At 58.6% G+C, this 113,374-nt stretch carries 99 protein-coding genes and 2 pseudogenes (2 of these 101 running past the window's edge); 36 read left to right on the forward strand and 65 right to left on the reverse strand.

What is annotated here, in order from left to right:
* The 7 genes from ACTG2T_RS17110 to ACTG2T_RS17140 form a co-directional block, all read right to left on the reverse strand.
* Positions 1-1,156: the 5' portion of a sugar ABC transporter substrate-binding protein gene (locus ACTG2T_RS17110; RefSeq protein WP_330124830.1), read on the reverse strand. The gene continues 38 nt to the left of window position 1, outside the view; 1,156 of the gene's 1,194 nt are visible here — the first part of the coding sequence; it begins with the start codon at positions 1,154-1,156; the stop codon falls past the left edge of the window.
* A 162-nt stretch (positions 1,157-1,318) separates the two neighbouring features.
* The gene (locus ACTG2T_RS17115; RefSeq protein WP_005337763.1) at positions 1,319-1,534 is read right to left on the reverse strand and encodes a YdcH family protein; all 216 of its coding nucleotides are present in this window, start codon (positions 1,532-1,534) and stop codon (positions 1,319-1,321) included.
* 276 nt (positions 1,535-1,810) lie between these two features.
* Entirely contained in the window at positions 1,811-2,422 is a 612-nt protein-coding gene (locus tag ACTG2T_RS17120; protein WP_330124831.1) for a hypothetical protein, read from the reverse strand.
* An 11-nt stretch (positions 2,423-2,433) separates the two neighbouring features.
* The gene (locus ACTG2T_RS17125; protein ID WP_330124832.1) at positions 2,434-3,780 is read right to left on the reverse strand and encodes an MATE family efflux transporter; all 1,347 of its coding nucleotides are present in this window, start codon (positions 3,778-3,780) and stop codon (positions 2,434-2,436) included.
* A 121-nt stretch (positions 3,781-3,901) separates the two neighbouring features.
* Positions 3,902-5,725, reverse strand: a complete 1,824-nt coding sequence (locus ACTG2T_RS17130) for a SulP family inorganic anion transporter (RefSeq protein WP_330124833.1) — start codon at positions 5,723-5,725, stop codon at positions 3,902-3,904.
* A 71-nt stretch (positions 5,726-5,796) separates the two neighbouring features.
* Complete coding sequence (locus ACTG2T_RS17135) at positions 5,797-6,387, reverse strand: nucleotidyltransferase family protein (RefSeq protein WP_268011397.1); 591 nt, start codon at positions 6,385-6,387, stop codon at positions 5,797-5,799.
* Entirely contained in the window at positions 6,374-6,634 is a 261-nt protein-coding gene (locus ACTG2T_RS17140) for a GNAT family N-acetyltransferase (protein WP_005337747.1), read from the reverse strand. The genes ACTG2T_RS17135 and ACTG2T_RS17140 overlap by 14 nt, the downstream gene beginning before the upstream one ends.
* A 194-nt stretch (positions 6,635-6,828) precedes the next feature.
* On the opposite strand from ACTG2T_RS17140, the gene ACTG2T_RS17145 reads away from it, so the two are divergent.
* Entirely contained in the window at positions 6,829-7,134 is a 306-nt protein-coding gene (locus ACTG2T_RS17145; RefSeq protein ID WP_139428389.1) for a hypothetical protein, read from the forward strand.
* A gap of 3 nt (positions 7,135-7,137) precedes the next feature.
* Here the strand turns inward: ACTG2T_RS17145 and ACTG2T_RS17150 are convergent, their stop codons facing one another.
* The 4 genes from ACTG2T_RS17150 to ACTG2T_RS17165 are packed head-to-tail and all read right to left on the reverse strand — an operon-like array spanning position 7,138 to position 10,917.
* Complete coding sequence (locus ACTG2T_RS17150) at positions 7,138-8,322, reverse strand: iron-containing alcohol dehydrogenase (RefSeq protein WP_268011395.1); 1,185 nt, start codon at positions 8,320-8,322, stop codon at positions 7,138-7,140.
* Between the two features lie 18 nt (positions 8,323-8,340).
* On the reverse strand, positions 8,341-8,859 hold the full coding sequence (locus ACTG2T_RS17155) for a hypothetical protein (RefSeq protein WP_040094758.1): 519 nt from the start codon (positions 8,857-8,859) through the stop codon (positions 8,341-8,343).
* The gene (locus tag ACTG2T_RS17160) at positions 8,840-9,460 is read right to left on the reverse strand and encodes a TetR/AcrR family transcriptional regulator (RefSeq protein WP_043821368.1); all 621 of its coding nucleotides are present in this window, start codon (positions 9,458-9,460) and stop codon (positions 8,840-8,842) included. The genes ACTG2T_RS17155 and ACTG2T_RS17160 overlap by 20 nt, the downstream gene beginning before the upstream one ends.
* An 11-nt stretch (positions 9,461-9,471) precedes the next feature.
* A complete protein-coding gene (locus ACTG2T_RS17165; RefSeq protein ID WP_330124834.1) occupies positions 9,472-10,917 on the reverse strand; it encodes a coniferyl aldehyde dehydrogenase in 1,446 nt (481 codons plus the stop codon).
* 212 nt (positions 10,918-11,129) lie between these two features.
* Between ACTG2T_RS17165 and ACTG2T_RS17170 the strand changes: the two genes are divergently transcribed.
* The 3 genes from ACTG2T_RS17170 (at position 11,130) to ACTG2T_RS17180 (ending at position 13,047) form a co-directional block, all read left to right on the forward strand.
* Positions 11,130-11,423 carry a hypothetical protein gene (locus tag ACTG2T_RS17170; protein ID WP_005353197.1) on the forward strand — a complete coding sequence of 98 codons (294 nt, stop codon included), beginning with the start codon at positions 11,130-11,132 and terminating at the stop codon, positions 11,421-11,423.
* 219 nt (positions 11,424-11,642) lie between these two features.
* The gene (locus tag ACTG2T_RS17175) at positions 11,643-12,611 is read left to right on the forward strand and encodes a nucleoside hydrolase (RefSeq protein ID WP_330124835.1); all 969 of its coding nucleotides are present in this window, start codon (positions 11,643-11,645) and stop codon (positions 12,609-12,611) included.
* Positions 12,612-12,717: 106 nt separating this feature from the next.
* Positions 12,718-13,047: a DUF3634 family protein gene (locus ACTG2T_RS17180; RefSeq protein ID WP_330124836.1), complete on the forward strand. Its 330-nt coding sequence runs from the start codon at positions 12,718-12,720 to the stop codon at positions 13,045-13,047.
* 86 nt (positions 13,048-13,133) lie between these two features.
* Here the strand turns inward: ACTG2T_RS17180 and ACTG2T_RS17185 are convergent, their stop codons facing one another.
* Together ACTG2T_RS17185 and ACTG2T_RS17190 are read right to left on the reverse strand one after the other, a co-directional pair.
* On the reverse strand, positions 13,134-14,339 hold the full coding sequence (locus ACTG2T_RS17185) for a c-type cytochrome (RefSeq protein WP_330124837.1): 1,206 nt from the start codon (positions 14,337-14,339) through the stop codon (positions 13,134-13,136).
* Entirely contained in the window at positions 14,336-16,261 is a 1,926-nt protein-coding gene (locus ACTG2T_RS17190; RefSeq protein ID WP_019446634.1) for an NAD(P)-binding protein, read from the reverse strand. Before ACTG2T_RS17190 ends, ACTG2T_RS17185 begins: the two co-directional genes overlap by 4 nt.
* A gap of 367 nt (positions 16,262-16,628) precedes the next feature.
* Here ACTG2T_RS17190 and ACTG2T_RS17195 point away from each other — a divergent pair, with 367 nt between their 5' ends.
* Complete coding sequence (locus ACTG2T_RS17195) at positions 16,629-17,003, forward strand: DUF805 domain-containing protein (protein ID WP_330124838.1); 375 nt, start codon at positions 16,629-16,631, stop codon at positions 17,001-17,003.
* Positions 17,004-17,084: 81 nt separating this feature from the next.
* Here the strand turns inward: ACTG2T_RS17195 and ACTG2T_RS17200 are convergent, their stop codons facing one another.
* The 8 genes from ACTG2T_RS17200 to manA all read right to left on the reverse strand — a co-directional run bounded on the left by ACTG2T_RS17200 (position 17,085) and on the right by manA (position 34,144).
* Positions 17,085-18,188: an ElyC/SanA/YdcF family protein gene (locus ACTG2T_RS17200; protein ID WP_330124839.1), complete on the reverse strand. Its 1,104-nt coding sequence runs from the start codon at positions 18,186-18,188 to the stop codon at positions 17,085-17,087.
* 321 nt (positions 18,189-18,509) lie between these two features.
* The gene (locus ACTG2T_RS17205; RefSeq protein ID WP_047439217.1) at positions 18,510-19,262 is read right to left on the reverse strand and encodes a DNA/RNA non-specific endonuclease; all 753 of its coding nucleotides are present in this window, start codon (positions 19,260-19,262) and stop codon (positions 18,510-18,512) included.
* Positions 19,263-19,495: 233 nt separating this feature from the next.
* Complete coding sequence (locus ACTG2T_RS17210) at positions 19,496-21,388, reverse strand: PTS fructose transporter subunit EIIC (protein ID WP_330124840.1); 1,893 nt, start codon at positions 21,386-21,388, stop codon at positions 19,496-19,498.
* 442 nt (positions 21,389-21,830) lie between these two features.
* A complete protein-coding gene (locus ACTG2T_RS17215) occupies positions 21,831-24,269 on the reverse strand; it encodes a GH92 family glycosyl hydrolase (protein ID WP_330124841.1) in 2,439 nt (812 codons plus the stop codon).
* A 306-nt stretch (positions 24,270-24,575) separates the two neighbouring features.
* Positions 24,576-27,098 carry a GH92 family glycosyl hydrolase gene (locus ACTG2T_RS17220; protein ID WP_330124842.1) on the reverse strand — a complete coding sequence of 841 codons (2,523 nt, stop codon included), beginning with the start codon at positions 27,096-27,098 and terminating at the stop codon, positions 24,576-24,578.
* 62 nt (positions 27,099-27,160) lie between these two features.
* Positions 27,161-29,563, reverse strand: a complete 2,403-nt coding sequence (locus ACTG2T_RS17225; RefSeq protein WP_330124843.1) for a GH92 family glycosyl hydrolase — start codon at positions 29,561-29,563, stop codon at positions 27,161-27,163.
* 54 nt (positions 29,564-29,617) lie between these two features.
* Positions 29,618-32,314, reverse strand: coding sequence for a GH92 family glycosyl hydrolase (locus tag ACTG2T_RS17230; protein WP_330124844.1), 2,697 nt, complete (start codon positions 32,312-32,314; stop codon positions 29,618-29,620).
* Positions 32,315-32,953: 639 nt separating this feature from the next.
* Positions 32,954-34,144 (reverse strand): mannose-6-phosphate isomerase, class I, encoded by a 1,191-nt coding sequence (manA, locus tag ACTG2T_RS17235; protein ID WP_330124845.1) that lies wholly within the window; start codon positions 34,142-34,144, stop codon positions 32,954-32,956.
* 116 nt (positions 34,145-34,260) lie between these two features.
* Here manA and ACTG2T_RS17240 point away from each other — a divergent pair, with 116 nt between their 5' ends.
* The gene (locus ACTG2T_RS17240) at positions 34,261-35,136 is read left to right on the forward strand and encodes an AraC family transcriptional regulator (RefSeq protein WP_330124846.1); all 876 of its coding nucleotides are present in this window, start codon (positions 34,261-34,263) and stop codon (positions 35,134-35,136) included.
* Positions 35,137-35,292: 156 nt separating this feature from the next.
* Positions 35,293-36,546 carry an NADP-dependent isocitrate dehydrogenase gene (icd, locus tag ACTG2T_RS17245; RefSeq protein ID WP_019446641.1) on the forward strand — a complete coding sequence of 418 codons (1,254 nt, stop codon included), beginning with the start codon at positions 35,293-35,295 and terminating at the stop codon, positions 36,544-36,546.
* Between the two features lie 72 nt (positions 36,547-36,618).
* Here icd and ACTG2T_RS17250 read toward each other — a convergent pair whose 3' ends face one another.
* The 3 genes from ACTG2T_RS17250 to dsdX all read right to left on the reverse strand — a co-directional run bounded on the left by ACTG2T_RS17250 (position 36,619) and on the right by dsdX (position 39,789).
* Positions 36,619-36,795, reverse strand: a complete 177-nt coding sequence (locus ACTG2T_RS17250) for a hypothetical protein (protein WP_005337712.1) — start codon at positions 36,793-36,795, stop codon at positions 36,619-36,621.
* A gap of 308 nt (positions 36,796-37,103) precedes the next feature.
* Positions 37,104-38,435 (reverse strand): D-serine ammonia-lyase, encoded by a 1,332-nt coding sequence (locus tag ACTG2T_RS17255; RefSeq protein WP_330124847.1) that lies wholly within the window; start codon positions 38,433-38,435, stop codon positions 37,104-37,106.
* 16 nt (positions 38,436-38,451) lie between these two features.
* The gene (gene dsdX, locus ACTG2T_RS17260; RefSeq protein ID WP_330124848.1) at positions 38,452-39,789 is read right to left on the reverse strand and encodes a D-serine transporter DsdX; all 1,338 of its coding nucleotides are present in this window, start codon (positions 39,787-39,789) and stop codon (positions 38,452-38,454) included.
* A gap of 223 nt (positions 39,790-40,012) precedes the next feature.
* On the opposite strand from dsdX, the gene dsdC reads away from it, so the two are divergent.
* Positions 40,013-40,957, forward strand: coding sequence for a DNA-binding transcriptional regulator DsdC (dsdC, locus tag ACTG2T_RS17265; RefSeq protein WP_201904243.1), 945 nt, complete (start codon positions 40,013-40,015; stop codon positions 40,955-40,957).
* Positions 40,958-41,125: 168 nt separating this feature from the next.
* Here dsdC and ACTG2T_RS17270 read toward each other — a convergent pair whose 3' ends face one another.
* The 3 genes from ACTG2T_RS17270 to ACTG2T_RS17280 form a co-directional block, all read right to left on the reverse strand.
* A complete protein-coding gene (locus ACTG2T_RS17270) occupies positions 41,126-41,302 on the reverse strand; it encodes a hypothetical protein (protein ID WP_005337704.1) in 177 nt (58 codons plus the stop codon).
* Between the two features lie 311 nt (positions 41,303-41,613).
* A complete protein-coding gene (locus tag ACTG2T_RS17275) occupies positions 41,614-42,063 on the reverse strand; it encodes a C40 family peptidase (protein WP_005337703.1) in 450 nt (149 codons plus the stop codon).
* Between the two features lie 193 nt (positions 42,064-42,256).
* Positions 42,257-43,165: a hydrogen peroxide-inducible genes activator gene (locus ACTG2T_RS17280; RefSeq protein ID WP_005337702.1), complete on the reverse strand. Its 909-nt coding sequence runs from the start codon at positions 43,163-43,165 to the stop codon at positions 42,257-42,259.
* Between the two features lie 146 nt (positions 43,166-43,311).
* Here ACTG2T_RS17280 and ACTG2T_RS17285 point away from each other — a divergent pair, with 146 nt between their 5' ends.
* Positions 43,312-43,914 carry a peroxiredoxin C gene (locus ACTG2T_RS17285; protein ID WP_005337701.1) on the forward strand — a complete coding sequence of 201 codons (603 nt, stop codon included), beginning with the start codon at positions 43,312-43,314 and terminating at the stop codon, positions 43,912-43,914.
* Positions 43,915-44,192: 278 nt separating this feature from the next.
* Here the strand turns inward: ACTG2T_RS17285 and ACTG2T_RS17290 are convergent, their stop codons facing one another.
* From ACTG2T_RS17290 to ACTG2T_RS17315, 6 genes are all read right to left on the reverse strand, one after another.
* On the reverse strand, positions 44,193-45,158 hold the full coding sequence (locus ACTG2T_RS17290; protein WP_005337700.1) for an alpha-L-glutamate ligase-like protein: 966 nt from the start codon (positions 45,156-45,158) through the stop codon (positions 44,193-44,195).
* 3 nt (positions 45,159-45,161) lie between these two features.
* A complete protein-coding gene (locus tag ACTG2T_RS17295) occupies positions 45,162-46,700 on the reverse strand; it encodes an inactive transglutaminase family protein (RefSeq protein WP_005337699.1) in 1,539 nt (512 codons plus the stop codon).
* A 3-nt stretch (positions 46,701-46,703) separates the two neighbouring features.
* A complete protein-coding gene (locus ACTG2T_RS17300; protein WP_005337698.1) occupies positions 46,704-47,492 on the reverse strand; it encodes an ATP-dependent zinc protease family protein in 789 nt (262 codons plus the stop codon).
* A gap of 52 nt (positions 47,493-47,544) precedes the next feature.
* Positions 47,545-48,522 carry a tRNA 5-methoxyuridine(34)/uridine 5-oxyacetic acid(34) synthase CmoB gene (gene cmoB / locus ACTG2T_RS17305; protein ID WP_013723597.1) on the reverse strand — a complete coding sequence of 326 codons (978 nt, stop codon included), beginning with the start codon at positions 48,520-48,522 and terminating at the stop codon, positions 47,545-47,547.
* Positions 48,519-49,265 (reverse strand): carboxy-S-adenosyl-L-methionine synthase CmoA, encoded by a 747-nt coding sequence (cmoA, locus tag ACTG2T_RS17310; protein WP_005353159.1) that lies wholly within the window; start codon positions 49,263-49,265, stop codon positions 48,519-48,521. Before cmoA ends, cmoB begins: the two co-directional genes overlap by 4 nt.
* A 275-nt stretch (positions 49,266-49,540) precedes the next feature.
* Positions 49,541-50,389 (reverse strand): DUF72 domain-containing protein, encoded by an 849-nt coding sequence (locus ACTG2T_RS17315; RefSeq protein ID WP_107682322.1) that lies wholly within the window; start codon positions 50,387-50,389, stop codon positions 49,541-49,543.
* Between the two features lie 162 nt (positions 50,390-50,551).
* Between ACTG2T_RS17315 and ACTG2T_RS17320 the strand changes: the two genes are divergently transcribed.
* The 3 genes from ACTG2T_RS17320 (at position 50,552) to ACTG2T_RS17330 (ending at position 53,445) form a co-directional block, all read left to right on the forward strand.
* Positions 50,552-50,803, forward strand: a complete 252-nt coding sequence (locus ACTG2T_RS17320; RefSeq protein WP_005337686.1) for an FmdB family zinc ribbon protein — start codon at positions 50,552-50,554, stop codon at positions 50,801-50,803.
* 32 nt (positions 50,804-50,835) lie between these two features.
* Positions 50,836-52,602 (forward strand): aspartate--tRNA ligase, encoded by a 1,767-nt coding sequence (gene aspS, locus ACTG2T_RS17325; RefSeq protein ID WP_330124849.1) that lies wholly within the window; start codon positions 50,836-50,838, stop codon positions 52,600-52,602.
* 102 nt (positions 52,603-52,704) lie between these two features.
* Positions 52,705-53,445: a YebC/PmpR family DNA-binding transcriptional regulator gene (locus ACTG2T_RS17330; RefSeq protein WP_005337681.1), complete on the forward strand. Its 741-nt coding sequence runs from the start codon at positions 52,705-52,707 to the stop codon at positions 53,443-53,445.
* Positions 53,446-53,990: 545 nt separating this feature from the next.
* Here ACTG2T_RS17330 and adhE read toward each other — a convergent pair.
* Complete coding sequence (gene adhE, locus ACTG2T_RS17335; protein WP_019446648.1) at positions 53,991-56,657, reverse strand: bifunctional acetaldehyde-CoA/alcohol dehydrogenase; 2,667 nt, start codon at positions 56,655-56,657, stop codon at positions 53,991-53,993.
* An 840-nt stretch (positions 56,658-57,497) separates the two neighbouring features.
* Here adhE and ACTG2T_RS17340 point away from each other — a divergent pair.
* From ACTG2T_RS17340 to ACTG2T_RS17370, 7 genes are all read left to right on the forward strand, one after another.
* The gene (locus ACTG2T_RS17340; protein ID WP_005337678.1) at positions 57,498-58,133 is read left to right on the forward strand and encodes a YchE family NAAT transporter; all 636 of its coding nucleotides are present in this window, start codon (positions 57,498-57,500) and stop codon (positions 58,131-58,133) included.
* 281 nt (positions 58,134-58,414) lie between these two features.
* On the forward strand, positions 58,415-60,034 hold the full coding sequence (locus tag ACTG2T_RS17345) for an ABC transporter substrate-binding protein (protein WP_167558099.1): 1,620 nt from the start codon (positions 58,415-58,417) through the stop codon (positions 60,032-60,034).
* 98 nt (positions 60,035-60,132) lie between these two features.
* Positions 60,133-61,053: an oligopeptide ABC transporter permease OppB gene (oppB, locus tag ACTG2T_RS17350; RefSeq protein ID WP_005337672.1), complete on the forward strand. Its 921-nt coding sequence runs from the start codon at positions 60,133-60,135 to the stop codon at positions 61,051-61,053.
* A 14-nt stretch (positions 61,054-61,067) separates the two neighbouring features.
* Positions 61,068-61,979, forward strand: a complete 912-nt coding sequence (gene oppC, locus ACTG2T_RS17355) for an oligopeptide ABC transporter permease OppC (RefSeq protein ID WP_005337670.1) — start codon at positions 61,068-61,070, stop codon at positions 61,977-61,979.
* 54 nt (positions 61,980-62,033) lie between these two features.
* Entirely contained in the window at positions 62,034-63,014 is a 981-nt protein-coding gene (locus tag ACTG2T_RS17360; RefSeq protein WP_005337668.1) for an ABC transporter ATP-binding protein, read from the forward strand.
* On the forward strand, positions 63,015-64,010 hold the full coding sequence (gene oppF, locus ACTG2T_RS17365) for a murein tripeptide/oligopeptide ABC transporter ATP binding protein OppF (protein WP_005337666.1): 996 nt from the start codon (positions 63,015-63,017) through the stop codon (positions 64,008-64,010). It abuts the gene before it with no gap.
* 302 nt (positions 64,011-64,312) lie between these two features.
* Positions 64,313-65,257, forward strand: coding sequence for a TerC family protein (locus ACTG2T_RS17370; RefSeq protein WP_005337664.1), 945 nt, complete (start codon positions 64,313-64,315; stop codon positions 65,255-65,257).
* A 65-nt stretch (positions 65,258-65,322) separates the two neighbouring features.
* On the opposite strand, the gene alr is transcribed toward ACTG2T_RS17370, so the two are convergent.
* Complete coding sequence (gene alr, locus ACTG2T_RS17375; RefSeq protein ID WP_330124850.1) at positions 65,323-66,549, reverse strand: alanine racemase; 1,227 nt, start codon at positions 66,547-66,549, stop codon at positions 65,323-65,325.
* Positions 66,550-66,722: 173 nt separating this feature from the next.
* On the opposite strand from alr, the gene ACTG2T_RS17380 reads away from it, so the two are divergent.
* Positions 66,723-67,172, forward strand: coding sequence for a methyltransferase family protein (locus ACTG2T_RS17380; protein WP_107682327.1), 450 nt, complete (start codon positions 66,723-66,725; stop codon positions 67,170-67,172).
* Positions 67,173-67,264: 92 nt separating this feature from the next.
* Here ACTG2T_RS17380 and tapW read toward each other — a convergent pair whose 3' ends face one another.
* On the reverse strand, positions 67,265-68,404 hold the full coding sequence (gene tapW, locus ACTG2T_RS17385) for a type IVa pilus ATPase TapW (RefSeq protein ID WP_005353124.1): 1,140 nt from the start codon (positions 68,402-68,404) through the stop codon (positions 67,265-67,267).
* 58 nt (positions 68,405-68,462) lie between these two features.
* Positions 68,463-68,819 carry a DMT family protein gene (locus ACTG2T_RS17390; RefSeq protein WP_005337656.1) on the reverse strand — a complete coding sequence of 119 codons (357 nt, stop codon included), beginning with the start codon at positions 68,817-68,819 and terminating at the stop codon, positions 68,463-68,465.
* Positions 68,820-68,931: 112 nt separating this feature from the next.
* On the opposite strand from ACTG2T_RS17390, the gene ACTG2T_RS17395 reads away from it, so the two are divergent.
* The 3 genes and pseudogenes from ACTG2T_RS17395 (at position 68,932) to ACTG2T_RS17405 (ending at position 71,629) form a co-directional block, all read left to right on the forward strand.
* Positions 68,932-69,663 carry a substrate-binding periplasmic protein gene (locus ACTG2T_RS17395; protein ID WP_019446655.1) on the forward strand — a complete coding sequence of 244 codons (732 nt, stop codon included), beginning with the start codon at positions 68,932-68,934 and terminating at the stop codon, positions 69,661-69,663.
* Between the two features lie 96 nt (positions 69,664-69,759).
* A complete protein-coding gene (gene btuC, locus ACTG2T_RS17400) occupies positions 69,760-70,767 on the forward strand; it encodes a vitamin B12 ABC transporter permease BtuC (RefSeq protein ID WP_330124851.1) in 1,008 nt (335 codons plus the stop codon).
* A 65-nt stretch (positions 70,768-70,832) separates the two neighbouring features.
* Positions 70,833-71,629: pseudogene (locus ACTG2T_RS17405) on the forward strand (ATP-binding cassette domain-containing protein).
* 116 nt (positions 71,630-71,745) lie between these two features.
* On the opposite strand, the gene ACTG2T_RS17410 reads toward ACTG2T_RS17405, so the two are convergent.
* The gene (locus ACTG2T_RS17410; protein WP_064336455.1) at positions 71,746-72,807 is read right to left on the reverse strand and encodes a 3-deoxy-7-phosphoheptulonate synthase; all 1,062 of its coding nucleotides are present in this window, start codon (positions 72,805-72,807) and stop codon (positions 71,746-71,748) included.
* Between the two features lie 144 nt (positions 72,808-72,951).
* Here ACTG2T_RS17410 and ACTG2T_RS17415 point away from each other — a divergent pair, with 144 nt between their 5' ends.
* Positions 72,952-73,332, forward strand: a complete 381-nt coding sequence (locus ACTG2T_RS17415) for a diacylglycerol kinase (protein WP_111899524.1) — start codon at positions 72,952-72,954, stop codon at positions 73,330-73,332.
* Positions 73,333-73,413: 81 nt separating this feature from the next.
* On the opposite strand, the gene serA is transcribed toward ACTG2T_RS17415, so the two are convergent.
* From serA to ACTG2T_RS17440, 5 genes are all read right to left on the reverse strand, one after another.
* On the reverse strand, positions 73,414-74,646 hold the full coding sequence (gene serA / locus ACTG2T_RS17420) for a phosphoglycerate dehydrogenase (protein WP_033137987.1): 1,233 nt from the start codon (positions 74,644-74,646) through the stop codon (positions 73,414-73,416).
* 324 nt (positions 74,647-74,970) lie between these two features.
* Complete coding sequence (gene rpiA / locus ACTG2T_RS17425; RefSeq protein WP_005353106.1) at positions 74,971-75,624, reverse strand: ribose-5-phosphate isomerase RpiA; 654 nt, start codon at positions 75,622-75,624, stop codon at positions 74,971-74,973.
* 161 nt (positions 75,625-75,785) lie between these two features.
* Positions 75,786-76,382 (reverse strand): 5-formyltetrahydrofolate cyclo-ligase, encoded by a 597-nt coding sequence (locus ACTG2T_RS17430; RefSeq protein ID WP_005337635.1) that lies wholly within the window; start codon positions 76,380-76,382, stop codon positions 75,786-75,788.
* 315 nt (positions 76,383-76,697) lie between these two features.
* The gene (locus ACTG2T_RS17435; protein WP_042056531.1) at positions 76,698-78,032 is read right to left on the reverse strand and encodes a Na+/H+ antiporter NhaC family protein; all 1,335 of its coding nucleotides are present in this window, start codon (positions 78,030-78,032) and stop codon (positions 76,698-76,700) included.
* A gap of 438 nt (positions 78,033-78,470) precedes the next feature.
* Positions 78,471-79,451, reverse strand: a complete 981-nt coding sequence (locus tag ACTG2T_RS17440; protein ID WP_330124852.1) for an alpha/beta hydrolase — start codon at positions 79,449-79,451, stop codon at positions 78,471-78,473.
* A gap of 273 nt (positions 79,452-79,724) precedes the next feature.
* On the opposite strand from ACTG2T_RS17440, the gene dapB reads away from it, so the two are divergent.
* Complete coding sequence (dapB, locus tag ACTG2T_RS17445; RefSeq protein ID WP_005347132.1) at positions 79,725-80,537, forward strand: 4-hydroxy-tetrahydrodipicolinate reductase; 813 nt, start codon at positions 79,725-79,727, stop codon at positions 80,535-80,537.
* A gap of 180 nt (positions 80,538-80,717) precedes the next feature.
* Here dapB and ACTG2T_RS17450 read toward each other — a convergent pair whose 3' ends face one another.
* Entirely contained in the window at positions 80,718-81,140 is a 423-nt protein-coding gene (locus ACTG2T_RS17450; protein ID WP_330124853.1) for a hypothetical protein, read from the reverse strand.
* A gap of 67 nt (positions 81,141-81,207) precedes the next feature.
* Between ACTG2T_RS17450 and carA the strand changes: the two genes are divergently transcribed.
* The 3 genes from carA to ACTG2T_RS17465 all read left to right on the forward strand — a co-directional run bounded on the left by carA (position 81,208) and on the right by ACTG2T_RS17465 (position 87,042).
* On the forward strand, positions 81,208-82,344 hold the full coding sequence (gene carA / locus ACTG2T_RS17455; protein ID WP_330124854.1) for a glutamine-hydrolyzing carbamoyl-phosphate synthase small subunit: 1,137 nt from the start codon (positions 81,208-81,210) through the stop codon (positions 82,342-82,344).
* A 20-nt stretch (positions 82,345-82,364) separates the two neighbouring features.
* Positions 82,365-85,589 (forward strand): carbamoyl-phosphate synthase large subunit, encoded by a 3,225-nt coding sequence (gene carB, locus ACTG2T_RS17460; protein ID WP_005337626.1) that lies wholly within the window; start codon positions 82,365-82,367, stop codon positions 85,587-85,589.
* A gap of 301 nt (positions 85,590-85,890) precedes the next feature.
* Positions 85,891-87,042 carry a DUF1615 domain-containing protein gene (locus tag ACTG2T_RS17465; RefSeq protein WP_100646200.1) on the forward strand — a complete coding sequence of 384 codons (1,152 nt, stop codon included), beginning with the start codon at positions 85,891-85,893 and terminating at the stop codon, positions 87,040-87,042.
* A 58-nt stretch (positions 87,043-87,100) separates the two neighbouring features.
* Here ACTG2T_RS17465 and ACTG2T_RS17470 read toward each other — a convergent pair whose 3' ends face one another.
* The 6 genes from ACTG2T_RS17470 to ACTG2T_RS17495 all read right to left on the reverse strand — a co-directional run bounded on the left by ACTG2T_RS17470 (position 87,101) and on the right by ACTG2T_RS17495 (position 92,098).
* Positions 87,101-87,919, reverse strand: coding sequence for an HAD family hydrolase (locus ACTG2T_RS17470; protein WP_021230633.1), 819 nt, complete (start codon positions 87,917-87,919; stop codon positions 87,101-87,103).
* Between the two features lie 17 nt (positions 87,920-87,936).
* Entirely contained in the window at positions 87,937-88,527 is a 591-nt protein-coding gene (locus ACTG2T_RS17475; protein ID WP_330124855.1) for a hypothetical protein, read from the reverse strand.
* 69 nt (positions 88,528-88,596) lie between these two features.
* Positions 88,597-89,223: a phospholipase D family protein gene (locus ACTG2T_RS17480; RefSeq protein WP_021230635.1), complete on the reverse strand. Its 627-nt coding sequence runs from the start codon at positions 89,221-89,223 to the stop codon at positions 88,597-88,599.
* Positions 89,224-89,535: 312 nt separating this feature from the next.
* Entirely contained in the window at positions 89,536-89,919 is a 384-nt protein-coding gene (locus ACTG2T_RS17485) for a hypothetical protein (protein ID WP_042056543.1), read from the reverse strand.
* An 86-nt stretch (positions 89,920-90,005) separates the two neighbouring features.
* On the reverse strand, positions 90,006-90,548 hold the full coding sequence (locus ACTG2T_RS17490) for a hypothetical protein (RefSeq protein WP_330124856.1): 543 nt from the start codon (positions 90,546-90,548) through the stop codon (positions 90,006-90,008).
* 626 nt (positions 90,549-91,174) lie between these two features.
* A complete protein-coding gene (locus ACTG2T_RS17495) occupies positions 91,175-92,098 on the reverse strand; it encodes an autotransporter domain-containing protein (protein ID WP_330124863.1) in 924 nt (307 codons plus the stop codon).
* Between the two features lie 265 nt (positions 92,099-92,363).
* Between ACTG2T_RS17495 and ACTG2T_RS17500 the strand changes: the two genes are divergently transcribed.
* On the forward strand, positions 92,364-93,239 hold the full coding sequence (locus ACTG2T_RS17500) for a flagellar protein MotY (RefSeq protein ID WP_330124857.1): 876 nt from the start codon (positions 92,364-92,366) through the stop codon (positions 93,237-93,239).
* Between the two features lie 83 nt (positions 93,240-93,322).
* On the opposite strand, the gene gloA is transcribed toward ACTG2T_RS17500, so the two are convergent.
* The 9 genes from gloA to ACTG2T_RS17545 form a co-directional block, all read right to left on the reverse strand.
* A complete protein-coding gene (gene gloA, locus ACTG2T_RS17505; protein ID WP_005337610.1) occupies positions 93,323-93,736 on the reverse strand; it encodes a lactoylglutathione lyase in 414 nt (137 codons plus the stop codon).
* Positions 93,737-93,792: 56 nt separating this feature from the next.
* Positions 93,793-94,434, reverse strand: coding sequence for an endonuclease III (gene nth / locus ACTG2T_RS17510; RefSeq protein ID WP_244774162.1), 642 nt, complete (start codon positions 94,432-94,434; stop codon positions 93,793-93,795).
* Positions 94,435-94,450: 16 nt separating this feature from the next.
* Entirely contained in the window at positions 94,451-95,212 is a 762-nt protein-coding gene (locus ACTG2T_RS17515; RefSeq protein WP_005350792.1) for an electron transport complex subunit E, read from the reverse strand.
* Between the two features lie 15 nt (positions 95,213-95,227).
* Positions 95,228-95,860, reverse strand: a complete 633-nt coding sequence (gene rsxG / locus ACTG2T_RS17520) for an electron transport complex subunit RsxG (RefSeq protein WP_005359614.1) — start codon at positions 95,858-95,860, stop codon at positions 95,228-95,230.
* A gap of 43 nt (positions 95,861-95,903) precedes the next feature.
* Entirely contained in the window at positions 95,904-96,956 is a 1,053-nt protein-coding gene (gene rsxD / locus ACTG2T_RS17525) for an electron transport complex subunit RsxD (RefSeq protein WP_005337606.1), read from the reverse strand.
* Positions 96,957-96,967: 11 nt separating this feature from the next.
* Complete coding sequence (gene rsxC, locus ACTG2T_RS17530) at positions 96,968-99,919, reverse strand: electron transport complex subunit RsxC (RefSeq protein WP_439973803.1); 2,952 nt, start codon at positions 99,917-99,919, stop codon at positions 96,968-96,970.
* A 14-nt stretch (positions 99,920-99,933) separates the two neighbouring features.
* Entirely contained in the window at positions 99,934-100,512 is a 579-nt protein-coding gene (rsxB, locus tag ACTG2T_RS17535) for an electron transport complex subunit RsxB (RefSeq protein ID WP_139493998.1), read from the reverse strand.
* 2 nt (positions 100,513-100,514) lie between these two features.
* Complete coding sequence (gene rsxA / locus ACTG2T_RS17540; RefSeq protein WP_005337600.1) at positions 100,515-101,096, reverse strand: electron transport complex subunit RsxA; 582 nt, start codon at positions 101,094-101,096, stop codon at positions 100,515-100,517.
* Between the two features lie 181 nt (positions 101,097-101,277).
* Positions 101,278-104,421 (reverse strand): DUF3427 domain-containing protein, encoded by a 3,144-nt coding sequence (locus ACTG2T_RS17545; RefSeq protein ID WP_330125535.1) that lies wholly within the window; start codon positions 104,419-104,421, stop codon positions 101,278-101,280.
* A gap of 153 nt (positions 104,422-104,574) precedes the next feature.
* Between ACTG2T_RS17545 and ACTG2T_RS17550 the strand changes: the two genes are divergently transcribed.
* Entirely contained in the window at positions 104,575-105,042 is a 468-nt protein-coding gene (locus ACTG2T_RS17550) for a hypothetical protein (protein ID WP_330125536.1), read from the forward strand.
* Between the two features lie 163 nt (positions 105,043-105,205).
* A complete protein-coding gene (locus ACTG2T_RS17555; RefSeq protein ID WP_330125537.1) occupies positions 105,206-105,574 on the forward strand; it encodes a VOC family protein in 369 nt (122 codons plus the stop codon).
* A gap of 122 nt (positions 105,575-105,696) precedes the next feature.
* On the opposite strand, the gene ACTG2T_RS17560 is transcribed toward ACTG2T_RS17555, so the two are convergent.
* Positions 105,697-107,277, reverse strand: a complete 1,581-nt coding sequence (locus tag ACTG2T_RS17560; protein WP_330125538.1) for an alpha/beta hydrolase — start codon at positions 107,275-107,277, stop codon at positions 105,697-105,699.
* Positions 107,278-107,622: 345 nt separating this feature from the next.
* Between ACTG2T_RS17560 and ACTG2T_RS17565 the strand changes: the two genes are divergently transcribed.
* Together ACTG2T_RS17565 and rluF are read left to right on the forward strand one after the other, a co-directional pair.
* The gene (locus ACTG2T_RS17565; RefSeq protein ID WP_330125539.1) at positions 107,623-107,745 is read left to right on the forward strand and encodes a hypothetical protein; all 123 of its coding nucleotides are present in this window, start codon (positions 107,623-107,625) and stop codon (positions 107,743-107,745) included.
* Positions 107,735-108,751, forward strand: coding sequence for a 23S rRNA pseudouridine(2604) synthase RluF (gene rluF / locus ACTG2T_RS17570; protein ID WP_330125540.1), 1,017 nt, complete (start codon positions 107,735-107,737; stop codon positions 108,749-108,751). Before ACTG2T_RS17565 ends, rluF begins: the two co-directional genes overlap by 11 nt.
* 67 nt (positions 108,752-108,818) lie before the next feature.
* Here the strand turns inward: rluF and ACTG2T_RS17575 are convergent, their stop codons facing one another.
* Complete coding sequence (locus ACTG2T_RS17575) at positions 108,819-110,081, reverse strand: cyanate transporter (protein WP_330125541.1); 1,263 nt, start codon at positions 110,079-110,081, stop codon at positions 108,819-108,821.
* A gap of 176 nt (positions 110,082-110,257) precedes the next feature.
* Between ACTG2T_RS17575 and ACTG2T_RS17580 the strand changes: the two genes are divergently transcribed.
* The gene (locus ACTG2T_RS17580; protein ID WP_330125542.1) at positions 110,258-111,100 is read left to right on the forward strand and encodes a LysR family transcriptional regulator; all 843 of its coding nucleotides are present in this window, start codon (positions 110,258-110,260) and stop codon (positions 111,098-111,100) included.
* Positions 111,101-111,167: 67 nt separating this feature from the next.
* On the opposite strand, the gene rsmS is transcribed toward ACTG2T_RS17580, so the two are convergent.
* The 3 genes and pseudogenes from rsmS to ACTG2T_RS17595 all read right to left on the reverse strand — a co-directional run.
* Positions 111,168-111,323, reverse strand: a complete 156-nt coding sequence (gene rsmS / locus ACTG2T_RS17585; protein WP_330125543.1) for a pleiotropic regulatory protein RsmS — start codon at positions 111,321-111,323, stop codon at positions 111,168-111,170.
* Between the two features lie 95 nt (positions 111,324-111,418).
* On the reverse strand, positions 111,419-111,667 hold the full coding sequence (locus ACTG2T_RS17590) for an acyl-CoA thioesterase (RefSeq protein WP_439973825.1): 249 nt from the start codon (positions 111,665-111,667) through the stop codon (positions 111,419-111,421).
* A pseudogene (locus tag ACTG2T_RS17595) lies at positions 111,668-111,807 on the reverse strand (hypothetical protein); the annotation flags it as partial. It abuts the gene before it with no gap.
* Positions 111,808-112,023: 216 nt separating this feature from the next.
* Between ACTG2T_RS17595 and ACTG2T_RS17600 the strand changes: the two are divergent.
* Together ACTG2T_RS17600 and ACTG2T_RS17605 are read left to right on the forward strand one after the other, a co-directional pair.
* Positions 112,024-112,662 (forward strand): tellurite resistance TerB family protein, encoded by a 639-nt coding sequence (locus tag ACTG2T_RS17600; RefSeq protein ID WP_042656069.1) that lies wholly within the window; start codon positions 112,024-112,026, stop codon positions 112,660-112,662.
* 153 nt (positions 112,663-112,815) lie between these two features.
* Positions 112,816-113,274: a GNAT family N-acetyltransferase gene (locus tag ACTG2T_RS17605; protein WP_330125544.1), complete on the forward strand. Its 459-nt coding sequence runs from the start codon at positions 112,816-112,818 to the stop codon at positions 113,272-113,274.
* A 93-nt stretch (positions 113,275-113,367) separates the two neighbouring features.
* On the opposite strand, the gene ACTG2T_RS17610 is transcribed toward ACTG2T_RS17605, so the two are convergent.
* Positions 113,368-113,374, reverse strand: the 3' portion of a protein-coding gene (locus ACTG2T_RS17610; RefSeq protein WP_330125545.1) for an aminotransferase-like domain-containing protein. Its footprint extends 1,409 nt past the window's final position; the window shows 7 of its 1,416 coding nt (coding positions 1,410-1,416); its start codon lies beyond the right edge, outside the window; its stop codon occupies positions 113,368-113,370.

The following is a 113,374-nucleotide window of genomic DNA, read 5'->3' on the forward strand; positions in this document are numbered from 1 at the left end:
GCTGCTGCATATAGCGGGCGGTGTCGGCAGCACTGATCCCCTCTTTAAAGCGCTCGAACCCTTTCTCCATCGCTTGCCAGGCGATGGACATGGCGCTGTCGGAGGGCATGGGGGTACTGAGGGTGAACTGCTCCAGGAGCACTTTTTCCTGAGGCGTGGGACGGCGGCTGATGGCGGTAAAAGCCTGCTGATTGACCGGCAGCAGCGCCCCCTGATGATAGATGAACTGCTGAATATCCTGACGCTGGATAAAGGCCATCAGTGCTTTGATGACGGGTTGCCGATCCTCATCATCCATCGCCCAGCGGGAGGCTCCCATCACGTAGGCGCCGCTCATGGAGTGCATGGGATGGCTTTGCCAGCGGGGCAGCAGGGCAACGCCCAGCTTATCCCCCATGTTCTTCACCAGATCGTTGAAGGCCCAGTCCCCATTGATGAGGTAGGCGCTCTTGCCCTCATTGAAGCGGGCGAGGGCGGTGTCATAGTCGCACTCGGGATCGACCCACTGTTCGCTGGCGACGGTGCGGTAGGCCTCCAGTGCCTGCACCATGGCCGGGCTGTTGAGGGTGATGCGCCCTTCGGTCACCGGCGAGCCGCCAAAGGTGTGTAAAAAGGCGGCGAAATAGTACATATCGTGATAGGGCCAGCTGACGGGGTAGACCCCCTTGGCCTTGAGGGCCGGGGTGATAGCAGTCAGTTGCTGCCATTGGGTCACCGGAGTCGAGACCAGCGCCTTGTTGTAAAACAGCATCAGATGGTTGCCCTGCATCATGGGCATGCCCCAGCGTTGCCTATCCAGGGTGACATAACGCAAGGCGCTGGCCATCAATGAGGGGGAAAACCACTCGGCCGGGAGCGGGGCGAGGGTCATCTGACGATAGAGGCCGATAAAATCGGAGGGGATCAGCATCAGATCGGGCAGCCCCCTGGCCTGAGCTGCCAGCAGGAGATCCGCCTTGATCTTGCCCGGCTCAATCTGGGTGACCCGTACTCTGTGGTTCCCCTCCTGATTGAAGCGGGCGATCACCTCGTCGATCACGTAACCGGCTTGCTGGGAGTGCCACAGCTCCAGTTCAGGCTCCTGGGCCTGCAGGGGGTGGCTCAATGCGAACAGGCAAAGCAGCAAGAGATGATAAAAAGATCGTTTTCTGCTCATGTTATCATCACCGTTATTCCCTGAATTCCAAGGGAAAAATGTAACAAACTACCGGCAAGATAGGTAGGCTCGGGTGTCAACTAATTGACTGAAACAACAAAAAGCCCGGCGCGTGGGCCGGGCTGGGGGATAAATTGCTTATCCGCATATTCTTCGAGGCATCTATTGTGGATGTTGTTTGAGGATGTCGTATATCTCCTCTTTCAGTTTGAGTTTCTGTTTTTTCAGATCTCTCACCTCGGCGCTATAGTCGCTGGCGTGATGCTTTTCCAACTTTCTAATCTCCGCATCCAGGTCGTTGTGCAAGTCAAACTTCTTCTGGAAATGGACATCACTGCTCTTCAGTTTCGAGATGAGTTCTCTGTACTCTGGGAACATGTAATGGAGCCTCCTTGGTTTCGTTTGATTGTGCCTGTAAGACCAAAGCTACCCCTTAGTGCCGGGGATAAATGTGATCCTGATCGGATTTGGGGGCAATGATTTGGAGTATTCGGCGGGATATTTATAACTTGTTGAATCAAAACAAGATAAGTGATTTGTCAATCTGAATGGTGAGCCAAACTGTGGGACAAGTCACAACAGGGGCAGTGTTGGCGTGAGGGTGCAGGATCAAAAAAGGGGCCGAGTGGCCCCTTTTTATGGATGCAGGCAACGTTACTCTTTATCTTCGTCCGCCTGCTCTTTTTTCTTTTTCTTCTCGGGTAGCGGCTTGCCATCGCGGTGGATCACCTTGCCCGCTTCAAAGCCAATCTGGGCCGCTAGCTCCTCCAGATCCGCCGACTTGGCCTGATCCCCGATGGCGTAGCGATAGTTGGCGATGGAGAGCTTTTCGGCCACCGGCGTGCCCGGGACGATAGGCTCGCGCCAGCCCTGGCCGATGTGGGCCACCAGGGTGCCGTTCATCAGCAGCTCGCCGACGATCTCCTGGGTCGGGTTGCCCTTGCCGTAGGTGAGCCCCTGCGGGTGCTTCTTGCCGACCAGCGGCTCATTGCTGGCGGGGATCAGCTTGGTGCGGATCAGCCACTTGGGATTTTTGGTGTTGCCCACCGCCTTGCCGGTCTGGTACTCGTTGATCTTGATGGTCTTGATCATCTGGGCCATGAAATCCTTGGTCAGCGCCTTCTGGGCCTCGCTGCTCTCATCGATGACGATGGGGGCCACATACCAGGTCATGGTGGCTTGAGTCTTGGGGGCTGCGGGCGCGGTTTGCGCCATGGCCAGAGGGCTGAGCAGCAGGGCAGTCAGCAAGAGTCCGATTTTCTTCATTCTGATTCCGCTTATGTTTCAACTAGGATTTTGTTTTGCCAGCGACGACTGCGCCAGCGCCAGAACATGGCCAGACCGCGAACCCACTCGTCGCAGGCGAGCGCCAGCCAGATGCCTACCAGTCCATAGCCCTGCATGATACCAAGGAAATAGGAAAGGGGTACGGCAATTCCCCACATGGAGAGCAGTGCCATGTAGAGGGGGAAGCGGGCATCACCCGTCGCGCGCAGGGCGTTGATCACCACCAGATTGAAGGTGCGGCCTGGCTCTAGGATGAGGCTGATGAGAAAGAGCTGCGCCACCTGGGTGATAATGTCGGGGTCATCGGTAAAGAGGCTGATGATGGTGCGTCCATTAAGCGCCGCCGCCACGGCGATGACGCAGGTGACCGCGAGCCCGAGCTTGAGGCTCTTGAGCAGCTGTTGATAGGCACGGTCAAACTGTCTGGCGCCCGCCAGATGGCCGATGATGATCTCGTTGCCAAGGCCGATGGAGAGGCCAAACAGCAGGATGAACAGGCAGATCTGGAAGAAGTAGGACTGGGTTGCCAGCGCCTTGTCCCCCAGCAGGCCGACAAAAGCGGTCACCACCATGAACTGCAGCATCCAGGATAGGTTCTCGCCGGCGGCAGGCAGGCCGATATGGAGTACCTTGCCCAGCATCTCACGGCTGGGGTGAACGATGTCGCGGATCTTGAGGTGAATGCCGGTTTTGCGGGCCACCAGCCAGACCAGCATCACCACGCCGACCAGACGCCCGGCCACGGTGCTGATGGCAACCCCGGCCACGCCCATTTGGGGCAGGCCAAACCAGCCGTAGAGCAGCAGCAGGTTGCCGACAAAGGTGATGAGGTTGACGATGAGAGTCACATACATCGCCTGACGGGTATGGCCGTGGGCGCGCAGCGTCGCTGCCAGACAGAGGGCTGCTGCTTCCGGTAACAGGCAGAGACCGATGATCTGCAAGTAAAGCGTCCCGTCGCTCATCAGATTGGCAGGCAGGTTCATCAGCGCCAGCATGGTGCTTGCTCCTGCCATCACGCCGATGGCGGCTACCAGACCGATCAGCAGGTTGAAGCCGATGGCGGTGTGGATCACCACCCGACTCTTCTCTCGATCGCCCGCCCCCAGATACTGGGTGATCACCACACTGGTACCGATACTGACGAAGCTGAACAATGTGATGGCGAGATCGAACACCTGATTGCCGACCGCCAGCGCGGCCACTCCCTGATAGGAGACGTGACCCACCATGAAGGTGTTGAGGGCACCGGTCAGAAAGTGCAGGGCGAGATCGATAAAGAGCGGCCAGGTCAGCGCAAATAGCGTGCCCGGGCCTGCATGGGATTGAGATTGCATGGCATGTCCAACAGCTGGGAGTGCACGGGGGAGTGCCCTCTGGGGGCGCATTTAACACCAAGGCCAAGGCCGGTGCAATCCTTGTGCAGGATTGCACCGACCAGGGGAGCAGGCCAAGGGATCAGGCAGGCGTGGCGCCCGCCTCCTGCTCGCTTGGCAGGGTGAGGCGCGCCGAGTCGGGCAGGGCATCATCCTGCGGCCAATTTGAGCGGATGGCATCTGTGGTGCTCTCCACCACCGCATCATCCTTGAACACCGGCTCGCGATAGCAGCGGGTCAGGCGTAGCGCCTGATACATATCGGGGCAGAGGATGATCCCTTCATCGTCCACCCGCACGCCCGCCTGCTTTAGCCAGTGGGTCATCTGGCCGTGGCGACCCGCCATCACCATATGGATGCCGCGCCGTTTCAGCTCTTTGTGCAGCTCTCCCACCATGCTCATCACGCTGATGTCCTGATGGGTGAAGCAGGCGACCGCATCGATCACCAGACACTTGGGGGCTCGGGGATCCTGCACTAGCAGGGCCAGCACCCGCCGCTTGAAATAGGGGGCATTGAAGTAGGTGAGCGGCGAGTTGAAGCGATAGACCAGAATACCCGGGATCGCCTTGGCCTGCTCGTTGTCTCCCAGGGTGCGCACCACCCCCTCGTCATCCATGCCGAGTAGTTGATCGGTGGGGCGCATCACATTGCGCAGGAACTGGAATAGCCCCAGCAACACGGCAAGGGTGATCCCGGGGATCACTCCCATGGTGAGCACGCTGATAAAGGTGACCAGCGCCAACCAGAAGGCGGAGCGGTCGGAGTGGCGCAGCGCCCACAGTCCGCGAAAATCGGTGAGCGACAGAGAGGCCATCACCAGCACCACCCCGAGGGCGGCTGTGGGTATATATTTGAGCGGCGCCGTCAGATAGAAGGTGATGAGGGCGATCACTGCTGCGGCGATGATGGAGACCAACTGGCTCTTGCCGCCGTTGGCGTCGTTGACCGCAGTGCGCGAATCCGCGCCGCTGATGGCAAAACCCTGGGAGACTGCGGAGGCGAGGTTGGCCATACCGAGGGCCCGAAACTCCTTGTCCGCGTCTATCTCGTAACCGTTTTTGGCTGCAAAGCTGCGGGCGGTCAGCATCATGGAGACGAAGCTCACCATGGCCAGGTTAAGGGCGGGCAGCACCAGCTCCCGCATCAGGCCGGGGGGGAATTCCGGCATCTGGAAGGCGGGCAGGCCGGAACCCACCGCCCCCAGGGTGGCGATATCAAACTGGCCGAGATTAAAGCCCCACACCAGCGCAGCGGTCACCACCATGGCCACCATGGAGGAGGGCCATGCCGGTTTGTAGCGCTTGGCCAGCAGCAGGGTGAGCAGAGCCACCAGACTCATGGCCAGGGTCGGCAGATGGGTCTGGGTAATATAGGTCGCCCCGCTGGCGATCCGCTCGATGAGGTAACGTTCGCTGAAAGTGAAGCCGAAGATCTTGGAGAGCTGGCCCACCATGATGGTGATGGCCACACCATTGAGCAGCCCCATCAGGATCGGGCGGGAGAGAAAGTCCGCCAGCACCCCCAGCTTGAAGCGGCTGGCAATCAGGCACCAGAAGCCGGTCATGGCGGTCATGGTCATCACAAGTTGCCAGTGACGGGTTGGATCGCCTGCGGCCAGCGGCGTCACCACGGCGGCGATGACCGCACAGGTGGCGGCATCAGGGCCGACAATCAGCTGGCGGGAGGTGCCAAACAGGGCGTAGACCAGCATGGGCAGGATGCAGGAGTAGAGGCCGACGATGGCACCCACCCCGGCAAGCTCGGCATAGGCGATGGCGACGGGCAGGGCCACGGCCGCCACCGAGAGTCCGGCGCGAAGATCTGGCATCAACCAGGCGCGCTGGTAATGCAGCAGGGCGGCGAGGCCCGGTAGCCAGCGTTCGAGAGAGAAGAAGTCGCGCATTATTTAACCCATTGAGTTACAACCAGCTTTTCCCCTAGTGTGCCCAAGGTTATCGAAAGATTGCAATCAGGTTATGGCCAGTTTACCTGAAGGTCAGGCCAGATAGCCTGCCAGCGTTTCTCCTTGATGCGCTGGGTAAAAATCTGTTTGTCCTGACGACATCTGGGGTTGGCACTCACTTGCAGCGACCAGTTGATGGCAAAGCCGTAGGGGGCAAGCCACTCGAACTCGCCATCTCGGGCGAGACGCACGCCGATACAGGTGGGCACTTCGACCCAGTGGCTGAGCGCCTCAAGGCTGCTGGCAAACGGCGTTACCAGCTGCCGCGTGTGCATGCGGGCCTGATTGCGCACTTCCCACTGCTGATCCGGCAGCCGCTTTGCCAGCCAGGCTTCATGCGCCGTCTCGGCCAGCCCTTGCGGGTCGCTACTATCGAGGTAGATAAGGTCGATATCGTTGAGCGGGGTAGGGGTTGCCTTGTGATGCAGGTGATCCCAGATGAGATTGCGGATAAAACCGGCCCCCAGCGCCCAGTCGGGCAGATTGAGCTCGGCGGCGGCTTGCAGGCAGGCCATCCGCTGCGGATCAGCCCGCAGCAGGGCTTCTGTTTTGGCTTGGAATTGCTGTTCGAGGACGGTGTTCAGAGGTTCAGTTGTTGGCATTGCGGCGTAACCAGACATCAATGTAGCGGCAGCTCGGCACTATAGTGAGCCCTTCCGCCTGAGTCCAGTTGAAGAAGGCGCGCGCCAGCTGATCGGCAATCCCCTGCACCCGCAGCTCGGGCGGTACGAAGGTGCTGTAGGCGTCGATGGTCTTGGCATCGAGCCGCCGGTAGCGCAGTCTCGACTCTTTCCCCTCCACCATACAGATGAACTGCTGCTGGTTGGCCTGATGGATGATGTCGCTCATGGTGGGCACCTCTGGCATAAAGTTGGGTCTCTCGGCACAACATAACTGTTAGCCAAGGTATAGAACAGATAGTGGATGATGTATCGATTGTTATCAGGATTATTGAGCCAGCTCTTGCTCTCTGGCTTTTATCTTGGCACGAATCGATGTGGCAATAATCAGCAAGTTCGGAAGAGGTAAAAATGGACACGGTAATGTTGAAAGTTACCCGGAAGGTGTTGGCTCAAAGTCAGAACAGCCCGGATCAGCGGCAGATTGCGATTTCCGATGCATCCAACCCTGAACTCAAGGCTCAGTTTGAAACGGCAGGTAAAAATAGAAAAATTCGGCTGTTGTTGGCCAGGAGAATCTCATTGTGGATGGGGGATACGGGGGCTATTTGGTATAGCCACAACCGCGCGAGCAAAAAGAACCAAGATGATTTTGATCAACTCTTTTCATTGTTGGCGCACCATCCTGATGCGCCATTCCAGTTTATTTGTGAGGTTGTAGCCGATTAGCCACTAGGCCCAGGCTCGCTCCAGCAGGGTAAGTAACTGCTCACGGTCGGCATCCTTGCGATTGAACAGCAGGGCGCCGTCGTTGATCGCCAGATCGCGTATCTCGGTCAGTAGCGAGCGATCGCTTACCCCAGCCTCGCTCATGGTGCGCGGCAGCTTGACCGCTTGCCACAAGGTGTCGCGCAGGGTGCGAATGGCTGTGATGGTCGCCTCCGCCCGCTGAGAGGCCGGGGTGGCAGCAAAGCGCTCCGCCCCCACCAGCGGCAACAGCAGGCGCGCCAGCTCGCTATCCACCTCGGGGCGGTTGTAGTCGAGCACGGTGGGCAAAAAGAGGTTCATACACAGGCCGTGGGGCAGATGGCAGCGGGCCCCCAGACTGTGGCCGAGGGCGTGCACCAGCCCCACCATGGAGTTGGAGAAAGCCATCCCAGCCAAGGTGGAACCCTCCGCCAGTTGCAGCCGCAGCTGTTTGTTCTGCGGGTCGTGGATGATTTGCGGCAGGGCGCTGGCGATCTTCTCCACCGCCATCAGGGCCAGCGCATCGCTCACCGGGTTCTTGGCGGTACCGATAAAAGCCTCGATGGCGTGGGTCATGGCGTCCATGGCGGTGGCGGCGGTGATATTGAGGGGTAGCCCCTGGGTCAGGCGTGGGTCGAGCACCGCCAGCTGGGGCAGCAGGAAGGGTGAGGTGAAAGGCACCTTGCGCCCGCTCGCCTCATCCTTGATCACTGCAACCAGCGTCACCTCTGATCCTGTGCCCGCCGTGGTGGGCACCACCGCCAGCGGCTTGAGGGGACGGGTCAGACAACCGGCGCCCGAGTAGTCGAGCAGGTGTTCACCCCCCATGGAAGTGAGAATGTTAACTGCCTTGGCGGTGTCGATGACCGAACCGCCCCCCAGCGCCACCAGACTGTCGCAGTCGAGCTCGCGGTAGCGTTTGGCGATCCGCTCCACCACGGCAGTGGAAGAGTCGGCCGGGATCTCGTCCCAGATGGCGGCGACCGGCAGCTCCCCCTCGGCCAGCACATTGGCCAGCAGGGTGGCAAGACCGGTGGCATTGACCCCCTTGTCGGTCAGCAGCAGCGGGCGACGGGCCCCCAGGCTGGCCAGCTCGCTGGCCAGCTGCTCCAGCGCCTGTTCACCGGCCAGCAGTTTGACCGGGCAGAAGAAATCGTAATAGCGGCTCATTTCAAGGCTCCTTGCGCGTTAGCCGGTCACCAGACCCAGATAGATGTTGCAGGCCCGGCCGATCTTGTTGGTCGGGGCGGGATAGTGGCGCAGCAGCGGCCGCGCGATAAAAGCGGGCAGGATCAGGGACTGCAACTGCTCAAGCCCCCGCACCAGATGCATGGCGACGGTCAGGTCTCCCTCCACCAGCAGCCGGTTTTCGCCAAATGCCTGATTGACCCCGAGCCGAAAACTCAGGGCGCGAAAGGCGATATTGGGGTGCTTGAAGCGTACCCGCAGCGGATGGATGGTGGCATGAGGGGCGGCTGGCGCACCGGGATACCAGCGCCCACCCTGCTTGTGCATGTTCATGGCGTAGCCGATGCCGCCTACTTCGAGGCGAATAGCCAACCCGTCCGGCAACGGCGCCAATTCACGGCGTACCGCCTCGTCGGTGCGGGCGGCGCGGCAGAGGGTGCGACCCACCACCCAGAGCAGAGTGGTGATCCAGAGGCGGCGGCCAAGGGCTGCCGCAGGTTCAAACATCCGTGTTTGCATGAGGATTGGCTCCTGAGATGGCTGACCAGAAGAGAGCGAACGCACTGGCTTGCCAGTAGTCGTCCTCTCCCAGCTCCGGTTGATCGACAAACAGTGATGCGCAGGCGAGGAACTGGCCCTGACACACCTCCAGCAACAGTGGCGCGGGAGCCTGCATCAGCTCGCCGCTGGCCTGCCCCTTTGCCAGCAGAGCAGGCAGAAAGCGCAGGGCATCGTTCAGGATCTGGCTGCGGGCCGGTCTGGCCAGCAGCGGAGAGTGAAAGAAGCCCAGCACGAATTTGAGCTCATTGGGATGCGCGAGCATCCACCCCATCGCCAGCTGCCAGTAGTGGCGGGTCTGGTCGTACAGCGGCAGGGTCGGATCTGCTTCATGGATGGCGCTCCCCATCCGGGTTTTCACATCCTGATAGAGGGCGAGGATCAGCGCCTCCTTGCTCGGAAAGTGGTGGAACAGAGTACCGTTGGCCACCCCGGCTGCTTTGGCGATACGGGCGGTGGCGGCCCCCTGCAGGCCATCTTCGGCGCAGAGGGCGAGGGCGGCATCCAGGATCTGGCGGCGCTTGTCGGTCATGTTTTGTGGCTGCGGGATAGCCTGGTTCATGGTCATCTCCATCAGCGCAGGAAGAAGGCCATCATCAGCTTCTGGATCCAGCTGTGGTAGGGCGGATGGATCAGGGAGCCGGTGGTGAACTTGCCGCGGGTCAGCACGGTTTTTGCCTTGGAGAAGGTGAGGAACCCCTCGTGGCCGTGGTAGTGGCCCATGCCGGAGGCGCCGATGCCGCCAAACGGCACATCGTCGGCCGCCACCTGAAACAGGCTCTCGTTGATCGCCATGCCGCCGGAGTGGGTCTCCCGGGTCACTCGCGCCTGCAGCTCGGGGTCGAAGCTCATCAGATAGAGGGCCAGCGGGCGGGGCCGCTCAGCAACATAGGCGAGCGCCTCCTCCAGAGTGTCGTAGGGGATAAGCGGTAGCAGCGGGCCAAAGATCTCCTGCTGCATCACCTGACACTGACTTGGTACCCCGGTCAGCAGGTGGGGCACCAGCAGGCGGCGCTGGTCGTCGCGGGCCGGGTTGCCACAGGGGTGGAGCTGGGCACCCGCCTGCTCGGCTTCATCCAGCCAGCTGACGAGACGTTGATACTGGCGGTCGTTGATGATGGCGCCGTAGTCGGCACTATTGAGCCCCTGCGGGTAGAGCTTGCTGAAGTGGCGGCGATAGGCGGCGATAAAGTTATCCACCTCGCTGCGGGGCAGCAGCACATAGTCGGGGGCGACGCAGATCTGCCCGGCATTGAGGCTCTTGCCGAAGATCATCCGCTCGACCGCGGTGGCGACCGGCATGTCGGGGGCGATGAGACAGGGGCTCTTGCCACCCAGCTCAAGGGTGAGGGGGGTGAGCTGGGGCGCGGCGGCGGCCATCACCAGCTTGCCCACCATGGTGGAGCCGGTAAAGAGCAGGTGATCGAACGGCAGTGAGCTGAACGCCGCCGCCATCTGGGCATCTCCCTCGATGATGGCGATCTCGTTTTCGTCAAACACGCTGGTGAGCATGGTGCGCAGCACGGCGTTGGTATGAGGGGTGAACTCGGAGAGTTTCAGCATCGCCCGGTTGCCCGCCGCGATGGCGGTGATGAGGGGGCCGAGGCTCAGCATCACCGGAAAGTTCCACGGCACGATAATGCCGACAACCCCGAGCGGCTGGAAGTGCACCTCTACTTTGGCGGGAGCCAGCAGCAGGCCGGTGTGACGGCGGTGGGGCTGCATCCAGCGTTTGAGCCGCTTCTGGGTGTAGTTGATCTGCATGATGCAGGGCAGCACATCGGCGATCAGGCTGTCGTAGTGGCTGCGCTGGCCATAATCTGCAGCCAGCGCCTTGCACAGCTGCCCCTTGTGGGCGAGCAATGCCTGTTTGAGTTTGGTCAGCTGCGTCCGGCGCTCGGCCAGGGTAGGCATGGGGTGAGCCAGACTCGCCTGCTTGAGCCGTGCCAACTGATCTGGCAGGGACAATTTGATGGCAAGGATATCCTCAGGAGTGTGTTGAAGCTGCGCCGCACCCATGTTGTTCTCCGCATGAAAAATGACCGACTGATTAGTCGGTCTAAATCTAGCTGTTTGTTACCGGAATGTAAAGCTGGCAAGCTGTCTGCCGTTCACCACGAGCTGGACGCAAGAGAGAACTGTGTGTCTCCCCACACTTTTGTGGTTTGCTCGTTGGTGACTTATCTAATAAGGGGTAGTTTTTGGCTATTAACCTACACGGAGAGAGCACTATGACCAGGGAACTGAACAGCTTGTTGGCCCGGCTTGAAGATGTGGTTGAGCGGATGCCGGATTGCTTCAACACCTACGAATTCGCCCAGAAGCTGGCGCTGCAATATCAGCCTGAGTTCTTTGCCGCGGGCCACTCTCTGGCCGAGCACGAGGGCAAGGTACTGCGGGTGCTGCACCAGAAGATCGCTGAGGCGCTGGCAGGCAGCGAGATGGTGATTGAAGGGGCGCTGCTCCCCTGCGTCACCCCCTGGGGGGAGAAGGCGACCTCACCGCGTTGGCACCGCAAGCACTGAGGATCCGGTCAGGCAGATCACTGCCAGATAGCAGATAGCGAACAACGATAAAGGGCGCGGCGCTGGCAACAGGGCCGCGTTTTTTATGCTAATTGTCGCCAGCAGCGCCCCCGCTGCCGGGAGCAAAGGCCCGGTCTGTGATCCCATGCCGGGATACGAGACCGTCAGCCGGGTAGACTCTCCCTCTTGTCGCAGGGTTTGTCACCGTAGGAATTTCTCATGACCCATAAAATCATTCTGGATACCGATCCGGGTATCGACGATGCCATGGCCATCCTGTTTGCCGAGGCCCACCCCGCCATCGAGCTGCTCGCCATCACCACAGTTTTTGGTAACGCCACCATCGACAATGGCACCCGCAACGCCCTCTGGCTCAAGCAGAAGTACGGCATGAAGGCGGATGTGTCCAAAGGCGCTGCCGCCCCGCTGCTGCGCGAGCCGGTCGGCCCCACCACCATAGTCCACGGCCCGAGCGGCTTTGGCGACATGGAGGCGGGGGAGGTGACCATAACCCCGGATCCCCGTCCCGCCTGGCAATATATTGTCGAGGCGGTGAAAGCTGCGCCAGGGGAGATCACCCTCGTCACTATCGGCCCGCTGACCAATCTAGCGCTGGCGCTACAACAGGCGCCTGAGATTGTCTCGCTGGTGAAACAGGTGGTAGTGATGGGCGGCGCCTTTGGCGTCAACGGCCATCGTGGCAACGTCACCCCCTATGCCGAAGCCAATATCCACGACGATCCCGATGCCGCCGACCGGGTCTTTACCGCCGACTGGCCGGTGGTGATCATCGGGCTGGACGTGACCCAGCAGAGCTTCTTCAGCAGCGCCTATCTGGATGAACTCAGGGACAAGGCGGGGGAGCCGGGCCGCTTCCTGTGGGATGTCAGCCGCTTCTATCTGCGCTTCTACTCCGAGAAGCTGGGGCTCTCCGGTTGCCACGTTCACGACCCGTCCGCTATCGCCTATGTCATTGACCCGACCCTCTTTACCCTGCGCGAGGGGCCGGTGCGGGTGATCACCAGCGGCCCGGCCATCGGCCACACCCTGCAAAAGTTCGATGGCAAACGCCACTCCCACGATGATTGGGCAGCCTATTGTCCGCAGCAGGTCGGGGTGGCGGTGCGCGATGAAGCCTTGCTGGCACTCTATCGCGAGACGCTGGTGGGTTGGGGCAAGGATTGCTGAGCAAAGGGGCGCTATTGCGCTGAGGCGGGGGCTGTGATCGGCGCCAAACAATCGGAACGCACGGCCGCTTATACTGCCTTATATCAAGAGCTTGGGAGGGATGAAGATGGCATGGATTTCCTTGATAGTGGCGATTGCGCTGATCTGGTGGTTGATGAAGCTGGGGCGTGGCGCCCTGTTCGAGATCCGTCTTGCACCTGGCAAGGTAGTGGTCAAGCAGGGCAAGGTGTCACCCGCCTTTATTGAGCATGCCAAGCAGATCCTGCGTCACGACACGGTGCGCGGTCGCATTGTGGGGCAGCGTGATGGCGATGGCGTGAAGCTGATCTTCTCCCGATCCATCCCCGAGCCGGTGGCCCAGCGTTTTCGCAATATCTTCCCCTATGGCGACTATCGTCACGTCACCGCCCCGGGCGCCAAGCCGCGCAAATGGTAAAGCAGTCCGAGTGCATCAGATAGCAAACGGGCCTCCAGTGGAGGCCCGTTTTTTATGGCGCTTGGTCAAGCGAGAGCGGCTTGCCCTTACTCCTTGCCGTGCAGCTCGCGCTGGGCTTTGACGGCAGCAGCCTTGATCGCCTGCCCCTCGTTGCCCCAGGAGGCGCGCAACGTATTGACCAGCTCGGCGATCCGCTCGTCATCCATGGTCCAGCCATAGCCCGGCATGTGGTAGCCGAGATGGCCGCGGGTGATGGGCGTCTCGGCGCCATGCAGCAGCACGTTGAGCAGGCTCGCCGGATCGTCCGCCAGCACGGTGCGGTTGTTGACCAGCGAGGGGATGACGTGGTCGTTGCCCTTGCCATCGACCCCGTGGCAGGTGGAACAGTACATGGCGTAGTCCGCCTTGCCGCCGGCACTGGCATAGGCGCGGGCACCTTTCGCTACCGCCGGCTCCTCTTTCAGGTCGGTGAGGTAGGTGGCGATGCTGGCCAGATCGGCGTCGCTGAAATACTGGCTGCTGTGAGTGATCACTTCCGCCATCGGGCCTGCGACCGCCTGATGCTGGCTGCGGCCGGTTTTCAGCAGGTCGATCAGCGCCTGCTTGTCGTAGCGGCTGCCGCGAATATCGGGGGCATACCAGCCGTCGAGGGCGGCACCGCTCAGGTAGACGGGATCCGCCTCGGTCAGCGCTTTCTCCTGCATGCCAAGCCCGCGCGGGGTGTGACAGCTGCCGCAGTGACCGGCGCCCTGTACCAGATAGGCGCCGCGGTTCCACTCTTCGCTCTTGCCAGCGACCGGGGTGAAGCGGCTGTCGTCGTGATAGACCCAGTTCCAGCCCATCAGCGGCCAGCGCATGTTGAGCGGCCAGGGGATGTCGCTCTCTTTGTTGGCCACCGCCAGCGGCTGCACATCCTGCATCAGGTAGTGGTAGAGGGCGGTGAGATCCTCGTCGCTCATCTTGGCATAGGCAGTGTAGGGCATGGCCGGATAGAGGCGATGCCCATCGCGGGCCACCCCTTCACGCATCACCTTGATGAACTCCGGCAGGCTGTAGTTGCCGATACCGTGGGTCTTGTCAGGGGTGATGTTGGTGGCAAATACGGTGCCGATGGGGGTCGGGAACCCTTTGCCGCCCGCCAGCGGCTTGCTGGTTTCGCTGGTGTGACAGGCAGCGCAATCGCCGAGCTTGGCCACATATTCCCCCGCAGACATGGCGGGGGCTGCGTTGGCGGCAAGGGCGGGCAGGGCCAGCAGCAGGGCGTTGGCGGTCAGTGACAGGGCGCGGCTCATTGGGCACCTCCCTTGCTCATGGCAACCAGCTCGTTGACGGCGCGCCACGCTTCGTCGATGGCGGCGTGGGCGTAGGGGCTCCAGCCTGCATCCGAGTTGGCGATGGTGATGTTGCCGATCGGCTGGCGACCCAGTTCAATCCATTTTTCGCACTGCGCTTCGTCATCAAACAGGGTGTTGGTGACATAGGAGTAACCGTGAGACCAGCGGTTGACCGTGATGGCGAGGATATCCTGCTCATGGTTGAAACCGGCGCTGCCGAGCATCCCCTGCAGCTGTTCGCGGATCATCTGCTCATGCTGCTCGAACGGCATGCCGAGGATCATGGCGCGCCCCTTGCGGGACTGTTCGCGGGCCGAGAGGCCGCTGCCCGGCAGGGTCGGCACATAGACCATGTGCAGGCACATCGGCTGATCCGGGCTCTTGGGATGCTCGTAGCCACCCATGCTGACCGGATAGTCGAGCTTGACCCGGCTGTAGGGGGCGGCGGGGGAGTAGACCTCGTGTACCCCCAGCTTGACGAAGGCTTGCCAGTTCTTGATCACCACCTTGGTGTAGACCAGCGGCGCCTTGGCATTTTGGCGCAGCGCCTCCTTCTGGGGCTCCGGCATCTCGGGCACCATGTAGGGGATCATCATGTTGTAGCCCGCCATGATCGACTGCTTGGCCCGCACCCGGTGCAGTTTCCCCTCCTTGATGTAGGTGACATCCACCGCCAGCTTGCCGTCGGCGAGGCGCACGTTTTTGGCCTGCAGGGCGGTGCTGCCAAGACGCAGCTGCACCTTGTGCTCCGGCAGGTCGAGTTTGCTGTAGTCAAACTTGGCCAGTACCACATCCTGCATGGTGTGACCCGGCGCCACCTGCGGAATGAGCTTGCGTACCATCAGGCGGGTGAGACCGGCGTTGCCATCGGGGAAGTGGAAGATGTAGGGGTCGTCCAGCTCCGCCTGCTCCTCGGCATCCAGCGGCGTCAGATTGAGGCCGTCGAAACCCGGCAAGGCACACAGACGCGCATCGGCGCAGGCGGTGGCGTCGATGCCGACCGCCTGGAAGTCGTTGGTGCGCTGCTGGAAGTAAGTGATCGCCCGCTCGCTCAGGCCCACTTTATCGCGCAGGAAGGTGGTGTAGCTGTTGCGAGTCACCCACTCGTCCTGCTGCTCGCGGGTCATGCCGCTCAGGTAGTCGATCTTCGATTCGTGCAGGGCCAACAGGGCGGCCTTGTCGGCATCATCGAGGGGGAAGTCACCGATAAATTCTGCCAGCGGCCGGCCGTTCAGGCGATCGCGGGGGATGTCATCCGCCACGTTGTGGCCCGGATCCCCGTTCACTATCTTGTTGACGCCAAAGTGCTTCTCGTCGAAATAGACGCCACGGCTGAGCCCCAGATCCGGATAGAAGGTCTGCTGGAAACCGGCGGCCAGCTCGTCGATGTTGACCTCCAGCGCCTTGAGCAGACCGAGCGCAACCGGGCTGTAGACCGAACGCGGTGATTGCAGGGATTCACTGCCGCCGTAACCCAGACGCAGGCCATCGGGGGTGGTGAACTCGTTGCGCTTGGCGTGGCCGCCGAAGTCATCGTGGTTGTCGAGTAGCAGGATCTTCTTATCCGCGCCGAGCAGTTGCTGATAGAAGCAGGCGGCGGCCAGACCGCTGATCCCGGCGCCGACGATCACCAGATCGTACTCCCCCTCAAGGGGAATATTGGCAAAGTCATACTGCTTGCCGTCACGGGCGATGCTGTGGGCCGGTTCGAAGGAGCCCGGGTGGTTACCGCGCAGGCCGGTGAGGGCGGGCGGGTAGGCCAGGGTTTTATCCGCCAGCGCGCTGCCGCCTTCGGCAGCCTTGAGCAGATTGATGGGGGCGACGCCTGCCGCAATGGTGATGGCAACGCCGTTGAGAAAATCTCTGCGTGTAATACTCATGGCTATCCCTGTGTTAGGAGAAGTAATGAATAAGTGGATTCATTATGGGAGGGAGACACAGATCCTGTTCAGGATTGGGCGCCGAATCTACCGCTATCCTCACGCTGAGTCCATACGATTGCTAATGGATTATTAAGCACCATTTTCCTGCTTGTGACGAGAGTGATGCGCTGATGGGGGGGATTTGCCCTGTTGCAGGGCAAATTATCTTCCGGAACGGTCGGTCAATGATTGCCGCAGCTGATTAGTTTGGGAGGCGTTCGGGCATCATTGTCGACTCGGGGGGATGATCGCGCTAAGCTCTTAACTACTTGTTTTATCGACTCTCTTTTTTATTCATAGGCATAAAGGCCACTCAGGAGGCGCAATGAACTGGTACATCTCGGTCCTCAAGCAATATGCGGTATTCAGCGGGCGGGCCTGTCGCACCGAATACTGGATGTTCGTGCTGTGCAACGTCATCGTTATGCTGCTGCTCGGCATGGTGGACAAGCTGATTGGCGGTGACAATGAGTTGATCAGCTCCATCTATTCGCTGGCGGTGCTGCTGCCATCACTGGCGGTGGCGGCCCGTCGCCTGCACGATACCGACCGCAGCGCTTGGTGGCTGCTGCTCGGGCTTATCCCAATTATCGGCACCCTGGTGCTTATCTACTTTATGGTTTGCAACGGTCAGCAGGGGCCAAACCGCTTCGGTGACGATCCCAAAGCGGCCCCCTCGCAGGGCTTTATCGTCAGCTAACGGGCGCGGCTTGGCCAATCATCGGTCAATAAAAGAGAGGGAGGCATCATGCCTCCCTCTCTTTTTCGTTTTGATGGCCGATCAACGCTCGATCAGCGGGGTGGAGCGGTAGCTCCACATGCCGTAGGTGCGCAGGGCGTCGCGGTAGATGCCGAGCAGCTCGCTCTCGCTCGGGGTGGCCAGCTCCTCGAGGGGCTTGTCGGGGTAGCTGACGCTCGCCACCTTGATGTTGGCTGGGCCAATCTGGTCGCAGGCGATTTCCAGCACCGTCTGGCCGCGGCGTACATGGCTGGCGGAGCTTACCAGCACCGCATAGTCAATCTGGTGGCGGGCGAGGGCATAGGCGCTGTAGAGGGCGTTATCCACCGTGCTGGTGGCGTAGTTCTCTTCAATCAGGCGGCTGCGATCGATGCCGTGGTTGGCCAGCCAGTCGGCCATCAGCTTGCCCTCGGTCTGGCGGTTCTGGGGCACGCCGCCGGTCAGGATGAGCAGCGCTTCCGGGTCGGCTTTGGCCAGCTCAAGGGTGGTTTGCAGGCGGCCCAGCAGGATCTTGTCCATGCTGCCGTCGGGATTGAGGGCGTAGCCCAGGGTGACGATGGCGCGTTTGCCCTCCCTGCTGGCCTTGACCTGATCCCCGGTCAGTTCGGTCTGCAGCGGGGCGGCGGTGATCCGCTGCACCCGGGCGATGATCTCCTCCAGATCGGCGGCGCGGCCACTGTTGCGATCAGCCACTTTCGCCAGATAGCTGCGGGAGGCCTCCTTGTTGCCTTTCACCAGCTGCCAGATGGCGAGATAGCTGTTGATGTCGAGATCATCGGGGGCGACGGCCTGCGCCTGCTCCAGCAAGGTGATGGCGCGGCTCAGGTTGCCGTTGTAGATCTGGGCGCTGGCAGCCGAGATGAGCAGGTCGGTGCGGTAGGGTTCAAGCTGGTAGGCTGCCAGCAGCCGCTCGGTCACCAGCTCCATATTGCTCGGCATCTTGGCGGTAAAACCGGCGTGGGAGATCTTGGCAGGCGACTTGTAGATCTGCAGCGCTTCGCCGAGCAGCATGTCCACCGCCTGGCGTTTGCTGACCAGGGTATTGAGGTCGTGCTCCATTTGCATCGAGCTCTCGGCCGCTTGCAGGGCGAGGGGCGAGAGCACCAGCAGGCCGCCGAGGGTGAGGGCAAGAAGGGTCTGTTTCATCAAAAGGTCCTCTGTCGGGCTGAATCGCGCCATGGGCTCCGGTTTGCGGGCCGATGGGATAAGGCAAATGTGCGTCAATTCAGTCTGTTAGTGCCAAAGAGAGGGCAATATAGCAGGTAACGGTGCGGCAAACTGTGAGTCGGGGCGAGTCGTCGGGTGATGCCACACCTGTGGCCGCAAAAATGGCCGCAACGGGTCAGCAGCCATCTGAACAGGGCAGGGGGAGCGTGACTCCCCCTGCTGGGAGGGGCGCTGGCCCCTTCCTCTATCGCAATTCAAGAGAGATGGGGTGTCAATCCATCTGTTGGCGAGTGTTCGCGGTCAGTTCCACATCGGGGAGATGCGGGCTTCCAGCGTTTCTTGCTGCTCTTCGGGCATATCGCTGAAGAAGTTGAGTTGGGTCTGCTCTTCCACCTCGCGTACCGAGACCCGGTAGTCGGCGATCTGGCTGATGGGTACCTCTTCCTGCGGCATGATAAAGGCGATGGCCTGCAGTCTGGCCGGGTCCATCACGATCTTGTAGTAGGCACTCGGGATCGCCACACCCTGACCGATGGACTCTTCAGAGCCGGTAAAGATGGGGCCGGTGATCACCTGCACATCCTTGCGGGAGACCGCCCACTTGTTCACCTTGTCCTCCAGCACGCGCCACGCCTTCTGGTTGAGCACCCCGATCTGCGGCGTCATGTTGCTCAGCAGGAAGCTCTCTTTCATGGTGTTCTTGTTCGATTTCATGTCTCCCGCCGGGGCCTGATGGCCACGATCGTAGCCCGAGCCCTTGTAGTCGGAGAGGGTGGCGCGGTAGGCGACCGGGATCTCCCTGTCCTCGGCGAAGGCATCCTTGCGCGGCACTGTGCCCTGTGCGCTCTGGGCGGTCATCCGGTAGGAGACCCAGTCCGCCACCTTGTAGTCGTAGTTGTAGCCGACGGCATACCCTTCACGGCAGAGCTTCTGATCCGATTCGGAGGGCAGGCCGAAGCGCACGTGCTCACCGCACTCCCAATGGGCGGCCAGCAAGGGGGTGGCAGTGAGGGTGAGGGTAACAGCCAGAACCAATTTATTGATTTTTATCATTTTTGTGATGCTCCAGTTTAGTAGGCGGAGCCATTTGACATGAGATCTGACCAGCGCTTCAATTGCTGTTTTTTTACACGTCACCGTTCTGTGACGGCTCGCCAAGATCCGTGATGTGACTGGTTAATATGTTTTAAATCAGTGGCTTGGTCGGTGGGATGATGTGCGGTTGCTCGGCAGACAACGAAAAGGGGCCCGCGATGGGCCCCTTGTACTGGTTGGTCTGACTGCTATCAGGCGGCGTTTGCCTTGTTGCCCAGCGTGCGGGCCAGCAGTGCTTCCGGATTGTGAATCGCCTCCTTGGTCTTCACATCGATGACTTCGATATCGGTGAAGCGCTCGCGGTTCTTGATAGCCACGTCGTGGGCGAAGATGACGCAGCGGGCGTTGGCGACATCCTTGGCGGTAATGCGGTTGATGATGCCGTTGGCACCCTGGGTCTCGACCTTGATCTTGATCCCCTGCTTGGCGGCGGCCTTCTGCAGGCTCTTGGCGGCCAGGAAGGTGTGGGCAACGCCAGACGGGCAGGCAGTGATGGCCAGTACGTCCGCTTCTCCTTCCGCTTCAATGACTTCGAAGCTGGTTTGGGTGGCGGTCACGTCATCTTCTTCACTCACCGGCTTCTTCAGCAGGTTGACGATGATGGCGGTGGTCAGGGCGCCGAGGATGGTACCCAGGATGTAGCCCATCTTGCCTTCAACAACCGGCAGGACAATCCAGCCACCCCAGGGGGCGTGGTTGATACTGTGCATCATGAAGCCGGTGATGTTGCCGACGATGCCGCCTGCGACGATGGCCGGGATAACGCGCATGGGGTCAGCAGCGGCGAACGGGATAGCACCTTCACTGATACCGATCATACCCATGATGGCGGCCGCTTTGCCGGATTCACGCTCCTCTTTCTTGTAACGCTTCGGAGACATAAAGGTCGCCAGCGCCATACCCAGTGGTGGTACACAGATGGCGATACCGACGCCGCCCATCAGCCAGGGCTGGGTGTTGACCTGAGTCTGGGCAAACAGGGTAGCAACCTTGTTGACCGGGCCGCCCATATCGAAGGCGGTCATACCACCCAGAATGGCCCCCAGCATCACTTTACCTGAGCCCGCCATGCTGGAGAGCCAGTGGTTCATCCCTTCCATCATGGCGGCGATCGGGGCGCCGATCCCCCACATCACGATGCCACACACCAGGAAGGTACCGATCAGCGGATAGATGAAGATGGAACCAAGGGAGGTCATAGAGTCAGGCAGCTTGATCCGTTTGAGCTGATTGACCACGAAACCTGCGATAAAGCCCACCAGAATGGCGCCAAGGAAACCGGTTTGATAGTGCTGAACGGCAATCCAGGAGCCGATCATGCCCGGGGCCAGGCCCGGCTTGTCAGCCAGCGAGTAGGCGATGTAGCCACCCAGTACGGCAGTAAACAGAGTCAGACCGGCGATACCCATGGTGGCCATGTCTTTGAGGAAGCCCGCTTCCGGCACGGCGCCCTTGCCGCTCATCATCACCGACAGGGAGAGCAGCACACCGCCTGCCACGATGAAGGGGATCATGTGGGAGGTACCAAACAGCAGATGTTGCTTCATGGTGTTGAGGCGATCCTTGAAGGTGCGCTCTTCGGGGGCCGCCGGGGCTGTGGCTGCCGGTTTGGCGGCTGGCGCCGGTTTTTCCGCTTTCGGGCCTTGCTTGAGCAGAGCCAGCGCCTGTTCTGTGGTAGTGGCGGCCTTCATCTGCTCGATAAAGCCAGGCTCCAGCAGACGGGTCGAGAGCTCGGCCAGCACCTCGATGTGGTGGTTGGCGCCACCATCCGGGGAGGCGATCATGAAGATCAGCTGGGTCGGCTTGCCATCTTCGGCGCCGTACTCGATACCCTGACGGCTGACACCGATGGCAATGGCCGGACGGCTGACCGCCTTGCTCTTGGCGTGGGGCAGGGCGACACCCTGCTCGAAGCCGGTGCAGTCCAGCTGCTCGCGGGCCCAGATATCCTTGACGAATTGCTGTTGATCAGACACGGCGCCATCGCGCGCCAGCATCTGTGCCATCTCGTCGAACAGGGCCTCCTTGCTGGTGGCCTTCAACTCCAGGCAGATGAGTCTGCCGTTGGTCATGGTGGGTAACATCTCACTCTCCTTCCCTGTAAGGGCTAAGTCATGCGTTGCGAATTGGGCTCATTATTGCCCTCAAGGGTAGGGTTGGACAGGCGATGAATGTAGCAATAACTGGATTTTTGTTGCATGGTTTTGCTGGTGTGATCCAGCTCGCAAAGTGTTGATCTTTAACTCAATAGTTGTTTTTGTTTAATTAATGGCAGGATGTGACAGCGGTCAAGGTATGACAGAAAAACCCTTGTAATGGGATTTACAGCCATTTTTTGCGGTTTATTGCCCGATTTAAGGCAGATTTGAGACAAACGGCTTAATGGCTGAACCAGGGCTTCCCACTGGAAAATAAAATGGCCCAGCGCTGATTGGATTTTATCAATCCATCTGGCGTGGGCCGTTGGGTATCACAAAGTGACATTTTCGGGTTGCGTGCTGAATGTCACCTCAACGCTATCGATCGTTACTTTTGTGGCGGGGTATCGCCCATCACGAAGTGGAGGTTGCCCCCCGGTATAAACTCCTTGTGCTCGAAGAAGAGACCATCTTTGAGCGGTTTGCCATTGATGGTGACCGACTGGACATAGCGGTTCTTGGCGCTGTTGTTATCGGCGATGATGGTGAAGGTTCCCCCCTTGACCGGGATGGTCGCTTTGGCAAATAGCGGGCGACCAATGGTGTAGACGGGATCTGCCGCATTCACCTGATAGAAGCCAAGTGCTGACATCACATACCAGGCAGACATAGAGCCCACATCCTCGTTGCCTATGATGCCTGCCGGGGTGTTCGAGTACATGGTGTCGAGGATGTAGTCGACCGTCTCCTGAGTTTTCCAAGGCTCCGATGTCCAGTTGTAGAGGTAGGGGATATGGTGGGAGGGTTCATTCCCGAAGGCCACCTGACCCATCATCCCGGTCATGTCAGCGGTCTCCGACCCCTGACTCTCGGCGGCAAAGGTGGCGTCCAGATTCTGCTTGAAGGCCTCTTCTCCGCCCATCGCGGTTTTCAGACCCTTGATGTCATGGGGCACAAACCAGGTCCACTGCCAGGCGTTGCCCTCGGTATAGTTGCCAGTCTCATGTTCGGTGCCATAGGGATCAAACGGCGTCATGAAGGAGCCATCGATCATCACCGGACGCATGAAACCGGTCACCCCGTACTGGGCGTATTCGGTCGCATTGTGGTCGAAGTAGCGCTGATAGCCGTTAGAACGGGCCAGATAGCGCGCTTCGGCCGCTGGGTTGCCGGCCGCCTTGGCGATCTGGGCGATGGCCCAGTCATAGAAGGCGTTCTCCAGACCGTAGGAGACCGACTCGAGGGTGTAGTCAGCGAAGACGGGCTGACCGTCGATCCGCTGCACTGCCGGGGCAAAGCCGTTCTTTTCGATGTAATCGATGTGGTTGGTCAGGGTCTTGTCCAGCACCGCCTTGTCCCACTCGGTCGCCAGCATGGGGTAGTTGGTATAGGTGGAGGAGTCGATGGCGGCCGTGAGCGCCAGATTTTTCTCCTGCGCAGTGAAGGCATAGGGGTATTTGGTGATGGCATCGGCAATCACCACGACCGCCGGATAGCCCACCATGGTGCCTGTCTCATCCCCCAGATGCTCCCACTTGGGCAGCAGGCCGCTCTCCAGATACTTCTGGATCAGGTTCTTGGCATATTGCACGGCGCGGGTAGGTTCGGTGATGGTTTTGAGCGGGTGCAGCGCTCGCTGGGTGTCCCACAGTGAGTAGACCGAGAAGTTGGGCTGAGCTTCGCTTGCTTGGCCATAGTGGATGGAGTAGCTGCCTTCCCCCTTGGCCTGCGCCCCTTTGCCCATGCCGCGGTAGTTGCCATCCACATCCTGATGGACGATGGGGGCGATCTTGGTGTGGTAGAGGGCGGTGTAGAAGATCTCGTTTTGCTCCTTGCTGCCCCCCTCGATGGTGAAATTGAGAGCGTTGGCCCACTTCTCGCGGGCGTTGGCGCGGGCCTCGTCAAACGAAACATCCCCTTCGGCCTGGTAGTTGTTCCGTGCGCCGATGGCATCGACTGCCGAGAGGGCGACTTTGGCGTTCAGTTGGGCGGAACCGCCCTCTTCAAATTCGACGTAGGCGGTGACATCCGCTTTGGATTTGGCCTTGTGCTCGGCGCTCAAGCCCTCTACCGGCACACCACCAGCGAGGAGGTAGACCCCTTTGATCTTCTTGTCGAAGGTCGCATAGAAGAAGATCTTCTGGTTTTTTGCCCAGCCTGAGAAGTGGGTGGCATCCCGCTCGCCGGTGATGGTGTAGCCATCTTCGCTGACGGTGAGCTTGTTGCGAAGCGAACTTGAGCCCCAGTCGCTGTTGAGGATCGAGTTCAAGTCGATCTTCAACCGTTGGGGTTGGCCCTGCGGATAGGTGTAGCGGTGAAAGCCCACCCGCTCGGAGGCGGTCAACTCTGCCTTAATGCCATTTTCGGCGATGCGGACCGCATAGTAGCCAGGCTCGGCCTGCTCGGATTTTTTGTCCATTTTGACCGAGATGGCCTTGCGGTAATCATTGTTCGGCTCGATGTATTTGGCCTTATCTTCGGTAAAGGGCAGGAACAGAATATCCCCGAGCCCCCCCATGCCGGTGCCGGAGAGATGGGTGTGGGAAAAACCGAACAGGGTGTCTTTGTCGAAGTGATAGCCGGAGGAGGAGTGCCACCCTATCAGTTCGGTATCCGGCGAGAGTTGCACCATGCCTTCCGGTACCACGGGGCCGGGAAAAGTGTGACCGTTAAAGCCAGTGCCAACAAATGGATTCACGTATTGCAACACATTGGTTGGCGTTGGCTTTTGATCGTCGTTATCGGTGTTGCTGTTATCTGAATCGCAGCCGGATAACATGGCCAGGGTGCTGGTCAGGGTAATGGCCAGAATATTTTTCTTGAACATATAGAACGGCTCCATCGGGTAGGGGGTGAGCAGTCAGAATTTATTTTTTGATGCCGGAGTGGTGCCTGCGCAATATCAAGGAGCGGCGCTGTCAATCCCGGCGAGCGCTATTATTCCCATGGCTCCTGTTTCATCGACAGAGTAAAAAAGTGTCATTCACTAGACTTTTGTGACAAGGCTGTCTGTTTGTGATCCGCGTATCATGTGATGCAGCACATCATATTTTTTGAGTGTTTTTGTGAATCGACCAAAAAAGAGGCCCAAAGGAAGCTTTGGGCCTAAACATATATTGGCAAAGAATGATGATTATTTATTATCTGAGTGGGTCGGTTTTTGCGCCGTCATGATAAATTTCAACTCACCACCTGCCCGAATATCGCTGTGGTTGAATGTCAGGTTTTCCCCCAACGGTTTGCCATTGATGGTGACCGATTCCACATAGATATTTTGGGGGCCATTGTTTTCGGCGCTCACGGTGAATTTCCCGCCATCGATATCCATGGTCACCTTGTCAAACAGCGGCCGACCTATGGTGTAGATCGGGAGCCCCGGCGTGACCTGATAGAAGCCCAGCGCACTCATGATGTACCAGGCGGACATTTGCCCCACGTCCTCATTGCCAATCAGCCCGGTGGTGGTTGGGTGGAAGAAGTTGCGCACCGCCTGATCCACATACTCCTGGGTTTTCCACGGCTCTTTGGTCCAGTTATAGAGATAGGGAACATGGTGATCCGGTTCGTTCCCCATCACGAACTGCCCGAGATAGCCGGTCATATCCCCCTGCGAGGTATCGGCGTTGGAGTTGGCGGTGAAGAGGGCATCCAGATTCTTCCTGAATTTCTCCTCGCCACCCATTACCTCTTTGAGCCCCTCGATATCGTGGGGAACAAACCAGCTCCACTGCCAGGTGTTGCCTTCGGTAAAGTCCTGCCCCCGGTGCTCGGCACGATAGGGCCAGAAGGTGTCATAACGGCTGCTGTCGTTGATGTCGCAACCTGGTGGTGGCGTGACCGGGTTGCCGTTTTTATCGATGGCGCAGGAGGGGTAGTTGTTGACCCAGCTGCCATCGTAATTTTTGGGGCGCATAAAGCCGGTCGCGCCATATTTGCCATATTCCGTTGGGTTGTAGTCAAAATAGGCGCGCCAGGTGGTGGCCCGGGTCAGATAGCGGTTCTCGGCAGACTTGTCGCCCGCCAGGCGGGCCAGCTGGGCGATACACCAGTCGTAGTAGGCATTCTCGACGCCGTACGAGACGGACTCGTTGACCAGCTCATCGTACTTGTCCTGGGCCATGCCGCCCTCTTCGGGCTTGAGTTTGACGTTGGCGGGGACATAGCCGTGCTGCTCGGCATACTGGCCGTGACGGGTCATCACGGTGAAGCGCTTGTCGCCGTTCCAGGGATCCTGATAGGGCACCCAGCTTTTGGTCAGAGCGAGGTCAAAGTTGGCGGAGACGTTGGCTGCCTGCAGCGCCAGCTTTATCTCTTCTGGCGAAAACTCACCCGGGTATTTGACGATGACGTCGGCGATGATGGAGACCGCCGGATAGCCGACCATCTCGCCGGTATAGTCGGAGTGCAGCTCCCACTTGGGCATGATACCGCCGGTGTTATATTTGTTGAGCAGGTCGTGCACATAGTCGATGGCGCGCTCTTTTTCGATGATGGTCTTCAGCGGGTGGGCGGCGCGGAAGGTGTCCCACATGGAGTAGACCGAGTAGTTGGTAAAACCCGGCTTGGCCTGATGCACCTTGCCATCCATCCCGCGATAGTGGCCATCCACATCCTGATAGACGAAGGGGGCTATGTAGGTGCGATAGAGCGAGGTATAAAACATCGTCTTGTCAGCATCGCTGCCACCTTCCAGGGTGAATTTATTGAGTACTTTCGCCCATGCCTGTTTGCTCTCCTGCACCACCTGATCGAAGCGATAGCCATGTTCATCGGCGCGCAGGTTGGCCATGGCCCCCTCAATGCCGGTGCCCGAGATCGCCATCTTCATGGTGATGGGCTGATCCCCTTTGGCAAAGTTGAGCTGGGTCACCACATCCCGCACCCGGGGTCTGGTTTCGCCATACCCGATGTAATCGGCCAGCCCCACCTCGGTGTCGCTGCTCAGTTTGCCATCGACATAGAGGGTCTGCTCCACGAAGGGTTCGGAAAATTCGGCGTAGAAAAAGACCGTTTGCCACTGTCCCCACTCGTTGCTGGTTCTGGCCCCGGCGATGGCGTTGTCGCTCACCCGCTTGAAGTAAATGTTGCGGGAGTGGTTACCGTACTGCTCCAGCAGCTCGTGCTGCAGATCGAGCTGGACTTTGCGATCTTCGCCCGCCGGATAGCTGTAACGGTGGAAGGCGACCCGCTGGGTGGCGGTGAGTTCGGCCTTGATGCCGGTCTCCACCAGATCGGCTTTGTAATAGCCTACCTCCGACTGTTCGCTCGGCTTGTTGATGGTGACCGGGTCGGTATTGCTGCCGGTGAAGGGCAAGAAGGCGAAATCATTGAGATCCCCCTTGCCAGCCCCCGAGATATGGGTGCTGCTGAAGCCGGAAAGCTTGGCCAGATGGTGGTGGTAGTCGGAAGGGGAGCCCTTGCCATTCCAGTTGGCCGGGTTCCAGTTATCCGGGCCCGGCTGGATCATCCCTTCCGGCATGACGGGGGCCGGATTGACATTGCCCAGCCCATCGGTGCCGATCAGGGGATCGACATATTGCAGCACCTGCAAGGGGTTGTCGGGGCGCGCATCGTCGGTGGTGTCATCGTTTGCGTTGCAGCCATAAAGACCAAGCAGGGCGGTCACCATGATGGCCAGCTTGTGGGGTTTGAACATCTGTTGCTCCTGAATACCGGATATGAACACGCGGCAAGCCGGGTGGCTTGCCGCGGGTGGCGTTACGGGGTTGGTTTCTGGTTGGTCATCACAAAACGCAGTTCACCACCGGGACGGATCTCGCTGTGGGCGAAGGTGTTGTACTGGTTGAGTGGCTTGCCATTGATGGTGACCTCTTTGACATAGAGGTTGTCCGGACCATTGTTCTGCGCCACCACCTTGAACTGACCGTTGGGCAGGTTGATGGTGACCTTGTCAAAGATGGGACGACCGATGGTGTAGGTCGGGTCGCCCGGGGAGATTTGATAAAAGCCCATGGCGCTCATGATGTACCAGGCCGACATCTGCCCGACGTCTTCATTGCCGATCAGGCCATCCGGGCTGTTTTTGTAGAACTCCTTGTAGACCCGGTCGAGGTACTCCTGCGCTTTCCAGGGCTGGGCGGTGCGGTTGTAGAGATAGATGACGTGGTGGGAGGGCTCGTTACCGTGGATGTACTGCCCGATGTACCCCGTCATGTCCTGATGTGCTTCGCCCCCGTTGGGGTCGGCGTTGAACAGGTTGTTAAGCTTGTCGTTGAGCCCCTGCTGGCCGCCCATGATCTCGGTCAGCTTGTCGAGATCCTGCATGAAGGACCACTGCCACTGCCAGGCGTTGCCCTCGGTGTAGTAGAAGGCATCCGACTTGTAGGGATCGAAATCGGCCGCCGCGTATTTCAGGGCGCACGGATCACCGTTTTTCAGCTCGGTCGGCACGAAGAAGCCCTTGCCATCGGCATTGCCAGCCTGGGGATCCCAATGCTTGAGGGAGTTGTAGGAGCGCGCCTTGAACTCTTGATAGGTGGTCATGTCCCCCGCGGCTTTCGCCATCTCGGCGATGGTCCAGTCGTAGAAAGAGAACTCCAGCGAGTAGGAGACCGAGTTCCAGTTGGGATAACGGACGCACTGCTCTTTCTCGTGATAGCTGAGCTGACCGGCCATCAGCGAGCTCAGAATGTCGTCATGGATCTGCGGGTAATCGGCAGGCCGGTAGTGTGCCGATTTGACCGAGGCTTGCAGCGCCTCTTGCGCATCGATCAGCCCCTTGGTCACCGCATCGGCAAGGATGGCCGCCGAGGGGTAGCCGATCATGGTGCCGGTTTCCGAGCCGTGGCCTTCCCACTTGGGCAGCAGGCCGAACTCCACGTTGGATTTGCGGATCAAATCCTTGGCGTAGAGGGTCGCCTGCGGCGGGTCCATGATGGTCCACATGGGGTGAACGGCGCGGAAGGTATCCCAGGTCGAGTAGATGGAGTAGTTGGGGGTATCGCCAGGTTGCAGGGTGCGCAGGGTGCCCTGCATATCAAGATACTTGCCATCCACGTCGAAGAGCTCAATGGGGGCGATCATCATGTGGTAGAGGGCGGTGTAGAAGTTGGTCTTCTCGGTCTGCGTGCCGCCCTCTGCGCGGATCTTGGTCAGCTTGTCGGCCCAGGCATATTCGGCCTCGGCTTTCACCTTGGCAAAGTCAAAGGTGGGGGCTTCGGCCTCCAGATTTTTCTGCGCCCCTTGCCAGCTCACTGCCGAGATGCCGACCCGGATCTCGAGCGGTTGGTCACCCTGGCCAAAATTGAGGTAGGCGGTCAGGTCATCCCCTTGATAGACGCTGTTGGGGCGCATCTCCCGGGTCGGCATCTTGTCCTGCTCGCCCAGCATGGCCTTGGCCACTGGCTGGCTGAATTTGGCGTAGAAGAAGATGTTCTGGCCCTGATGGTTCTGGCCCTGGAACCAGCCAGTGGAGGTTTTGCGGCCGCGAAGGGTGTACTCATCCACCACTTCGATTTTGTTTTTGAGCGACTGGCCGTTGTTGTTCAGCAGGGTGTGGCCCAGATCGAATTTCACATTGCGATCCGCCCCCTTGGCAAAGGTGTATTTGTGCAAACCGACCCGTTTGGTGGTGGTCAGCTCAACCTCAATCCCCCCTTTGTTCAGCCTGGTTTTGTAATAACCGGCGCTGGCTTGCTCGTTGGTTTTGTCAAAGGCGTTTATCTGGGCATCGGCCATCTCGGCGTAGGGCAGTACCAGAATGTCGCCCAGATCGGTGGCACCGGTGCCGGAGAGATGGGTATGGGAGAAGCCGTAGAGCGGGACATCGGTCGCGACGATCTCGCCCGTGAGGTAATTGGAGGAGTCCCAGTAGCCGGAGGCTGAGTGCCATGGGTTGAGCCCGCTCTCATGATCGGTGTTGGAGCCAATAAAGGTATCCGGCGAGAGCTGCACCATGCCGGCAGGGCGGGTGGCACCGGGGAAGGTGTGGCCGGAGGCGGCGGTACCTATCATGGGATTGACATAGTTGAGCACTGACAGGTCGACAATCGGGGTAACGGGGATCTCGATCGAGGTTGACTCTTCCTCGTCAGTACAGCCGGCGATACCGCCAGTCAGGCCGACAATAACGGCAAGGGAGATGAAGTTGCGCTTGAACATGGGCATTCCATTTATTGAGTGATGAGGGGGGAGGGAACCCTCCCCCGAAGGTGATTAACGGGAACCGGCAGGCAGGTCGCCTTCGTGCAGGAAGGTGCCGATACCTTGCGCAGGCGGCAGATCTTCCGGCTGGCTGGCCCAGTTCTGGTTGGGGCTATCGCCCATGACGAATTCAAGCTTGCCACCACTCAGAATTTCCTCGTGGGTGAGGTAGCTGCGATTGAACTCGCTGCCATTGAGTCGCGCGGACTGGATGTAGATGTTGTCGCGGCTGACGTTCTGGGCCGTGACGGTGAACTGCTTGCCAGCCCCCACATCGAGCGAGGCGGTGTCGAACATGGGGGTGCCAATCTCGTAGATGCCGGAGGAGGCATTGACCGGGAAGAAGCCCAACGCCCGGAACACGAACCAGGCAGAAAGGGTGCCAAAGTCATCGTTACCACAGATACCGTCAGGGGTGTTTTTGTAGCAGACGTTGGTGGCTGCCGCGATGGCCGCTTGTCCCTTCCAGGGTTGCCCTACGTAGTTGTAGAGGTAGGGAACATGGATATCCGGCTCGTTGCCCTGCACATGCTGACCCACGTTACCGGTGTTGAACACCGGGAACTGGTTGTCGCCAGCGTTGCGATCCGGGTAGGTGGTCCAATACTCGTCCAGCCGCTTGGCAAACAGTTCGCCCCGTTTGGCCTGAGGATTCCGGGTCTGATCGAAACGTGTCATCAGGTCGACCAGACCGTGGATGTCATGCTGCACGCTGAAGGCGTATTGCCAGCCGTTGGACTCGGCGAATGACCAGTTAAACATGTCCGGGCGCCAATCCTTGCCCACTGCCCGCCCGGTTTTCGGGTCGACCCAGCCCGCATCGATGAACTTGCCATCGTAGTCGCGGGCCTTGAACCACCCCTTGTACTGCTTGCCACCAAAGTCAAATTGCGCCTGCCAGTTCTTGGATCGATCGGCAAACTCCTGATAGCGGGGGTCACTTTCGCCAAACACCGCCTTGATCGATTGGGCGATCGCCCAGTCATCCATGGAGTACTCCAGCGAGTAGGAGGAGGTCCAGGCATCCTTGAAGGGGGAGTGTGATTCCCAGTCATTGGTCGGCGGCGTGTCGTGCAACTGGGCAGGCACATAGCCCTGCTGTTCGTACTCCTTGATCCAGGCGACCCCCTGGCTGGTGGATGCGCGGGCATCGGTGATCATGGCGGTCACCAGTCGCTCCTTGATCTCCTGACGTTCTGTATCGCTGAAGCCCAGGGCGATCATCCGTCTGTCCAGCGAGCCTTTGGAGAGCACATCGTGGATCACCGGGGTGGAGTGCATACCCATCATCATGCCGGTCTCGTTACCCTTGAAGGTCCACTCCGGCAATCTGCCCTTGCGCAGGTTGCCCAGATCGTCCATCCACTCCTCTTCGGCGTAAGAGAGCATGGAGAGCACCACATCGGCGAGGCGATCCGGCTCCAGTAGTGACGAGAGGGGTTGTACTGCGCGGTAGGTGTCCCACAGGGAGAAGGTGTCATAACGGGTAAAGTCCGCTTTGCCATCCCGGTTGGCATCGGCGGTGCGAACCGACTCCTTGAGGGTATCGATCTGCTCGCCCCACGGTGTGTTGCCATCCGGATAGGCGTTGCGCCCCTGATGCACCTGGCGGTAGCGTCCGTCCAGATCAGAGTGAATGGTCTGGCCCAGATAGGTGTGGTAGAGCGCGGTATAGAATGTCTGTTTGTACTCCTCATCCCCACTGACCCGGATCTTGCCCAGCTCCTTTTCCCATTTATGGGTCGCAGCCTGCCGGACATCGTCAAACGACATATTGACCACTTCGGTCATGTTGAGTGAGGCGCCAGCGTTGCCATCCCGGCCGATCTCGACGTTGGAGAGGGCTACCTTGGCCTCGACGACCAAGCCCGCCGCCGCGGTATCAAATTCCACATAGGCACGCGCGTACTGATATTTGCCACGGGTCTCGTTGCCGATCTCGGTGGTGCCTTCCGGCAGGTCCAGATAGCGGTTTTGGTCTTTGTCAAAGTAGGCGAAGCGGATGTTTTTGATGGGCTGGTCGAACTCCATCACGAAGAACTCTTTCTGGCTGGGGGCCCAGCCGTCAGAGAAGCGATGGCCCTCGATCCGGTTGTGGGTTTTGTCCCATTTCAGATAGGAGTCGGAGGTGTAGTCCCAGTTGACCTTGAAGCCGAGGTTGACCACGATTTCCGATTTTTTATCTTGCGGGAAGGTGTAGCGATGAACACCCACTCGATCCGATGCGGTCAGCTCGGCCTTGATCCCGTAATCCTTCAGATTGACCTTGTAGTAGCCCGCCGTTGCCTCTTCATCCTTGTGGCTGTAGCGGGAGGCCTCCAGATTCAGTGAGGCCGACCCCTCGTTCATCATGAAATTGGAGCGTGAGTTGATCGGCATCACCAGAATATCGTTGAGATCTCCAGCTCCGGCCCCCGAGAGGTGAGTGTGGGAAAACCCGGCGAGGCGGTTGTCGTGGTAGAAATAGCCGGAGATATATTCCCAGCCATTGGCCCCATTATTGGGCGACAGTTGCACCATGCCATGCGGGGTAGTGGCACCAGGATAGGTGTTGCCCAAATTACCTGTGCCGATGAACGGATTGACGTAACGGGAGACGTTAGTCTCTTTATTGTTATCGACAACGGTATCCGAGTCATTTTGACAACCGGATATACCAACCAGGCCAGCCAGTACGGCACACGCGAGCAGGGAACGTTTCAGTTTCATATTTGTCGCCACAGGTTAATGAAAGTAGGGTATCGAACGTATCAAAACAGGTAATGCAGAACGCCGGGCCAGCCAATGAATATCTGCCGGATGAGAGAGCCATCTGCATGTATTACCCCGACTGTCACTGGATATAGAGGGTGTCGGGGGGAATATCAGCCAGATAAAATGGATCGTGAAAACAATCTGGCCATACAGGCGGAAAAATAAATGCGCAGGAAAATAACAGGCACCCATAGCCTGATTTAAAAAATCGCCCCTTACACTTATGAAATAAGTGGCTGAGCTGTGTTACATCTGGAATATATAAATGCTCTTAAATGTTTTTCCTGCTGCCTGTAAATTAACGGTTTCTATTATTTCGTTGATTAATATCCTGGGACAGAGGAAAAAAATGGCATTAACTGGATTTTTATGACGTGTGGGGAAGGGTGTGACCTGGCTCGCATAACCGCAGGGTGGCGTGACCAGGGAGGATAAATGACATTAATCATTATAAGTCAACGTGTTATTCTTCGACGTTGAGTTAAATGACCGATTTTGTGAGTCGTACCGGGCTCCACATGGTCAGATGAGCTGAAAAAAAGGGCCCTGCAGGGCCCTTTGAACAGAGGGTGATGAGTCGATGGCCCACCAGGATCAGCGGTTGCTGGCGCGGGCAAAACGCCCTTCAGCCGTCACGCGATAATCGCCGGTGCTGGCGGGTACAAATGCAGATTGCCCTATGGTCAGTGTCAGACGCTCGCCATCCTGGCCAATGAGGGTGATGGGCCCATCGATGGCGAACAGGATCTCGGCATTGCCGGTGGTGAGGGCATATTCGCCTGCGCCATATACGCTGAAGGTGAAGTCCGGTACCGGCACGTCGAAGTGCTGTACTGTGCCTTCCATGCGAGGGGTGAGCAGGATCTGGTCGTCCGGTTTGGCGACACAGCGGGTGCAGGCCAGCAGCTCCGGCACATCCATGTATTTGGGGGTCAGACCGGCACGCAGCACGTTGTCCGAGTTGGCCATGATCTCCAGGCCAGTGCCGTGGATGTAGGCGTGGGGGGTCTGGGCATCGAGGAACATCGCCTGACCCGGCTCAAGTGTTACCACGTTGAGCAGCAACGGCGAGAAGAGCCCCACATCCCCCGGGTACTGGTTGGCCAGCTTGCTGATGGTGGCGAAAGTCTCTTCATCCTGATGGGCGGCGGCATAGGCCAGCAGGCCAGCCAGCGCCTCGTCCTTGCGATCACCGCTGAGGATCAGCAACTGGTGGAAGAAGTGCTGCAGGCCAGCTTCATCCTGTGACTGGCGAAGCGCCGCGGTCAGGTCGACCAGTGCGGGCAGCGCCATGCGATCGAACAGGGCCAGGATGGCCGGGATGGCGCGAAAGCCGTTCATCGCCTGATAGCGGGTGAGGGCAAAGACCAGCTCCGGCTTGTGGTTCGGATCCTTGTAGTTGCGGTTGCTCGCCTTGATATCGATGCCCGCGGCCTCTTCTTTGGCAAAACCGGCTTCGGCCTGTGCCTTGCTCGGGTGTACCTGAATGGAGAGGGCTTGCTCGGCGCAGAGCACCTTGAACAAGAAGGGGAGTGAGCCGAAACGAGCCTGGGTAGCTTCGCCCAACATGGCGACGGGGTTGGCGTCAATCAGGCTGGAAAGCTTCACGGTCTCGCCTGCCAGGGTTACTTCGGAGCAGCCATTGGGGTGAGCGCCCATCCACAGTTCAGCTTGTGGTTTGCCTTCGGGATTTTTGATGCCAAACAGCGTGGTCAGGGAGTCACGACTGCCCCAGACATAATCCTGGATCGGGTTGCACATTAGAAAAAACGGCGGGTAGCTCATGGATGGCTCCTTGTATCAGAACGATTTTTTGGGAATTTCAGTCTGGCGCGGACTATAGCATGGCAGGGGCAGCGCACCGCAATCGGTTGCTCTCTGCATCTTGATCAGGATCATTCATGAGTATCATCTTTACCCAGCTGTTGGACGGCTTTCTAAGTGAGGGGGGAGGCTTTGAGAAGGTGTTGTTTGCCTCTGACAAAGGGGTGCCTCCCTGCTTCAGTTATCAGGTCAATTTTCCGCGTCTCGAGCTGGTATTCAGTGGCCACTATCTCAACCAGATTTGGTCCCCGGAAGGGGATGTGCAGTCGGTACAGATGGGGCCGCGGGAGGCGATGTACATTCCCTCCAACGGCTGGAACAAGCCGGATTGGGACAATGACTGTTCCGTGCTCAGCCTGTTGTTCGGCAAGCGTCAGATAGGGTTCAGTCTGGTGAGCAAGCACAAGGGAGACACCGGCTTCTTCGATGTGCAGAAGCACAGTATTCAGGCCGGTGCCGGACGGGCGCTCGATCATATACTGCTCTCCCTCAACACTCTTGCGCAGGAGCCGATAAGGGCACCGATGGACAATCACCTGCTGCAGGCGCTGCTCAGTTACTCACGGCAGTTGCTGGTGGAGTCGGAGAGCGGTCGTCCTCGTGGCTCCGATCTTTTTCACGGCATCTGCATCTACATTCAGGAAAATTTCCACCGCCCCATCAGTCGCGAATGCATCGCCGCCCGCTTCAATCTCTCCCCCAGCCATCTCTCACGCCTGTTCCGCCAGCAGGGGCACATGCGGCTAGCGGACTACATCAGCTGGGTGCGGCTGGAGCGGGCCAAGTTCATGCTGAAAAAGTATCGCTTCCGTCTCGAAGAGGTCGCCAATCGCTGCGGGTTTACCGACGTGAACTACTTCTGCCGGGTGTTCAAACAGAAGACCGGCTTGACCCCTTCCCAGTACCGTTCCCTGAGTCAGCCGCAAGCGGCGGCCAGCGAGCTGGAGGGATAACGGGGCTGGGTCGAGAAGGCGTGGTGACGGCGCACTGGTGGGTGGCTACCTCTTTGGTCTGACATGCTTTCTTGTCGTTTTATTATGAAAATGAATGGGCTAAGATGGCCGCGCGCAACAAACAAGTTGATAACAAACGGAAGTTAGGAGATGCCGATGGAAAGCAAAGTAGTAATCCCGACCCAGGGTCAGAAAATCACAGTCGATGCCAACGGCAAGCTGCAGGTTCCCAACCATCCGATCATTCCGTTTATCGAAGGGGATGGCATCGGTGTTGACGTAACCCCGGCCATGTTGAATGTGGTGAATGCTGCGGTCGAGAAAGCCTACAAGGGCGAGCGCAAGATCGCCTGGATGGAGATCTATACCGGCGAGAAATCGACTCATGTTTATGGTGAAGGTGCTTGGCTGCCGGCCGAAACCCTGGATTTCATTCGCGAGTACTGCGTGGCCATCAAGGGCCCGCTGACCACGCCGGTCGGTGGCGGTATTCGCTCCCTCAACGTAGCCCTGCGTCAGGAGCTGGATCTCTACATCTGCCTGCGCCCGGTGCGTTACTACGACGGCACCCCGAGCCCGGTCAAGCGTCCTGATCTGACCGACATGGTGATCTTCCGCGAGAACGCCGAAGATATCTACGCCGGTATCGAGTGGAAGGCCGACAGCGTTGAAGCGAACAAGGTGATCGCCTTCCTGCAAAACGAAATGGGCGTGAAGAAAATTCGCTTCCCCGAGTCCTGCGGGATCGGCATCAAGCCGATGTCCAAAGCCGGTACCGAGCGTCTGGTGCGTGCCGCTATCGAGTATGCCATCGACAACGATCGCGACTCCGTGACTCTGGTGCACAAGGGCAACATCATGAAGTTCACCGAAGGTGCCTTCAAGGATTGGGGTTATGCTCTGGCCCAGAACGAGTACGGTGCCCAGCTGATTGACGGCGGCCCCTGGTGCTCCTTCAAGAACCCGAAAACCGGCAAGACCATCGTCATCAAGGATGTCATCGCCGATGCCTTCTTGCAGCAGATCCTGCTGCGCCCGGCCGAGTATGACGTCATCGCCTGTATGAACCTCAACGGCGACTACATCTCCGACGCGCTGGCCGCTCAGGTAGGCGGTATCGGTATCGCGCCGGGTGCCAACATCGGTGACGGCGTGGCCCTGTTCGAAGCGACCCACGGTACTGCACCGAAGTATGCCGGTCAGGACAAGGTCAACCCGGGCTCCCTGATCCTCTCCGCCGAGATGATGCTTCGCCACATGGGTTGGGTCGAAGCGGCCGATCTCATCATCAAGGGCATGGAAGCGGCGATCCGCAACAAGACCGTCACCTATGACTTCGAGCGTCTGATGGAAGGGGCCACCCTGCGCTCCTGCTCCCAGTTTGCTCAGGACATGATCGACCAGATGTAATCTGCTGCTTGCCAGAAACGCAAAACCGGCGCCATGTGCGCCGGTTTTTTTATCGCGAAAGAGTGTAGGGGCTTATTGCGCCTGCTCTACGTGTTGCTGATAGCGTTGCTGCCATTTGCTGGTTTCTGCTTCATCGCCCTGAGCCTTCCAGAAGGCGCAGATGGTGTTGGCAAGTTCCGAAGCCATCGCGTGATCTCCGTCACGTCGACTCATCAGATAATCTCCCAGCCAGCTTTGATATTGTTTCATTACCCGATCTCCTTATCTCATGTGCCCTTGAGGGTGCTCACCTTGACGGGAGCCTGTCGGCTCATCCTGGGGGGAACATCATCAGGCATGATGGTGCAAAGTCACGACCCGGGCAGAGAGCCCGATGGGCAATCTGGCGACGAACGTGACGCGAGATGTCAAAAAATGAGCGCCATTTTAGCACAAACTGAGCAACTTGGGGGAATTGTCGCCATGGATTGCGACAGAACAGCCCCATCCCCTTGTTCCCAAAACAGAAAACCCGCCGTGATGGCGGGTTGATTTGCAGATAAATGTGGCAAAACAGCCTAGATCTTGGCGCTGGCCAGGTACTTTGCCATCTCTTCGGCGGGCACCATGCCACCGCCGGTGGCCCACACCAGATGGGTGGCCTGTGCCATGGTTGCGGCATCGAAACCGCGCCCGGTGAGCCACTCTGGATTGGCAGCCACCCGCCACGGGCCAGCCATACCAGCCAGAGCGGAGGGCTCGAGTGTGATCTGCTCATCGCGCGCCAGCAGTCCCAGCAGGTCATACATCTCCTGATCGCTCAGGGTGTAGAAGCCATCGAGCAGTCGTTCCATGGCGCGGCCGACGAAGCCGGAGGCGCGACCTACCGCGAGGCCGTCGGCTGCGGTGAGGTTATCGATGCCCAGATCCTGCACCGCAATGGCATCGTGCAATCCGGTGTGGACCCCCAGCAACATGCAGGGGGAGTGAGTGGGCTCGGCGAAGAAGCAGTGGACGTTATCCCCGAACGCGAGCTTGAGACCTAAGGCCACGCCGCCCGGGCCACCGCCTACGCCACAGGGCAGGTAGACGAACAGCGGGTGGTCGGCATCCACCTTGATACCCATCTGGTCGAACTGCTTTTTCACCCGCTCGCCCGCTACCGAGTAGCCGAGGAACAGGGTGCGGGAGTTCTCGTCGTCGATAAAGAAGCAGTTGGGATCGCGCTCGGCCTCTTTGCGCCCCTGTTCCACCGCCACCCCGTAATCTTCGGCATATTCGACCACGATGGCGCCGTGTTCGCGCAGCTTGCGCTTCTTCCACTCCCGCGCATCGGCTGACATGTGGACGGTGACGGTAAAGCCGAGCTTGGCGCTCATGATGCCGATGGACATGCCAAGGTTGCCGGTGGAGCCCACTGCGATGCTGTACTGGCTGAAGAACTGGCGAAACTCGTCGCTGAACAGTTTGCGGTACTCATCCTCTTCGCACAGCAGACCAGCCTTGATCGCCAACTGTTCGGCGTGAGTCAGCACCTCGTAGATACCGCCTCGCGCCTTGATGGAGCCGGAGATGGGCAGGTGGCTATCTTTTTTGAGCAGCAGTCGACCGGTGACCTCAACCCCGTAGCGCCGGTTGAGCGTAGCCTGCATCGCCGGAATGGCGGCGATCTCGGACTCCAGGATGCCGTTGCTGGCGCGGGTCTCGGGGAAGGCCTCGCACATGTAGGGGGCAAAGCGGGCCAGCCGAGCGGAAGCGTCTGCCACATTGTTGTTATCGAGCCCCACATAGGGCAGACCGGCAGCCAGAGTGGTGGTGTTGGGGTTGAACCAGTTGACTGGCTCAAGCGCGATCAGGGATTGCACCAGTGGAAATTGCGCTGTGAGCTGTTGTACGTCGATGTTTTTCATAGTGTTCTCGGTCTTGTTACACGATATAGGAGAGCAGGAAGGTACCGGCCAGCGCCATCAGGGAGGCGACCAAGGTGGCGGTGGTGTAGTACTTGAGCGTTTCGTTCAGGGTGGCGCCGCAATACTGCTTGACCAGCCAGAACAGAGAGTCAGTCACCATGGTGCAGCCAATGGCACCGGAGCCGATGGCCAGGGTCATGATCTCCGGGCTGATGTTCGGGTAGTGCACCATGATGGGGGAGACGATGGCGGTGGCGCCCATCATGGCGACGGTGGCGGAGCCCACGGCGGCGTGTAGCACGATAGCCACCAGCCAGGCGAGCAGAATCGGGTGCATATCCAACTGTGAGAGGATAGTGGCCAGAGAGTCGCCCAGCCCGCTGGTTTTGAGCACCCCGTTGAAGGCGCCACCCGCACCGATGATGAGCAAAATGTTGGCGATGGAGGAGAAGCACTCCTCGGTCTTGTTAAGCAGTCCCTCCATCTTCATTTGCTGGCGGATCCCCAGCACGTAGTAGGCGGTGAAGGCAGCGATAAACATGGCGGTGATAGGGTTGCCGATAAACTCCAGCACGACATAGAGGTGGCTGACGTGCTCCATATTGAGCTCGGCGACCGTCTTGGCCAGCATCAGCAGGATGGGCAGCAGCACGGTAAAGAGCGAGGCGCTCAAGGTCGGGAGAGTTGCTTCATCGCGGGCTTTGATATCGGCAAAGGCGGCTGGCACTTCCTTAAACGGTACCCGATTGCCCAGCAGTTTGAGGAACAGGGGGCCGCCGATAAGCGAGGCAAAGAGGCCGACCGCCAGACCATAGACGATGACGGATCCCACATCGGCGCCCAGCTGATTGGTGACATAGAGGGCAGCAGGGTGCGGCGGCACTATGCAGTGCACGGCCATCAGGGCGGTGCAGAGCGGAATGGCCAGGGTCAGCAGCGAGGTGTTGGTCTTGCGGGCGATGGAGAAGGCCAGCGGGATCAGCAGTACCACGCCGACTTCGACAAACAGGGTGATGCCACATACCAGACCAACCAGCACCATGATGACATCCGGCGAGAGCCAGCGGCATCTCTGCAGGGCGAGGCCGATGCGTTCAGCCGCGCCAGACACCTCCATCATCTTGCCGAGTATGGTGCCAAGGCCGATGACGGCGGCGAGAAAGCCTAGCGTGCCGCCAATGCCCGCTTCCATGGCATTGACCATGTTGACCGGGTTCATCCCCATCAGGGTGCCGACATAGAAGCTCGCCAGCAGCAGGGCAAGAAAGGGGTGGATCTTGCCCTTCACTATGGTGACCACGATAAGAACGATGCTACTTAGCAAGGTAGCGATGACCCATACCTCTGAACTCATACTGCGCCTCGACATCTGTTGTGTGTGATTGTTTATGCGCTTATTGAATGAAAATGAGGCGGGGCTGACAAATGATGAAATCGACCACTTGGGTGATCTGAGGTGATGCAAAGGCGCTACATTGGTCACAATTTATCGAAATCACACTCTTTGGGTCTTTTGGTTTCATCCTGAAGGTGGCCTGTGGGTGTATCATTGGCGGCCATCGCGAAGAGGGGGATGAATGTATAACGGGGATAATTACATATCGCGCAACAAGCTGCTGAGTGGCTACCAGCTGGCCAAGCTGCACACCTTCGAGGCGGCCGCCCGCCACGGATCCTTTGCCATGGCGGCCGATGAGCTGTCGCTGAGTCCCAGTGCCGTGAGTCACCGGATCAGCGCGTTGGAAGAGGAGCTGGGGTTCAAGCTCTTTGAACGTTTTCACCGCAAGGTGGTACTGACGGCGGATGGTCAGCGGGTGTTCTGGGCGCTCAAATCCTCGCTGGAGTTCATCAATCAAGAGATCCTGGAGATCAAGAATCAGGAGCTCTCCGGTACCCTGACCATCTATTCGCGTCCCTCCATCGCCCAGTGCTGGCTGGTGCCCAGGTTGGCGGATTTCTCCCGCCTGCATCCGCAGATCGAGCTCAATATCATCACCGGTAACGAGAACATCAACCTGCATGGTTATGGCATCGATTTGACCCTCTATTTCGATGAGAAGAGCCCGGAGCGGCTTGCCATCCACCCGCTGATGGATGAGTTCATGCTGCCGGTCTGCAGCCCGGAATATGCCGAGCAGCACGGGCTTGTCGGCAATCCAGCCAACTTGTCCTTGTGCCGTTTGCTCCATGATCGGCAGGCATGGGGATTTGACTCGGATACCGACGAATGGAGCAGCTGGGCTCGCCACGCCGGGGTCAGCCTCGAGGCATGTCAGCTGAGCATGGGTTTTGATCGTTCGGATCTCGCCATCATCGCCGCCATGAATCACGCCGGGATCGCCATGGGGCGCAAGAATCTGGTGAGCAAGCGACTGGCACGCAACGAGCTGGTGGCCCCTTTTGCCGGGCTGGAGGTCAAGTGCGAGCAGCGTTATTACATGGCGACCCTGCCCAACCGCGAGTGCCCCAAGATCCAGGCCTTTATCGACTGGGCACAGGGGATGGCGGCCGAGATGGAATGAACCGAGGCCGGTGCGCAAGAGCAAAATGAAGATGGTAAAGCGCGAGTGAACGAAGGTAGCGGTGTAACGTAGCGGGAAAATTGGGGGAGAGGGGTTGGCTGATGGTGGTTGGTCGCGAGTGGCCTTGCTGCCAACACCAGGTGGCTGGCAGCAAGGCAACGGTCGGGATCAGGTGGTCTTTTCCAGATGGTTCTGGTAAATCTGCTGCCACTTGTCCAGTTCGTTTTCATCACCCTGCTGCTGCCAGAACTCGCAGATGGAACTCGCCATCTCGCATGCCATGGCGTGGTCACCGTCACGGCGACTCATCAGGTATTGCCCCAGCCAGCTTTGATACTGTTTCATTGCACGATCTCCTTATCTATTTAACCCTTGATACTGCAGCTGTGGGCCACCCGTCCGGCAGTGTCGCGCCACACTCCACTTTCGCCGCGCGCTGCTTGTTATTGCCTCGCTTGTTGTCAATCAGGACAGAGAGCGTATGAGAAAAAGGCGAAAGTGTTAAAAATTGGCCACTACCTTATCACAAAATGGTGTGATATGCAGGCTTTGGGGCCAATTGAGTTATAAGCGCGGGTTGTGTGTCCCGACATAGCGACAGGGATTGACGGAGAGTATCGGCACGCAACTTGTGCCGCAAGCAGGCGTTTGAGCGGTTACTGGGTCACCCGACGTGCCTGCCAGTAGCGACTGTTCCAGTAGACGTTGTCGAGGCGGGAGCGGATCACTCCCTTGCTGGTGGAGGCGTGAATAAACTCGCCGGCACCTGTGTAGACCCCCACATGGTACTGTTGCCAGCCGGTTTTGAAGAAGACCAGATCCCCGTGTTGCAGCCGGTAGCGATCCACCGGTTTGCCAATGCTGGCCTGAGATTCGGTGGTTCTTGGCAGGTTGAAGCCCAGCACCTGACTGTAGGCGAGCTGGGTGAAGGCGGAGCAGTCGAGCCCGGCGCGGCTGGCGCCGCCCATGCGGTAAGGGACACCGCGCCACTGTTGGTAGAAGCCATCAAAGGCACTGCTCTGCCGGGGGGCCGGAGGCGGCTCCGGCGTGCTGGAACAGGCGGCCAGCAGCAGAGTCAGCAGGGATAGCAGCAGCTTGCGATACATCGGGCTCTCTCCACGGACGGGTCTACCAAACGAGACATTTATCGAGCGCCATATCCTGCCAAATCGCTCTAGCGGCAGGAGGGCACGCGACAACTTTTCCATCATAAACAGGGATCTGGCTCCAGACCTAGTCTCCGATAGGAAAAATGTGGCGGGGAACTGAAAAACGCCAGCCGAGGGCTGGCGTTTGTTGTCACTCGTTGTGGCTGATCAGCGGTTTAAGCAGCTCGGCCAGCTTGTAGAAGGTCTGCACCCGGGTGGTGCTGGGGCGCCAGACCAGACCGATCTCGCGATAGGAGGTCTCTCCCGGCAGCGGGATGGCCACCAGATCGGAGTTGGCAAGAATGCCGGCATCGATGGCCATCTGCGGCAGGAAGGTGGTGCCAAGACCCGCTTCCACCATCTGTACCAGGGTGTGCAGGCTGGTGGCGGCGAACGGGTTGATCTTGCTCTTGTCCCGCAGGCGGCAGGCGCTCACTGCGTGTTCGGTGAGGCAGTGCTCCCGCTCCAGCAGGAAGATGCTCTGGTTGGGCAGCTCCTTGTAGTCGAACGGGGTATGCAGACCGGCCGCCATGCTGGCGGGCATCACCATGTGGAACGGATCCTGGCCGACGGTCTTGCAGTGAAATCCCCCGATCTCGATGGGCAGGGCGAGGATCAGCAAGTCGAGCTGACCCTGTTCCAGCTGCTTGAGCAGATTGCTGGTGGTGTCTTCACGCAGCAACAATTCGAGGTCAGGATAGGTTTTGCTGCACTCTTTCAGCAGCTTGCTCAGCAGGAAGGGGGCGATGGTGGGAATGCAGCCCAGACGTACCGTCCCCTGCATCACGCCGCCCTGATGTTGCCCGAGTTCCATGAGATCCCGCGCATCGGAGAGCAAATTGCGAGCGCGCTCGACGATTTCCATGCCGACCGGGGTCATAATGAAGCTCTTGTGGTCCCGCTCCACCAGTTGCAGGTTCATCATGTCCTCCAGCGTCTGGATCCCGGTACTCAGGGTCGACTGGCTGACATGACAGGCCTTGGCGGCGCGGTTGAAGTTCTTGTGCTCATCGAGAGCGACCAGATATTGCAGCTGTTTGAGGCTGGGCCAACGTTGCATAGAAAAACCCGATTAATGCTATCTATTTAATTTGATTTAACTAATCTACCACCGGGTCTATAGTTTGTCGCTTGAATTAGATGGACTTGGCTCTAGGTAGCCCAATCCTCACCGGATTGTTCACTTCACATAAAGAGGAATTGAATATGGTATTGGTAGGCCGTCCCGCACCCGATTTTACCGCCGCAGCTGTTCTGGGTAATGGCGAGATCGTTGATTCATTCAACCTGTCATCCCACATCAAAGGCAAAGCTGCCGTTGTCTTCTTTTATCCGCTCGATTTCACCTTCGTCTGCCCGTCCGAGCTGATTGCCTTCGATCACCGTTATGAAGAGTTCCAGAAGCGTGGCGTGGAAGTGATCGGTGTTTCCATCGATTCCCAGTTCTCCCACAATGCATGGCGCAACACCAAAGTGGAAGATGGCGGTATCGGTCAGGTCAAGTACCCGCTGATCGCCGACGTGAAACACGAAATCTGCAAAGCCTATGACGTTGAGCATCCGGAAGCCGGCGTGGCGTTCCGTGGCTCCTTCCTGATCGACAAAAACGGTGTTGTTCGTCACCAGGTAGTCAACGATCTGCCGCTGGGCCGCAACATCGACGAGATGCTGCGCATGGTCGATGCCCTGCAATTCCACGAAGAGCACGGCGAAGTGTGCCCGGCTCAGTGGGAAAAAGGCAAAAAAGGTATGCAAGCCTCTCCGGACGGCGTTGCCAAGTACCTGTCCGAGAATGCTGACTCCCTGTAATCGGGCTGCACTCTCCTTGAAGAACCGGCGTCTTGGCGCCGGTTTTTTTATACCTGAGATTTATTCATCCCCTGACATAGTGCCACACTCTTCTCGTTCCATCGTTCCATCGTTCCATCGTTCCATCGTTCCATCGCTATTCCAAGCAGCCGTTCGCTGGCGTACTCGTTGTTTCGAAATGAGGTGCTGATCCGAATGGCTGGGTGGGGGGATATGCCGACAGACAATTGCCATAAAAAAAGCGCGCCACAGGCGCGCTTAGTTCACAAGCGAAGAAGTTATTCCTCAAAGATCCCGAAGTGATCCTTGGCGAAATTGACTCGCTGCTCCACGTTCATCTTCACCTGGCCCAGCTTCTCGATAGTCTTGAGATTGGGCACCAGGCCGCGACCGTTGGCGATCTGGATGGCAAGACCGGGACGGGCGTTGAGCTCCAGCAGCATGGGGCCGCGGAACTTGTCCAGCACCATGTCAGTACCGATATAGCCTAGACCCGACATCTCGTAGCAGGAGGCGGCCAGAGTTAGCAGGGTATCCCAGTGTGGGACCTTGAGCTCATAGAGATCGAGGCCGGTGTCCGGGTGGTGGCGCAGCGGATTGCCAAACTGCACTGCCCGCAGGGCACGACCGGTACGCAGGCACAGACCCACCCCCACGGCGCCCTGGTGCAGATTCGCCTTGCCGTCGGAGGCTGCGGTGGAGAGGCGCATCATCGCCATCACTGGGAACCCCTTGAAGATGATGACCCGGGCATCGGGTACCCCTTCGAAAGAGTAGCCGTCGAACACATCATCGAAGTTGATAAGGCCTTCGACCAGTGCCACGTCGGGCTTGCCGCCGAGGGAATAGAGCCCCGCCAGAATGTTGGAGACATGGCGCTCCAGATCCTGACCGTTGGAGGCGCTGCCGTTGGGTTTATAGAAGAGGCCATCTTCCTGACGCAGGATCACCAGGATCCCCTTGCCGCCCGAGCCACGGGCCGGCTTGATGCAGAAGCCCGGCCAATCTTTTACCAGCTCGGTGATGCGACCTACATCGTGCTGGGCACGGATGGTACCGATCAGCTCAGGCACGGTGACCCCTGCATCCAGCGCAATTTGCTTGGTCTGCAGCTTGTCATCCACCAGCGGATAGAGGCTGCGCGGATTGTAGCGGCTGATGTAGGAGTGGTTGCGCTTGTTCATGCCGAGGATACCTGATTGGGACAGGCTCCACGGGGTGGTGTATTTTTCCCAGAACCACATCGGTTACTTGTCCTTACCCGGGGTGACGCCAGATTTCATCTCGTCCACCAGCGGCTTGAAGCGCTTCAATTCGCTCAGCTTGTAGCCGGTGTAGTTACCCATCAACAGCACGGTCGCCATCAGCACCAGCTGCAGGCCGAGGAAGTTGAAGGTGAGGTGACGAATAAGCTCGTTATCCATGGCCAGATAGGCGATGACGGCAACCAGCAGAGAGCCGCCGCCCTGGCGGAACACCTCTTTCGGGCCCTCTTCTTCCCACAGGATGGACATCCGTTCGATGGTCCAAGAGAGGATGATCATCGGGAAGAAGGTGATCTTCATGCCGTCGGTCAGCCCCAGCTTGAAGGCGAACGCGGAGAAGATACCGATCATCGAGATAACCATGATGATGATGGCCGATATTCGGGCGACCAGCAGCAGGTTAAGCCGAGACAGATAGGAGCGAATGATGAGACCGGTGCCGACGATCAGCAGGAAGCCGATGAGACCGGTGACCAGCGAGGTCTGGATAAAGGCGACCGCGATCAACACCGGCATAAAGGTACCTGAGGTCTTGATCCCCACCAGAACCCGCAGGAACACCACCATCAGCACGCCGATCGGGATCAGCAGCAAGCCCTTGAACAGGGTCTGCTCTTCCAGCGGCAGGCTGTGGATGGAGAAGTTCATCATCTCTGATTTTTCGAACTTCTGCGCCAGTGCCACGCTAACCGGCTGCTCCTGCTCGATCATCGAGAAGCTGACACGGGAGTTGTGACCACCGGTCACGTCCAGCAGGGCGCCGGAGTTATATTCCCACAGCAGCAGGTTGGCCGGACGACCCTGTTCACCGGTTTGCGGGTTGAACAGCTTGTAGTCGGTCGGGCTGTTGAATACCTGCAGGTAATCCACCAGCTCCTGACGACGGCGGCCATCTTCCAGATTCAGGGCATGCACCACGCGGGTCGGCACGTCAGCATTGTTGAGCAGCTCGGCGATCAGGTTGGCGCGGCTCTTGTGCTTTTTCAGCAGCTCGGCGTTCTGCTCCTGCTTCTCGATCTCCTTGATGATCTCGCGAGTCAGGGTGTAGCCATCGGCAGAGCGCTCCTGTGCCCGCTCGAGGATCTGCTTCATCGCGGTGGCGTAAGGCTCACTCTCGATCTGCTTCTCGATGGCAGGCGGCTGCGGATTGGCGGCCGGTTTGGCGTGGGCATCCGCCATCATGTCGACGCGGTAGTAGAGCTCCTGACGGCCGGAGGCGGTGCGGATGGACCACTCGGCGCGGGCATCGCCATCTTTCTCGACAAAGGAGAGGCCGTAGCCCGGGCTGGCGGCGTTCTCGTTCATCAGGGTGAAACCGGGCTGGGTGCCCGGAATGGCCAGAGAGGCGATCACCGGCTCACCGGTCGCCTCAAACTCCAGCTTGGCTTCGATGGACCAGATCTGGCGCTTTTCACCGGGCGTCAGCGGCACATCCAACGCGATATGGTGATAGATCGTCATCCCCAGGCCGACAATGTACAGCAGGGCTACCAGCAAATAGAACGGCTTACGGGAAACCATGGATTATTTCACATCCTTGAGCTTGGGTTTGGGTTGGATATATTCGCGGGCCACATCAACCACGGCGATGTCTTTCAAAAATTCGCGACCCAGCAGCACAGGGAAGGTCATGTCGCTACGGTCTTTCAGGGTAAATTCGGCTTTCTCGGTCATGTCGCCAATGCGCACGGCCAGACGCACCACCGGACGGCGGTCCAGATCGTCGGCAGAGGCCTGACGCACCCGTACATGGCGTACCAGCGGCGCTTCGATCTGGATCTTGTCGTCCACTTCCTGATGGCTCAGGAAGAAGCGCACCCAGTTTTTGCCGTTGCGCTCGAAAATAGTGATCTCCTGCGCACTGATGGAGGAGGTGGTCGCACCGGTATCGACCCGCGCCTGGAAGGCGTCGTTGGCAGCATCAACCCAGATCCACTCGGCTTCACCGACCATCAGCTTGCCATCGATGGTGTGACCCTGATTGGGGGCCGGGCACTTCTCGGTGGGGATGGCCATCGGCTTGGGCGGCTCGGAGGGGAGGGTGGCGAGCTTGTGGTCTACTTGCTTGACGGACTCTTTCATATTGGTGACATCTGTGTTGAGCTGAACCAGCAGGTGCTGTTGCTGCACATACTGCTTCTGTTGCTGTTCCATGGATGTTTGCAGGCGTTGCTCGCTCTGGCTCAGCTCGCTACGAAGCTCGGCCAGCGTCAGAGCAGGGACCTGAGGCGCTTTTTCCATATTGACACACCCGCCGAGACTAAGCAGGGAGAGCAGGGTCATTCCTTTTAATTTGCTTTTCATGTCATTCATTTAACTGTGCTTCCTGGAATTGGGTCAGTGTAACTTCCTGAATCGCCATCGGCTAGTCTTTGGCCTTGCGGGCAATCAGTACGGCACGTTTCGGCGCCGGGTGTCCTTCTACCGTGAGTGCCGGATTGTCTGGATCCAGATAGTCACTCAGGGATTCATTAATCATCCAGTCGGTACGACGCTGTTCGTCGGTGCTGGTCATATTCTCGTCTACTATCCGCACGTCGGTGAAGCCGCAGCGCTCGACCCACAGCTTGAGGGCGCGGCTTGAGGGAATAAACCAGACGTTGCGCATCTTGCCGTAACGATCGGTGGGCATCAGCACGTCGTTGACCCCGCCGTCAATCACCAGCGTCTCCAGCACCAGCTCGCCATCATCTTTCAATTGATTGCGCAGCTGCTCGATGTGCTCGATGGGGGATTTGCGGTGATAGAGCACCCCCATGGAGAAGACGGTGTCAAAGGCACGCAGCTCCGGCAGCTCCTGAATACCGAGCGGCAGCAGGTGGGCGCGCTGATCATTGCCCGCGAAGTGGCGAATGGCCTCGAACTGGCAGAGGAACAGCGGGCTAGGGTCGATGCCGACCGCCAGCTTGGCCCCTTCACCCACCATGCGCCAGAGGTGGTAGCCGCTGCCGCAACCCACATCCAGCACGTAACGCCCTTCGAGCGGGCTGATATGGGGCAGCACCCGATCCCACTTCCAGTCAGAGCGCCACTCGGTGTCGATGTGGATGCCGTGCACGGTGAACGGCCCCTTGCGCCAGGGCATGAAGTGGCGCAGCAGGCTCTCGACCTTCTTGCGTTCACCTTCGCCAAGGCTCTCGGCCGAGCCAATCTCGACCCGGCTTTTCAGCTCGATGTTGCCGGGGGAGACCACCGGTAGCTTGTTGAGGGCGCGGTTCCAGCGCGGCAGGTCGCCATGCTGGTTGTCATGTTGCCAAGCATGCAGTTGGGCGGGCAGGGTATGCAGCCAGTGGCTCAGCCGGTTTTTGGCAATCAGTTGATAGAAATTGGCAAAGTCGATCATGGCTGGGCGTCGCTGGATTTGATGGCAATCATGGAGCCGAAGTTGAAGCACTGGAACCAGAGATCCTGATGGACGAAACCGGCATCCCGCAGGCGCGCCTGATGCACCGGCAGGCTGTCGGTGCGCATCACGTTCTCAAGGGCGGTGCGTTTCTGGCTGATCTCCAGCTCGCTGTAGCCATTGGCCCGCTTGAAGTCGAGATGCAGATCGATGAGCAGCTCGTTGACCGGTTCATCTTCGAAGCGGAACTTTTCGCTCAGGATCAGGATCCCGCCCGGGCGCAGACCATCGTGAATGCGCTGGATCAGGGCGGCCCGTTTCTCTGGTTCGACAAATTGCAGGGTGAAGTTGAGCACCACCACTGAGGCGTTCTCGATCTCGATGTCGCAGATATCTGCTTCCACCAGCTCCACCGGCACCTCGGATTTGAAACCGGAGAGGTGGGCGCGGGCGCGCTCGATCATCGGATGGGAGAGATCCACCGCGGTGATGCGGCAGCCGGGCTGGCTGACATGGCGACGCATCGCCTGGGTCGCGGCGCCCAGTGAGCAGCCAAGATCATAGAGTCGGCTCTCGGGTTGGGCGTAGCGGGCGGCCATCATGCCGATGGCAGAGATGATGTTACTGTAACCCGGCACCGAGCGCTGGATCATATCGGGAAACACGTCGACGACCTGTTCGTCAAAACAGAAGTCTCCCAATCGGGCGATCGGGGCGGCAAAAATTTGATCTTTGGTATGCATGCTGGCGCAACCTGACAGTCGGGACATCACCCGGCTGTATTGTTCAATTGAGTCGTTGGGTGACACCCATCAGAGTAGATTTATCACCTGTTTACGAACGGGGTGGCTGGTCATGAAATCCTTTGGACCTGTCCTGTTCGTACGGGCCATGTTCCGGACCCTTACTTGGGGCGGTAGTGTAGAGGATTGATGGCCGTTTGTCTTGACGCCAGGGCTTGCCACGCCACAAAAAAGCACTTTTTTTGCAGCGAAACGATGGCCGCAGAATGGGTTGGCTAAAAGCGCAGCACTCCCTGCCGTGCGCGATCGTTTTCCCCCGGCCAGGGGGCCATCTCCTGCTCCAGCAAGCGGGTGATCTGACGGGCCAGCTCAGGTGCCTGGGCGTTGTCGGCAGTATGTATATAGAGGTAGAGATCTTTCCCCTCCGCGAGCCACTGGCGCCAGTGGGGGAGCCAGCTGGGCAGGAAGGGGTGATTGGCCGCCGGATCCGGAAGGCCGATAAAGCGCACCATGGGGGCGTTGGCGGTGGCCAGCAGATGCACCGGCAGGCGCGGTTTCTTGCCCTGGGCATCGACAAGGGCTGGCGTGGTTGCTGGCACCGAGAAGAGTGGCCGGCTGTCGAGCATCACCCGGTTGATGCCTTGTTCCATGAGCAGCCGGTTCAATGCACGCTCGGCCTCCCCCTTGGCGAAGAAGTCGGGGTGGCGCACTTCGAGGGCGTAGCGAAACGCCCGTGGCAGCCGCTCGATAAAGGCCGCCAGTCTGGCCAGCCCCTGTGGCCCGAAACGGGCGGGCAACTGCAGGGTGAGCAGCCCCAGCTTGTCGTGCAGCGGGGCGAGCAGGCGAATAAAGTCGGCGACTTGTTTGTCTGCGCTCACCAGATCGCTCTGGTGGCTGATGGTTTGCGGAAATTTGAAGTTGAAACGAAAGTGATCGGGCACCGCATCGGCCCAGCGCTGTACCGTGTCCGGTGTCGGCAGGGCGTAGAAGGTGGTGTTACCCTCCACCGAGTTGAAGACGGTCGCGTAGTGGGCGAGGTGTTCGGCAGGCTTGGCGCCAAGGCCCAGCAACTGGCCGGGCCAGCTGGGGTGGGACCACTGCGGCAGGCCCAAATAGAGGCTCATGATGGCTATTCTCTTCGCTCTTGGTGCATTCGTGCCGATTTTTTGCCCGCTTTTTGCCATCGAGTGCAAAAAACTGGCGAAAGGAGGCTGCTGGCCATTTTACCCAAAAGGGGGTTTTCCTCTATAATGCCAGCCCTTTTGTTTTTCAATTTCTTGTGACCCATGCCTATCTACGAATATCGTTGCGACGTCTGTGGCCATGAATTGGCAAAACTGCAAAAGCTTTCCGATGCCCCCCTGACCGACTGTCCGGCCTGTAGCAAGCCGAATCTGGTCAAGCTGATATCGGCGGCAGGCTTCCGGCTCAAGGGAACCGGATGGTACGAGACTGATTTCAAACCGGGTAAGAAAAAGAATCTGGCCAGCTGTGAGACAGACGGTGCTTGCCAGTCGTGCCCGGCGGCCCAAGGTTAACCGTCTCTCTACAATTTCGAAGGAAGAAGTCCATGCGCTCTATCTATTGCGGACAGGTCAATGAGGCCCATGCAGGGCAGACCATTACATTGTGCGGTTGGGTTCATCGTCGTCGTGATCTCGGCGGTCTGATCTTTATCGATATGCGCGACCGGGAAGGGATCGTTCAGGTGTTCTTCGATCCGGACAAGCCGGACGCGTTCGCCCTGGCCTCCGAGCTGCGCGGCGAGTTCTGCATCCAGGTGACCGGCGTGGTGCGCACCCGTCCCGAGTCCCAGCGCAACAGCGACATGGCCACTGGCGCCATCGAAGTGTTCGCCCACGAACTCAACATCATCAACCGTGCCGAGCCGCTGCCGCTGGACTTCAATCAGGTCAACAGCGAAGAGATCAGCCTCAAGTATCGCTACCTGGATCTGCGTCGTCCCGAGATGGCCAAGTACCTGAAGACCCGTGCCAAGGCCAGCGCCTTCGTACGCCGCTTCATGGACGAGCACGGCTTCCTCGATATCGAGACCCCGATGCTGACCAAGGCCACCCCGGAAGGTGCCCGTGACTATCTGGTGCCGAGCCGCGTGCACAAGGGCAAGTTCTACGCTCTGCCGCAATCTCCCCAGCTGTTCAAGCAACTGCTGATGATGTCCGGCTTCGACCGTTACTACCAGATCGTCAAGTGCTTCCGTGACGAAGACCTGCGTGCCGACCGCCAGCCGGAATTCACCCAGATCGACGTGGAGACCTCCTTCATGACCGCGCCGCAAGTGCGTGAAGTGATGGAAGAGATGATCCGCAAACTGTGGCTGCACATCCTGAACGTGGATCTGGGCGACTTCCCGATCATGACCTTCGACGAAGCCATGCGTCGTTACGGCTCCGACAAGCCGGACCTGCGTCTGCCGATGGAGCTGGTCGATGTGGCTGATCTGCTGACTGCCGTCGAGTTCGCCGTGTTCGCCGGCCCTGCCAACGATCTGAAAGGCCGCGTGGCAGCCCTGAAAGTACCGGGCGGTGCCGAGCTCTCCCGCAAGCAGATCGACGAATACACCAAGTTTGTCGGCATCTACGGTGCCAAGGGCCTGGCCTGGATGAAGGTCAACGAAGCCGCCAATGGTATCGAAGGCGTGCAGTCTCCGGTTGCCAAGTTTCTCTCTGACGCCATCGTGCGCGAGATCCTGGCCCGTGCCGGCGCTGCCGACGGCGACATCATCTTCTTTGGCGCTGACAGCAAGAAAGTGGTCTGCGATGCCATGGGCGCCCTGCGTCTGAAAGTGGGTCGCGATCTGGGTCTGCTGGAGAACAGCTGGAAACCGCTGTGGGTTATCGACTTCCCGATGTTCGAGGAAGATGGTGAAGGTGGTCTGGCCGCCATGCACCACCCGTTCACCGCGCCGAGCAACATGAGCCCGGCCGAGCTGAAAGCCAACCCTGTGGGTGCTTACGCCAACGCCTACGACATGGTGATCAACGGCTACGAAGTGGGTGGCGGCTCTGTCCGTATCCATAACAGCGAGATGCAATCCACCGTGTTCGACATCCTGGGTATCACCCCGGCCGAGCAGCGCCTGAAGTTCGGCTTCCTGCTGGATGCGCTGAAGTACGGTACCCCGCCGCACGCCGGTCTGGCCTTCGGTCTTGACCGTCTCAGCATGCTGCTGACCGGCACCGAGAACATTCGGGACGTCATCGCCTTCCCGAAAACGACCGCGGCTGCCTGTCTGATGACAGACGCCCCCAGCCTTGCCAACGCCGCCCAACTGGGTGAGCTGGCGATTGCAACCACCATCAAGGGCGACGAGTAAGCCGATACCGGCACCGGAGGCCGCCGCCGTGCGGCCTCTGTGTTTCCCTTGGGTTAGTCATGATCAGTGTTACTGACATTTAAAAAATAACGGAGAGTCTCTATGGCAGGTCACAGTAAATGGGCCAACATCAAACACCGCAAGGCCGCTCAGGACGCCAAGCGTGGCAAGATCTTCACCAAGCTGATCCGCGAAATCACTACCTCCGCGCGTCTGGGTGATGCCGATCCGGCCAACAACCCGCGTCTGCGTGCTGCGGTGACTGCCGCCCTGACCAACAACATGACCCGCGACACCATCAACCGTGCCATTCAGCGTGGCGCTGGTGGTGGCGATGGTGAACAGCTCGAGACCATCGTATACGAAGGTTACGGCCCGGCTGGCTCTGCCGTGATGGTAGAGTGCCTGACCGACAACCGTAACCGTACCGTAGCCGAAGTGCGCCACGCCTTCAGCAAGTGCGGTGGCAACCTGGGTACCGACGGCTCCGTCGCCTATCTGTTCAGCAAGAAAGGTCTGCTGACCTTCGTTGGGGTAGACGAAGATGCCCTGATGGATGCCGCGCTGGAAGCAGGCGCCGATGACGTGGTCACCGAAGAGGATGGCACCATCGAGGTGTACACCACCCCGAACGACTTCGGTACCGTGCTGGACGGTCTGGAAGCTGCCGGCTTCAAGGCCCAGAGCGCCGAAGTGACCATGATCCCCTCCACCGAAGCGGAGCTGGATGCAGAGACTGCACCCAAGCTGATGCGTCTGATCGACATGCTGGAAGATCTGGACGATGTGCAAGAGGTTTACCACAACGGCTCCATCTCCGATGAAGTCGCTGCGACCCTCTGATCGCTGAATTGTGCTCTCCCGATGGCAGCCAGATGGCTGCCATTTTTTTATCTTTGCATCGTGGCAACTGCTGATGTGTCGGTTGCGCAACTGGTGCTGCAACTCTCTTCACTGACAGTCTTTCCCGCTTTCTCTGCGCATTATCATTGCTCTATTCATGCCAGTCGGTTGGCCCTGTACGTACGCCAGTCGGCAGTTCTGCAGCATTGCGTTAGCGATGCTCCGCTTATTCTGTTTATCACTCCTTTAGCTCTGTAGATGGGGTTCACTGCTCGCAACGACCCGTCAGGATAATTGCGTTGCGGGTAGGGGAGAGGAGGTGATGGGGCGTGCTCTTGTTATCACAGGGGCCCATCAATACAGAGTCACAGGTTGGGATGTCGATAACGGATTGGCTGGGGCGAGTTGGGTGGTTGGTTGGTTGGTTGGTTGGTCTGGAAGATAGGTGCTGCACTTGCGCAGTCGTCAGGGAGATGATGGCTGTGATTAGTAGCAGATAAAAAAAGCCCGCGCAGTGCGCGGGCTTGTTATCTCAGGACTGGTTATCAGGCCTTGGATTTCTTCTTGCCTTCAACCTTGGCTTCAACCGGGGCAGCAGTTACCGGAGCGGCTTCGGTGAACGGACGACCGTAGTAGGAGTCCAGCAGAACCTGCTTCAGCTCGCTGATCAGCGGGTAGCGCGGGTTGGCGCCGGTGCACTGGTCATCGAAGGCTTCGATAGCCAGCTGGTCAACCTTGGCCAGGAAGTCAGCTTCAGTCACGCCAGCTTCGCGGATAGAGGCCGGGATACCCAAGGTAGCCTTCAGCTCGTCCAGCCAGGTCAGCAGCTTCTCGATCTTGGCTGCGGTGCGGTCACCGGCAGCAGTCAGACCCAGGTGGTCAGCGACTTCGGCATAACGACGACGAGCCTGCGGACGGTCGTACTGGGAGAACGCAGTCTGCTTGGTCGGGTTGTCGTTCGCGTTGTAGCGGATGACGTTGCTGATCAGCAGGGCGTTAGCCAGACCGTGCGGAATGTGGAACTCGGCACCCAGTTTGTGAGCCATGGAGTGGCACACACCCAGGAAGGCGTTGGCGAACGCGATACCGGCGATGGTGGCAGCATTGTGCACCTTCTCGCGAGCGATCGGGTCGTTGGCACCGTTCTGGTAGCTGGATGGCAGGTACTCTTTCAGCATTTTCAGGGCTTGCAGCGCCTGACCGTCGGAGTACTCGTTAGCCAGTACGGAAACATAGGCTTCCATGGCGTGAGTCACGGCATCGATACCACCGAAGGCACACAGGGACTTCGGCATACCCATGACCAGGTTGGCATCAACGATGGCCATGTTCGGGGTCAGCTCGTAGTCAGCCAGCGGATACTTCTGACCAGACACTTCATCGGTTACTACCGCAAACGGAGTGACTTCAGAGCCGGTACCGGAAGTGGTGGTGATACAGACCAGTTCGGCCTTCACGCCCATTTTCGGGAACTTGTAGATACGCTTGCGGATGTCCATGAAGCGCATGGCCAGATCTTCGAACGCAGTGTTCGGGTGCTCGTACATCACCCACATGATCTTGGCCGCATCCATCGGTGAACCACCGCCCAGCGCCAGGATAACGTCCGGTTTGAAGGAGTTGGCCATCTCGGCACCCTTGCGAACCACAGCCAGGGTCGGGTCAGCTTCTACTTCGTAGAACACTTCCACTTCCATATTCTGTGCTTTCAGCAGGCTGACCAGTTCATCGGCGTAGCCGTTGTTGAACAGGAAGCGGTCGGTCACGACCATGGCACGCTTTTTACCTTCCAGGTCGCTCAGAGCGATCGGCAGGGAACCACGACGGAAGTAGATGGATTTCGGAAGTTTGTGCCACAGCATGTTTTCTGCCCGTTTTGCGACTGTCTTCTTGTTGATCAGGTGCTTCGGACCCACGTTTTCGGAGATGGAGTTACCACTCCAGGAGCCGCAACCCAGGGTCAGGGACGGTGCCATTGCGAAGTTGTACAGGTCACCGATACCGCCTTGGGTAGACGGAGTGTTGATCAGGATACGCGCGGTCTTCATCTTGTCGCCGAAGTACTTGATGCGGTCAGCGTTGCGATCCTGGTCGGTGTACAGACCTGAGGTGTGGCCGATACCACCGATGTTGACCATGTCACAGGCCATATCAACGGCGTTTTCGAAGCTGCTTGCACGGAACATACCGAGCAGCGGGGACAATTTCTCGTGAGCAAACTCGTCTTCTGCACACAGCTTGACGCCTTCACCGATCAGGATCTTGGTATCAGCCGGTACAGTCACACCTGCCATCTCGGCAATCTTGGTAGCCGGCTGGCCAACGATGTTGGCGTTCAGGGCACCGTTGATCAGGATGACTTTACGGACCTTGTCTGCATCTTCTTTGGAGAGCACGTGGCCCTTGTGGGATGCAAAGCGCTCTTTAACCTGGTCGTAGATGGCATCAACAACGATGACCGCCTGCTCGGAAGCACAGACCACGCCGTTATCGAAAGTCTTGGACATCAGGATGGAGGCAACGGCACGCTTCACGTCGGCGGTTTCGTCGATAACGATAGGTACGTTACCGGCACCCACACCGATAGCAGGCTTACCGGAGGAGTAGGCTGCTTTCACCATGCCCGGGCCACCGGTGGCCAGGATCAGGTTGATGTCTTCGTGCTTCATCAGGGCGTTGGAGAGCTCAACAGACGGTTGGTCGATCCAGCCGATGATGTCTTTCGGTGCACCGGCGGCAACAGCGGCATCCAGTACCAGCTTGGCAGCGGTATTGGTGGAGTTCTTGGCGCGGGGGTGCGGGGAGAAGATGATGGCGTTGCGGGTCTTGAGCGCGATCATGGATTTGAAGATCGCAGTGGAGGTCGGGTTGGTGGTCGGAACGATACCACAGATGATACCTACCGGCTCGGCGATGGTGATGGTACCCATCTGATCATCTTCGCTCAGAATGCCGCAGGTCTTCTCGTCTTTGTACTTGTTGTAGATGTATTCGGAGGCGAAGTGGTTCTTGATAACCTTGTCTTCGATGATACCCATACCGGATTCTTCCACGGCCATCTGGGCCAGGGGGATACGGGCGTTGTTGGCGGCCAGGGCGGCGGCACGGAAGATCTTGTCTACCTGCTCTTGAGAGAAGCTGGCGAATTCACGCTGGGCTTCCTTAACGCGGGCGACCAGTGCATCCAGTTCAGCCAAATTGGTTACTGCCATGTTTATCTCCTGATTATTTGAAAACTGTTTAGTAAGACGTTGGCAATGCCCGGCAATTATAGTCGCCCTGTCAAGACGGTATCGTTGCAACAGCTTTTTCACATGCCTTACTAAATCGCTTTCTGAGTCGATTATAGAGCGGGGCTGACTCAGAAAAACTTGATCTGGATCATGTGTAACAAAAGAACAAAAGAAATTTTATTTCACAATCCTTGTTTGACTGATGTTATCGGAATGTGCATCAAAGGGAAAGATGAGAGACTTGTTAATGCATGGTAATAAACCACATTTATCAAGTGGTTAATTGCACTCAGCCATAGTGTTACAGAGCTATTTTGGCGGTATAGGTTAGCGAATATGAGTGAATTGGTTTCAAAATCACCGACAAACGCACTTTATTCCAGCGTTTGTTGCAAAAATGATTGTTGTTTTAATCCATGACTAATCCGCTTTATTCCCCGAGGGGGCCATTTCTGCCCCCTTTCCCGGTTTTTGCATTGTGGCTCTCTTGCCGAGTCAATGAAGTGATGTCTGGCCTGAAATAGTGGGAAGGCAAAGCTTGGATTCTCTCGAGTCGCTTGGTCATTCGGTCAGTCACCGTCTTATTCTCTGGTCATGACTAAGCAGGCTTGTGCTCACTTTTCTGGCGCGTGTCGGGCGGTAGAAAGGGCTTTTGACATCGGTTTATGCCAGTTAGCGCGGATGCATTAGATGAACTAACTAAAAAACCCTCAAAATGGTGAGATTATTTGATTGGTGCCCGCTCTGGCTATGATGTAAATTTACGCACGAAATTAATGGACTGGCCCGCTGGGCCCGAAACTCTATTGGAAGGCGCCTATGGCAGCAATTGACGTCTCGTTGTATCTGAAGTTTTTTGTCGGTTTGTTCGCAATTATCAACCCGCTTGGTTTGTTGCCGGTGTTTGTCAGCCTGACCAGCCACCATACCCAGGCCGAGCGGATGAAAACCAATACCACTGCCAATATCGCGGTGATGGTGATCCTGCTGGTCTCCATGTATATGGGGCAGCTGATCCTCGATGGGTTTGGCATCTCGCTGGCGTCGTTCCGGATCGCCGGTGGGTCGCTGATTACCCTGATTGCCTGGTCGATGCTGCAGGGCAAGCTGGGCGAGGTGAAGCACAACAAACAGGAGAAGGGTGAACTGGCGGTGCGCGAGTCTATCGCCGTGGTACCGCTGGCGCTGCCGCTGATGGCGGGCCCAGGTGCCATCTCCTCGGTAATTGTCTATGCCAGCCAGAGCCACTGGCAGCAGCTGCTCGGCATGTCAGTGGTTGTCGTTGTCTTCTCCTTCTGCTCCTGGCTCATCTTCCGCGCCGCGCCGCTGCTGTTCAAGATCATGGGCAACACCGGCATCAACGTGGTGACCCGTATCATGGGTCTTATCATGATGTCGCTGGGTATCGAGATCATGGTGGCCGGCATCAAGGGGGTTTTCCCCAGCCTGATGTGAGCCAGCTCCGCTTTATGAAAGCCGGTCCTCGTGACCGGCTTTTTATTGGTTGCTTTTTGCCCGGTCTTTTCTAGAATCGGTCGTTTGTGTGAAAAATGAGCGTTTTGTTGGTGTTTTAATACTGAAAAAGCGCGTGCCAGCTGATTTTTTGACCAGAAAATGACGATTACCCTGACAATATCTGTTGCATTATCGGAATTGGCAGGGAATTATGCTGGGAGCGGGTTTTAACCCCGTCACTTTTTAAAAAATGCATGGAATGTTCTTGTTGGAGTAGGGAAATGACTCATAAAAAAACAATGATTAACACATTGCTGGTGGCTGCACTGTTTGGTGGCGTCAATGTGGCTCAGGCTGCCGATGTCCCGGCGGGAACCAAGCTGGCTGAAGTCCAGCAACTGGTAAAAGGCAACGGCTCCGAGCCTGCGACCCTTGACCCGCACAAGACCGAAGGAACGGTCGAATCCAATATCCTGCGCGACCTGTTCGAGGGTCTCGTTGCTTCCGGCCCGAAAGGGGAAATTCTCCCGGCTGTGGCTGAATCCTGGGAAACCAAGGATAACAAGCACTACGTCTTCCACCTGCGCAAAGATGCCAAGTGGTCCAATGGTGACCCGGTCACTGCCCACGATTTCGTTTTTGCTTTCCAGCGTGCCGTTGATCCGAAAACCGCCTCTCCTTACTCCTGGTATCTGGAGATCCCGACCATTGCCAATGCCTCCGAGATCATCGCAGGTAAAAAGCCGGCTGATACGCTGGGCGTGAAGGCGACCGACGACTACACCTTCGAAGTGCAGCTTGAGAAAGCGATCCCTTACTTCGTCAGCATGCTCTCCCACACCACCACCTATCCGGTCCCGAAGAAGGTGATCGAGAAGTTCGGTGACAAGTGGACCCAGCCGGAAAATATGGTATCCAACGGTGCCTATACCCTGAAGAACTGGGTGGTGAACGAGCGCGTCGAAGTGGAGCGCAACAAGCACTACTGGAACGATGGCAAGACCGTTATCAACAAGGTGGTCTATCTGCCCATCCAGTCTACCAACGCCGACCTGAGCCGCTATCTGGCGGGCGAAGTGGACATCACCTATCAGATGCCCATCGAGCGCTTCAAGCAGATGAAGAAAGAGAAGCCGGACGAGCTGAAAGTGACCGGTTATGTTGGTACTTACTACTACCAGTACAACGTCAAGAAGAAGCCGTTTGACGATGTACGTGTCCGTACTGCGCTCTCCTATGCCATCGATCGCAACGTGATCGCCGACAAGGTGATGGGTCAGGGCCAGACGCCGGGTTACACCCTGGTGCCGGACTTCGTCGATGGCTTCAAGCCGGTGGCTCCGGAATGGTCGAAGATGACCCAGGCCGAGCGCGATGCCAAGGCAAAAGAGCTGCTGCAAGAGGCCGGTTTCGATGCCAGCAAGCCGCTGAAGTTCGAGCTGCTCTACAACACCGACGACAACCACAAGAAAGTGGCTGTGGCCGTGGCCTCCATGTGGAAGAAGCTGGGCGTGCAGGTGAGCCTGGTCAACCAGGAGTGGAAAACTTACCTGGAAACCAAGAAACAGGGTCAGTTTGACGTAGGTCGTGCCGGCTGGATCGCCGATTACAACGAAGCCTCCTCCATGCTGGATCTGATGCAGACCACCCACGGCAACAACGACGGCAAGTACTCCAATCCGGAGTTCGACAAGCTGATGGATTCATCCCGTGATCAGGTCGATGTGGCTGCCCGTAACAAGCTCTACGTCCAGGCGGAAGAGATCCTGGCCAAGGACATGCCGATCGCCCCCATCTACCAGTACGTGACTGCCCGTATGGTCAAACCCTATGTAGGCGGCTACCCGGCCAACCCGCTGGATAACCTCTACAGCAAAGATATGTACATCATTGCTCACTGATTTAAAGCAACAAGTCGCATAACAAGCAGGGCCCGCCGGACGGCGGGCCTTTATTACAACCGCGACCCTTTGGAAGCAGTACAGGACAGGAAATGTCTATGTTGAAATTCATTTTTAAACGGCTATTGGAAGCGATCCCGACTCTGCTGGTCTTGATCACCGTCTCTTTCTTCATGATGCGTTTCGCCCCGGGTAACCCCTTTACCAGCGAGCGCTCGCTCCCCCCCGAAGTCATCGCCAATATCGAGGCCAAATATGGGCTCGACAAACCCATTGGCATGCAATATCTCACCTACCTGGGCAACCTGGTGCAGGGTGATTTGGGCCCCTCTTTCAAATACAAGGATTTCACCGTCAATGATCTGGTGAGCCAGGCGCTGCCTGTTTCCGCCAAGATCGGGACCACGGCCTTCTTCTTCGCCGTGCTGCTGGGGGTCACTTTCGGCACCATAGCGGCACTGAAACAGAACACCATCATCGACTATCTGCTGATGTCGTCGGCCATGGCCGGGGTGGTGATCCCGGGCTTTGTGCTGGCGCCCTTGCTGGTGCTGTTCTTCAGTATTCATCTTGGCTGGTTCCCTGCCGGTGGATGGCAGGGGGGGGGCATCCAGTTTATGGTGCTGCCGGTGTTCGGCATGATGATGTACTACATCTCTGCCATCTCGCGGATCATGCGGGGCAGCATGATCGAGACCATGAACTCCAACTTCATCCGTACCGCCCGTGCCAAGGGGTTGCCGCTGCGCCACATCATCCTGAAACACGCGCTACGTCCGGCCATGCTGCCGGTGGTCTCCTATCTGGGCCCGGCCTTTGTCGGCATCATCACAGGTTCCGTGGTGATCGAGACCATCTTCGGCCTGCCGGGGATCGGTCAGCTGTTCGTCAACGGTGCCCTTAACCGTGATTACTCCATGGTGCTCGGTCTGACCATTCTGGTCGGCGCCCTCACCATCACCTTTAACGCTGTGGTCGATATCCTCTACGCCTTTATCGATCCCAAGATCCGTTACTAATTCGGGAGTTCATCATGGTTGTTTCAACTGAAAAACGCGATGCCGTTGAGGCGTTCGCGCAAAAAGTGGAAGTGGTGGAGGGGCGCTCCCTGTGGAAGGATGCCCGTCGCCGTTTCCTGCGCAACAAGGCGGCCCTGACCAGCCTGATCATTCTGACCATCATCGGTCTGGCGGTCATCTTTGGCCCCCATTTGTCCCAATACACCTTTGACGATCCGGACTGGGGCGCCATGCAGTCGCCGCCGGATATGGAAGCGGGTCACTACTTCGGAACCGACAGTCTGGGGCGCGATCTGTTCGTGCGCACCCTGCTGGGCGGTCGCATCTCACTGATGGTCGGCATCATGGGCGCCATGGTGGCGGTCATCATCGGTACTTTGTATGGCGCGGCCTCCGGTTTTATCGGCGGGCGGGTCGACAGTCTGATGATGCGGGTACTGGAGATCCTCAACGCCTTCCCCTTCATGTTCTTTGTCATCATGCTGGTCACCTTCTTTGGCCGCAATCTGGCTCTCATCTTTATCGCCATCGGGGCGGTGAGCTGGCTCGACATGGCGCGGATCGTGCGCGGCCAGACTCTCAGCCTCAAGAGCAAGGAGTTTATCGAGGCAGCCCACGTCTGTGGCGTCTCCAAGTGGAAGATCATCACCCGTCACATCGTTCCGAACGTACTCGGTATCGTGGCCGTCTACGCCACCTTGCTGGTGCCGGGGATGATCATGTTTGAATCCTTCCTGAGTTTCCTGGGCCTTGGTGTTCAGGAACCGATGACCAGCTGGGGTGCCCTGCTGGATGAAGGCTCCAAGTCGATGGAAGTGGCCATCTGGCAACTGCTGTTCCCCGCCTGCTTTATGGTGGTGACCCTGTTTTGCTTCAACTTCCTCGGGGATGGTCTGCGTGACGCCCTCGATCCGAAAGATCGTTAATCGAGCACCGGATCGACAGGAAAGCATCACGAAAGATCGATAAGGAGTTTTTATATGAAGTTACTGGATGTGAAAGATCTGCGGGTCGAGTTCAAGACCCCGGACGGCAATGTGGTGGCGGTCAACGACCTCAACTTTTCTCTCTCTGCGGGTGAAACCCTGGGGATTGTCGGCGAGTCCGGCTCCGGCAAATCCCAGACGGCCTTTGCCATCATGGGGCTGCTGGCCAAAAACGGCATTATTACCGGTTCCGCCAAGTTTCAGGGTGAGGAGATCCTCAACCTGCCGGAGTCCAAGCTCAACAAGATCCGCTCCGAGAAGATCGCCATGATCTTTCAGGACCCCATGACCTCGCTCAACCCCTACATGAAGGTGCAGGATCAGCTGATGGAAGTGCTGATGTTGCATAAGGGCGTCAGCAAGGCGGAAGCGTTCGAAGAGTCGGTACGGATGCTCGATGCGGTCAAAATTCCCGAAGCACGCAAGCGGATGGGCATGTATCCCCACGAGTTCTCCGGCGGCATGCGTCAGCGGGTGATGATCGCCATGGCACTGCTCTGCCGGCCGCAACTGCTGATCGCCGACGAGCCGACCACCGCGCTCGACGTGACCGTACAGGCCCAGATCATGACTCTGATGAACGAGCTCAAGCGCGAGTTCAACACCGCCATCATCATGATCACCCATGACCTTGGCGTAGTCGCCGGTATCTGCAACAAGGTGCTGGTGATGTATGCCGGTCGTACCATGGAGTACGGCAAGGTAGACGATATCTTCTATCGCCCGAGCCACCCCTACACCGAAGGTTTGCTGCGCGCCATTCCCCGCCTCGATACCGAAGGGGAAGTGCTGCCCACCATCCCGGGCAATCCGCCCAACCTGCTGCGTCTGCCCACCGGTTGCCCCTTCCAGGAGCGTTGCCACCGTGTCAGCGAAATTTGCGGCCAGCAGTCACCGATCTTGACCCCCTTCAACGACGGTCGGGAGCGTGCCTGTCACTGGGTTTCGGATGCCATGAACAAGGGGGCCAACTAAATGGGTGCCGACAAAAAATTGCTGTTGGAAGTGTCTGACCTCAAGGTCCACTTCAGTATCAAGAGTGGCAAGGCGTGGCCCTGGGCCAAGCCGTCTGACCTCAAGGCGGTCGATGGCGTGACCTTGCGTCTCTATGAGGGTGAAACCCTCGGCGTGGTGGGTGAATCCGGCTGCGGCAAATCGACCTTTGCCCGCGCCATCATCGGTCTGGTACCGGCCACCGATGGCAAGGTGGTGTGGCTGGGTGACGATCTCACCAAGCTCGATCAGAATGCCCTGCGCGAGAAGCGCAAAGAGATCCAGATGATCTTCCAGGACCCGCTGGCTTCTCTGAACCCGCGCATGACCATCGGCGACATCATTGCCGAGCCGCTCATCACCTTCTATCCCAACCTGCCACGGGAAGAGGTGAAGGAGAAGGTGCGCGCCATGATGAGCAAGGTGGGGCTCTTGCCCAACCTGGTCAACCGCTACCCGCACGAGTTTTCTGGCGGCCAGTGCCAGCGGATCGGTATCGCCCGGGCGCTGATCCTCGAGCCCAAGATGATCATCTGCGATGAGCCGGTGTCAGCGCTTGATGTCTCTATCCAGGCACAGGTGGTCAACCTGCTCAAATCCCTGCAAAAGGAGATGGGGCTGTCGCTTATCTTCATCGCCCACGACCTGTCGGTGGTCAAACATATCTCCGACCGGGTGCTGGTGATGTATCTGGGCAACGCCGTTGAGCTGGGGACCCGCAAGGAGATCTTCGCCAATCCGCTGCACCCCTACACCAAGGCGCTGATGTCAGCGGTGCCAATCCCGGACCCTGAGCTGGAGCGCAACAAGGTGATCCAGATCCTGGAGGGGGATTTGCCCTCACCGATGAACCCGCCGTCCGGTTGCGTGTTCCGCACCCGCTGCCCGGTGGCTGGCCCCGAGTGCGCCAAGACCCGCCCCGTGCTGGAGGGGAACTTCGATCACGCGGTCTCCTGCCTCAAGGTCGACCCGCTCTGATGGGGCTGTGTTGAACCTGCTTGCGGGGCTCCTTGATGGGGCCCCGATTTATTTTTGACGGCAGTGAAGATGCCTCTTGGCGTTATCTTTTACCGCTGCTACTATCCGCGCAACAAGGGGAGTAACTTCTCGCCGGTTTGTCGTCATTACGGTGCACCCATTTCCTGCAGTGCACCCGGCAGCCGGGCAGTCGATGCAAATCAGCTGTAAGTGAGACCTTGCCGAGAGGCAAGGTGTATCTGCTCCAAACGCAAACCCACGCCTCTCGGTCGTGGGTTTTGTCGTTTTTGGGAGAAGTGAAAATGGGTGAATGGTGGATGTGGACCGGTTTCTTCAGCATAGTGCTGGTCCTGTTATGGATAGACATACGCTTTGTCGGTGGCGGCAAGTCACACAAGGTGTCCCTCAAAGAGGCGGGCGTCTGGTCCCTCATCTGGGTCAGCGTGGCGCTGCTCTTCAACTTGGCTATCTGGCTCTGGCTGGATCACAGCGCGGGCCGTGAAATTGCCAACCAGAAGGGACTGGAGTTCCTCACCGGCTACCTCATCGAGAAAGCGCTGGCAGTAGACAACGTCTTCGTCTGGCTGATGCTGTTCGGCTACTTTGCCATTCCAGCCGAGCTGCAGCGCCGGGTGCTGCTGTACGGGGTACTGGGTGCCATCGTGATGCGTGCCGGTATGGTGTTCGCGGGCAGCTGGCTCATCGAGCAGTTCCACTGGATCCTCTATCTGTTTGGCGCTTTCCTGCTGCTGACCGGTGCCAAGATGCTGTGGGCGGCCGACAAGGAGCCGGACTTGGCCAACAACCCGTTGCTGGGCTGGATGCGCCGTCGCTTCAAGGTGACCGAGACCCTGGAAGGGGAGAAGTTCTTCGTCTGGCGTGACGGCGTGCGCTATGCCACCCCGCTGCTGCTCATTCTGGTGTTGGTGGAGGTGAGCGATCTCATCTTCGCGGTGGACAGTATCCCTGCCATCTTTGCGGTGACCACGGATCCCTTCATCGTGCTGACCTCCAACATCTTCGCCATCATGGGTCTGCGTGCCATGTACTTCCTGCTGGCGGGTGTGGCTGATCGCTTCGCCCTGCTCAAATACGGTCTGGCACTGATCCTGATGTTTATCGGGGTCAAGATGCTGCTGCTGGATATCTTCAAGATCCCGACCGGCATAGCACTGGGCGTAGTCGCGTTGATCCTGCTGGCATCCATGGGGCTGAGTCTGTTTGTGACCCGAAAAAAGGCCGCTTGAGCGCGGCAGACAATGAAGCAATAACAACAAGGGCTCCCGCGGGAGCCCTTTTTCATATCGCGTGATCAGCGTTTGATCTTCTTGGGGTTGGTGTAGCCCCAGATGGTGTACATATCCGCCAGCAGGGCGCCGTTGTACTCCTCCAGATCCGCCTGTTTCACTTCGGCGTCACCCTGACGGCCAAACAGCACCACCTCGTCGCCGGGTTTCACCCCTTTCAGATCAGTCACATCCACCATGATGGTGTTCATGGAAGTCTTGCCGACCACCGGCATCTTCTGACCCTGGATCAGCACATAGGCTTTGTTGCTGAGGGAGCGGCGATAACCGTCGGAGTAGCCCAGCGGCAGGTTGGCGAGCCAGGAGTCACGCTTGAGGGTATAGGTGCGGTCATAACCGACGGTGTTGCCCGCGGCATAGTGGTTGACAGAGGCGACCTGTGTCTTGAATGCCATCACCCGCTTGTACTCGGTGTGGGAGGGGATGGAATCACCGTAGAGCAGGCCACCCGGGCGCACCATGTCGAAGTAGGCGTCCGGCACGGCCAGGGTGGCGAAGGAGTTGGCGGCGTGGATGGTGATCTTGCTGCGATCCAGCTTGCCCGCTTCCAGCAGCCACTGGGAGTCCAGTTTGAACTGGGCCAGCCCCATCTTGACGTCCTCTTTCTCCTCAACCGGGAAGTGGGTCATGATGCCGACCGGGGTGATCCCCTTGAGCTTGAGCATAGCCAGCGCATCCTGCTTGGCATCGGCCAGACGCAGGTCGATGCCGTTGCGGCTCATGCCGGCGGAGTTGAGCGCAATATGCACCGGAATGGCGGTGTGGTGGCGCTGGGCGATCTCGGCGATACCCTGGGCACTTACGAGGCTGCCGATCAGCTCCTCCATCTTGTAGGGCAGGGCCTGCTCTACTTCATCCGGAGTGGCGGCACGTACCCGCATCAGACGGCCGGTAAAGCCCTTCTCGCGGGCGACGCGCGCCTCTTCGTTGCTGGCGATGCCGATGCAGGGGATATTGGCCTTGACCACGGAGGGGACCAGCAGGTCGATGCCATGACCATAAGCGTCGGCCTTCATGATGGCGCAGATCTGCGGGCCCTTGTCGCCGAGGCGATCCTTGAGGGTCTGGATATTGTGTTCAAAGGCGCCCAGATCCACTTCCAACCAGGCGTTGCTGGCGGTTTGCTCCTGGCCGTTGCGATGATCCGTCGCAAGGGGCAGATAGGGAGCCGCAACGGCTTGGCCCGCGAGCAGGCCGAAGATCAGGGTAGCCAGCAGAGTTTTCTTGTGCATGGTGATTCCTTTTTGTTGTTCGCGTTGGATAGTTTGGACGGGGTCGGCCACATTGGTGGTGGTTTAATCACAACTTGTTGTTATTATTATGATCTTTGTCACTCTCAACAGGCGCTGACTGGTTGGGAGTCTACCGCAACACGGGTTCGGCCGACACTCGTCAGGGGAATAAAATGGTCAATCTTGAGTTACGTTTGCCACCACCGCTGATCTTCCTGCTCTGTGCCGGGGCCATGTGGTGGCTAAGAGGGGAGAGCCAGCCAGGCATCTGGGCAATGACGCTGATGGCTGTGCTGGTAGTGGCGGGGGCCATCATGGGCTTTGGTGCCCTGCAACGGTTTCGTCACCACCAGACCACGGTCAGCCCCACCAAACCTCAGCACACCAGTCGTCTGGTGACCTGTGGCGTCTATCGTGTCAGTCGCAATCCCATGTATCTGGGGCTGCTCTGCTGGCTGGCCGCCTGGGGCTGTTATCTCGGTGGAAGTTGGGTCTGGGTTGGGCCAATCGTGCTGGTGGCCTGGCTGACCCGCTTTCAGATCATGCCGGAGGAGCGGCTGCTGCGCGCCCGTTTCGGCGACGAGTATGTGGCGTATTGCCAGCGCGTTCGCCGTTGGTGCTGACTGGCTGTGAGCTGCGTGAGCTGAGGGATAAGTCGGGTCAGCCGTGCGGGATAAAGAAAACCCCGGCTGGCCCGGGGTTCTCGAGGGGCAGGTTAGAAAAAATCGCCCTTCTCGTCCTTGGTGGGTTCGAGGCTCCAGCCGGTGGCATCGCTGCTGCTGGCAATCTGCCCCTTCTCCTTCCACAGCTTGATCTTGAGGCGCAGGTTGTTGGCCGAGTCGGCGTTCTTCACCGCCTCTTCTTCCTCAATTACCCCTTCCACCACCAGATCGAACAGTGCACTGTCGAAGGTAACCATGCCGAGGGCCTTGGATTTTTCCATCACCTCTTTGAGGCCGCCAAATTCGCCGCGCTTGATCATGTCGCGGATGGTGTGGGTGCCGAGCATGATCTCCACTGCGGCCCGGCGACCGCCATCGGTGGTTTTCACCAGCCGCTGGGAGACAAAAGCCTTGAGGTTGTTGCCCAGATCGTTGAGCAGCTGGGGGCGGCGCTCCTCGGGGAAGAAGTTGATGATGCGATCCAGCGCCTGGTTGGCGTTGTTGGCGTGCAGGGTGGAGATGGCAAGGTGGCCGGTTTCGGAGAAGGCCAGCGCATGTTCCATGGTCTCGCGATCGCGGATCTCGCCGATAAGAATGACGTCCGGCGCCTGACGCAGGGTGTTTTTCAGGGCAGCATGGAAGCTACGGGTATCTACCCCCACCTCCCGCTGGTTGATGATGCTCTTGCGGTGACGATGAACGAACTCCACCGGATCCTCGATGGTGATGATGTGGCCACCGCTGTTGCGGTTGCGATGGTCGATAAGCGCCGCCAGCGAAGTGGATTTACCCGAGCCGGTACCGCCGACAAACAGCACCAGACCGCGTTTCTCCATGATGGTGTCGAGCAGCACAGGCGGGAGTTTGAGATCTTCAAAGCGGGGGATTTCGGTCTTGATGTTGCGGGCCACAAGAGAGACTTCGTTGCGCTGCTTGAAGATGTTGACCCGAAAGCGGCCGATCTGGGGCAGGGAGATGGCGAGGTTCATCTCCAGATCCTTCTCGAACTGCTGCTTCTGCTCGCCATCCATGATCTCGGCGGCGATCCGCGCCACTTCACCCGGTTCCAGCGGCGTTTCGTTGAGGGGGCGCAGGCCGCCGTTAAATTTGGCGCAGGGGGGCGCGCCGGTCGACAGATAGAGGTCTGAGCCATCCTGCTTGGCCAGGATCTGTAACATGTCTCGCAATTCCATTTTTTTGCCTCGTCGATCAATGAGATGCCATGAGCGGGATGATATTGAGTGTACAGCCTCAGGCGCCGGTCAGTTTCTCGCGAAAGACAAAAAAGACCGCACCGAGAATGCAGAGCCCTGCCCAGAGATAGTCCCATTTCAGATCTTCCTTGAGATAGAAGATAGAGAAGGGGACGAATACGGTGAGTGTGATCACTTCTTGCAGGATTTTAAGTTGGCCCACGCTCATCACCGTATGGCCGATGCGGTTGGCGGGCACTTGCAGCAGGTATTCGAACAGGGCGATACCCCAGCTCACCAGGGCGGCAATGATCCAGGGTTTATGGTTCATGCTCTTGAGGTGAGCGTACCAGGCGAAGGTCATAAAGACGTTGCTGCAGAGCAGCAGACCGATACTGGTGAAAATCGGGTTCATAGGGTTCTCCTTGAAAATCCGGCGCATTTTATCCCTGAACCACGGGTTTTCATACGTGGTGCGGGAGGGTATTTTTAACCAACAGGATAAGCCGTGCGAGGTATGCGACGGGATGGGCAAGTTATGCGGGATTGTGTTGTTACTGTTATTTGCCATGCCGTTGCGTGCGGCCCCGACGCTGACGGTGGCCACCGATCTGTGGCCGCCATTTCGCATCCTGCAAGCGGATGGCCGGTTGCAGGGGCTCGACATGGACATCCTGCGCCGGTTGCAACAGGCGAGCGGCATTGAGTTGCAGGTACGGCGGATGCCGTGGGGCAGGGCGCTCAAGCAGATGCAGACCGGCCAGGTCGATCTGATGATTGGTCTCGCCTATACCGCCGAGCGGGCGCAGTTTATCGACTATCTGCAGCCTGCCTACTACCAGTGCTGGCCCGCGTTTTATGGTCAGCCGGTCAATGTGGCCCGGATCCACCAATACCGCGATCTGCAGGGGGTGAAGGTGGGCTATGTGCTCAACTCCGCCTACTTTGAGCCCTTCAACAGTGACAGCCGCCTCGACAAGCACGGAGTACCTACCGAAGATCAGCTGCTGCGCATGGTGCAGCGTGGTCACCTGCCGCTGATGATCGGTACCGACTGTCAGGTGGACTATGCCCTGAGTCAGGGAAATGCCAGCCGGATAGGCAAGGCGGACTACCGTCCCGCCACGCCGGTGACCCTCTATCTGGGGATGAGCAAGCACTCACCTCACCAGTCGCTGCGCCAGCCCTTGCTGGTGGCGCTGCAAAATCTGGTGGCCAGCGGCGAGATAAGCGTGATGGCCAAGCGTTACCAGCCTTGACCTTGGGTGGCAAGCCACTGTTATCATGCCATTTTCCTGCTTCTCCCCCGGCGCTGCGACAGGGCCGGGGGAAGCCTTGTTATTCGGGGATCCTCCTTGTACCTCTCGCTTATCGCCCGCCAGCAGCGCTGGCAGCGGCGCTGGCTCTGTGGCCTGACGCTGCTGACCCTGCTGCTGTTTCTCTTCTCCCTCGTCTGGGGCGAGTTTGTGCTGCTGCCCTGGCAGCCCCTTGGCGATCTCGAACAGCGCATCCTGCTGGAGCTGCGCCTGCCGCGCGCCCTGCTGGCCCTCTTGGCTGGCGCCGCGCTCGCTTGTGGCGGCGCCGTATTGCAGGTGATGCTGCACAACCCGGTAGCCGAACCCGGGCTGCTTGGCGTTTCAAGCGGAGCAGGACTGGCTGCCATGGTTGCGATGGCGGTGGCCAAGTCCCTCGGCCTCTATCTGCCTGGCTGGGGGCTGTCGCTGGCGGCCTTCGGTGGCGCCCTGCTGGTGACCATGCTGCTCATTCGGCTGGCTCGTCGGGCGCGTCTCGGCCATGCCCGCTTGCTATTGTTTGGCGTCGCCATCGGCATTCTCACCAATGCCGCCATGACCTGGTTGATGTACTTTGCCGATGATGGCTCCTTGCGTGAATTCATGTTCTGGATGATGGGCAGCCTCTCTTACGGCAGCCAGCAGTTCGGCTGGTGGTGGCTGGTGCTGCCGCTCACCCTGGGCTGGCTCTGCTGGCAGGGCAAGGCGCTGCAACAGTTGTTGTTGGGGGAGACCCAGGCCCGCCTGATGGGGATGGATGTCGACAAGTTGCGGGTGCGGCTGGTGCTGGCGGTCTGTCTGCTGACCGGTGTGGCGGTGTCGTTGTGTGGTGTCATCGGTTTTGTCGGGTTGGTGGTGCCCCATCTGCTGCGGCTCTGCGGTGGCAGCGATCAGCGCTTTCTGCTGCCTGCCTCGGCGCTTGGCGGCGGGGCCCTGCTGCTGGCGGCCGATCTGGTTGCTCGATCCACCCTGAGCGCGGGGGAGTTGCCTATCGGCGTCATCACCGCCTCGGTGGGGGCGCCGCTCTTTATCTACCTGCTATTGAGGCAAACTGCCGATGGTGCTGCATGAATATCTGCATGATTTGGTCGGGGCGCGCAGTCTCCTTATTTACCCGTTGTTGAGGCAAGATGCCGATGTCACCCGCTGATCCCATGCCGGTTTCTTCTCGTGCTGCTGCGCCGCTGCTGGAGGCGCGCGCACTCGCCATTGCCGGACGGCTCTCTCCTCTAGATATCCGCTGGCATGGCGGCCAGTTGGTGGCGCTGCTTGGCCCCAATGGCAGTGGCAAGTCGACCCTGCTCGGGGCGCTGGCGGGGATTTTATCCGCCGATGGCACAGTGCTGCTGGGGGGGAAGTGCTTACTGACATGAGTTGGCCCGAGCTTGCCAAACGGCGCGCCATGCTGCCCCAGCGTCAGCCCCAGCTGTTTCATATTCCGGTGTTTCAGGTGTTGAGCCTGGGGCTCGATGAGATGGTTGCACCTGCCAGACAGAACGAGGCGATAAATGCATTGTGCGAGGCATTGGAGCTGGAAGCTTTGCTGGCTCGTGACTTCAGCAGGTTGTCGGGGGGCGAGCAGCAGCGGGTGCTGATTGCCCGCACCCTGCTGCAGGTGTGGCCGGGCCTCAATCCGACCGGCAAGGTGCTGCTGCTGGACGAGCCGCTGGCGGGGCTCGACCTGCATCACCAGCTGGCGCTATTGCGGTTGCTGAAAACCCTGGCCGGGCAGGGCTTGCTGGTGGTGCTCGCCATCCACGATATCAATCTGGCCATCGACTGGGCCGACCGCATTCTCTGCCTGCAAGGGGGCACGGTGGTGCGCGAAGGGGGTGTCGAGCTGGTGGATGAGGCGCTGCTGGCGCAGGTATTCCAGATCCGCACCGACCGCATCGAAGCTGCGGGGCGCGTGTGGTTTATGCCCAGTTTGTAAGTAGGGTGTACAGGAAAGAGGGCGCATGTAGGGCCGATTAGCGAAGCGTAATCGGCTGACAGCAAGAAGAAGGGGCCGGTATCAAAAATACCGGCCCCATTGGTTTTATTCGCAGTTCAAGCCTGTTTGCTCAGGCGCACCTGCGCCGCCTCTGCCAGCATCGCCAGCAGGGTTTCGGTGTCGCTCCACGACAAGCAGGCATCTGTGATGCTCTGGCCGAAGGTGGCGGCGCAGCCGTTCTCCACATCCTGCCGCCCTTCCACCAGGAAGCTCTCGGCCATGATACCGGCGATGCCGGTACGGCCGCGGCGCAGCTGATCGCAGATATCTTGCGCCACCAGCAGCTGACGGCGGTGATCCTTCATGCTGTTGCCATGGCTGAAATCGACCACCAGACGCTCCGGCAGGCCCACATCGGCCAACGCTTCACAGGCTTCATCGACACTGGCGGTGTCGTAGTTGGGTCGGTGGCCGCCACGCAGGATCACATGACCAAAGGGGTTACCAGCGGTGCGGTAGATGGTCATCTTGCCGTCCTTGTCCGGCGAATAGAAGATGTGGCTGTGACGGGCGGCGCGCACCGCATCGATGGCGATGCGGGTATTGCCGTCGGTGCCGTTCTTGAAGCCAACCGGGCAGGAGAGGGCCGAAGCCATCTCGCGGTGTACCTGGGATTCGGTGGTGCGTGCGCCGATGGCGCCCCAGGTGATGAGGTCGGCAATATACTGGCCGGTCACCATATCGAGGAATTCGGTGGCGGTTGGCATGCCGATCTCGTTGATGTCGACCAGCAGTTTGCGCGCCAGTTTCAGCCCTTCGTTGACGTCGAAGCTGCCATCGAGGCGAGGATCGTTGATCAGCCCTTTCCAGCCGACGATGGTGCGCGGCTTCTCGAAATAGGTGCGCATCACGATGCAGAGGCTCTCTTTATACTGCTCGCGCAGGGCATTGAGGCGCTGGGCATACTCGCGAGCAGCAGCGGGATCATGAATAGAGCAGGGGCCGACAATGACCAGCAGGCGCTGATCGTCTCCGGCCAGAATGGCTTCCACTTCGCGACGGGCATCCAGCAGATTCTGGGCAATGGTATCGGTGATCGGAAACGCGTGTGCAAGCTCGCTCGGAGTGATCAGTGACTCCAGGCGACGGGTGCGCAATTCATCTGTGTGAATGGACATACAACTCAAGTCTCGAGTGGGTGGTGTCAGCCGCAAGGGGCGAAAAAGCAAAGAGATAAAATAAAGCAAAAGTCCCCTGATTGAAACCTTGGGGGGCTCTGATAGGATGTGAGGCCAAAATCGATTCCAAATGAGGTAGATAGCGTGGCAAAGCCAGGGGCAACCGGGGTCACCCGCATCATCAACGCAACCGGTTACAGCATGAAGGGGCTCAAGTCAGCCTGGATTAACGAGGCGGCGTTTCGGCAGGAGCTGATGCTGATCCTGTTGCTGATGCCACTTGCCTTCTGGATTGGCGATTCCCTCAACCAGATCCTGCTGCTTATCGTCATCAGCTGGCTGGTGGTGATCGTCGAGATCCTCAACTCCGCCATTGAAGCTGTGGTAGACAGGGTTGGCTCCGAGCATCATGAGCTCTCCGGTCGCGCCAAGGATTTGGGCTCTGCCGCCGTCTTTATCGCGTTGGCCCTCAATGCCCTGGTGTGGGGCGCGCTGGTGGGCCGCAACCTGTTGGGGTGGTGGTAAGCCATCACGCTGCTTTGAGGTTCTGCTTCATACAAAAGCCCGTCATCACGACGGGCTTTTTGCTGCGCAGATAAGGGGCTATCAGTGGAGGATGCGGGCACGGATGGTGCCGTTGATCTCCTTGAGCTTGGCGAGCGCCTTCTCGCTGTGCTCCGTCTCCACGTCGATCACCACGTAACCGATATGGCTGCTGGTCTGCAGGTATTGACCGGCGATGTTGATCCCCTCTTCGGCGAAGATCTGGTTGATCTGGTTCATCACGCCCGGCTGGTTGCGGTGAATATGCAGCAGGCGGCTGGAGCCCTTGTGGCCCGGCAGCGACACTTCCGGGAAGTTGACGGCGGAGAGGGTGGAGCCGTTGTCGGAGTATTTGACCAGCTTGTTGGCCACTTCCAGCCCGATGTTCTCCTGCGCTTCATGGGTGGTGCCACCGATGTGCGGGGTCAGGATGACGTTCTCCAACCCGCGCAGCGGGCTTTGGAACTCCTCGTCGTTGGACTTGGGCTCGACCGGGAAGACGTCGATGGCAGCGCCGGCAATATGGCCGCTCTTGATGACGTCAGCCAGCGCATCGATATCCACCACGGTACCGCGGGCGGCGTTGATAAAGATGGCGCCCGGTTTCATCATCCGCAGCTGCTCGGCACCGATCATGTTCTTGGTGGAGGCGGTTTCCGGCACGTGCAGGCTGATGACGTCAGACATATTGAGCAGCTCGACCATGCTCGGCACCTGAATGGCGTTACCCAGCGAGAGCTTGTTCTCGATATCGTAGTAATAAACCTTCATGCCGATGCTTTCGGCGATGATGCCAAGCTGGGTACCGATGTGGCCGTAGCCGATGATGCCGAGCTTCTTGCCGCGCGCTTCCACCGAGCGGTTGGCCAGTTTTTCCCACACGCCGCGATGGCACTTGGCGTTTTTCTCGGGGATGCCGCGCAGCAGCAGCAGGATCTCACCCAGAACCAGCTCGGCAACCGAGCGGGTGTTGGAGAAGGGGGCGTTGAAGACCGGAATACCGCGGATCTGGGCCGCTTCCAGCTCGACCTGGTTGGTACCGATGCAGAAGCAGCCGATGGCGACCAGTTTGCTGGCGGCGTCGAGCACTTTCTCGGTGATCTGGGTGCGGGAGCGCAGCCCGATGAAATGGACGTCGCGGATCTGCTCGATCAGCTCCTCTTCGGAGAGCGAGGTCTTGAGATACTCCACACTGGTGTAACCTGCAGCACGAAAGGTCTCTACGGTGTTGGGGTGAACCCCCTCCAGCAGCAGAACCTTGATTTTATCCTTGTCCAACGAAAACTTGGCAGTCATGACGATCCCTCTGTATGTGCAAACGTAAGTGCAGATTTGGTGTGCGAAGAAAACCGTAAAGTAGCAAAAACGTTTGGGAGAGGGAATATTTGTGACGAAAGTCAAATTCTTTGAAGTTATCAACGAATGTTGTAAACATCCGTATGCAACTTGTTGAGGGATAAATAAAAACGGCGCCATCAGGCGCCGCCATTTATTCACAGTGCAATGTTTGGGTCATATCCCATCCCGGGGCTCAATCAACGCCGCTGCTGCGTCAGAGGTGGCAGAGTGGCGCTGGCGAGCGAGGGAGGATGCCGCTGCACTGTGCTACCGGTGTCGGGATTACTGGGTAATCACGCCGTCCGGCGTACCGATCAGAACAACATCGGCGCCGCGCGCGGCGAACAGGCCGTTGGTGACCACACCAACAATGGCGTTCAGTCGTACTTCCAGCGCCTTGGCGTCGGTAATGGCCATGCCTTTCACATCCAGAATGTGGTTGCCGTTGTCGGTGACCACGCCTTCACGCCACACCGGGTTGCCACCCAGTTTGCGAATTTCGCGGGCCACGTATTCGCGGGCCATCGGGATCACTTCCACCGGCAGCGGGAACTGGCCCAGCACGTCGACGGTCTTGGTGTTGTCGATGATGCAGATGAACTTGTCAGCGACGGCGGCAACAATCTTCTCGCGGGTCAGGGCTGCGCCACCGCCCTTGATCATGTCGCGGGTTGCGTTGATCTCGTCGGCGCCATCCACATAGACGGAGAGGGCGTCGATCTCGTTGAGATCATATACGGTGATGCCGAAGCCCTTGAGGCGCTCGGTAGAGGCCACGGAGCTGGATACCGCCCCCTTGATCTCGTCCTTCATGGTCGCCAGCGCGTCGATAAAGTGGTTGACGGTAGAGCCGGTGCCCACCCCGACGATGGTGCCGGGAACCACATACTTGAGCGCAGCCCAACCGGCCGCCTTCTTCATTTCATCTTGAGTCATGATCGTTCCTTAAGAAAAAAGCGGGCGCATTATATCCAACCCGGTACCCCGTCGCGACCTTGTTGCTCACGTTCCGGGGCAAAAAGAGGGACTTTGTAAATCGTTTGCCTGTTTATTCTGCGTTTGCGCGCGCAAAGCCGGGGCTGCTGGCCAAAAACAGCTTATTCAAAGCGCCAGCAGTGGCTCGGGGTGATGATCTGGGGCAGCGGCACATCCCACTCCTCTTGCGGGACCGCATCTACCTGCTGGCAGTCGTGGGCAATGCCGAGCGGCTTGGGGCCCAGCTTGTGCTCATGCCAGATGGCGAGAGTGCGATCGTAGTAGCCGCCCCCCATGCCAAGACGATTGCCCTGGGCATCGAAGGCGACCAGCGGGGTGCAGATAAGATCGAGCGTGCTGTGGGGCACCACCTGCAGGATATCCAGCTCCGGCTCTTCGATGCCGTAGCGGTTGCGCACCATGGGGCTGGTGGCGGTATAGCGCAAAAAGAGCAGGTGCCCCGGGGTAAAGGGGTGGAGCACCGGCAGGTAGACCTCTTTGTGCTGGGCCCACAGCCAATGGATGGTGGGCAAGGGGTTGATCTCCCCGTCATTGGCCAGATAGAGGGCAATGCGTTTGGCGGCGAGGATCTCGGGGTGTTGCTTGAACTGGGCCAGCAGCTGTTGGGCCGCCGCCTGCTGCTCGGCCGGACTCAGATTTTTGCGGCGTTGACGAACCAGTTGGCGCAGGGATTGACGTTCGGGTTGGGACTCATGCATGGGGAACCTCTGGTATAGCTGCGCATCGATGGCTTGAACGCGCTCTACCTTAGCACATTCACTCTTGACGTTAAGGGGGACAGGGGAACTCCCGCCCCGGACGGCTGATGCCCGGAACGGTGGGATAAATGCTGGCTGATCCGTTAGTGAGTCAACAAGGGCCAGGGTGTGGCCCCTGTTGACAGCATGTCGGCGCGCCAGACTCTGGTCAGTTACTTGTCAGCCTTGCCGCGCATCTGGTGCTTCACAAACACTGCAATGAGTGCCGCTACCGCGAGCGCTAATCCTGTGTAGAAACGCATGGACGTTATCCTGTTACTTGTCAGCCTTGCCGCGCATCTGGTGCTTCACGAACACGGCAATCAGTGCCGCCACCGCGAGCGCCATCGGGTAGAAACTCATGCTCACCACCGCCAACGGCGACAGGGCGAAGATGGATCCCAGCAGCAGCGCCTGTGCGCCCCAGGGGATCAGACCCTGTACCACGCAGGAGAAAATATCGAGCATGGAGGCGGCGCGGCGCGGGGTGACACCGTGGTGTTCGGCCAGATCCCGGGCTACCTTGCTGGCGACGATAATAGCCACCGTGTTGTTGGCGGTGCAGAGGTTGGTGAGGCTCACCACCCCGGCGATGCCGAGCTCGGCCGCTTTCTCGTTCTGTTCACCATTGTGCTCGCGCGTGAAACGGGCAATCAGGGCGCTGATGCGCTCGCTGATCCAGGCCAGACCACCCTGACGCTCCATCAGGGCGCCGAGGCCGCCGATCAGCATGGAGAGCAGGAAGATCTCCTGCATGCCGGTAAAGCCCTGATAGATATCCTTGCTGAACTGACCGATGGCGTAGCCGTTGATCATGCCCACCACTCCGGCGGCCAGAATGCCGATCCCCAGCACCACAAACACATTCACCCCGGCGAGCGCCAGCCCCAGGATCAGCAGATAAGGCATCACCTTGAACAGCTCGATGGCGCTGCCGCTGGCAGGGGATTCACCCACTGAGCCCAGGGTCAGATAGAGCAGGATCACCGCGATGGCGGCAGGGGCCGCAATCTTGAAGTTCTCGCGGAACTTGTCCTTCATCTCGCACCCCTGACTGCGGGTTGCTGCTATGGTGGTGTCGGAGATGATGGAGAGGTTATCGCCAAACATGGCGCCGGAGAGAATGGTGCCTGCCATCAGCACCGGATCGATACCGGCCGCCTGCGCCACGCCCAGCGCGACCGGCGCCACGGCACCTATGGTGCCCATGGAGGTGCCCATAGCGGTAGCAATAAAGGCAGAGATGAGGAACAGCCCGGGCAACAGCGCCCAGCCAGGGATGAGCGACAGGCCCAGCGCCACGGTGGCATCAACGCCGCCGGTGGCCTTGGCCACGCTGGCAAAGGCGCCCGCTAGCAGATAGATAAGGCACATCGCCATGATATTGCTGTGGCCGACCCCCTTGAAGAAGGTCTCCAGATTGCTGTTGAAGCTCTCTTTGCCAAGCAGCAGGGCGAGCATCACCGCAGGCAGGGCAGCAACCGGAGCGGGCAGCTGATAGAAGGCGAATTCGACCCCCTGCAGGGTCAGCCAGGTACCGGTACCGATAAAGAGTGCGAGAAAAACCAGAAGTGGCAACAAGGCCCTGGCACTGGGTTGGATCTGGATCATGTGTTCCTCTGAAATTGAACAATGACCTCCTGTCATAAACTGCTTTGTACCTGTATCGGATAGGGATAGGGGGAAAACAGGGCGGGCATCCTGCCGCATTGGGGTGCCCACAGTAGTGAGTCAACCTCGCCTGGTCAAGATAGACGTCCAGATGGATAGGTGTTTTTGTTTGATGATTCTGGTGTTATTGAGATATCCAAAGAATATTCGGAAAAAGAAGTTAGTGCTGTTTATTGTTCATTGTCGTTCTGGCTCAGTCAGCGGGTATCTGGGGGTATCGCGTGCCTTTAATAAGGAAAGAGGGAAACGATAAGATCTCTGCATGCCATCTTGGGGATTTCTCCCGCTGCCAAACGTCAGCCGCACCTCTCTCTATCTCTACGTGAGCATGGTGCGGATATTTCCAGAACGTGTGGACACAAGACCTGGGCTGTGTGGTTACTGTGTCAGTTTCTCCACCGCCTGAACGGCTGTCGCGAGAGCATCCTGTTCCAGCGTCAGCGGAATGTGGCCAATACCGGGCAGCAGGGTTACAGGCCAGGAGATGCCGAGACGTCTTAACTCAGGTTCAAGTTGATCTGTTTGGAAGGCTTCGTCATTTGCACCCGCGATCACGGCGCAGGGGCGTTGCACATTGCGTAAATTCTGCTGATAGTCGCGCTCTGGCTGAAAGTTAGAGGCAAGGTTGAAGGAGTAGGAGGGGGTCAGCAGGGATTTCGCCTCATCATTAAGGGCAAAGTTCAGCACGGTCAGATGGTTGAGTGCGGAAATATGGAAACCGTTGAGGATGCTCAGGGCGATGAGGCGAGGCAAGCCGACACGCACCCAGCCACCGCTGTTGGGCCGGTAGTTGGCGGCGGTGGGGCCAAGATAGGGGGAGAGCAGCAGATAGCTCTCGAACAGGGTTTGTCTCGTGCTGCCAGTAACGCGCAGCACAAAGCCACCCCCTGACGAGAAGCCGACGAGTGTTGCAGGCTTACCGGGGGCTACCGACTTGATGAAATCTTCCAGATCGTCTTCAAGCTGACCGATGTAGGAAATGGTGCCTTTGTTGCCCGATGCGCCATGGCCGCGAATATCGAGGGCGTAGGCGTCATATCCCGCTTGCGAAAAGGCGTTCGCCATCTTGTGCATGCTCTGACTGCTGGCAGAAGAGCCGTGAACCAGTACCACGCTGCCCTTGACCTTGTTGTTCTTCGTATTGCCCTCTGCGCCATAGTGCCGATAGGCCAACTGCGTGCCGTCACGCGCCGGGTACCTTGAGAGAGGTGGCATGTTGCTCCAGTCACTCCCCTTGAAAGGGTCGTTGATGCTGGCCATCGCCGGTGCCGGACTCGGCCCGCCAAACAGCAGAGCCGCGGCCAGCATGACCAGGGTCAGTGATACCAACCCCACAGCAAACAGCAATCCTGCGCTCATCCTTGCACCTCATTTGATATCGACACGGGCGTTGCCCTGATTTTGCTTATGCTGGCATTTCACTCGTTCGAACCTATCAGATGGCACCCGGTCTGCCAAATGATGGAGTGAGACGATGAAAAACGGCCTGTGACCAAAAGGAAGTTCTTGGCCAGCCAGTGGGCGCTGCCGTTGGCGAGTGCAGCAAGGAGTGGTGGCATCATGGCTTTTCAAACCCGGCGCGGGCTGGTAAAACGGTCTCTTTCCATAATTAAAAGAGATGAGAGGGTGGAGATGGACAATCCGATCCGTGTGGCCGTGATGGGCTGTAATGGTCGTATGGGCAAGGTGCTGCTGGAGGCCATCACCAACACCGATGGCGTGGTGGTTGGTGCTGCACTGGAGCGGCCGGGTTCGGCGGTGATCGGTCTCGATGCCGGTGAGCTCAATGGGCTGGGCCATCTGGGTGTGGCCATCAGCGACAGTCTGGACAAGGTGCGCGATGAGTTTGATCTTATCATCGACTTCACCCGTCCCGAGGTGACGCTGGCCAATCTGGCCTTTGCGCTGGCCCACCACAAGCAGATGGTGATCGGCACCACCGGTTTTGACGATGCAGGCAAGGCCGCCCTGAAAGAGGCGGGCAAGCAGATCGGTATCGTGTTCGCCTCCAACTACTCGGTCGGGGTCAACCTGGTGTTCAAGCTGCTGGAGCAGGCCGCCAAGGTGATGGGGGATTACACCGACATCGAGATCATCGAAGGCCACCATCGCCACAAGGTGGATGCGCCATCCGGTACCGCGCTCTCCATGGGGGAAGTGGTCGCCAAAACGCTGGGCCGGGATCTGAAAGAGTGCGCCGTCTATGGCCGCGAGGGGATCACTGGCGAGCGGGATCGCAACACTATCGGCTTTGCCACCATTCGTGCTGGTGATCTGGTGGGGGAGCATACCGTCATGTTTGCCGATATCGGCGAGCGGGTGGAGATCAGCCACAAGGCCTCCAGCCGCCTGACCTTCGCCAACGGTGCTGTGCGGGCGGGCAAGTGGCTTGGTCAGCAGGGTGCCGGTCTTTATGACATGCAGGATGTGCTCAATCTCAAGTGATGCCTCTGAGCGGCACTTTCGTACTACTGCTACCCCAGTGAAAAACCCCGGCTTGCCGGGGTTTTTGCTGTCAGTTAGCCAGAGTTTGTGTAAAAAGACACGCTGCCTGTAATTTTTAACTGAATGCCTTATAAATCACACTATTGCGTGAACTGCCAGATTTTCCCTTCCTGAATGTCATCACCAGGTAACAGATTTGAGCATCTTTATGGCGGATAAAGCCATTTTTTTACACCAGCAAGAAAAGACTAAAAATTCAAACGCGAAAAAACGTTTTCCATTTTTCATGTTCACTCTTGTCATCATAAAAGCGTTAAATCTGTCATTAATGTTTTTTGTGTAAAAATAAATGTCATTGTTTTGATTGGTTTTTTTGTTTGTTTTTGTCGCTATTGCTGGCTTGGCGTCATCTTTTGGTGGTGGTTTTTCATTTTCTTTCATGGGAGGGGGTTGCAAAGCGATTGAGTGCATAGATAATGGGTAATGTTGCTTTTTTATTGAATTTAGATGCATTTCATCTGAGAAAAGACGTTGAAATGCCACTTTTTTTAAGTAGAATGCGCCCAATTTGCCAGAAATCTGCCGGGTTCGAGTCCTGTCCAAGACCGGAACCGAGCCCGCAACACCCAGGTAAATTGCTGAATTTAAAGCTAAATAACTGGAGGTTGTCTTGAATCACACTGCATTGCTAGTGCTGGAAGATGGAACTGTGTTCAAAGGCGTGTCGATAGGCGCCGAGGGATGTTCCGTTGGTGAAGTGGTTTTCAATACGTCGATGACGGGCTATCAGGAAATCCTCACCGATCCCTCTTATTCCCGTCAGATAGTCACCCTCACTTACCCCCATATAGGCAACACCGGCACCAACAGCGAAGATGAAGAGTCCAGTCAGATCCATGCTCAGGGATTGATCATCCGGGACCTTCCGATACTTGCCTCCAATTTCCGCAATCAGCAATCCCTCTCCGAATACCTCAAGTCTCACAACATCGTTGGCATCGCCGACATCGACACCCGCAAACTGACCCGCATCCTGCGCGAGAAAGGCGCTCAGGCTGGCTGCATTCTGGCCGGGAAACAGGTCGATGAAGCCTATGCCCTCGAGCAGGCCCGCGCCTTCCCCGGTCTGAAGGGGATGGATCTGGCCAAAGAGGTGACGGTTGGTGAAGCGTACAACTGGACCGAAGGGAGCTGGCAGCTTGGCAAGGGGCACGTCACCCCGGATGCCGACCAGCTGAAATACCACGTGGTAGCCTATGACTTTGGCGTCAAGCGCAACATCCTGCGGATGCTGGTTGACCGTGGCTGCCGCCTGACCGTGGTGCCTGCCAAGACCCCGCCCGCCGAGGTACTGGCAATGAACCCGGATGGCATCTTCCTCTCCAACGGCCCTGGCGACCCCGAGCCGTGCGACTACGCCATCGAGGCCATCAAGGCTTTCCTTAATACCAACACGCCGGTGTTCGGCATCTGTCTGGGTCACCAGCTGCTGGGTCTGGCCTCCGGTGCCAAGACCGTCAAGATGAAGTTTGGCCACCACGGCGCCAACCATCCGGTGAAGAGCCTCGATGACAACACCGTCATGATCACCGCTCAGAACCACGGCTTTGCGGTAGACGAGAACAGCCTGCCGGATTGCCTGCGCGCCACCCACGTCTCCCTGTTCGATGGTTCCCTGCAAGGTATCCATCGCACCGACCGTCCGGCCTTCAGCTTCCAGGGGCACCCCGAAGCGAGCCCGGGCCCGCACGACTGTGCCGGTCTCTTTGACCACTTTATTGAATTGATTAAGCAGTATCGCGCCTAAGAAATAGAGGAAAGAGTTTCATGCCAAAACGTAATGACCTTCAGAGCATCCTGATCCTCGGCGCCGGCCCCATCGTCATCGGCCAAGCCTGCGAATTTGACTACTCCGGCGCCCAGGCGTGCAAAGCCCTGCGCGAGGAGGGCTACCGCGTTATTCTGGTCAACTCCAACCCGGCCACCATCATGACCGACCCGGAGATGGCTGACGCCACCTACATCGAGCCCATCACCTGGGAAGTGGTGCGCGAAATCATCAAGAAAGAGCGCCCGGACGCCATCCTGCCCACCATGGGCGGCCAGACTGCGCTTAACTGCGCACTGGCACTGGAGAAGCATGGCGTGCTGGCCGAGTTCGGTGTCGAGATGATCGGTGCCACCGCCGACGCCATCGACAAGGCCGAAGACCGCTCCCGTTTTGACAAGGCGATGCGCAGCATTGGCCTCGAGTGCCCGCGTGCCGGTATCGCCCACAACATGGAAGAGGCGTGGGGCGTGCAGCAGATGGTCGGCTTCCCCTGCATCATCCGTCCCTCCTTTACCATGGGCGGCTCCGGCGGCGGCATCGCCTACAACACCGAAGAGTTCGTCGAGATCTGCGAGCGCGGTCTGGACTTGTCGCCGACCAAAGAGCTGCTCATCGACGAGTCGCTGATCGGCTGGAAAGAGTACGAGATGGAAGTGGTGCGGGATCGCAACGACAACTGCATCATCGTCTGCGCCATCGAAAACTTCGACCCCATGGGTATCCACACCGGTGACTCCATCACGGTCGCGCCAGCCCAGACGCTGACCGACAAGGAGTACCAGCTGATGCGCAACGCCTCCATGGCGGTGCTGCGCGAAATCGGCGTCGAGACCGGCGGCTCCAACGTCCAGTTCGGTATCAACCCGAAAGATGGCCGCATGGTCATCATCGAGATGAACCCGCGGGTGTCGCGCTCCTCTGCGCTGGCCTCCAAGGCGACCGGTTTCCCCATTGCCAAGATCGCTGCCAAGCTCGCCATCGGTTACACCCTCGACGAGCTGATGAACGACATCACCGGCGGTCGCACTCCGGCCTCCTTCGAGCCGGCCATCGACTATGTGGTCACCAAGGTGCCGCGCTTCAACTTCGAAAAATTCGCCGGTGCCAACGACCGTCTGACGACCCAGATGAAGTCGGTCGGCGAAGTGATGGCCATCGGCCGCAACTTCCAAGAGTCCCTGCACAAGGCGCTGCGCAGCCTCGAAACTGGCAAAACCGGCTTCGACCCCATGGTTGACCTCAATGCCCCGGACTCCCTGACCCGCATCCGTCACGAGCTGCAGGACGCCGGTAGCGACCGTATCTTCTATATCGCCGATGCGTTCCGCGCCGGTCTCTCCATGGACGGCATCTTCAAGCTGACCAAGATTGACCCCTGGTTCCTGGTACAGATTGAAGATCTGGTGAAGCTGGAAGAAGAGGTGAAAGAGCGCGGCATGGCCGGTCTCGATGCCGACTTCCTGCGAGCCCTCAAGCGCAAAGGCTTTGCCGATGCCCGTCTGGCCAAGATCCTCGGTGTGGCCGAAGGGGAAGTGCGCAAACTGCGCGCCCGCCACAACATCTTCCCGGTCTACAAGCGGGTCGATACCTGCGCCGCCGAGTTCGCCACCAACACCGCCTACATGTATTCGAGCTATGACGAGGAGTGCGAAGCGGCCCCGAGCAACCGCGACAAGATCATGATCATCGGCGGCGGCCCGAACCGTATCGGTCAGGGTATCGAGTTCGACTACTGCTGCGTGCACGCGGCGCTGGCCCTGCGCGAAGATGGTTACGAGACCATCATGGTCAACTGCAACCCGGAGACCGTCTCCACCGATTACGACACCTCGGATCGCCTCTACTTCGAGCCGGTGACCCTGGAAGATGTGCTGGAAATCGTGCGCATCGAAAAACCCAAGGGCGTCATCGTTCAGTACGGTGGCCAGACCCCGCTGAAACTGGCCCGAGCACTGGAAGCCAACGGCGTGCCGATTATCGGTACCAGCCCGGATGCCATCGACCGCGCCGAAGACCGCGAGCGCTTCCAGTCTGCCGTCGAGCGCCTTGGCCTCAAGCAGCCGGAAAACGGCACCGTCACCGCGCTGGAGCAGGCCGTGCTGCTGGCCGAGCGCATTACCTACCCGCTGGTGGTTCGCCCCTCCTACGTGCTGGGTGGCCGCGCCATGGAAATCGTCTATGACGAGCAGGATCTGCGTCGCTACTTCGCCGAGGCGGTCAGCGTCTCCAACGAATCGCCGGTACTGCTGGACCGCTTCCTGGACGATGCGACCGAGCTGGACGTGGATGCCATCTGCGACGGAACCGACGTGGTCATCGGCGGCATCATGGAGCACATCGAGCAGGCCGGTATTCACTCCGGTGACTCCGGTTGCTCCCTGCCTCCTTACACCTTGTCCAAGAAGATTCAGGACGAGATCCGCGAGCAGGTGCGCAAGCTGGCGCTGGAGCTCGGCGTTATCGGCCTGATGAACGTGCAGTTCGCGGTCAAGGGCGATGACATCTACCTCATCGAGGTGAACCCGCGTGCTGCCCGTACCGTGCCGTTCGTCTCCAAGGCGACCGGTGCCCCGCTGGCCAAGATTGCCGCCCGTGTGATGGCCGGTCAGTCGCTGCAAGAACAGGGCTTTACCAAAGAGATCATCCCGCCCTACTACTCGGTGAAAGAGGTGGTACTGCCGTTTGCCAAGTTCCCGGGGGTTGACCCGCTGCTGGGGCCGGAGATGCGCTCTACCGGTGAGGTTATGGGGGTGGGCAGCAGCTTTGCCGAGGCCTATGCCAAGGCGCAGCTGGGTGCCAACCACGCCGTACCGAAAGAGGGGCGCGCCCTGTTGTCGGTGCGCCACAGCGACAAGGCGCAGGTGGTCGACTTGGCCGCCAAGCTGCTGGAGCTGGGCTACGAGCTGGATGCCACTCACGGCACCGCGGTCGCGCTGGGTGAAGCAAGCATCAACCCGCGCCTGGTCAACAAGGTGCACGAAGGTCGCCCGCACATTCTCGACCGCATCAAGAATGGCGAGTACACCTACATCGTCAACACCGCCGAAGGGCGAGTGGCGATCCAGGACTCCAAGCAGCTGCGTCGCGCCGCCTTGCAGAACAAGGTGGCGTATACCACCACCATGAATGAGGCGTTTGCCACCTGCATGGCCATCAGCGTGGATGCCACCGCCAACGTCAACTCGGTGCAGGAGCTGCACCAGAAGGTGAAAAACCGCTAAGAGTTTGCAGCGGGCATCAGCCCGACTTGCCAGACGACCAACCCCCGCCAGCGATGGCGGGGGTTTCTTTTTATCAGGCGCTCACCGTTCGGTTCGGGCCGGGTGAATCCTTGAAGAAGGTCATGTCTTCCTCATCGCAGACAACGGATGGCGCGTGGGGTGGCAAAAGCTGGCAAGGGGAGGGGATGCTGCGAGCGCGGGTTTCAACTGCAGCAGGCAATCCTCTACAATGGCCCCACTTTGCTTGTCAGTGCAGTGCCAGCGGCGCTGCCTGTAGGGCCTACAAAAAATGGACATGCTTATGACCGCTTTGCCTTCCTGTCGTCTTCTTGCCTTCTGCGCTGCCTTGTTGCTGGCCGGTTGTGCCAGTGATCCCGCCTCCGCGCCTGCCAAAGAGGCGAGCGTGAGCAACCCCAAAACGCCGCCTGCCATGCAGCCGCGCAAACCGGCGGATATGAAGAGCCGCATCGTGCGCTTCTTGCCCCGTCAGGTGCCTGACAAACAGGGGTGGGCCAACGACGTGGTGACGGCGCTCACCACCCAGGGGGTGACGGTCAATGATCACAATGTCTGCAGCGTGCTGGCGGTGGCGGAGCAGGAAGCCACTTATCAGGCCGACCCCGTGGTGCCGGGCCTTGGCAAGATCGCCTGGAAAGAGATCAACTCACGGGCAGCCAAGCTGCTGATCCCCGAATTTATGGTGCGGGCCGCGCTCTCCATCAACTCGCCCACCGGCAAGAGCTATGCCGAGCGCATCGACAAGTTGCGTACCGAACGGGAGATGAGTGAAATCTTCGAAGATATGATCAGCATGCTGCCGATGGGCAAGACGCTGTTTGGCAACCTCAACCCGGTGCATACCGGTGGCCCGATGCAGGTGAGCATCGCCTTTGCCGAGGCCAACGCCCGTGGCTACCCCTATCCAATCAAGGATTCCATTCGCCACGAAGTCTTTACCCGTCGCGGCGGCATCTGGTTTGGCACCAAGCATATCTTCGGTTATCCCGTCGACTACCCGGATACCCTCTACCGCTTTGCCGACTTCAACGCCGGCTGGTATGCCAGTCGCAATGCCGCTTTTCAGGCCGCCGTCAGCCGCTTGAGTGGCAAAACTCTGGCGCTGGACGGGGATCTGATCCGCTATGACTCGGATCTGCCGGGCAACACCGAGCTGGCCGTCTACACCCTCGCCAACCGGGTCAATATGAGCAAACAGGCGATCCACCAGAGCCTGCGTAAAGGGGATACCGCCGAATTTGCCGAGACCGATCTCTACCATCGCATCTTTACCCTGGCCGACAAGCAAGCGGGCAAGCGACTGCCCCGCGCCATCCTGCCCGGCATTCAGCTAAAAAGCCCGAAAATCACCCGCAACCTCACCACCGCCTGGTTTGCCAAGCGGGTAGATGACAGGGAGCAACGCTGCGTGCGGCAGATGGCGACGATTCGCTAAGAAACATCAAGGGCGGCCAATTGGCCGCCCATATTTATATCAATACATAATTTAAGAGTTATCCCTTTCTTTTAAATAGCCTCAACAAGCCTTTCACAGTAATATCTAGGTGACTACCTTCATCATACAGAGCAGGAACAACATAATCAGCTCTCTCTTCAGAAATGAGTTTTTCAACTTTGTCTTGAGTTGATTTCAAAGGCCATTTTTTGTTATCAAAGACTGCTATAGATCTACCACCTTGATATCTGACCATCTTCATGGATGGAATGTCTGTATCACCATCACCAAGATATATCATCCTCTGGAAGGGGATATCTCTATCTTGAAGTTCAATAAATTTGTTTACCTCTCCATTATCCCAAGAATTATGTATCCCTTTGTTTATTCTAAATAGAAACTGGGTCTTTGTTGTATAGTTTATTGCTTGAGCTGGCCATGTTGCGTAATACTTATCATCTGAGTAGTGATACTTGCAAGCGTAAATGTCACGAAATTTATTTCCAATGCAAGTACCTCTGATCATTGCATCAAGACCGCTTGATATAATGTAATGCTCTAATTCTAGGTCAATACTTTCTGCAAACCTGTCAATTCTGTCAAACCATGACTCGACGCCACTGAATAGGGGGATAGATTGTCCATGCATCATTAGTTTTTCTGTACTAAGGACATCAGATTTAAGCATGCGAGCCCTTTCTGCCAGCATGCCAAGATAGGTTAAAATTTCATCGCCGTCATCGTCCTTTGCTCTACGCTTAACACTAGCCCAAAATTCAGGAATATCTGTTATCTCTAATTCGGGCATAACCCCATGCTGGGCGCAATCACCTTCAGCCAAGGTTCCATCAAAATCATAGATCAGTGCACATTTCATGAATAATCCTCGAAGAGTTAAATAGGCCAGTTCTGCTCAATCCATAATATTTCCTGACACACTTTTTCCTCCATTCTGTCTCTGTTAGAGGTAAGTCTGAACTCTTGGCCTGAATGTAAATCAAGAACGATATATTCCGCACCAACCTCTTGAATTGCTTCATGCATTAAATAGCAGATGTAGTCCGCTCGATCCTTTGTCATTCTCTGTGTCTCGGTGAAATGGAGCTTGACATGAGTTCTAACCCCATTTATTAATGCGCTTAGCTCGGGGTTACAATGAATAGTTGTACTATTAAAAACGAAGGACTCGCGCAATGATGCATAGACATCAATTTTCTTACCTGACTGCCATTGAATAAAATTTTGAGCGAGACGTTCAAATTTTATTTTTTTACTAGAGTCCTTTTGCCTTCGTGATATGTCAATCAGGTATGAAACGTGTCTCTTTTGGCTAAAAAGAGACTTTATAGCTGTTCTAAGTTGCAAGTAATAATCTTTATAGTGTGCGTAGTCACCTCTAAGAGCGATCTGTCTAAGTTTTGTGTTTTTAGGTGAGCCCGTTGCAACAGCGATATTAGTGAAATCTGAGATAGCTAACTCTGGCATACAACATCCTTATTTTAAATTTATGAATTTAGTGATCTTTTCAGGATCAAGTGATTTTTAATTCGATGCTTAGTTCTCAATAGGGAGCAAGCTGCGGCATTGTGGATAGCCGGGACAGCCCCAGAAGCTATTGCCCTTGGTGTCCCCCCGCTTGCTGATACGCAATACCATAGGGGTACCGCATTTGGGACAAGCTGGTGCCGGAGCTGTATTGGCGGTCGAGGTATCATGCTCGTCACTGTTGCTTGCGACGCGCTCCAACGTGATGCGAACCTCTTCGCTAACCCGGATAATCCGTTGGGCTTCATCATAGGCATCACGGTAAAGGTCATGATCTTCCGAGCGTTGGATCAATACCCCCATCTCGTTGTTATTGACCTGACTGAACTCGTAGAGATTGAGGCTGGTGACAATGCACATCTCTTCATTGAGATAGCACTTGGCATGGAGGTTTTTGCAAAAGCTGGTGCGGATATAGGTGAGCTCTTTGAGCCAGCTGATCTCTTCCGGTTGCAGCTCGCTTTTGCCATAGACGATCCGCACATCGATCTTGAGGCGGTTCTTGTCGGTGAGCAGCTCCTTGATCCTGTCGTTGAGCTTGAGGAAGGGGCTGATCAGGATCAGACGATCTTTGGCATCTTTGATAAGTTCTTCCAGAAAGTAGTTGGTTGCGCTGGTATTCAAAAACTTGGCCATGGCAAAAATCTCTATCCCTGTGGTGTAACTGGTGGCGCAAATACTTGGCTGGCGTTCGGCAGGTCATTTTCATTCCGGGCGCAGTGATCACCCAGCCACTGCGGCTGGCAATCGACATCATGGTTTCATGCGGACAATTGGGCGCCGAACTGAACCATCCTAACAATTTCATCAACAGGAATATGTGACAGATTGCACTAACTCTGTGACAAGGCTGGATTTTTCGGGGCGGGCTGTGGTTGATGGTAAATCGCAGGTGCAAAAAAGCCCCTTGGCGGGGCTTGGTGTCTGGCAAGGCCGGTGTCGGGATTATCAATCGAACAGGATACGGCCGCTGGTGCCGGCATCGCTGTCTTTCCAGCTGGCACCGCTTTTGCGCAGGGTGTAAGTGATGGTCTCCTGCTTGAATTTCAGGTAGTCGCTGCCGCTGTGACTTGGTTTTACCTGATTGCCATCGATATAGGTTTCCCCTGTGGTATCGACGTGAATTTCGGCCACGGTGCGGCCATCGTCAGTGACCGCTTTATAGTTGCCAGCCCACGGGCTCTCGTCGCCATACTGCACGGCCCCTTCCTGAGCGTGCGCTTGGGCATGGGTCTTGTGGCCGTGATGGGTTTTGGCCACGGCGCAGCCGGAGATACCGACCGCCAGCAGGCAACCGAGGGCGACATTGAGCAGAGTCTGTTTGGATTTCATCTTCATTTACCTGTATCAAATAATTGCAATGGATAAGGGGTGGAGCCCCACGGTCGGTGTGGGCCCCGTTGAGCCGTGGCTCGAAATCAGTCCTGATTGATGCCAGAAATATGGCCGCGGGCGTCGGTGAGGCAGTGCCAGAGCCGGTCATGGGGCCCTTTGATGTCAATCATCATCCCCGCCTGGGAGTCGGCCACATAGTCGAGGGTCAGTTTGCTGCGGCTGACGCCCGCTTTTCTGGCGACGGCGTTCATGCAGGCGTTCTCGGCAACCTTGGTTTGTGCAGTGCTGCCGTTGTAGGCACTGCTACTGGCGATTTCATTATCATCGCCGTCGTCATCGTTCTCATCGTCATTGAGCTGGCAGGCGCCGCTGTCGCCATTTTTGACAAAATAGGTGATGCCCCAGTCGCCATTTTTCACCATGGAGAGGGTGGTGCGCTCCTTGCTCGCCTCGTAGAAATTTGAATTCACTTTTTTAAGTGGAACTTGCTGGCTATTGATATAAGCCGTGCCATCTTCGACGCGAAGATTAATATGTCCAGGACAAATGGCGGATAAATCAGGCACCCCTGCATATGCGGTTCCGGTCATGACCAATACAGAGAGAGCAAGCAGCGTTTTTTTCATCAGATAACCTCAAATCAACAAGGATCAGCAAGTGTGATGTCGTCAAAATAACGGTTGCTATGCCTGAACGTTATTTCTGTGCTCATTGCACACCTGTTATCGGTAGCCCGCAGTCAGTCGTTTCAGTGCGCCTCGTCCTGCCGGGATGACGCCAAATTTAGCAGTCGGGTGATGTAAGTAAAATAAAACAGGATTAATTGGATTCATAAAATATGAAAAACTATAAATCATTTAAAACAATGAGTTAGGAGCGACTCAAGTCACTGTGAAAATGATGGGGGACCTCCGGTTTGGTTCCTTATGGATATCGATAAAGTTGGCCGTCGGTCTGTGATGTCGGGCGTTTTGTATTTTTTCTGTTGCAAGCGGGCGCAGGCTGGCGACATCACTGGGCCACTGAGCCATTGCGCACCGTAAATATACAGATAAAAACTACAATATTCTGTGTGTGAGGGTGGAAAATTTGGCCTGCCAGCAGGAAGATATTTTTACCTGATATGGCTGGGTGGTGAGAAATATGAGCGGGGATGGTTCAATAAATTTTCTATCAATACGGGCATAATTATCCGGAGTGTTACTGTACTTTCCCTGAGGATTGCCCACTCGTGGCAGGAAAATATAACGACTTAGAAACTCATGGCCAACCCGATGGAATAACCGCTGGTGTTGTGGCTGAACATATAGCGGGCAACCAGCCGGGTACGGGTGACGATGATGTCGTACTTGCTGCTGTCCAGCTCCAGACCGGCGCCGATAGAGTTGAGGGAGTCAAATCCAAGCAACCCCCGCTGCTCCCCCAGATATGCGGTATGGGCCCCTTCCAGTACATAGCGTACCGGACTGTCAAGCAGGGTCCAGTGGAATAGCGGGGCCCGGCGGCGCAGATAGAGACCGAGGTTCTCCGCTTCGGCGTGACCACGGACGCTGGTCGAGGTACCGCCAAAGCTCTGCAGGTGCTGGTAGGAGTAGCGCACTTCGACATCGATATCCTGCGCCTTTGAAAAGAGCTCGTAGTCGAGCATCAGCGAGCCTCCCAGTCCGTACATATTGAGCTGCCCACCATCGAGAAAATCCAGCGAGTAGCCCTTGGTGCGCTCCAGCAGCCAGTTGCCGATCCGCAGATCGCTGGCCATGGTACCGAGCGAGACGTTGGCGATAGGGCGCAGCACCCAGTGGCCACCGCGCGGGTCTTCATGGAGGGCGATATCCCAGCCGATCCCGCCCGAAGCTGTCAGGCTGTTCCACTTGGTCGGGAGGGTGCGGCTTTCGGTGCCGTTGCTCACCACAAACTGGGGATCGTAGCGGCTAAAGCCGATCGCCCCTTCCAGATAGATGGGCACGGCTTCGCTCATGGTTGCGCCGCCACCGATCTGGGTCATGTTGAGGGCGGCAGATTGATTGGTGCCGCTGCCGATATCGAGGTTGCTGGCGGTGATGTCGGGCACCACGGTGAAGGTCATCAGCGAAAGCACCGCATTGGCGCGTTCCTGTGCCCACTCCTGATCCTGTGTTGCAGCTTTGACGGCGCCGCCGGATAGCGCCAGCAGCATTGGCAACAACATCTGCCATAAAGAGAAGCAAGAGCGGTGCATGAGTGTGGTTCCCGATAAGCTGCTTCTGGTTGCCCTGATTTTACTGTAGCGAGCTTCCTGCCGGTTGGCACGGAGCTAAGAGGGGGGAATAAGCGCCGCTTGTGGTCGGTTGCCGCTGAGAGGCAAGCCTTTGCCACACCAACGGCACGCCTTTGCAGTTTGTCGCTAAAGCTTGGCCTCTTGCCGCCGATATCTCTTGTGAGATCGTGTGGAGGGCAAGCAATTGAACGCTTGGGTGTTGGGGTTGGTCAGCATATCCGTGAGTATGCAGTTACAGGCTGGGGTCACCGAATTTGGTGCCGGTCTGGATCAATCCGTCTGGCGTTTGATCTCCGATACCCAGATTGAGTGTCGCCTCGAACACCCGATCCCCAACTGGGGAACGGGGGCCTTTGTCAGCCGCGCCGGGCGCAAGATCAACCTCGACTTCGAGCTCAAGGGCAAGCGGCCACAGGCCCAGACCCAGACGGTGAGCCTTGGCATCATGCCGCCGGTATGGCGCCCGGGCATCGCCGGGCGAGAAGTGAGTCAACTGCGCTTCTATCAGCAGTTCGATGGGCTGGTGGAGGGGCAAACTGCCTGGACCATGCTCGACGAGCTGGAGGGGGGACGGATGCCGACCTTCCAGTATCGGGACTGGTATCGCCAGAACCGCGCGGTGCGGGTGTCGCTTTCGTCTGTCAACTTTCGGGTGAAGTATCAGGCCTTTATCGACTGTCTGAGCGGGCTCTTGCCCTACAGCTTCAACGACATCGCCTTTAGCGTGCTCACCTATGACAAGAACAGCGATCAGCTCTCCATCCCCTCCAAGCGGCGGCTGGCGATGATCAGCGAGTTTATCAAGGCGGACAAGAGCATCGGCGTGGTGGTGATCGATGCTTACAGCGACAGTTACGGCGGCCGCTGGCCGAACCTGAAGCTATCCGAGAAACGGGCCGATGCCATCAAGAAGGTGTTTGTCGATCTGGGGATAGATCCCGGCAAGATCTCGGTGGAGGGGCATGGCGAGAAGCAGCACGTTGCCTCCAACGAAACCGAACAGGGTCGTGCCAAGAACCGGCGGGTGGTGATCAGCATGGGGCGCAATGGCGAGATCTAGCGCCGTCCCCGGCAAAGAGGCATAAAAAAGAGCGCATCTGCGCTCTTTTTTGATCCTGCCATTCGGCAGCGGAATCTGGAAGCTTAGAAGCTGTCACCCAGGCCGGTACCGGCATCTTTCTTGGCGATCAGTTCAATCTTGTAACCGTCCGGATCTTCGACGAAGGCGATGACGGTGGTGCCGCCTTTAACCGGGCCCGGTTCGCGGGTGATCTTGGCACCGGCGGCGCGCAGCGCTTCGCAGGTGGCGTAGATGTCGTCCGCTTCCAGCGCGATGTGGCCGTAGGCGGAGCCCAGTTCGTACTCGCTCACCCCCCAGTTGTAGGTCAGCTCGATCACCGCTTCATCCTTCTCGTCACCGTAGCCGACGAAGGCCAGGGTGTACTTGTACTCGCTGTTCTCGCTCTTGCGCAGCAGCTTCATGCCAAGGACGCGGGTGTAGAAGTCGATGGAGCGTTGCAGATCGCCGACACGCAGCATGGTATGCAGAATTCTCATTGCTCAGTTCTCCGGGTTGGTGATGTGTACTGCTTTCAATCTCGGTTGCGAGGCTATCAGCTTTCTGGATAGACCTTCTCTTTGTACTCGCACAAGTCCTCAATGATACAGGAACCACAACGGGGCTTGCGAGCCAGACAGGTGTAACGCCCGTGCAGGATGAGCCAGTGGTGGACATCCAGCTTGAACTCGGCGGGTACCACTTTGAGCAGCTTCTCCTCCACCTGATCCACGTTCTTGCCTACCGCAAAGCCGGTGCGGTTGGAGACCCGGAAGATATGGGTATCGACGGCGATGGTGGGCCAGCCAAAGGCGGTGTTGAGCACCACGTTGGCGGTCTTGCGGCCGACGCCCGGCAGGGCCTCCAGCGCTTCGCGGTTCTCCGGCACCTCGCCGCCATGGCGCTCCAGCAGGATGGCGCAGGTCTTGATGACGTTCTCGGCCTTGGTGTTGAAGAGGCCAATGGTCTTGATGTACTCCTTGAGCCCGTCCACCCCGAGCTCCAGCATCGCTTGCGGGGTGTTGGCCACAGGATAGAGCTTGTCGGTCGCCTTGTTGACGCTGACATCGGTCGCCTGCGCCGAGAGCAGCACGGCTATCAAGAGCTCGAACGGCGAGTTGAAGTTGAGCTCGGTGGTGGGGTGGGGATTGTGCTCCCGCAGTCGCTCCAGTATCTCTCTGCGTTTCTGGTTGTTCATGCAGCCTCGCGTGGTGTCATAGCTCGGTCGCCCGGACGCGGGCCGGGGCAACGTTGCAGTGGGCCACGGTAGCGGCCTGTTTGCGGTCCCGCCAGTCGTTGATGGCGTTCTTGGCGGCGATCAACAGTCCCAACCCGATAAAGCCGCCCGGCGGCAAAATCGCCAGCAACAGGCTGGCATCGGCATGAAACAGCTCGATACGCAGGGATTTGGCCCACTCGCCCAGCAGCAGCTCGGCGCCATCAAACAGGGTGCCCATGCCGATGATCTCGCGCATGCCGCCCAGTACCAGCAGCACCAGGGTAAAACCAAGGCCCATCATCAGGCCGTCGAGGGCCGCCAGCAGCGGCGGATTCTTGGAGGCATAGGCCTCGGCACGGCCGATGATGACGCAGTTGGTGACGATGAGGGCGATAAAGATGCCGAGTGCCTGATAGAGGCCATAGGTGTAGGCGTTCATCAGCAGCTGCACGCTGGTCACCAGCGAGGCGATGATCATCACATAGACCGGGATGCGAATATCCTTCGGCACCCAGTTGCGCACCAGCGAGACGGCGAGGTTGGAGCAGACCAGCACCGCCATGGTGGCAAGGCCCAGCCCCAGCGCATTGGTAAAGGTGGAGGAGACGGCGAGGGTCGGGCAGAGGCCCAGCACCTGCACCAGCGAGGGGTTGTTCTTCCACAGCCCCTGACTCATCAGCTCCTTGAGCTCGCCCTTGCGGCTTTCCAGCTCGGCAATCGGGGTTGCGCCCGTTTCAATCTGTTCCATCTGGTTCATGATGGCTCGACTCCGTTAGTTCGCCGCCGGACAAGCCGGGGCGTTGCTGAGCAGTTCGGGTTGCTCCTGCTGCAGTTTCAGCAGGTTCTTCACTGCCTTGACCACGGCTCGCGGGGTGATGGTGGCGCCGGTAAAAGCATCAAACTCGCCGCCATCCTTCTTCACCGCCCACTGGGGCTCGTTGTCATGGGTCAGGAATTTTCCGGCAAAGCTGTTGATCCAGTCCGATTTCTTCAGCTCGATCTTGTCACCGAGGCCCGGGGTCTCGTTGTGAGCGAGCACGCGCACGGCGGTGATGGTGCCCTTGGCATCAAAGCCCGCCACGATACGGATGGCACCGCTGTAGCCATCCGGCGCGATGGCCTCCAGCGCATAGCCGGTTACCACGCCATTTTTGCTGGCGGTATAGAGGGCTTGCGGCTGATCGCTGCCCAGATACTTCCTGCTGGTCACCTGCTTGCAGCTGGCCACCAGATCGTTGTCATAGCTCCCCTCCGGCAGCAATACCGAGAGGGTCTGCTGCTTCTCCAGCTGTTGCTGGTGGGCGATTTTATCCTTGGTCAGCTCGTTGGTCAGTACCACCAGCGCGGTACAGCCGAGCGCGAACATCGCCAGAATTAGGCCGTTCTTGCGCATGCTCTTTAACATGTCCGGGCTCCATCAGCTGTGATGGGGGAAAAGGGCAGAAACATCATTGGCGACGGGCTCCATACACTTTCGGGCGAGTCAGGCTGTCAATAAACGGCACACAAAGGTTGGCCAGCAGCACGGCGAAGGCGAACGCATCCGGATAGCCGCCAAAGCGGCGGATGATGTAGACCAGCACCCCGATCAGCACGCCATAGACCAGTCGGCCGCGCGGCGTGGTGCAGGCGCTGACCGGATCGGTGGCGATAAAGAAGGCCCCCAGCATAGTCGCGCCGCTGAATAGATGGAACATGGGCGTGGCAGTCGCATCCGGGCTCACCAGATAGCCGATGGTGGAGGCCGCCAGCAGGGCACCGAGAATCGCGGTGGGAATGCGCCAGTTGATCACCTTCTGCTGCAGCAGGAAGAGGCCGCCCAGCAGATAGCCGAGGTTGACCCAGCTCCAGCCGATGCCGCCCCAACCCTCAAACAGCGGGCCGCTCAGGATCTCGCCGGTGGTGAGCCCCTGAGTCAGGCCGGTTTTCAGGGTATCGAGGGGAGTTGCCATGGTGAGACCATCCACCCCCTGCTTGAGCTGGGCCATGCTGTAGCCGTCGAGGCTAAAGCCGGTGAAGATCACCGACGCCGCATCGCCAAAACCGAGGCTGTAGGCGCGCACGCTCTCCGGCGGCAGCCAGCTGGTCATCTGCACCGGGAAGGAGACCAGCAGCAGCACATAGGCGACCATGGCCGGGTTGAACAGGTTCTGGCCCAGTCCGCCGTAAAGGTGCTTGGCGACAATGATGGCAAAGGCAGTGCCCACCACCAGCATCCACCATGGCAGCAGCGGCGGCAGGGAGAGACCGATCAGCACGGCGGTGAGCGCCGCACTGCCATCCATCAGGGCAGGCTTGATGGCGCGGCCCCGCAGCTTGAGCACCAGCGCCTCGCACAGCAGCGCGGTCACCAACGCCAGCAGGATCTGGATAAAGGAGCCCCAGCCGAAGAACCAGGTCTGGGCCAGCAAGCCCGGCACGCAGGCCAGGATCACCAGCAGCATCAGGGTTCGGGTCTGTTTGCGGTTATGGGCAAACGGCGCAGTCGCAATATTGAACATGAGTCTGTCGATTACCTTGTGGTTGTTCGGTCGGCTGACGGGACATCTTCAGCGGCGGTCCCGGCGGCTCTGGCTGCCTCGGCCGCCAGCTTCTTCGCCTTGGCGCGGGCCACCGCGGCTGCAATGGCCGCTTTTTTCGGATCAACCGGGGCATCAGCCGCAGGGGCGTTCGCTTCAGGCACGGCAGTGACGGCAAGTGGTTGCTCACTGCTGGCTGCATCGCTTTGCATCGGCTCGGCCGGTGCGCGCTCCCCCTCAGTTCCGGCACTCTCTAATTGAGTACCGGCATTTTCTACCTCTGCACTGATACGCTCGCTCTGCTGGGCCAGTTTTTTGGCCTTGGCTCGGGCGATGGCTGCGGCGATAGCGGCTTTCTTGGGATCGACAGCTTCGCTTGCAGCCGTATCGCTTTGGCTGGTGGTTACTTCGCTCTTGGCTACCGTCACGTCGCGGGTCTGTGCGCTGGCAGTTGGCTCACTCTGCGCACCCTCAGCACCGGCACTTTCGCCCTGCTGGGCCAGCTTTTTGGCCTTGGCCCGGGCGATGGCAGCGGCGATAGCGGCCTTCTTGGGATCGACCGCTGCACTTGCAGCCGTATCGCTTTGGCTGGTGGTTACTTCGCTCTTGGCTACCGCCACGTCGCGGGTCTCCTCGCTGGCAGTTGGCTCACTCTGCGCACCCTCAGCACCGGCACTTTCGCCCTGCTGGGCCAGCTTTTTGGCCTTGGCCCGGGCGATGGCTGCGGCGATAGCGGCCTTCTTGGGATCGACCGCTTCACTTGCAGCCGTATCGCTTTGGCTGGTGGTTACTTCGCTCTTGGCTACTGTATCATCGCGGGTCTGTGCGTTGGCAGCTGGCTCACTCTGCGCACCTTCAGCACCGGCGCTGTCGCCCTGCTGGGCCAGCTTTTTGGCCTTGGCACGGGCGATGGCAGCAGCAATTGCCGCCTTCTTGGGATCGACCGCTTCGCTGACAGCAGATGGCGCATCGCTTTGCGTGCCAGCCTCGGCGGTCACGCTGTTGGCTGCGCTTACCGGCTCGCCACTGGCCTCAGCCTTTTTGGCTTTGGCACGGGCAATGGCGGCGGCAATTGCTGCCTTTTTCGGATCAACCTCTGCTTTTTGCTGATCAGCATCTACCGCAGGCGCAGCAACGGCTTCGGCAGCCACAGGCTCGGCGCTATCGCCAGCTTGTGCGGCTTTCTTGGCCTTGGCGCGGGCCAGTGCGGCGGCGATGGCCGCTTTCTTGGGATCGCTGGCGGGGTCAACCGCTTCGGCGGATTGCGGCGCAGCGACTGTTTCGCTGTTTGCGCTTTCCGCCAGCTTGGCGGCTCGGCGCGCTTCCGCTTCCCGTTTGCGGGCTTCGCGGGCGGCGATCACGGCGCTATTGTCAGGCAAGCCCTCGGCGGTGGCTGCAATGGCGGTGATGGGGGCATCCTGCTTGGCCTTGATACGGGCGAGAGCCGCTGCCACCGGATCTTCCCCGCCTGCGGCCGTCATGGTTTGACGGCGCTGGGCGGCGGCTTCGGCGTGGCGCGCTTCGCGGGCCGCTTTCTCCCGCTCGAAACGGGCCTGCTTCGCCTCGAAACGCTGCTTGGCGCGTTCGGCTTTTTCGGCCTCGGCACGGGCTTCGCGAATGTCGTCTTTGGCGATCTTGTAGTACTGCACCAGCGGGATCTCGCTGGGGCAGACCCAGGCGCAGGCGCCGCACTCGATGCAGTCCATCAGGTTGAGCTTCTCGGCCTTGTCATACTCCTTGGCCCGGCTGTACCAGTAGAGCTCTTGCGGCAGCAGAGTGGCCGGGCAGGCATCGGCGCAGGCGCTGCAACGGATGCAGGGCTGCTCCGGGCCGGGGGCGGGTAGTTCGGCCTGCGTCGGCGCGAGCAGGCAGTTGGTAGCCTTGACCACCGGCACCATCGCGTGGGGCAGGGTAAAGCCCATCATGGGGCCACCCATGATCACCCGCTGCTCCGCTTCCGGTTGCAGTTCGAAACGCTGCAACAGCCAGCGCACCGGCGTACCCAGGCGTACCCAGGCGTTGCCAGGTTTCTTGAAGCTGTCGCCGGTGAGGGTGACGATCCGCTCGATCAGCGGTTCGCCGTCGATAATGGCGCGCTTGATGGCAAACACGGTGGCGACGTTGAGCACCATGATGCCGATATCGACCGCGCGGCCGCCTTTGGGCACCTGACGGCCGGTGAGCAGTTCGATGGTCTGCTTGGCACCGCCAGAGGGGTACTTGGTCGGCACCGTCTTGACCAGCACATCTTCATCGGTGGCGTGGCGGGTCAGCTGCTCGATCGCCTCGGGCTTGTTGTCTTCCACCCCGATCAGGGTGAGTTTCGGTTTGAGCAGGTGCTTGAGCACCCGGATGCCATCCATGATCTCGTCGGCGTACTGCTGCATCAGCCGATCGTCGGTGGTGATATAGGGTTCGCACTCCAGCCCGTTGACGATCAGGATCTCGGTGAGCTGGCCGCGGCCGTCGAGTTTGCTGTGAGTGGGGAACACGGCGCCGCCAAGGCCCGCTACCCCCGCCTGCTGGATGCGTTCGAGCAGCTCGCCCCGCTCCAGATTCCAGTAATCGGGTTTGCCATTGCGCTCGCCCCACTCATCCTCTCCATCGGGGGTGAGAATGACGCAGAGATCGCCGAGCCCGGAGGGGTGGGCAACCGTGTGGTTGCCAATCTCGGTGATGGTGCCGGAGGTAGAGGCATGGACAGGGACGACCCGCCCCTTGGCATACCGGGTCAGCGGTTGCCCTTTTTTGACCTTGTCGCCCACCTGCACCAGCAGATCGCCGGCGGGGCCTGCGTGCTGGCGCAGCGGAATAATCAGGCGTGGCGGCAAACCGGCGTCTACCACCGGGCTCTGGCTTGATTGCAGCTTGTTGTCGGCGGGGTGAATGCCACCGTGAAAGTCCCAGAGCGTGCCGGCTTTGATACGTTCGAGTAAGGAATGCATGGTTGCTCCGCTGTTTATTCCACAATCTTGACCGGAATCTTGCCCGGAACATGCACGTTATTGAGATCCCACTTCCAGTTATCGACCGTGGTGGGCACCGGAATCATCTCGATGCAGTCGGTCGGGCAGGGATCGACACAGAGATCGCAACCGGTGCACTCGTTGGCAATCACGGTATGCATCGCCTTGGTAGCGCCGACGATGGCGTCCACCGGGCAGGCCTGAATGCACTTGGTGCAGCCGATGCACTGATCTTCGTGGATAAAGGCGACCTTCTTGACCGGCACGGCGGCCTCGTCACTGCCCCCCAGCGGTTGGGGCTCGACCCCCATCAGATCGGCAATCTTGCGCATGGTGGCCTCGCCACCGGGTACGCACTTGTTGATCTGATCGCCGCCCGCGAGCGCCTCGGCGTAGGGTTTGCAGCCGGGATAGCCGCACTGGCCACACTGGGTCTGGGGCAGCAGGGCATCGAGCTGATCGACGATGGGGTCTGCTTCCACATGAAACTTGACGGCGGCAAAGCCCAGGATAATCCCGAACGCCAGCGCCAGCAGGGTGAGCACCAGAATGGCAAAGAGAATATGGATCATGGTTATATCTTGATAAGGCCGGTAAAGCCCATAAAGGCCAGCGACATCAGACCGGCGGTGATCATGGCAATCGACACCCCGCGAAACGGCGCGGGCACATCGGCGGCGACCAGACGCTCGCGCATGGCGGCAAACAGGATCAACACCAGCGAGAAGCCGGTGGCGGCGCCAAAGCCGTAGATCACGCTCTGGATAAAGTCGTGTCGCTCATTGATGCTGAGCAGCGCCACCCCGAGCACCGCGCAGTTGGTGGTGATGAGGGGCAGGAAGATCCCCAGCAGGCGATAGAGGGTCGGGCTGCTCTTGCGCACCACCATCTCGGTAAACTGCACCACCACGGCGATCACCAGAATAAAGGCGAGGGTGCGCAGATAGGCGATATCCAGCGGCAGCAGGATATAGTGCTCCACCAGATAGGAGCTGGCACTGGCGAGGGTCATCACGAAGGTGGTCGCCAGCCCCATGCCGATGGCGGTTTCCAGCTTGCCGGAGACCCCCATAAAGGGGCAGAGGCCGAGGAATTTCACCAGCACGAAGTTGTTAACCAGCACGGTGCCGATCAATAAAAGCAGGTACTCAGTCATCAATTACCGTCACTGAAAGTCGGGTTATCGGGGTTTGAAGGCGGGCGGTATTATCTGACGTTAGGGCCAGTTAAACAACCGCAAGGCCGCATGGTTATTATGCAACTGGATAATTTAGCCGGGGTTTTGGGCAAGAACCCGGTGGGTTTTGCGTCATCTTCCCACCGGGTGATAAGTCTTACTAACCAACAGCCAGTTTGGCGGCCTCTTTCCACATAAATGGCGGCATCGGAGTGGTGAGTCGCCATTTAATGTTCATCGGTTGGCTGCCAGTGTGGGATACGTACTCCACCTCACCAAAGTTCACAAAGCCAAGGGTACGGCCAAATTCATCTTTGCTCTGCTCGCGGACGAACAGAAACAAGCGCTTACCTTCTGCTCTGTGGTTTATGTAACTCAGTCCCTTACCCCGTTCTGGGCGAGCGCTGTTTTGGCTCTGCCAATGAAACAGCGACTCGTTGATGGCGTAGTCGTGATAACGGGTAGTGGGGGAGAAGTGCTGTTCCGTTTTGTTCAAGGTCACGAACAGCGACTCGATATTTTGCTCTGCGATGACATAGACCCCTTCGCGAGCAGTGGGTTGCTGCGCGAAGGTGGTCGCGCCAAAGCCAACCAGCACCTGCTCTCTGGCATAGCGAGCATGCAGTTGCAGCGGATTACCGGGAAGGTTTGGCATGGCGCTTTGTTCGTGTTGCACCCGGTTGATCAGCATGGGTAACAGATCTGCCAGCTCGGCCCTTAATTCAGGTTGATTGAGTTGTTTCAGGCTGTGCGCCAAGGAGCTAAAGCCAGCAGTGGGGCCGCTTTGTTGCCAGAAGTCGTAATGGCACATCAAGGCCATCCGCTCATCGTGCTCAGCCGTTAAGGTAAAGGCGCTTTCCACCAAGGTTTGTAAGAAGTTCAAGTAATGGAGCGCATCGCAGCTCAATAGCCGGGTTCTGATGGCCCGGGTGTAGAGGGTCGACAGCTTCTCATCGCTCATTTCAGAAATGGTATGGTTGCTAGCCTGTTTGACCAAGGCGCTCCAATTGCCGCGCTTGTAGATCTCCTCAAGGCTGATGTGAGGGTAGAACTTCAAAAAGTTCGCCAGCGTCAGCGGTAAATCACAATCCAGTGAGAAACGGCGGATCAGGCCCATGAGGCGTGAGGTATTGAGGGTCGCCTTTTTGATATTGCTCAGAATTAACTCTTGGGTTTGTTTTGAGAGTTCGATGCGGCAGCCCAAGGGGGCGTGAGGGAAGCCCTGTTTGATTTCGTGGCTGATCGCCTTGTTGGTTTTGCCCACCAGTGCCCGGAATTTCTGGGCAAAGTCATACTCCGCGCGGGCATTGCCAACAAAGTCCAACACGGTGCAGCACTCTTTATCGCTCGCCAGCCGCAGGCCGCGCCCTAATTGCTGTAAGAAGATGGTGAGGCTTTCCGTTGGTCGTAAAAACAGCAAGGTATCGACTTCCGGGATATCAACCCCTTCGTTGAAGATGTCCACCACGCAGAGAATATTGATAACCCCAGTGCGCAAATCTTGTTGTTTACTATGCCGCTCGTCTCGATTATCGCTGGTGAGGATGTCAGCCTTGATGCCCTTCAATAAAAATGCCTTGCACATAAAGTCGGCATGTTCACGGCTCACACAAAATGCCAGCGCTTTGATCTTGGTAATATCGGTGACGATCTCATTGAGGCTCTGGACTATTTTCTGTACCCGCTGCTGATTGTGGGTATAGATATTGGTGAGCTCAGTGATGTCATAACGGCCATTTTTCCAAGCCACTTGGCGCAAGTCAGTATCATCATCGATACCAAAATATTGGAACGGACAGAGATGGCGACGATTGATAGCCTCGGGCAAGCGTATCTCTGCTGCGATGACACCACAAAAGTCGGCAAGAATATCACTGCCATCATGGCGCTCTGGCGTTGCGGTTAATCCCAACAAAATGTGAGGTTCAAAAGCGGCGAGCAGACCGCGATAACTGGCCGCCGCAATATGGTGAACCTCATCGATGACGATGTAATCGAAATAGTCTGGGCTAAGACGTAAATTAGCCAGCTGGTTATTCAAGGATTGCACCGAGGCAAATAGCTGACGGTAGTGGGTTGGCACGGCACCGCCGACCAAGAGTTCGCCAAAATTGGATTGCTTGAGCACTCCGCGGTATGAGGCCAATGCTTGGCGCAAGATCTCCTCTTTGTGGGCGACAAACAGAAACTTGGCATCGGGTTTGGTTTTCAAAAAACGCGCAAAATCAAAGGCGGATATCAGGGTTTTCCCTGTACCGGTAGCCGCTACCACCAAGTTACGAAAGCGCTGATGTAAAGCGCGTTCCATCGCCAATTGTTCAAGGATCTCCAGTTGATGGGGAAACAGCGTGATATCAAAGAAATAGGCAGGGCTATTTTTGTCCCCATCCCCACGGGCCTCTTGCAGCGCATGCTGCAATTTTGTACGGCTTTCGAGCTTGCCATCAAACAGCTCAAAATCATCGGATTCCCAATAGGTTTCAAAGGTACTCAGGGATTTCTCGATAATATGCGGGATCTCTTGCGAGGTGATTTTTAGGTTCCACTCCAAGCCGCTGGTGAGGGCAGAGTGAGAGAGATTGGAGGAGCCTATATAGCCGGTATGAAAGCCGGTATTCCGGCAAAAGAGATAGCTCTTGGCATGCAACCGCTCGCGCTGGGTGTTATAGCTGAGTTTGACTTCGGTATTTGGGAGACTAGCTAAAAATTCAACTGCCTTGGCGTCGGTCGCCCCCATATAAGAGGTAGTAATTACTTTTAATTGGCGGCCGCTGCGAGTGAACTCTTCCAGCTCATGACGGAAAATCCGGATACCTGCCCATTTGATAAATGAGACCAGCCAGCAGATGCTATCTGCCGATAATATTTCCCGTTTAATCTCCGACTCCATCGACAAACCCGCATTGCTGCCACAAAACAGTTCGCTCTGAGTGAGACCTGTCAGAGGGAAAATATCCTCGGCATATTGCTTTAAATTGGCGGAAATGGGGTTATCCAACTGGTAGAGCGCTGTCAGAATTTTTCCCTGACTATCGATGAGGTTCTCGCTAATAAAGTCTGGGTCTTGTGTGCGATCCTTTAGCCAAAGCAATAACTGGTTAGCCAGCTCAATCTGCCGTTGCAGCTGATCCTCTCCAGTTACCGAACCAACCGCATATTCCAAAACCCGGCTCAGAAATCTGGATAACCAAACTGCCGCTTCGGCAGGCTCAAGTTGGCGTTCCCCCACGTAAAAGTGCTCGCGGTCGAGTCGAGATGTCAGCAGTTGAGTAATGAGCTGTTCATAAATACCGCATTGTTGCATCGCACTTTAGCCTTGAACGTTGTACATGAGGGTGGCGAGAAGAGTATCATTTTTTCCAACCAAATCAGTAAGCTGTTGTCGTCTGTTACTCGTTTGAAAATCGCTCCGGTTTTCGTGATACAGCCCGACAGTGACAACCACAGGGAGGTGGTGATGGATCCGGTTTCCTATCTTTTTTCGGCTTATCTCAATCTGGTACAGCAGCAGGTTGCGGATATCTATGGCACCGAGGCCAAGACGCTGGTGGTGCAGTATGAGGGGGAGTCGGTCCCGTTCTCTTTTCAGCTGTGGCAGATCCAGCAGCCGAGCGTTTGCCGTCCTTATGAGCAAGATGTGCGGCGCTTTAGCCAGTGCACGGTCAAGGCGTCCGCCCTGTTTCACAAGCTGTGCGATGACTTGACCCGGCAGGATGACAGCAGTTGGCAACTGCCCAAATTTCGCACCATGTACTGCTCGGCTGCCGTCAGTTATCGGCCGATGATTGCAGAGATTGGGGATGCCAAGCAGAGTCCTGCCAAGCTGGCGGAGCGCGCCTGCAATCAGGCGATTCTGGCGGCAATGGACAGTGACGATGAAGCCCTGCTGGCCCAGCGGGAGAAAGCGTGCGCAGCGGTGCAGTAAAGCGAATTTATCTGACCAGATCATTTGCGCTCGCTTTGCGCGTCACGACACACATGGGCTTCCCCTTACCGGGTATGATGGGGTTGCCCGCCGTGGCGGCAACAGCCGGATGTTTGCGGGTATATGCCGGTCACATCAGCCAGATCACCACCAGGAGGTAACCATGATCAGCCATATCGACCATCTGGTATTGACGGTCAGTGATATCGAACGGGCCGTGGCGTTTTACAGCTCGGTGCTCAATATGGAGGCCATTACCTTCGGTGCGGGGCGCCGGGCGGTGGGATTTGGTAACCAGAAGATCAACTTGCAACTGTTGGGGCAGGAGCCTCGTAACCGAGCGCAGGTGGGGTCGGGGGATGTCTGCCTGATCACCCGCTGGCCGCTGGAGCAGGTGATGGCCCAGCTTGCCTGCCACGGGGTGGAGATTGTCGAGGGGCCGGTGACCAAAAGCGGTGCCAGCGGGCCGATAGAATCCATCTACTTCCTCGACCCTGACCAGAACCTGATAGAAGTCAGCATCTATCCCTGAGTCCACCAAGCCATCAGTCCCATCGCCATCATCAATAGAAAGGGGCCGTCAATTTACGGCCCCTTTCTTGTATCGCCATCGACCCTGCGCCAGTGGCTCTTTGCCGATACTCCAGAAACGCCCTAGAAAGGCGCGTTGCTCTCGTCGCTCTCCTGTAAAAACTGCTCCAGCTCGGCCTGATAGGCCGCATCATATTGACCACTGCTGGTTGGGGTTACGGCGGCAGACGGGGCGACGGGAGGGGCGGTGAGGGTCTCCATCACCCGCTGCTGCAGATAGGGGTAGAAGGGGTTGGAGGAGGTGCGGGTGAGGGCGCCGGGGTTGACGATCAGCACGCCGCGCTCGCCACGCAGGGCCAGACCACCGAGGTTGATGCCGTATTGCTCCCGCTGCTGCGGGCGCGCTGCCATGCCATAGAGGGGGTCGTCCATCGGGAAGGGGAGCGCCACATGGGAGAGGGAGTAGATCTCCTTGGGATAGTCGATGCCTAGCGGGCGGACCTGCTCAGGCTGGTCTGCGCTGGCCAGCGTTCTGGCCTGCGTCGCGGGGGAGGTTGGCTCGACATTACCCACCACGGTGAGGCGATAGTGCCCGGGGGCGTTTGGCAGCAAGCGGTGCAGCGCCAGCTCTGAGGCCGAGCTCATAAGCGGGCCAAACAGGGTGCTGCGGTTGATATCAAACAGCACCAGTTCGCTGCCGTTGGCCGGCAGGTAGTGGTAGAGATCGGCAATGATGGAGCGGGTGCTGACGGTGTAGTCCATCACCGACTGGAAGGTGAGGGCAGGGGGAAACGCCGCCAGCTCGCCACTGGCGGCCAGCTGGCGTACCTGCTGCTGGATGGCGTGAGTCAGGCGATAGGACTGGCGCGCGCCGTTGACCGGAAACGAGTTGTACTTGAACGGGTTGAACTCCGGCATGGTGTCGAGCCAGGCGGCGTTGGCAAAGGCGGGTAGCAGGGCTGGCACGGCCTTGAGCCCGGCGAAGCGGGCAAAGCGGGTCACCCCGATCATCGGGGAGATCAGCACCAGCCGATCCGGTTTTGCCAGCGTGCCGCTCGGGTCGGCCAGTGCATCGAGCGCATATTTCACCGCCAGCGCGCCGCCGTTGGAAAAGCCCACCAGATGCAGCGGCCGCTTGCCCGGTGCCAGCAATCTGGCCTCCCGCACCGCGAGTCGGGTGGCGGCCAGCCAGGTCTCCCAATCCACATCCACGAGGCCAGCGGGTACGGTGCCGTGGCCGGGGATCCTCAGCCCCAGCGCGATAAAGCCCTGCTGCTGATAGCGTCTGGCCAGATGGCGCAGGCTGTAGGGGGAGTCGGTCAGGCCGTGCAGCAACACAGCTACCCCTTTGACTTCCCCCTCGGGGCGCAGCAGGTAGGAGCGGTTCCAGTTCTGCTGAAAGCGGGCGGGATTGATGGGGGCGTCCTGATAGTAGCGATTGCTGGCCAGTTGCTGCTCCGGCGGCGTCTTGGCGACCACCTCGGTGGCCACCAGCTCGAACAGCTCTGCTTCGCGAGCCAGATAGGCTTGCCAGTCGCTGTTGTCGAGCTCATCGGCACTGAGTTCGGGGGGCACCACTATGTGCCACAGCTGCAGCGGCGCTGCCTGCCAGGCGAAGTAGGCGATCACCGCCCACGCGGTCAGCAACAGCAGCAACAGGGTCAGCAGAGCACGGCGAACAAGGCGGCGAGTGTGAGCCAGCATGGCGCAATCCTTGGCGATAGAGGTGAAGCCGCATCTGGGCGGGCGAGTTCGGCGCAGCACATTGGGCGCTGCCAACCGGCTTAAAGCCTAATGGAAACAAGGTGATATGTATAGTTGATGGCATTCGGCCGCGCTGGCTGTGGGCGCTGGATCCCGCTGTTGGCATCAGGCTGGCCGTTCGAAGGCTGCATCGCGGGCCATCTGGCGGCGTGAACTTGTCCGCGGATGCCTGCTTGGGCGCTGCGACCTTGCAACTATCTGCCCCTGAAAGAGGGCAATTATGCTACTGTAGCGGCGTTTTTTGATGGATAAGCTGGCATTGGCCTTTTTTGAAGATGGAATGGTATGCAGAACTTTGACGTAGTGAATTGGCTGATGCAGCAGACAGCCTCCCCGGCGCAGCCGGAACAGGCGATGGCACAACCGGGCGCGGCCCAGAACCTGTGGCAGGTGCACTATGCTGGCTAACGAATCCATGCGCCTGAACAAATACATCAGCGAGAGCGGTATCTGCTCGCGCCGCGAGGCCGACCGCTTTATCGAGCAGGGCCACGTCTTTATCAACGGCAAGCGCGCCGGGATTGGCGATCAGGTGCAGGTTGGCGATCTGGTCAAGGTGAACGGTCAGGTGATCGAGCCGCGCGAGGCGGACAGTCTGGTGCTGATCGCTCTCAACAAGCCGGTGGGCATCGTCAGTACCACAGAGGCGGGCGAGAAGGACAACATCGTCGATTTCGTCAACCACAGCACCCGGGTCTTCCCCATCGGGCGGCTCGACAAGGATTCGCAGGGGCTGATTTTCCTCACCAACCACGGCGATCTGGTCAACAAGATCCTGCGGGCGGGCAACGATCACGAGAAAGAGTATCTGGTGACCGTCGACAAGCCGGTGACCGACGAGTTTGTGCGCGGCATGGCGGCCGGGGTGCCGATCCTCGGTACTGTGACCAAGAAGTGCAAGGTGAAGAAAGAGGCTCCGTTCGTCTTTCGCATCACGCTAGTGCAGGGGCTGAATCGCCAGATCCGCCGCATGTGCGAGCACTTCGGTTTTGAAGTGACCAAGCTGGAGCGCATCCGCATCATGAACGTCAGCCTCAAGGGGCTGCCGGTGGGCGAGTGGCGCGATCTCACCGACGACGAGCTGATCGATCTGTTCAAGCTGATTGAGGACTCCTCCTCCGAGGTGAAACCGGCCAAAGGCGACAAACCCAAGGCGGCCAAGGCCCCTGCGGTGCAAGCCGCCAAACCGGGGCAGGGCAAGAAGCCGCGCCGCGATGATGATCACGAGATTGGCGGGCGTCCCAATGTACCGGGCCCGGAAGCCTTCGAGAAGAAGCTGCCGGTGGGTAAGGGTGGCGCGGGCAAAGGTGCTGCCAACAAGGGCGGAGCTGGCAAAGGGGCACCCAAGGGTGGCAAACCGGCCGCTGGCAAGCCGCGCACCGCTAACACCGGACGGCAGAAAAAAGGGCGCTGAGTTGCCCCCCTGAGTGGCGTCAGCTTACCTTGTCATCTCCAATACGGTTATCCCCAACACACCGGCCTCAGGCCGGTGTGTTGTTTTGGGCCGCAGAGCTGGTTGGGAGAGGTGCCGAAAGGGGTGGCTCGCTGGCGGTCGGTAACCCCATGACGCGGGGATAGTGGCGTGGGTCGAGGCGCAGCACCAGCAGGCTCATCAGCAGCAAGCCCCCCAGTTGCCACTGCCAGGCGGCCGCAAAGTCGCCCATATAGTGATAGAGCCGTGCCGCCACCCAGGGGCCGGTGGCCGCCAGCATAAAGCCGAAGCCCTGCATCAGGGCGCTCAGGGTGCCGGCGCGGCGCGGGTCTGGCAGGTGATCGAGCGCAATCACCATGATCAGCGAAAAACTGCCGCCCAGACCGGCGCCGCACAGCATGCACCAGAGAATGGGGGCACTGGCTGGCGCCAGCCAGAGGCCGCCGAATCCCGCCAGCTGCATGGCGATGGCAAGGCCCATCCACGGCCGCCGATCCATCTTGCGTGCTGCCAGCAGCGGCAGGCCGAGGCCGCTGGCGGTCTGCGCCAGCGCCAGCCAGGCGACCAGCTCGCCCGCCTGCGCGGCGCTCCACCCCTGCGCCATATAGGCGGGGGCCAGCCAGGCCACTACGATGCCGTAGCCACTGTTGATGATGCCAAAGCAGACGATCAGCAACCAGCTGCGGGGCAGGGTGATCAGCCGCTGCTCGCCGTGGGGAATGGCTGCAGCCGTGGCCCGTGGCAGACGCACTTTCCACCCCAGCCAGATGAGGGCCAGCAGCACCGGCAGGCTCCAGAGCGCCAGTGCCCGCGACCAGTCGAGGCTGGCCGCCAGCCTTGGGGTAAGGCTGGCCCCCAGCGCCCCGCCCCCCATCATGCAGGCGGAGAAGATCCCCATCACCAGCGGCACTTTGTGGGCGAAGGCCTGCTTGATAAGGGCCGGTAGCACCCCCTGCACCAGTGCCGACCCCAATCCACAAAGCGCCGCGCTGGCGATCAGCAGGGCGCCGCTTTGGGCATCGAAGCGCATGGCGCTGCCAATGCCGAGCAGCAGCAGGGCCAGCCCCAGCAGGGTGGTGGCACTGGCAAGGCTGCACAGGCGCGGGGTGAGCAGCACGCCAATCCCGATGAGCCAGAGCGGCAACAGGGTAAGCCAGGCGAGGGTGTCCATCCCCAGCGACAGGGTGCGGCCAATCTCGCCGCTCAGCGGGCCGATGGCGGTAAGAAAGGGGCGCAGGTTCAGGCCAATCAGGATCACCAGCACCAGCAGGGCCGTCTGGCCTGCGGGATGATCCGCATTTCGTTGATTCATCGGGTGCTGTTTCCGGTTCTGGGAGAAACAGGGAGCATTCGGGACGCGGAGTCATCGGGGCTGAACATGGCAGATCACCGTCAAAGGAGGCAAAAACGCCAGCCTAGCGGGCTCGAAAGTCATTTTGAAATTAAATGATAGAATGGAGTTCAGTGGTTTTGTAAATGGAGTACCCCATGCTGGATCCCCTGTTACTGCGCAGTTTTGTCGCCATTATCGACACCGGCAGCTTTACCCGCGCCGGTGAACGGGTCCATCTGACCCAATCCACCATCAGCCAGCAGATCCGCCGCCTTGAGCAGCAGGTTGGCTGCCCGCTGCTGGACCGCTCCGGTCGGCAGGTGGTGGCGACGGCGGAGGGGGAAAAATTGCTGGGGCTGGCCCGCCGCATTCTGGCGCTGCTGGCGCAGGCCGAGGAGCAGGTGAGCGAGGGGTGCATATCGCTCAGCCTCGGGGTGCCGGAGGATTTCGCCGTCGGTGCCATCACCCCAGTGCTGGCCGCCTTTGCCCGCGACTACCCCGAGGTGCGGCTGGAGGTGGAGAGCGGCCTGAGCCACGAGATCTGGCAGCGCTTCGAGGCGGGGGAGCTGGATCTGGCGCTGGTCAAGCAGACGCGGGGGCAGGGGGCGCCCCTTGCCAGTTGGCGCGAACCGCTGGTATGGGTCGACAGTCGCGACTGGCCCGCACGGGAACGGGATCCGCTGCCGCTGGTGGTGTTCCCGAGCGAAGGGCTCTATCGGCGGCAGATGACAGAGGCGCTCGATGGCCTCGGTCGGCGTTGGCGTATCGCCTATGTCAGCGCCAGCCTTGCCAGTTTGCAGGGGGCGGTGAGCGCGGGGATCGGGGTGAGCTTGCTGCCCAAACGGCTGATGCCCGCCGATCAGCTGGCCCTGACCCAGTGGCCCAAGGTGGCGCCGGTGGAGCTGGCGCTGCATGCCAGGGGAAGCGGGAGCGAGCCGCTTAGCCGCTTGAGCGCGGCCCTGATCGCCCTCTGTGACGAGGTGATGGGGCCGCAGTGAGTGGCAAAAACTACTGTGGGGAAAAACTGACGTCGGCAAGATAAGGCGGAAAAAGTGCGGGGAGGGATCAGTGATCCTTCCCCTCCGTCAGCTTGCGCTCGTAGTCATTTTTTACGATGGCCAGCGCCGCCAGCACCAGCTCGGGGGCCAGCTCATTGGTTTCCAGCAGTTCAATCAGATCCACCGCGAGTTTCACCTCGGGCGGGGCAGTTTCCAGTGACATGGGCAGGGTTCCGGTTGCGGGAAGAGGGGGGATTATACAGGGGCGCCGCCGTTGGCCGAAAGCGCCCGCTATATCGGGCAGGGGAATCACCAAGGTCAGAGGTGTTGGCGCATCTCCTTGTCGATCTCCTCGCGCAGGGCGATCAGCTTTTTGGCGTACTGCTGCAACTGCAGATCGCTCTCGCTTACTGGCTGCCACTGGGGTACCGGGGTCGGTTTGCCCTGCTCATCCATCGCCACAAAGATGATGATGCAGTGGGTGGTCTTGTGGCGCTCGGTGTCGGTGGGGTGGCGGCTGTAGACATCCACCGCCAGGTGCATGCTGGTGGTGCCGGTGTGGATCACCTGAGCGTGCACCTCCACCAGCTGGCCAATCTGGATGGGGCGCAAAAAGCGGATCCCCCCACATAGACGGTCACCGCATAGCCGCCGCACCAGCCGGCGGCGCAGGCATAGCCCGCCTGATCGATCCACTTCATCACCATGCCGCCGTGGACCTTGCCGCCGAAATTGACGTCGGAGGGTTCGGCCAGAAATTGCAGGGTCAGTTCGCGATTTGGCACAGTTACATCCTTATTGCCTGAAGGGTTTCCCTGAGCTTTGCCCCATCGGCCTGCCCGGTCAAGGGTTCATCCCCGATTCAGGGGGGCGGGGTCACTATCTGGCTCTATCGACGGGAACATAGCCGCAGGAGTGACACCATGAAACAGATGCTGGAACAGTTGCTGGGGGCTGGCAAAGGCTGGCTCAACGAAGGCGGAGACAAGCGCAAGGGGCAGATGCAGGGGGCGCTGGCCGGTGGCGCGCTCGGTCTGTTGCTGGGCAATAAAAAAGTGCGCAAATATGGCGGTAAGGCCGCTGCCGTGGGCGGCGCCGCAGCCCTTGGCGGGCTGGCCTACAAGCTCTATCAGGATTGGCAGGCCCAGCAGGCGGCACCGGCCCAGCCCACCCATCCCATCAGTGGGCTGGAAGGCAATGCGCTGGATGCCCGCGCGGCGCTTTTGGTGCGCGCCATGGTGGCGGCAGCCCGGGCCGATGGCCATATCGACGGGGCCGAGCGCCAGAAGATTCAGGAGTACCTGACCGAACAGGGTCAGAGCGATGTGGCCCGCTGGATTGACGCCGAGCTGGCCCGCCCCCTCGATCCCCACGCGCTGGCGCGGGAAGTGACCGATATGGAGCTGGCCACCGAGGTCTATCTCGCCTCCCTGCTCGCCATCGAGGTGGATCACTTTATGGAGCGAGGCTATCTCGACGAACTGGCGCGCGCCCTCAAGCTCGATGACAACCTCAAAGGGAGCATCGAGCGTCAGGTGGCCCAACTTAACGCCCCCGCCTGATATTCCTCACCGCCATGGATTGCCGATAACGCCCCGCTCAAGGGGCGTTGTTGTTTAGGTTGCTCGTCAAAAGATACGGATGAGCCTATTTGGATTGCGGGACACAGCCCCTAAGATGGCGCAGGACCATCACTTTTTTGCAAGGAGCAACCGTTGGAGATACGCAAGGCAAGCGAACTGGATATCGACGCCATTGTCGAGCTGAACCGGCAGATTGGAGAGCTCCACCATCAGCACTATCCCGAGGTGTTCTGCCCCCCTTCGCCAGAGGAGCGGGCATTTTTGCTGAGCGCCATCGGTGCAGAAGGGCGTCTGTTCTGCGTTGCCGAGCAGGATGGCATGGTGGTGGGCTTTTTGACGGCGCGGATCGACATCAATGAGAGCGTGCCGTTTCTCACCCGTGCGCCGATTTGCCGTATCGGCTCGGTGGTGGTGGATGAGCAGCACCGCTCCCGCGGGATTGGCAAAGCGCTGATCGCCCATTGTGATGAGTGGGCCAAGGCCCGTGATGCTCAGCAAATCCGGCTGGAGGTGATGGCCTTCAACGAGCGTGCCCAAGCGCTCTACGAGGCGCTGGGCTTCAAGGTGCAGTCGCAGATCATGGCCAGATAACCAGTTTCTGATGGCGAGCCAAGGCGCGTCACTCCCCAACTACACAAGCCCGTTACGGGCCTTTGTTCGTTTCGTCAGCGGCTCTTTACCTCGTTACTTT

It is taken from the genome of Aeromonas sp. 75A, from assembly GCF_051919425.1.
Classification (GTDB): domain Bacteria; phylum Pseudomonadota; class Gammaproteobacteria; order Enterobacterales; family Aeromonadaceae; genus Aeromonas; species Aeromonas veronii.

What these genes read in the sequence shown, in the direction of transcription:
- ACTG2T_RS17115 (WP_005337763.1), bottom strand. Translation starts at nt 1,534, where the DNA reads ATGTTCCCAGAGTACAGAGAACTCATCTCGAAACTGAAGAGCAGTGAT.
- ACTG2T_RS17120 (WP_330124831.1), bottom strand. Translation starts at nt 2,422, where the DNA reads ATGAAGAAAATCGGACTCTTGCTGACTGCCCTGCTGCTCAGCCCTCTG.
- ACTG2T_RS17125 (WP_330124832.1), bottom strand. Translation starts at nt 3,780, where the DNA reads ATGCAATCTCAATCCCATGCAGGCCCGGGCACGCTATTTGCGCTGACC.
- ACTG2T_RS17130 (WP_330124833.1), bottom strand. Translation starts at nt 5,725, where the DNA reads ATGCGCGACTTCTTCTCTCTCGAACGCTGGCTACCGGGCCTCGCCGCC.
- ACTG2T_RS17135 (WP_268011397.1), bottom strand. Translation starts at nt 6,387, where the DNA reads ATGCCAACAACTGAACCTCTGAACACCGTCCTCGAACAGCAATTCCAA.
- ACTG2T_RS17140 (WP_005337747.1), bottom strand. Translation starts at nt 6,634, where the DNA reads ATGAGCGACATCATCCATCAGGCCAACCAGCAGCAGTTCATCTGTATG.
- ACTG2T_RS17145 (WP_139428389.1), top strand. Translation starts at nt 6,829, where the DNA reads ATGTTGAAAGTTACCCGGAAGGTGTTGGCTCAAAGTCAGAACAGCCCG.
- ACTG2T_RS17150 (WP_268011395.1), bottom strand. Translation starts at nt 8,322, where the DNA reads ATGAGCCGCTATTACGATTTCTTCTGCCCGGTCAAACTGCTGGCCGGT.
- ACTG2T_RS17155 (WP_040094758.1), bottom strand. Translation starts at nt 8,859, where the DNA reads ATGCAAACACGGATGTTTGAACCTGCGGCAGCCCTTGGCCGCCGCCTC.
- ACTG2T_RS17160 (WP_043821368.1), bottom strand. Translation starts at nt 9,460, where the DNA reads ATGAACCAGGCTATCCCGCAGCCACAAAACATGACCGACAAGCGCCGC.
- ACTG2T_RS17165 (WP_330124834.1), bottom strand. Translation starts at nt 10,917, where the DNA reads ATGGGTGCGGCGCAGCTTCAACACACTCCTGAGGATATCCTTGCCATC.
- ACTG2T_RS17170 (WP_005353197.1), top strand. Translation starts at nt 11,130, where the DNA reads ATGACCAGGGAACTGAACAGCTTGTTGGCCCGGCTTGAAGATGTGGTT.
- ACTG2T_RS17175 (WP_330124835.1), top strand. Translation starts at nt 11,643, where the DNA reads ATGACCCATAAAATCATTCTGGATACCGATCCGGGTATCGACGATGCC.
- ACTG2T_RS17180 (WP_330124836.1), top strand. Translation starts at nt 12,718, where the DNA reads ATGGCATGGATTTCCTTGATAGTGGCGATTGCGCTGATCTGGTGGTTG.
- ACTG2T_RS17185 (WP_330124837.1), bottom strand. Translation starts at nt 14,339, where the DNA reads ATGAGCCGCGCCCTGTCACTGACCGCCAACGCCCTGCTGCTGGCCCTG.
- ACTG2T_RS17190 (WP_019446634.1), bottom strand. Translation starts at nt 16,261, where the DNA reads ATGAGTATTACACGCAGAGATTTTCTCAACGGCGTTGCCATCACCATT.
- ACTG2T_RS17195 (WP_330124838.1), top strand. Translation starts at nt 16,629, where the DNA reads ATGAACTGGTACATCTCGGTCCTCAAGCAATATGCGGTATTCAGCGGG.
- ACTG2T_RS17200 (WP_330124839.1), bottom strand. Translation starts at nt 18,188, where the DNA reads ATGAAACAGACCCTTCTTGCCCTCACCCTCGGCGGCCTGCTGGTGCTC.
- ACTG2T_RS17205 (WP_047439217.1), bottom strand. Translation starts at nt 19,262, where the DNA reads ATGATAAAAATCAATAAATTGGTTCTGGCTGTTACCCTCACCCTCACT.
- ACTG2T_RS17210 (WP_330124840.1), bottom strand. Translation starts at nt 21,388, where the DNA reads ATGTTACCCACCATGACCAACGGCAGACTCATCTGCCTGGAGTTGAAG.
- ACTG2T_RS17215 (WP_330124841.1), bottom strand. Translation starts at nt 24,269, where the DNA reads ATGTTCAAGAAAAATATTCTGGCCATTACCCTGACCAGCACCCTGGCC.
- ACTG2T_RS17220 (WP_330124842.1), bottom strand. Translation starts at nt 27,098, where the DNA reads ATGTTCAAACCCCACAAGCTGGCCATCATGGTGACCGCCCTGCTTGGT.
- ACTG2T_RS17225 (WP_330124843.1), bottom strand. Translation starts at nt 29,563, where the DNA reads ATGTTCAAGCGCAACTTCATCTCCCTTGCCGTTATTGTCGGCCTGACT.
- ACTG2T_RS17230 (WP_330124844.1), bottom strand. Translation starts at nt 32,314, where the DNA reads ATGAAACTGAAACGTTCCCTGCTCGCGTGTGCCGTACTGGCTGGCCTG.
- manA (WP_330124845.1), bottom strand. Translation starts at nt 34,144, where the DNA reads ATGAGCTACCCGCCGTTTTTTCTAATGTGCAACCCGATCCAGGATTAT.
- ACTG2T_RS17240 (WP_330124846.1), top strand. Translation starts at nt 34,261, where the DNA reads ATGAGTATCATCTTTACCCAGCTGTTGGACGGCTTTCTAAGTGAGGGG.
- icd (WP_019446641.1), top strand. Translation starts at nt 35,293, where the DNA reads ATGGAAAGCAAAGTAGTAATCCCGACCCAGGGTCAGAAAATCACAGTC.
- ACTG2T_RS17250 (WP_005337712.1), bottom strand. Translation starts at nt 36,795, where the DNA reads ATGAAACAATATCAAAGCTGGCTGGGAGATTATCTGATGAGTCGACGT.
- ACTG2T_RS17255 (WP_330124847.1), bottom strand. Translation starts at nt 38,435, where the DNA reads ATGAAAAACATCGACGTACAACAGCTCACAGCGCAATTTCCACTGGTG.
- dsdX (WP_330124848.1), bottom strand. Translation starts at nt 39,789, where the DNA reads ATGAGTTCAGAGGTATGGGTCATCGCTACCTTGCTAAGTAGCATCGTT.
- dsdC (WP_201904243.1), top strand. Translation starts at nt 40,013, where the DNA reads ATGTATAACGGGGATAATTACATATCGCGCAACAAGCTGCTGAGTGGC.
- ACTG2T_RS17270 (WP_005337704.1), bottom strand. Translation starts at nt 41,302, where the DNA reads ATGAAACAGTATCAAAGCTGGCTGGGGCAATACCTGATGAGTCGCCGT.
- ACTG2T_RS17275 (WP_005337703.1), bottom strand. Translation starts at nt 42,063, where the DNA reads ATGTATCGCAAGCTGCTGCTATCCCTGCTGACTCTGCTGCTGGCCGCC.
- ACTG2T_RS17280 (WP_005337702.1), bottom strand. Translation starts at nt 43,165, where the DNA reads ATGCAACGTTGGCCCAGCCTCAAACAGCTGCAATATCTGGTCGCTCTC.
- ACTG2T_RS17285 (WP_005337701.1), top strand. Translation starts at nt 43,312, where the DNA reads ATGGTATTGGTAGGCCGTCCCGCACCCGATTTTACCGCCGCAGCTGTT.
- ACTG2T_RS17290 (WP_005337700.1), bottom strand. Translation starts at nt 45,158, where the DNA reads ATGTGGTTCTGGGAAAAATACACCACCCCGTGGAGCCTGTCCCAATCA.
- ACTG2T_RS17295 (WP_005337699.1), bottom strand. Translation starts at nt 46,700, where the DNA reads ATGGTTTCCCGTAAGCCGTTCTATTTGCTGGTAGCCCTGCTGTACATT.
- ACTG2T_RS17300 (WP_005337698.1), bottom strand. Translation starts at nt 47,492, where the DNA reads ATGAATGACATGAAAAGCAAATTAAAAGGAATGACCCTGCTCTCCCTG.
- cmoB (WP_013723597.1), bottom strand. Translation starts at nt 48,522, where the DNA reads ATGATCGACTTTGCCAATTTCTATCAACTGATTGCCAAAAACCGGCTG.
- cmoA (WP_005353159.1), bottom strand. Translation starts at nt 49,265, where the DNA reads ATGCATACCAAAGATCAAATTTTTGCCGCCCCGATCGCCCGATTGGGA.
- ACTG2T_RS17315 (WP_107682322.1), bottom strand. Translation starts at nt 50,389, where the DNA reads ATGAGCCTCTATTTGGGCCTGCCGCAGTGGTCCCACCCCAGCTGGCCC.
- ACTG2T_RS17320 (WP_005337686.1), top strand. Translation starts at nt 50,552, where the DNA reads ATGCCTATCTACGAATATCGTTGCGACGTCTGTGGCCATGAATTGGCA.
- aspS (WP_330124849.1), top strand. Translation starts at nt 50,836, where the DNA reads ATGCGCTCTATCTATTGCGGACAGGTCAATGAGGCCCATGCAGGGCAG.
- ACTG2T_RS17330 (WP_005337681.1), top strand. Translation starts at nt 52,705, where the DNA reads ATGGCAGGTCACAGTAAATGGGCCAACATCAAACACCGCAAGGCCGCT.
- adhE (WP_019446648.1), bottom strand. Translation starts at nt 56,657, where the DNA reads ATGGCAGTAACCAATTTGGCTGAACTGGATGCACTGGTCGCCCGCGTT.
- ACTG2T_RS17340 (WP_005337678.1), top strand. Translation starts at nt 57,498, where the DNA reads ATGGCAGCAATTGACGTCTCGTTGTATCTGAAGTTTTTTGTCGGTTTG.
- ACTG2T_RS17345 (WP_167558099.1), top strand. Translation starts at nt 58,415, where the DNA reads ATGACTCATAAAAAAACAATGATTAACACATTGCTGGTGGCTGCACTG.
- oppB (WP_005337672.1), top strand. Translation starts at nt 60,133, where the DNA reads ATGTTGAAATTCATTTTTAAACGGCTATTGGAAGCGATCCCGACTCTG.
- oppC (WP_005337670.1), top strand. Translation starts at nt 61,068, where the DNA reads ATGGTTGTTTCAACTGAAAAACGCGATGCCGTTGAGGCGTTCGCGCAA.
- ACTG2T_RS17360 (WP_005337668.1), top strand. Translation starts at nt 62,034, where the DNA reads ATGAAGTTACTGGATGTGAAAGATCTGCGGGTCGAGTTCAAGACCCCG.
- oppF (WP_005337666.1), top strand. Translation starts at nt 63,015, where the DNA reads ATGGGTGCCGACAAAAAATTGCTGTTGGAAGTGTCTGACCTCAAGGTC.
- ACTG2T_RS17370 (WP_005337664.1), top strand. Translation starts at nt 64,313, where the DNA reads ATGGGTGAATGGTGGATGTGGACCGGTTTCTTCAGCATAGTGCTGGTC.
- alr (WP_330124850.1), bottom strand. Translation starts at nt 66,549, where the DNA reads ATGCACAAGAAAACTCTGCTGGCTACCCTGATCTTCGGCCTGCTCGCG.
- ACTG2T_RS17380 (WP_107682327.1), top strand. Translation starts at nt 66,723, where the DNA reads ATGGTCAATCTTGAGTTACGTTTGCCACCACCGCTGATCTTCCTGCTC.
- tapW (WP_005353124.1), bottom strand. Translation starts at nt 68,404, where the DNA reads ATGGAATTGCGAGACATGTTACAGATCCTGGCCAAGCAGGATGGCTCA.
- ACTG2T_RS17390 (WP_005337656.1), bottom strand. Translation starts at nt 68,819, where the DNA reads ATGAACCCGATTTTCACCAGTATCGGTCTGCTGCTCTGCAGCAACGTC.
- ACTG2T_RS17395 (WP_019446655.1), top strand. Translation starts at nt 68,932, where the DNA reads ATGGGCAAGTTATGCGGGATTGTGTTGTTACTGTTATTTGCCATGCCG.
- ACTG2T_RS17410 (WP_064336455.1), bottom strand. Translation starts at nt 72,807, where the DNA reads ATGTCCATTCACACAGATGAATTGCGCACCCGTCGCCTGGAGTCACTG.
- serA (WP_033137987.1), bottom strand. Translation starts at nt 74,646, where the DNA reads ATGACTGCCAAGTTTTCGTTGGACAAGGATAAAATCAAGGTTCTGCTG.
- rpiA (WP_005353106.1), bottom strand. Translation starts at nt 75,624, where the DNA reads ATGACTCAAGATGAAATGAAGAAGGCGGCCGGTTGGGCTGCGCTCAAG.
- ACTG2T_RS17430 (WP_005337635.1), bottom strand. Translation starts at nt 76,382, where the DNA reads ATGCATGAGTCCCAACCCGAACGTCAATCCCTGCGCCAACTGGTTCGT.
- ACTG2T_RS17435 (WP_042056531.1), bottom strand. Translation starts at nt 78,032, where the DNA reads ATGATCCAGATCCAACCCAGTGCCAGGGCCTTGTTGCCACTTCTGGTT.
- ACTG2T_RS17440 (WP_330124852.1), bottom strand. Translation starts at nt 79,451, where the DNA reads ATGAGCGCAGGATTGCTGTTTGCTGTGGGGTTGGTATCACTGACCCTG.
- dapB (WP_005347132.1), top strand. Translation starts at nt 79,725, where the DNA reads ATGGACAATCCGATCCGTGTGGCCGTGATGGGCTGTAATGGTCGTATG.
- carB (WP_005337626.1), top strand. Translation starts at nt 82,365, where the DNA reads ATGCCAAAACGTAATGACCTTCAGAGCATCCTGATCCTCGGCGCCGGC.
- ACTG2T_RS17465 (WP_100646200.1), top strand. Translation starts at nt 85,891, where the DNA reads ATGACCGCTTTGCCTTCCTGTCGTCTTCTTGCCTTCTGCGCTGCCTTG.
- ACTG2T_RS17470 (WP_021230633.1), bottom strand. Translation starts at nt 87,919, where the DNA reads ATGAAATGTGCACTGATCTATGATTTTGATGGAACCTTGGCTGAAGGT.
- ACTG2T_RS17475 (WP_330124855.1), bottom strand. Translation starts at nt 88,527, where the DNA reads ATGCCAGAGTTAGCTATCTCAGATTTCACTAATATCGCTGTTGCAACG.
- ACTG2T_RS17480 (WP_021230635.1), bottom strand. Translation starts at nt 89,223, where the DNA reads ATGGCCAAGTTTTTGAATACCAGCGCAACCAACTACTTTCTGGAAGAA.
- ACTG2T_RS17485 (WP_042056543.1), bottom strand. Translation starts at nt 89,919, where the DNA reads ATGAAATCCAAACAGACTCTGCTCAATGTCGCCCTCGGTTGCCTGCTG.
- ACTG2T_RS17490 (WP_330124856.1), bottom strand. Translation starts at nt 90,548, where the DNA reads ATGAAAAAAACGCTGCTTGCTCTCTCTGTATTGGTCATGACCGGAACC.
- ACTG2T_RS17495 (WP_330124863.1), bottom strand. Translation starts at nt 92,098, where the DNA reads ATGCTGCTGGCGCTATCCGGCGGCGCCGTCAAAGCTGCAACACAGGAT.
- gloA (WP_005337610.1), bottom strand. Translation starts at nt 93,736, where the DNA reads ATGAGAATTCTGCATACCATGCTGCGTGTCGGCGATCTGCAACGCTCC.
- nth (WP_244774162.1), bottom strand. Translation starts at nt 94,434, where the DNA reads ATGAACAACCAGAAACGCAGAGAGATACTGGAGCGACTGCGGGAGCAC.
- ACTG2T_RS17515 (WP_005350792.1), bottom strand. Translation starts at nt 95,212, where the DNA reads ATGAACCAGATGGAACAGATTGAAACGGGCGCAACCCCGATTGCCGAG.
- rsxG (WP_005359614.1), bottom strand. Translation starts at nt 95,860, where the DNA reads ATGTTAAAGAGCATGCGCAAGAACGGCCTAATTCTGGCGATGTTCGCG.
- rsxD (WP_005337606.1), bottom strand. Translation starts at nt 96,956, where the DNA reads ATGTTCAATATTGCGACTGCGCCGTTTGCCCATAACCGCAAACAGACC.
- rsxC (WP_439973803.1), bottom strand. Translation starts at nt 99,919, where the DNA reads ATGCATTCCTTACTCGAACGTATCAAAGCCGGCACGCTCTGGGACTTT.
- rsxB (WP_139493998.1), bottom strand. Translation starts at nt 100,512, where the DNA reads ATGATCCATATTCTCTTTGCCATTCTGGTGCTCACCCTGCTGGCGCTG.
- rsxA (WP_005337600.1), bottom strand. Translation starts at nt 101,096, where the DNA reads ATGACTGAGTACCTGCTTTTATTGATCGGCACCGTGCTGGTTAACAAC.
- ACTG2T_RS17545 (WP_330125535.1), bottom strand. Translation starts at nt 104,421, where the DNA reads ATGCAACAATGCGGTATTTATGAACAGCTCATTACTCAACTGCTGACA.
- ACTG2T_RS17550 (WP_330125536.1), top strand. Translation starts at nt 104,575, where the DNA reads ATGGATCCGGTTTCCTATCTTTTTTCGGCTTATCTCAATCTGGTACAG.
- ACTG2T_RS17555 (WP_330125537.1), top strand. Translation starts at nt 105,206, where the DNA reads ATGATCAGCCATATCGACCATCTGGTATTGACGGTCAGTGATATCGAA.
- ACTG2T_RS17560 (WP_330125538.1), bottom strand. Translation starts at nt 107,277, where the DNA reads ATGCTGGCTCACACTCGCCGCCTTGTTCGCCGTGCTCTGCTGACCCTG.
- ACTG2T_RS17565 (WP_330125539.1), top strand. Translation starts at nt 107,623, where the DNA reads ATGCAGAACTTTGACGTAGTGAATTGGCTGATGCAGCAGACAGCCTCC.
- rluF (WP_330125540.1), top strand. Translation starts at nt 107,735, where the DNA reads ATGCTGGCTAACGAATCCATGCGCCTGAACAAATACATCAGCGAGAGC.
- ACTG2T_RS17575 (WP_330125541.1), bottom strand. Translation starts at nt 110,081, where the DNA reads ATGAATCAACGAAATGCGGATCATCCCGCAGGCCAGACGGCCCTGCTG.
- ACTG2T_RS17580 (WP_330125542.1), top strand. Translation starts at nt 110,258, where the DNA reads ATGCTGGATCCCCTGTTACTGCGCAGTTTTGTCGCCATTATCGACACC.
- rsmS (WP_330125543.1), bottom strand. Translation starts at nt 111,323, where the DNA reads ATGTCACTGGAAACTGCCCCGCCCGAGGTGAAACTCGCGGTGGATCTG.
- ACTG2T_RS17600 (WP_042656069.1), top strand. Translation starts at nt 112,024, where the DNA reads ATGAAACAGATGCTGGAACAGTTGCTGGGGGCTGGCAAAGGCTGGCTC.